The organism is Amycolatopsis sp. NPDC005003, from assembly GCF_053600695.1.
Genome location: NZ_JBSGAI010000012.1, coordinates 112221 through 225299 on the forward strand (window position 1 = coordinate 112221; position 113079 = coordinate 225299).

Below are 113079 nucleotides of genomic sequence, written 5' to 3' on the forward strand. Positions count from 1 at the left end.
GTGTTTCTGCTCGGGTACGGGGTGTTTGCCGCCCGGCGGGCTTTGAAGCCTTCCGGGATGGTTGTCGGGGAGGAACGGATCTCGCTGCGGAATGCCGTTCTGGCCTGTGTTGCCTTCACCTGGCTCAATCCGCACGTCTACCTCGACACCGTTCTGCTGCTCGGCTCCGTTGCCGTTGCCCATGGGGATGGGCGGTGGGTGTTCGGGGTCGGTGCCGGGGTGGCCAGTGCCGTCTGGTTCAGTGCGCTCGGGTTCGGGGCGCGACGGCTCGCCGGGGTGTTCGCGAAACCCGTGGCGTGGCGAGTGCTGGACGTTGTGATCGCCGTGACCATGACGGGGCTGGGGATCGGCCTGCTGCTCGGCGGGTGATCACCACAGGGTCGAAGCCGGTGGGCGCTCCAAGTCCAGGAGGAATTGCTTGCGCTTGATCCCGCCTGCGTAGCCGGTCAGCTTTCCGCCTTTGCCGACCACGCGGTGGCAGGCCACCAGGATGCTCAGCGGGTTGCGGCCCACTGCCGCGCCGACCTCGTGTGGCAACGCCTTCAAAGAGCGCGCGAGGTCGCCGTACGTTGCCGTTGTGCCGTAGGGGATCGACGCGATCTCGCCCCACACCGCGCGGTCGAAGTCGGGGCCTGCCGCGCGCATCGGGACGTCGAACGCGGTGCGTTGGCCGGCGAAGTACTCCTTCAGTTGCCGGGCCGCTTCGGGGAACGCCGTGTCGTCGCGCTCGCCGAACGTGGTGCGGTCCGGGCGGGGCCAGTGGTTCGGGAAGTACAGGCCGGTCACGACGTCGTCGGTGCCGGCCAGCGTCAGTTCGCCGATCGGGGAATCGAGTACCGCGTGCTTCATCAGGTCTCCCAAGTCGTGCCGTCCGGGTGGACGCCGCGCAGGCCGGGGATCGGGTCGCCGGCCGGCGCCGAGGTGGCGAATGTTCGTCGGGGACTCCAGGACGTCGAGAGCAGCAGACGCCGCGCCATGCCCGCCCAGCCCGCCGGCGTGGCGCTGACCACCCACGCGTCCGGCTCCGGTGCCGCGAAGCGGCGGGCTTGGCGCAGCCACGACGCCGCCGTCTCGGGCCAGGTCACCGTCGCCAGCACCAAGCCGCCCCAGGCCTCCGCGATCCGCTGGGCGTCCGCCCGGGAGGACGCGTCCGTGCCGATCACGATGTGCCGGGCCCGGCCGATCAGGGCCAGCAGCGCTTCGAGTTCGAGCGAAGTCATGCCGCGTCGTGGAACACGAGGCCGAGCGTGTGGCGGCGGCCCGAACGGACCACCGACACGCCGTGGCGGACCGGGGCCGCCGACCAGCCGCGGGCCGAACGGACCGGCCTGTCGCGGGTGGTGAACACCAGGCCGTGGCCCTGCGGGATGAGTGTGGCCGTGGCGCGGGACTGCGCGCGTGGCCGCTGCTCCACCAGCAGGAACTCGCCGCCCGTGTGGTCGGTGCCCGGGGCGTTGAGGTTGATCACCACCTGCAGCGGGAACACCTTGTCGCCGTAGAGATCGCGGTGCAGCGCGTTCCAGCCGCCCGTCTCGTAGCGCAGCAGGATCGGGGTCGGACGCTGCTGGCCGGCGGCGTGGCAGACCGCCAGCCATTCGTCCAGGGTGGACGGCCACTCGGCCTCGCGGCCGAGGCGCGCGGACCAGTCCTGCGCGATCGGCAGCAGCCTCGGGTAGAGCGCCTGCCGGAGCCGCTGCACCGGGGCCGGGAACGGCGAGGCGAAGTAGTGGTAGTCGCCGTTGTCGCCGAAGCGGTGGCGGCGCAGGTTCACCGTCGCCCGGAAGTGGGATGGCTGGTCCCACAGCGCGACGAGACGTGCGCACTCGGCCGGGGTGAGCAGCTGCGGCAGGAGCGCGCAGCCGTAGTCGTCGACTTCCGCGGCCACCGCGGCCCAGTCGGCCGTGGCGACGCGTTCTTCGAACGTCGTCATGGTGCCTCCACGGTCGGCCGGACTCGGGTGGGGTGCTTGCTGCCGCCGTGCGAGCAGCCGGATCGGACGGCTCGGCGGCAGGGCGGGAGTGCGGAGCCGTTGTTGTGGACGGCCGTGGCGACGCGTTCTTCGTGCGTTTTCACGCCGCCTCCATCGTCAGGAGGAGGCGCTTGGCCTGCTCGCCGCCGGCGTACTGGCCGTACGAGCCGTCGGAGCGGACCACCCGGTGGCACGGGAGCACCACCGGCAGCGGGTTGAGCGCGCAGGCCGTGCCGACCGCGCGGACCGCCTTCGGGCTCCCGGCCGCCGCCGCGACCTGGGCGTAGCTTTCCGTGTTGCCGTAGGCGATCTCGGCCAGGTGTGCCAGCACGGCCCGGCGGAATCCCCGGGCCAGCCGGAGGTCCAGCGGGACGTCGAAGGTGTGCCGCTCGCCGGTGAAGTACTCGTCGAGCTGGCGGGTGACCTCCTCGAACCGGGACGGGGCCCGCAGGATCCGCGGGCTGATCGCCGTCGCCAGGCCGGCCAGCACGGCTTCGTGGTCTTGGCGGTCGAAGGCCACCTTGACCAGGCCCTGCTCCGTCGCCGCCAGCAGCAGCGGGCCGACCGGGGAGTCGACCGTGTGGTACGCGACGTCCAGCAGGCCCTCGCGAGCAGCGTCGGCGACGAGCCGCTCGTGCAGCACCCTCGAATCGAGCAGGGCCTCGTTGCCGGAGAACTGGAACATGTCGATCATGAGCGCACTCCTTCCAGGGGGTAGCAGGCCCGCAGCGTCTTGACGCCGTCGGCGGCCGCGCGGCGGGCGGCCTCGGCGGTGCCGCCGGTGATCTCGGCGATTTCGCGGTACGGGAGCCCGCCCAGGTAGTGGTAGGCGACCGCGAGGCGTTGCTTCTCCGGCAACCTCGCCAGCGCGTCCCACAGCTCGCCGTTCCACGCCTCCGCCCGGCCGGGCCGGTCCGGCAGGTCCTCGACCGGGATCGGGCCGCGGGCCTGCGCTCGGGTGACGTCGACGGCCTTCCGGTGCGCGATCGTGACCAGCCACGCTTGGACGTTCGCCCCGGCGGGCAGCTCCGGGTACGCCTTCAACGCCGCCAGGAAGGTTTCCGACCAGGCGTCTTCGGCGTCGGCAGGCCCGAGCACGGCCCGGCAGACCCGGAGGACCATCGGCCCGTGCTCGGTGACGACTTGCTCGAACGGTTTCGCGATCACATCAGGTAGACGTCCGGGAGGGCCGGAACGTGAGGTCACGATTTCGCGGTACCGGTCACGACCGTCGCCCCCAGGTCGTCGCAGGAGCGCACACGCGGCGACAACCCCGCGGCAACAAGGATTTCCGCGAGCACCGGCGCCTGCCGCTCGCTCGATTCGATCAGCAGCGTCCCACCCGGAGCGAGCCACTCCGGCGCACCGGCGGCGACCCGCCGGGCGAGGTCGAGGCCGTCCGCGCCGCCGTCGAGCGCCACCAGCGGCTCGTGCAGACGCGCTTCCGGCGGCATCGTCGCGACCGCGTCCGAAGGCACGTACGGCACGTTCGCCAGGAGCACGGAGACCCGGCCGCGCAGGGACGACGGCAGCGCGTCGTAGAGATCGCCCCGGTGCACGCGGGCGTCGGGGAGGTTCAGCCGTGCGCACTCGACCGCGGCGGGCTCGACGTCGGAGGCGTGCAGCTCACGCGGCCGGAGCGCCGCGGCGAACGCGGCACCCAGCGCCCCGGAGCCGCAGCACAGGTCGACCACCACCGGGTCCGGCGGAGCGAGCGAGACGGCCACGTCGACCAGGTACCCGGTGCGGTGCCGCGGCACGAACACCCCGGGCCGCACGGTGACGCGCAGGCCGTGGAACTCCGCCCAGCCCAGCAGGTGTTCCAGCGGCAGCCCGGCGACCCGGCGCTCCACGAGCGCGCCGAGTTCCGCGGGGGTCGTGGCCGCGGCGACGAGGAGGTCGGCCTCGTCCTCGGCGAACACGCAGCCCGCGGCGCGCAGCCGGGAGACGACGGTGGAAGTGTCCAACGAGGAGGAAGCCTACAAGACCTGCACCGCGTCACCGACGTTCAGCCCGTCGAAGAACGCCGCCGAATCGGCGTCGGTCAGGTGGACGCAGCCGTGCGAAGGCGCGTCGAGCGGACCGGCGTGGAAGGCGATGCCGCCGGCGGCGAAGAACACCGAGTTGGGCATGTCGGTGCCGTACTCGCTGCTGCGGTGTTCGCGGTCCTTCCACACGACGTGGAACGACCCGGCGGGCGTCGCCTGGTCGGGCGGCCCGAACCCGGCTGGGACCGGGCCGAGCACCACCCGGCCGTCCCGCAGCAGCCAGGCCAGCCGCTGCGCCAGGCTCACGCAGGCGCCGGTCGTGACCGCGCACGGCGGCGCCGGCGGAGGGGGTGGCGGAGCGGTGGTGACCGGCGTGGCCCGAGGGGTGGTGGTCAGCGGCGCCGGCTCGGCGATCGGGCTCGGCGTGGTGGTGCGCGGCGCCGAGCAGGCCGCCGCGACCAGCACCGTGCCGAGCAGGAGCACCATGCGCATCCGAAGTCCCCTCGCCGAAGAACCTGCCGGGGATCAATACGGGTGACCGGCCCCGAAGGTTGAGCGCGGGAGGATTACCCCGATCGAGTGGTGGCTATTCCTGCGGCACCGTGACCACCCAGTGCCCGGGACGCCGGCGCAGGTACCCCCACCAGTACAGCGCCGACACGACCAGCACCCCGGCGGTGATGCCGAGGTCGAGCGCCTTCTGCTCGACCAGGACGTAGGCCAGCGCCGCGACGGCGAGCGCGGGGACGAGCGGCCAGGCCGGCATCCGCCAGACGTGCGGCTTCCGGTGCGCCGCCCGGCGGGCGCCGAGCGCGGCGGCCGCGACGCTCAGGTAGAGCGCGACGACGGCGACCCCGGTGACGCCGCTCAGCGTGTCCACCGGCACGAAGCAGAGGACGGCTTCGGACAGCCCGGTCACCAGCGTGGCCACCCACGGCGAGCCGAACCGCTCGCTCACCACGCTCATCGCGCGGTTGACCGGCGTCGGCCAGGCCCGGTCGCGCGCGGAGGCGTACAGCACGCGCGAGTTCTGGATGACCATGACGATCACCGCGTTGACGATCGCCGCCGCGATGCACAGGCTGATCGCCACCCCGACCGCGCTGCCGCTCCAGCCCGTGACCAGCGCGGTCAGGTCGACGCCCGCGAGCGCGGCGGTGTCCGGCACGGCCAGGGTGATCGCCACGACCGGCACCAGGATGACGACCGCGCTGATGCCGAGCGTCCAGAACACCGTCCGCGCGACGGTCCGCCGCGGCTCCCGCATCTCCTCGGCCAGGTAGACGGCGGTGCTGAAGCCCTGCGTCACGAACAACGCGACGGCGAGCCCGGTGACGACGGCGATCAGCCCGATCCCGCTCGTGCCGAGGGCCGGCTTCACCAGCACTTCGGGGCTCTGCGTGGTGTGGGTGAAGCCGAGCAGCGACACGACGAAGATCGCGGCGATCTCGATGACCAGGAAGATCCCGGTGATCCAGGCGTTGGAGCGCAGGTTCAGCAGCCCCATCACGGTGCCGGCGAGCATGACGAGCGCGCCGGCCACCGCCGGGCTGACGTCGACGACGGCGGCGAGGTAGTCGGCGACGCCGATCGCGATGATCGGCGGCACCACGAGGATGACGACGAACGACAGCATGAACGTCAGCCAGCCGGCGAACCGGTTCGCCACCGTCGTCACCATGGCGTACTCGCCGCCGGCGCTCGGCACCAGCGTCCCGAGCTCGGAGTAGCAGAAGGCGATCCCGACGCAGAGCAGCACCGCCAGGGCGATGGCGAGCGCGGTGCCGGTGCCGAGGTCGGCGAACAGCCCGGGCACGAGGACGAACAGGGACGACGCCGGCGTCACGCAGCTGAGGGTCAGCAGCGTGCCGCCGCCGACGCCGATGGACCGGCTGAGCGTGCGGGCCTTCGCGGGGGTGGCGACGTCAGGCAGGGCGGGCGTACGGGGCACGGGCGTTCCCTCCGGCCGGGAGCAGGGTGCGACGGATGGAACAGCACCGATTCGGTGTTGTCAACGCGCCTTTGACGACTGAAATCGTTGTCTGAAGCGGCTAGGTCATTCGGATCCGGTCACTCATCGTCACGGCGTGGCGGGTTTGCCTGGCGTCGCCCGCGTCGGGGATGATCCGGGGCGTGAGCAGCCAGGACACCGCCGGCCGGCCCGCCCCGCCGGTGCTCGACGACATTTCGCGGCAGATCATCGCGCAGCTGCAGGAGGACGGGCGGCGCGCGTACGCGACGATCGGCAAGGCCGTCGGCCTGTCCGAGGCGGCGGTCCGGCAGCGGGTGCAGCGGCTGTCCGACTCCGGCGTCATCCAGATCGTCGCCGTCTCGGATCCCTTGCAGGTCGGGCTGTTCCGGCAGGCGATGATCGCGATCACCGTCGACGGCCCGCTGGAACCGGTCGGTGACGCACTGGCCGAGCTCGACGAGATCGCCTACGTGATCCTCTGCGCCGGACGCTACGACCTGCTCTGCGAGGCCGTCTGCGCCGACGACGAGGCGCTGCTCCAGCTGATCTCGACGCGGATCCGCGCCCTCCCCGGCGTCCGGCACGCGGAGGTGATGGTCTACCTCAAGCTGCGGAAACAGACCTACCAGTGGGGCACTCGCTGACCGTGACGACTAAATCCGAAGGTTGTTGCCGGAAACAGATCATTAATTAGTCGTTCAAGTTGGTCTGGACGACTGAATCGCTTGCGCTGGACGGCTGGCGCATGCGATAACCGGGGTATGACCGCTACCGCCGCTGACCTCGCGCAGGCCGCTCGCCGCAACCTGTGGATGCACTTCACCCGCCACTCCGCCTACGACGAGACCGACGTCCCGGTGATCGTGCGCGGCGAAGGCCCCTACATCTGGGACGCCCGGGGCAAGCGCTACCTGGACGGGCTCGCCGGGCTGTTCGCCGTGCAGGTCGGCCACGGCCGCGAGGAACTCGCCGAGGCCGCGGCGCGGCAGACCAAGCAGCTCGCGTACTTCCCGCTGTGGGGGCACGCGCACCCGACGGCGATCGAGCTGGCTTCGCGGCTGGCCGACGCGTCGCCCGGCGACCTGAACCGCGTGTTCTTCACCGTGAGCGGGGGAGAGTCGGTCGAGACGGCGTGGAAGCTGGCCAAGCAGTACTTCAAGCTGGCCGGGAAACCGGGCAAGCACAAGGTGATCAGCCGCGCGCTGGCCTACCACGGGACGTCGCAGGGTGCGCTGTCGATCACCGGCATCCCGGGCGCGAAGGCGGACTTCGAGCCGCTGGTGCCGAGCTCCCTGCGGGTGCCGAACACGAACTTCTACCGCGCGCCCGAGCACGCCGACGACTACGAGGCGTACGGCCGCTGGGCCGCCGACCGGATCGAGCAGGCGATCGAGTTCGAGGGCGCGGACACCGTCGCCGCGGTGTTCCTGGAGCCGGTGCAGAACACGGGCGGGTGTTTCGTGCCGCCGCCGGGGTACTTCGCGCGGGTGCGCGAGATCTGCGACAAGCACGACGTGCTGCTGGTCTCCGACGAAGTGATCTGCGCCTTCGGCCGGGTGGGGTACGACTTCGCGGCCAAGCGGTACGGCTACCAGCCGGACATCATCACCACCGCGAAGGGGCTGACTTCCGGGTACGCGCCGCTGGGTGCGGTGCTGGCTTCGGAGCGGTTGATGGAGCCGTTCACCCGGGGCGAGACGACGTTCATGCACGGCTCCACCTACGGCGGGCACCCGGTTTCGTGCGCGGTCGCGCTGGCGAACCTCGACCTGATGGAGCGGGAGGACCTCTACGGCCACGTGCTGCGGCAGGAGGACGCTTTCCGGTCCACTTTGGACCGTTTGGCGGACCTGCCGATCGTCGGGGACGTCCGGGGCGCCGGCTTCTTCTACGGAATCGAGCTGGTGAAGGACAAGGCGACCAAGGAAACGTTCTCGGCCGACGAGTCGGAGCGGGTCCTGCGGGGGTTCCTGTCCGAGGCGCTGTTCGAGGGCGGGTTGTACTGCCGGGCCGACGACCGCGCCGAGCCGGTGGTGCAGCTGTCGCCGCCGCTGGTGTGCGACCAGGCGCAGTTCGACGAGATGGAGCAGATCCTGCGGGACGCGCTGACGCAGGCGTGGAAGCTGCTGTAGGGCTACGGACGCACCCCCTCGGCGAGGACGACGTCGGCGAGGTTGTCCATCGCCCGGGTCAGGTCGGAGCGCAGCCCCGCGGCGACGACGCGGTGGACCAGCGGCCCGAGCGGCCCGAGGCCGAGGCGGTACCGGACGGCGTAGGTCATCAACGTGCTTTCGCTGCCGTCGCCGCGGGTGATCGGCTCGAACTCGAACACGTTGGTCAGGTCCCGCAGCGGCGCGAAGCCGACGCCGGTGTCGACGCGGCGGGTGAGCGGCTCGATCTCGCGGACCGTCCAGGTCGACCGGGTGGTCAGCGGGCCGAGGGACTTGTTGCGCTCGCGGTAGGTCTTGCCGATCTCCGCGGTGCCGTGGTGGTCGGTCACCGCCAGGACGGTCGGGACCCACTCGGCGTAGCGGTGCGTCGCGGAGATCACCTCCCACACGCGCCGCACCGGGTGCGGGATGAGCGCCTGCTCGGAAACGGTGTATTCGCGCATCGTCGTCCCCTCTACTCGTGGGCGAGGACGGCGCGGGCGGCGGTTTCGCCGGAGCGGACCGCACCGTCCAGGTAGCCGTTCCAGTGGTCGGAATGCTCGGCGCCGGCCCAGTGCACCCGGCCGAACGGGCGGTCGCGCCAGTGACCGAGCTCGGTGAGGACGCCGGGGCCGACGACGGAGGTGGGGCCGCCGCGGGTCCACTCCTCGGTGGTCCAGTCCTGCTCGAAGTATTCGACGGGCCGCAGGGCGGCCTTCCCGACGACGGTGGCGAAGGCCCGGAGGACGGCGGCGCGCCGCTCGCGGGGCGGCCGGGGTGCCCAGGCGTGCCACTGGGGCCCGCCGAGGAAGCCCATGAGGACACCGGGGCCGCCGTCGGGCGGGGTGTTGTCGAACATCGAGCAGATCGTCGACCCGCGCCGGAACACGCCCTGGCCGCTGAGCCCGTCCGCCCGCCAGAACGGTTCGGGGTAAACGGCTTCGCACTTCATCAGCGCCCCGAAGGTCATCCGGGAGAACAGGGCGTCCTGCTGCGGCGGCAGCAACGGCCGCCAGTCGATCCGCGCGGCCAGCACCGGCGGCACGGCGACCACGACCCGCCGGGCACGCCAGGTGTCCACATCGGACCGCACGGTGACCGCGGACCCGTCCTGCTCGATCGCGCGCACCGGCGCCCCGAGCACTACGCGGCCGTCCAGCTCGTCGGCGAGCCGCTGGGAGATCAGCTGGGAGCCGCCGGCGAACCGGCTCTCCTGCGCCCCGCCGGCCACCGCGAAGCCGCGCTCGAGCGTGCCGGGGGTGACTTCGTTGCCGAACGTGGCGATGTACCAAAGGCTGTAGAGCAGCGAGGCGTCGGCCGCCGAGCCGCCGTAGGCCGAGCCGAGGAGCACGTTGACCAGGTCGAGGGCGCCGGAGCCCGCCGTGGTGCGGCGGATCCAGCTCTCGAAGGTCATGCCGTCCCACTGGCGGGCCTTCGGGGCCCGCCAGGGCGCGTCGACGGGGATTTCCTTGACGAGCTGGTCGATCCGGCGCATCGCCACGCCGAGATCGGGCAGCGCGAGCAGGTCCGGCGGGATGTCGCCGTGGTACCGGCGGGTCCGCGTGCCGCTGACGTAGACCGAGGCGCCCTGGTCGTAGGCGGGGAAGGTGCCGACGCCGACCTGCTTCGCCAGCGCGAGGACGTGGCCCTGGGTGGGGCCGGCGAACTGCCCGCCCGCCTCCACCACCTTGCCGCCGCCGAGGTCGTGGTTGAGGGTGCGGCCGCCGACCCGGTCGCGGGCTTCCAGGACGACGACGTCCCGGCCGGCCGCGGTCAGCTCGCGGGCGGTGGTGAGGCCGGCCAGGCCCGCGCCGACGACGACGACGTCAGTGCGGCGCATCGGCGCTCTCCAGCGTGGGCGCGGTGGCGGCGAAGGCGTCCGCGGCGGCCAGGTCGAACTCGCCGTGGTCGCTGCCGAGCCCCTGGGCGACCAGTGCCGCGGCGGCGGAGCCGAGCACGGCCGCGTCCCGCGGGGTGCGGCCGAGGCCGATGCCGCGGAGGAAGCCGGCGGAGAACGCGTCGCCGCAGCCGGTGGTGTCGACGACGTCGACCGCGAACGCGGGCACGGCGACCACGTCGTCGGCCGTGATCACCAGCGCTCCGCGGGCGTCCCGGGTGACGGCGACGCAGCCGACGCCCTGGCCGATCAGCGTGCGGGCGCCGTCCTCGAGGGTCTCGGCGCCGGTCAGCCCGAGGACCTGCTGCTCGTTGGGCAGCAGATAGTCCAGGTGGGGCAGCGCGGACGCGATCCAGGCCAGGATGCCGGGGTCGCCGGGGGCGAGCAGGTCGGCCGAGGTGACCACGCCGGCCGCCCGGGCGGGGGCGAGGATCTTCGCGGCGTTCTCCCCGCCCATCAGCTCGGGTGCGCCGAGGTGGAGGTGGGTGGCCCGGGCGACCTCGGCGCCGGCGATGTCGTCCGGCCCGTAGGTGAGGTTGGCGCCGGGGACGTGGAAGGCCGGCCGGCTGCCGTCCGGGCGGATCGGCAGTACCGACGCCGAGGTCTGCACCTCCGCGCGGCGGACCACCAGCGAGGTGTCGATGCCGAACTTGGCCAGCATGGCCAGCAGCAGGTCGCCGATCGGGTCGGTGCCGATCGCGCCGGCGGTGCGCACGGACGCACCGAGCTTGGCCAGGGTCAGCGCGGTGCCGGCCGCGGTCCCGGCCGGACCGAACCGGATCTGCTCCACCAGGGCCGCGCCCTGCCCGTCCGGGATGGCTTCGACCGGCCGGACCTGCACGTCGAACACGTGCGCGCCGAGCGTGATCACCGTTTGCGTCACAGATCCTCCTCGATCCGTCAGGTGCGGCCGTAGCCGTGCCGCAGGGCGGCTTCGATCACCGCGGTCTGCTGGGCGGTGTCCAGCACGCGGGGGGTGCCGATGGCCGCGGCGTTCCGGTAGAGCTCGCAGGCCCACTCGAGCAGCAGGGCGTTGTCCACCGCCGCCTTCAACGTGGGGCCGTGCACGACGGCGCCGTGGTTGGCCATCAGCGCCGCCGTCTTGCCTTCCAGCGCGGTCCACACGTGCTCGGCCAGCTCGTCGCTGCCGAAGACGGCGAACGGCGCGACCCGCACGGCCCCGCCCAGCAGGAGCTGCTGGTAGTGCACGCACGGGAGTTCGTCGAGCACGAGGGACACCGCGGTCGCCTGCGGCGAGTGCGTGTGCACCACCGCACCGGTGCTCCAGCGGCGGTAGATCCCCAGGTGCAGCTCCAGTTCCGACGTCGGCGCGAGCTCGCCGGCGACGACGGTCCCGTCGAGGTCGACGACGGTGACGTCCTCCGGCGTGGCCCGCCCGAGCACGACGCCGGTCGCGGTCACCGCGACGTGCTCGCCGGCCCGCACGCTCACGTTGCCGGAGGCGCCGATCAGCAGCCCGGCCGCGGCCAGGTCGTGGCAAGCCGCGACCACGGCCTGCCGCTCGGCCTGCAGGAGCCCTGTCCCTGGTGTCATCGGCTCAGCGTAGGCTAAACATGAAACAAAGTCACGTTCAGGTTTTTCGGAACCGGGGCTGATCATCGGATCCGGCACGAGGGAGCGGGATGGCGAAACTGGTGAACCGGACGATCCTGGTCGTCGGGGCGTCCTCGGGCATCGGCGCCCAGGTGGCCCGCGACCTCGCCGGCCACGGCAACCGGGTGGCCGTGGTGGCCCGGCGGGCGGCGGAGCTCGCGGCCGTGGCCGCCGACGTCCGCGCGGCGGGGAGCCCCTGCCTCGACCTCGTGGCCGACGCCCTCGACCCCGCGGCCGCGGCCGCGGTGGTGCGGCGGGTGGTGGCGGAGTTCGGCGCGGTGGACATCGCGCTGCTCAACGTGGGCCAGGGGCCGGACATGGCCATGGCCGAGGTCGGGGTCGAGGACGTCGCCCGGGTGATGGCGCTGAACTACGACGTCACGGTGAACTACCTCGTCCCGCTCATCGCGCAGCTGCGCCGGCAGGGCGGCGGCCTGATCGCCCAGACGAATTCGCTGGCCGGGCTGATGGGCATTCCGCGGCAAGGCCCGTATTCGGCCGCGAAGGCCGCGGTGCGCACGCTGATCGACGCGGCCCGGGTCGAGCTGGCGCCGGAGGGAATCCGCTTCACCTCGCTGTACCCCGGCTTCGTGGCCACCGCGCGCGTCCGGGCCGACGGGCTGCCGAAGCCCTTCCAGATCAGCGAGCGGCAGGCGGCCCGGCACGTGGTCCGGGCGCTGCGGCGGGAACCCGCCCACGCGGCCTTCCCGTGGACGACGTCCGCGCTGGTCCGCGTGCTGCGGGCGCTGCCGGCCCCGGTCTCCGGCGCGGTGCTGAGAAAACTGGCCGGCTGACACCCGCTCGGCGCCGGGAGGGCCACCCGCGGGCGGCCTTCCCGGCGCCTTGTTCAGCTCACCGTCAGCGCGGTGTCGTCGAGGCAGAACGACGTCTGCAGCGACGAGTCCTCGGTGCCGGTGAAGGTCAGCGTCACCGTCTGCCCGGCGAACGCCGAGACGTCGACCGTGCGCTGCTGGTAGCCGGTGCCCTTGTCGAGGTTGGAATACGTCGCCAGCGTCGTCGGACCCGCCTTGACCGTCAGCTTGTCGTACTGCGTCGACGTCGTGGTCTCGGCCGTGTCCACGTGCAGGGAGTAGCTGAGCGACGCGTGGCAGCCCGCCGGGATCGTGACCGACTGCGAAAGCGTGTCCGTGTGCGCGCTGCCGTAGCCGTCGAGGTAGGCGAAGTACGTCCCGGAACGCGGGGTCTCACCGCCGGTGGCCGTGGTGATCACGCCGCTGGTCGCGGTCCAGGCCGTGGCGCCGCTTTCGAAGCCCGGGTTGGCCAGCTTCTGGCCCGCGCAGCTGCCGCCGCCCGAGGAGGTGACGGTCCACGAGAACGCCGTGCTGCCGGTGGCGCCCGAAGAGTCCTTCGCCGTCGCGGTCACCGAGTACGTTCCCGCCGTTGCCGGCGTCCCGGAGATCAGGCCGGACGCGCTGATCGACAGCCCGGCGGGCAACCCGGTGGCGGTCCAGGTGTAGCCGCCGCTGCCGCCGGACGCCGACAGCTGCAGGCTCGCCGCCGTTCCGACGGCTCCGGTCTGGCTGCCCGGGTTCGCCGCCGTGACGCCGCCGGATGTCGGGCCGGCCGTGAACGCCGCGGTGCCGTTCGGGGTGCCGAGCCCGGTCGGGCCGTCCCAGCCCGCACCCGCCTTGCACTGCACCGCCGTCGAGCAGCTGCCGTTGCTGCCCGAGGTGACGTCGTTGAGGCTGCCGGCGTGGGCGTACGGGTAGGCGGCGGGCGTGTCGGACGCGCCGGGCGTGCCGGCGAGCGCGTAGACCGAGGCGATGATCGGCGAGGACGCGCTGGTCCCGCCGTAGACGGCCCAGCCGCTGCCGCCGTAGGTCTGGTAGACCGCCACACCGGTCTGCGGGTCGGCGACCGCGGAGACGTCGGCGTTGGCGCGCTTGCCGCAGCCCGTCGTGACGTTCTGGAACGCCGGCTTGGCCACGCTGGTCGAGCAGCCGCTGCCCGCGCCGCTCCAGGCCGTTTCGGTCCAGCCGCGGGTGCCGCCGCCCTGGGTGAGCGACGTGCCGCCGACCGCGGTGACGTACTGCGACGACGCCGGGTAGCTGATGCCGTAGCCGTTGTCGCCGGTGCTCGCGGTGATCGCGACGCCGGGGTGGTGGAAGTAGCTGGTGTCGTAACCCGGTTCGCTGCCGTCCTCACCGCCGCCGTAGCTGTTGGAGACGTACTTGGCGCCCAGCGAGACGGCGGTGTTCACCGCGGTGCCGAGGTCGGCCATGCTCGCCTGGTCCGCTTCGACGAGCAGGATGTGGCAGCCGGGGCAGATCGCCGAGACCATGTCGACGTCGAGGGAGATCTCGCCGGCCCAGCCGCTGTCGGCGGCCGGCAGCGGACTGGCCTGCCCGTTCTCGTTGACCTTCTTGAAACAGCCGTTCGCCGTCGTGCAGGCGGGCAGGCCGTAGGTCGACCGGTAGGTGGCGAGGTCGGCTTCGGCGTCGGGATCGTCGTTGGAGTCCACAATGGCCACTGTCGCCGACGCGCTGCCGCTCGCGGTGAGGTTGTACGCGGAGCGCAGCGAGGACGGGCCGAACCCGCTCGGCAGGGCGTCCGGCGCGAGGGCGGCGTGCATGGTGTCGGTCTGGCGTTCGGCGAAACACGTTGCCATACCGGGCTTCACGGCCTGGGCGCAGACGCGTGCGGTCGGGTGGACCGCCGCCGCGGAGGCGGGGAGCGCGGTGGCGGGCAGGGCGGGGACGGTCAAGGCCAAGGCCGCGAAACCGGCTACGGCGAGGACTCTTCGGCGCATGGATCACTCCTGGGAGAAGCTGCTGCGAAGTGGTGGGGCCCCATGGGTGTCCTGTTTATACAGTCCGCCGGCCGGTTCCGAAGGGGGGCGAAATGATCGGTGCCGGGCGCGCGGGCGGTGGTTGCGCCGAATGGCCCGCGGACCAACCGGCCAGGTCGTGCCGTTCACCGCCGATCGGGACGAATCGGCGGCGGCGTCCGTCCGACTTTCGTCGTGAACCGCCCGCGACTTTCGTCGGGGTGGCCGCGGTGACCCCCACCGAAGTGAACCGTACGGCCGTGCGGCCCGTATAGACGAACGGGTGTGGAGCGGAAGTACGGGAGACCAGCTGGTGACTGCCATCGAGGAACGCCGCCGGGAACCGGGCGAACAGCCGGGCTGGAACGTCGATCCCGTCCTCCTCCTGACGTTGGTCCTGTTGGTCGGCTTCGTGGCACAGGGCCCGGTTCGGCGGCTGCTGTCCACTCCGGTCATGCAGAGCTGGATGACGGTGTTCGTGGCGGTGGTCGTGCAGGCGCTGCCCTTCCTCGTCTTGGGTGTGCTGCTTTCGGCCGGGCTCGCGGTCTTCGTGCCGCCGTCGTTCTTCACGCGCGTGCTGCCGAAACGGCCGTCGCTGGCGGTGCCGGCCGCCGGGCTGGCCGGCGCGGTGCTGCCCGGCTGCGAATGCGCGTCGGTGCCGGTGGCCGGCGCGCTGGTGCGCGGCGGCGTGAGCCCGTCGGCCGCGGTGGCGTTCCTGCTGTCGGCGCCGGCGATCAACCCGGTGGTGCTGACGGCGACGGCGGTGGCGTTCCCCGGGCAGCCGCGGATGGTCGTCGCCCGGTTCGCCGCGAGTCTCGCGGCGTCGTGCGTGATGGGCTGGCTGTGGCAGCGGCTCGGCCGTCCGGACTGGCTGCGGCCCCGCGCGCACGACCACGGTGACGGCGGGACCAAGGGCGCGGCGTTCTGGGGATCGGTGCGCCACGACGTGCTGCACGCGGGCGGGTTCCTCGTCGGCGGTGCGATGGCCGCGGCGACGCTCAAGGCCGTGGTGCCCGCGGCCTGGCTGCACGCCGCGGCCGGCGATCCGGTCGTGGCCGTGCTCGCCCTGTCGGCCCTCGCGGTGCTGCTGTCCATCTGTTCGGAGGCCGACGCGTTCGTCGCCTCGTCGCTGACGCAGTTCTCGCCCACGGCGCGGCTGGCGTTCCTGGTGGTCGGCCCGATGATCGACCTCAAGCTGTTCGGCATGCAGGCCGCCACGTTCGGCCGCGGGTTCGCGCTGCGGTTCGCGCCGGCGACCTTCGTCGTGGCCGTGGTGGCCGCGGCCCTGACCGGGGCGGCGCTGCTGTGAACCGGACCGTGCAGGCGATCCTGCTGTTCCTCGTCGGCGGCGTCCTGCTCCACGCCGGCGTCACCGGGCTGTACCTGCGGTACGTCAAGGCCGGCCTGCAGCCGCTGGTGCTGGCCGCGGGCGCGGTGCTGGTGGTCGCGGCCGCCGCGACCGTCTGGTACGCGCGGCGGCGCCCGGGCGGGCACCCGGCGCCCCGCGTTTCGTGGCTGCTGGTGCTGCCGGTGTTCGCGCTGATCCTCGCCGCGCCCCCGGCGTTGGGTTCCTACAGCGCGATGCGCGCCGGCACGGCGGTGACGGCGCCGCGGATCCTCACCCCGCTCCCGGACGGCAATCCCGTCCGCCTCACGGTGATCGACTACGCGGACCGCGCGGTCTACGACCACGGCCGGTCCCTGGCCGGCCGGACCGTCACGATCACCGGGTTCGTGGCCTTCGACCACGGCGGCACACCGTACCTGGTCCGGATGCTCCTCAACTGCTGCGCGGCCGACGCCCAGCCGGTGAAGGTCGGCCTGAGCGGCCGGGTTCCGCCGGTGCTCCAACCGGATTCGTGGCTGGAGGTCACCGGCGGGTACACCGCCGAGCGGGCCACGGACCCGGTCAACGGCGGCGCCATCCCGTTCTTCGACGTCGGCCGGGCCCGGCCGGTGGCACCACCGGCCGACCCCTACGAAAGCCTCGGCTGACGGCCGTCACCCGGTCATCTGCCCGCCTGCGGGCCGATCATCGAGTTGACGTCGATCGGCGACGGGATGGCGCCGAGCTGCAGCAGCAGGTCCGGGACCCGTTGCAGGCGCCGGGAATCCAGGACCGAGCCGTAGCCGGGCAGGGTGAGCAGCTTGGCGGTGTCCTCGTCGATCTTGGCGAACCGCACCAGCAGCGGCTCGACCTTGGCGCGGTCGAACAGGGCGTCGTGGGTCGCCTTCTGCATCGCCCGCTGGAACGCGGCCAGCGTCTTCGGGTTCTCCTTCACCCACTTCCGCGTCGCGCCGTAGCCGGTGAGCGGGAAGTCCTGGGTCGCCCCGGAGTTGATGTCGATCACCGGGATCGCGCCGGCCGTCTTGGCGGCCTGCGTGATGTACGGCTCCGGCAGGTACGCGGCATCGGCCTCGCCCTGCTGCAACGCCGCGGCGATGTTGGGCAGCGCGATCAGCACCCATTTCACCTTGCTGAAATCGACGTTGTGGTCCTGCATGATCGAACGGGTGAGAAGGTCCGACGCGGTGTTCTTGGCCGTGATGGCGATCTTCGCGGTGGCCAGGTCGGTGATTGTTTTGACCGGCGAATTCGGGACCGTGACGATCGCGTTGGACTTCGCGTTGACCGAAGTCGCGTCGGCGACCAGCTGCATGTCGGCGGCGCCGGAGCTGCGGGCAGTGAAGAACGGCGGGTAGGTCGAGAACGCGATGTCGACGTCGCCCGAGATCGACTTCGTCAACGAGGCCTGGCCGCTGGCGGCGATGACGGACTCGACGGTGAGGCCCTCGGCCCGGAAGTAGCCTTCGTCCTGGGCGAGCCAGAACGGGGCGAGGTCGGTGGTGGGCAGGATCGAAACCTTCAGCGTCGGCTTCTCCGGCCCGCCGCCGCCCGACGAGGCGCTGGAGCCGGTGGCGCCGAGTGCGCCGCAACCGGTTACGACCGTGACGACCGCGAGCGCGAGCGCAGCACGAACACGGGCACTGTTCCTGACTATTCCGAACAAGGTCTTGCTCCTCGAGGGAGATGACAGTTGAGGTACCGGCTCCAAGGAAGGTCCGTGATTCACTCCCCGGCGTCAGGCGGGCCACTGTAGGGACCCCGCCGGCCCTTGACAATGCGTGATGGCGCCGGATCCGGTATTTCACCAGAATGGCCGCATGAATACTAGATCGACGATCTTGCCGCGCTGTCGATCGCCACGTCACTCGGCGCGAGGCTCGACGAAGGTGTCCGCCGAGTGCGAAAAACGTGGCCCGAGGGCACCCGGCAAGGCGGAAAACAACGGATCGGCCGCCATATCCAGGACGGCGAACCGGGTGTAGTTGCTTCCCGGAAATGACACGGGTCCGCGGGTATTCGCCGAGTTGTCTGCGAAGGCAGGTATTGGTGCGCGGGCCGTCGAACTCGTCGACACCCCAGCCCTGCTGACGGAGAGTAGCCGGAGGCGGAAGGCGTTTCCTTCCGTGGATGCGGCGTCGATCCGGCTGCGCCGCAACGCATTCGTCCCGTCCTGGACCGCCGGACCCGGTGCTTGTCCGGGTGCGCGGAGCCGGCCGCGGGGCGCGGGCGACTGGCGGGAGATCGCCCGGAGCCGGGTGCGTGAATCACGGCCGGATCACGAATCGGTGCGGTTGCCGAATGGGAGGTTTCCCCGCCGGGAACGGGCGATCACCGGCCGTCGTTCCGCGGTGGCCAACCGCGCCTCTTGTTGGATAACCGGTTTTACTTCTAAAATCCCCGGTGTGCGCCCGCTTACGGAGGGTACCGAGCTGCTGGTCGGCCGGGACAGCGAGCTGTCCCGGCTGGTGGCTTGGATCCGGGACGTCGCCGCGGGTCGCGGCCGCGCCGTCCTGGTCGACGGCGAGCCCGGGATAGGCAAGTCGGCGCTGGTCCGGTCCGCCTGCGCGGCCGCCACCGATGCGGGCTGCCAGGTGTTCTGGGGCGCCGGCGACGAACTCGGGCAGGCCCTGCCGCTGCTGCCGCTCCTGGACGCGCTGGAGATCACGCCGGTCACGCGGGATCCCCGTCGTGACGCCGTTTCCGAGCTGCTGGGCGGCGGAGCCGTGGCGGGCAAGGGGGCCGACCTCGCCGCCGCGGCCGCCGAACAGCTGATCGCGCTGGTGGACCAGCTCTGCCAGGACGGCCCGGCGGTGCTGGTCGTCGACGAGCTGCAGTGGGCCGACAGCACGACGGTGGCGGTGTGGAGCCGGCTCGCCCGCTCGGTCCGGCAGCTCCCGCTGCTGCTGATCGGCGTGCTGCGCCCGGTTCCGCGCCGCGACGACCTGCGCTCGCTCTTCCGGATCGTCCGGCCCGCCGAGCGGCTGCGGCTGGGCAGGCTCGCCGAACCGGCGGTGCTCGAACTGGTGGCCGCGCTGGCCGGCGGCAAGCCGGGCGCCCGGCTGGAGGAGCTGGCCGCCGGGGCGGCCGGGAATCCGTTGTACCTCACCGAACTCCTCGACGCGCTGACCAGGAGCTCGTGCCTGGAGGTCGACCCCGCGGGCATCGCGGAGCTGACCGGCGCGGCCACGCCGGACTCCCTGCCGGAGGCGATCGCGGACCGGCTCGGCTTCCTCACGGAGCCGGCGCGGGAAGTGCTGCGGACGGCGGCGCTGCTCGGGGTCGGCTTCTCGGTCGCGGACCTGATGACCGTCACGAACTCCTCGCTCGCCGAGCTGCTGCCCGCCCTCGACGAGGCCCGCGCCGCCGGCGTGCTGGTGGCGGCGGGCGACGACCTGGAGTTCCGGCACCCGTTGATCCGCACGGCGCTGTACGACGAAATGCCGACGGCGGTCCGGGTCGCCTGGCACCAGTCCGCCGCCTTGGCGCTGGCCGAGGCGAGCGCCCCGGTCGAGCGGGTGGCGCGGCAGCTGCTGCCCATGGTGTCCACAACGGACACTCGCATGCCGGTCCCGGACTGGGCCGTGCGATGGCTGCTGAAGGTGGCCATGCCGTTGATCGGCCAGGCACCCGTGGCCGCCGTCGCGCTGCTGCGCCGGGCGGTGCGGGACGCGCCGCTCGACGACGCGGTGACCGGCGCGCTGGCCTGCCGGCTGGCCGACGCCTACTACCGGGTGGGCAACGTGGCCCAGGCCGAGCGGATCGCCCTGCGCGCCTTGGACCGCGTCCGCGACCCCGACGTGCGCGTCGACCTGCACACGACACTCGTGCAGAGCCGCGGGACGGCCGGCCGCGCCGCAGAGTCGCTGCCCGCGCTCAACGAGGCGCTGAACCAGCCGGGGCTCGAGGCCCGGCACCGGGCCCGGCTGCTGGTGCTCATCGCGCGGATCCGGCGCGTCCTCGGCGAAGTCGACTCCGCGGGCCGGGCCGCTTCCGCGGCGCTGGCCGAGCTCGGCTCGGACGAGGACCGCTGGGCGACGGGCTGGGCGCTGCACGTGCTGAGCCAGGGCTCGATGGCGCGCGGCGAGTGGGCTGCCGCGCTGCCGCTGTTCGAGCGCGCGATCGCCGTCGTGCGCGGCGATCCGACGTTGATCGAGCTCACCCTGCTGCTGCGGATCAACCAGTCGGTCACCTACGGCGCGCTCGACCGGTACGCCGACGCGCTCACCGCCGCCGGGCAGGCGCGCGAGCTGGCCGAGCGCACCGGCAGCGAGGCCCGGCTGACCCAGGTCCAGAGCGCGATCGGGCAGCTGATGCTGGGTGCCGGCCGGTGGGACGACGCGCTGGCCGAGGTGGACGTCGTGCCGGACGACCAGAAGGACCCGGGCGTGGTGTGCTGCGACCACGGCGTCGCCGCGATCATCCACCTCCACCGCGACGAGACGGCCGCGGCCCAGCACCACCTCGACGTCGCCGCGCGGCATTCGGAACAGGCCGGCGACGAGGTGGTGGAATCCCTGGTCCGGGCCCGCAGCCTCGCCTTCGAGCACGCCGGCGCGCCGGAGCGGGCGCTCGCCGTGCTGACCGCCGTGCCGGCCGGCGAAGACGCGGGGGAGGAGCGGCTGGGCGACGCGACCCGGCTGGCGATGGCCATCGGCGATGTGCGGACGGCGGCCGAGATCGAGGCGCGGGCGCGCGGGATCGCCGCCGAATCCGCCGTGCCGCACCGCCGCGCGCTGGCCCTGTACTGCCGGGGCCTGCTCGAGCGCGACGGGACGATGCTGCTGCGAGCCGCCGACGGCTACGCCGACGCGGGCCGCCCGCTGTCCCGGGCCAAGGCCCTGGAAGCGGCCGCGATCGCCTTCGCCGAAGCCCGCGTCGAAGACCGTGGTTCGGCACGGGCCGCTTTCATCCACGCCATCGACCTCTACGCGGAACTGGACGCGCAATGGGACGTGGCGCGGCTGCGCGCCCTGTTCCGGGCACTCGGCATCCGCCGCGGGCCGAAGGTGAAGCACCGCCAGGCCACGCACGGCTGGGACAGCCTCACCCCGACCGAGGGCCGGATCGCCGCGCTGGTGGTCGAAGGCATGTCGAACCCGCAGATCGCGGCCCGCCTGTACCTGTCCCCGCGGACGGTCGGCACCCACGTCTCGCACATCCTGACCAAGCTGGGGGTGCATTCGCGCATCGACATCGCGCGGGAAGCGGCCCGGCACCAGTCCGCCTCCGGCTGAGCCGCGCCCCCGTACGAGCCAACCGGCTCTTCGGGTTCCGGGTACGCGAGCCGGCCCTTCGGGTACGCACGCGACCCGCCGGCCCACTGCCCGGATCGCCGGGACAGCGGGCCCGCGCGCCGGATCAGGCAGCGACCTCCGGGGCGTCGTCCTGGGGGTGCACGACGACCGGTGGGGTGGTCGCCGGCTCCGGTGCCGGCGCTGGTGACGGTGCCGATGACGGTGCCGGCGCCGGGGTCGGGACCCGGCGGAACACCGCGATGTGCCCGCTGACCATCTGGCCGATCAGCACCGCCAGCACCAGCATCAGCGGCGTCCGCCAGGCGCCCGTGCCCGTGTGCAGCCAGCCGCAGACCAGCACCCCGAAGCCGGCGATGACGTACCCCACGCCCTGGACCACCGCGGACAACGCCACCGAGCTGTCCTTGCTGCGCAACGAAATGGTGGTCAGGGCGAACGCGAGCGCGCCCATGCCCGCGCCGGTCGCCGCGGCCCACAGCCAGGGCGCGGCCGCGGGTGCCAGGAGCAGGCCCGTCACCCCGATCACGTTGGGCGTGGCCAGGACGACGACCAGCAGGGTCTGGTTGCGCCAGCGGCGGGTCCAGCCCGGCACCAGCCACATCATCGGCAACCCCATGGCCATCGACAGCGCGAGGCACGCCCCCGCCGTCGTCGAGGGGACGCCCGCGCTGCGCAGGATCCCCGGCAGCCACCCCATCACCAGGAACGTCACCGTCGAGATGAGTCCGAAGTGGATGGTCAACGCCGAGGCCCGCACCGCGCCCGGGGCGGTCCGCGGCGACACGAACTCGCCCGGGGTGCGCTGCCACACCTGCTGGGCCAGCAGCGCCGTGCCCGCCCACACACCGAGGGCGACCCGCCACGACGACGACATGACCGCCGTGGGCGTGACCAGTGCGCCCGCCGTGCTGCCGACCCCGAGCCCGAACGTGAAGGCGGCGGAACCCTGGGCCAGCAACGGCAACATGGTGCCGAGCACGGCGATGGACAGGCACGCCAGCGCCGTCCCGATCAGGAGCTCCACCGAGCCCCCGAGCACCCGCCCGGCCAGCGACAGCACCAGCCCGATGAGAGCCACGGTGACGGTCCGGTGCGTCCCCACCCGGCCGCACAGCCACGGCGTCGCCCAGCCGCCGAGGCCGATGGCCCACAGCGGCAGGGCGACGAGCACCGCGGCGACGAGACCGCCGGCGACGGAGATGTCCGGCAGCGCCGCGCCGAGGCTGGTGACGGCCGGCCGGAGGTTCAGTGCGAGAACGAAGATGACCAGAGTGGAGACGGTGGTGGTAGCACGCGACATCGCTCCTCCTCGGACTCGAGGCCGGAGCGTTCTACTCCGTAGAACAATGTTTCGCGGTACGCGCGCCGCAGACATCCGTCACCTGACGGATGAACGAGCTTTTGTTGCCCTTCAACGGATATGTCCGTTCCGATGGGCCTGCGAACGGGCGTGCATCAGCACGGACGGCCACGTCCGCCGGGCGAGACGCGGCCGATCCGATCACGGTCCGTGCCGCGGAATCCCGGTGGCGGGGCGAAAACTCCTCGGTCGGCGCAGTGGTCGAGCCGGGGACGGAAGTGTCGTCACTGTCGATCACCACGGCGGCCCGGTCAGGAGTGGGTGACGGCGATCTTGCCGAGCGCGCCCGCGCCGAACGCGGCGAACGCCTCGCCGACGCGGTCGAGGGGATAGGTGGCGGTGACCGGGATCCGCAACGCGCCCGAGGCGGCCTCGGCGGCGAGGCGTGCCAGGGTTCGCGGGTTCGGGTCGGCCAGCACCGAGACGGCGGTGACGCCTTCCGGCGTGACGCCGAGGGTGGAAGCGAACCGGCCGTTCGGACGCAGCAGGCTCGCCAGCCGGTCGCCGTCGCCGGCCAGGTGCAGCACCGCGTCCACGCCCTCCGGTGCGAGCGCCCGCACCTGGGCCGGGAGGTCGCCGGCGAAGTCGACGACCTCGACCGCGGCCAGACCGGTGACGAACCCGGCTTCCGCGCCGGGACGGGCGGTGGCGATGACCCGCGCGCCCCGCGCCGCCGCGAGCTGCACCGCCAACGCGCCGACACCGCCGGTGGCCCCGGAGATCAGCACCGTGTCGTCCTTCGCGACGCCCACCGCGTTCAGTGCGTCGAGCGCGGCCGTGCCCGCCAGGCCCAGCGCCCCGGCTTCGCGCACGTCCAGCTCCGCCGGGCGGAGCGCCACGCCGTAGGCCGCCGACACGGTGACGTACTCGGCCAGCGAGCCGGTGCCCAGGAAGGGCTTCATCACCACGCCGAAGACCGCGTCGCCGACGGCGAACCCCTCGGCGCCTTCGCCGAGCGCTTCGACCGTTCCCGCGAAGTCCTTGCCCGGCACCAGCGGGAACCGGTGTTCCAGCATCCCCCGCAGGTAGCCGGCGGCGGTGGCGGCGTCGAAGCCGTTGACCGAGGACGCGGCCACCCGCACCAGCAGTTCACCCGCTTCCGGGCGCGGTCGCCCGACCTCGGTCACGGCGGGGGTGGCGGGGACGGATTCCAGTGTCGCAGCACGCATGGGGGTCACCTTCGGAATAAGTGGAACGGCCTACCCAGTTCCTGGATTCACCGTAGCAGACAAGTGGGTAGCTCGTTCCACTTGATAGGGTGGGGGCATGACGCAGTGCGAAACCGCGTTGCGCGCGGACGCCGAACGCAACCGCGAACGCATCATGGCCGCGGCCCGCCGGCTCTACGCGACCGAAGGACTCGGGGTTTCCATGGCGTCGGTCGCCCGCGAGGCCGGGGTCGGCAAGGCGACGCTTTCCCGGCGCTTCGCCACCCGCGAGGAGCTGATCAGCGCCGTGTTCGCCGACCGCATGGACGGCTACGCCGCCGCCATCGCCGAGGCGCTGGCCGACCCGGACCCCTGGCACGGCTTCACCGGCTACCTCGAGTCCATCTGCGCGATGCAGGCCGCGGACCGCGGCTTCGCCGCCGTGCTCGCCATGAGCTTCCCGGCCGCCGAAGAGCTCGAAGCCCGCCGCGCCGAGGCCTACCGGGGATTCCGCAAACTCATCCGCCGCGCCAAGGGCACCGGGCACCTCCGGGCGGACTTCACGGCCGAGGACCTCGTCGTCCTGCTGATGGCCAACGCCGGCGTCATCGCCGCCACGGCGGACGACGCGCCCGGGACGTGGCGCCGGCTCACCGGGCACCTGCTGCGCGCGTTCGCCGTTCCCGGGGCCCCGCTCCCCGCGCTGCCCGACGCCCCGGACCCCGCCGACCTCTTCCGCGCGATGACCCGCTTCGGGCGGCCCGCCGAACCGTGACCGACCGGAGGTCCCCGCATGGCCCGCATCTTCATCACCGGCTCCGCCGACGGCCTCGGCCTGGCGGCGGCCCGCACCCTGCTCGGCGACGGGCACGAGGTCGTCGTCCACGTCCGGAACGAGGAGCGTCTCGACGCCGTGCGTGATCTCCGGGGCGCGGAGGCCGTCGTCGCGGATCTCGCCGACGCGGCTCAGGTGCGGGACCTCGCCGAGCGGGTGAACCGGCTCGGGCGGATGGACGCCGTGATCCACAACGCCGGCGTCTACACCGGGCCCGCGGTCCTGCCGGTGAACGTGGTCGCGCCCTACCTGCTCACCGCGCTCGTCGACCGCCCGCAACGGCTGGTCTACCTCAGCAGCGGCGAGCACTTCCGCGGCTGGCCGAAGCTGACCGGCCTCGACTGGGCCGGCCACCGGCCCGGTTCCTACCCGGAGAGCAAGTTGTTCGTCACCACCTTGGCCGCGGCCGTCGCGCGGCTCTGGCCCGATGTGGCCGCCAACGCGGTCGACCCGGGCTGGGTGCCGACGAAGATGGGCGGCCCCGACGCGCCCGACGACCTCCGGCTCGGGCACCTCACCCAGGAGTGGCTCGCCACCGGCGACGAGCCGGACGCGCGCAGCTCCGGTGGTTACTGGCACCACCAGCGCCGCGTGCGGCCGCACCCCGCGGTACCGAACCACCGGTTCCAGGACCGGCTGCTCGAAACCCTGGCCGGTGTCACCGGAATACGGCTGGCCGGAGAGTCCACAGTAGAGGGTTCGTGACGGCACCGGCCCCGCGCCGCCGTCCAGCAGCTGGGGTACGGCGACGTCTCGGGCGAAGCCCGGCCGCGGTCAGCCGACCAGGCGGGGGAACAGCTCCCGCACCCCGCGCCGGAGGTCGTCGAGTGCCGTTTCCTCGCCGGCGAGGTGGCGCAGCAGCGCCTGCTGGAACAGCCCGTCGAACAAGGCGTACGCGTCGGCCGCGGAGCAGGTCGGCCGGCTCTGCGCGAGCTCGGCGTACGCGCTCACGTTGCGCCAGATCATGTCCCGGAGGCTGTCGTCGATCTCGGCGACGTCTTCGCGGAACGCCGGCTCGAACAGGGACTGCGTGCGCAGGTCGTACCACATGCGGTGCAGGAGGGGCGCCTCGCCGAGGGCGGTTGCGAGACCGTCCGCGCAGGCAGCCGCCAGCTCGGCCGGGGAGGCCGCCTCGCCGACGCCGCCTTCGTAGCGCTGTACGCAGGCGGCCTTGTAGCGCCGCACGCAGTAGGTGATCAGCTCGACCTTGTCGGCGAAGTAGTAGTGCAGCAGCCCGTGGGAGAACTTCGTGTGCTCGGCGATCGTGCGCAGGCTGGTGCGGGCGTAGCCGAGGTCGGCCAGCGCCAGGAGCGCCGCGTCGGCCAGTTCCCGGCGGCGGTCCTCGAACTTGTCGGCTGGGGTCCGGCGCCTCACGGCGGCTGCGCTGGTCACGGGTCCGAAGATACCATCCGGCGGTTTTCTGACCAATCGTCCAAGAAAATCTTGACATTCGTCCAAATGGCGGTCATGGTCTTCACCAGCCGCCGGCGAAGTCGGGAGGGACGACGATGTCTCTGTTCTTCTACCTGGAGAAAGGCGCCTCGCTGGACCCCGGGGCGCCCTGCCTGACCCTCGACGGGGTCACCCGGTGCTACGGCGAGGTCGTCGAGCTCGCCGAGGCCGTCGCCCGCGCGTTGCGGCGCTCCGGCGTCGCCCCGGGGGACAAGGTCGGCATCCTCTCCGCCAACGACCCCACCGCGTTCACCTGCGTCTTCGGCATCTCCCGGGCGGGTGCGGTGTGGTGCCCGATCAACCCGCGCAACGCCGCCGTCGAGAACGCCGAGCTCCTGGACCTCTTCGACTGCGCCACCCTGGTCTTCCAGCCCGCCTTCGAGGACCTGGTCCGCCGGATCGCCCCGCGGCTGCCGAAGCTGACCACGCTCGTCCGCCTCGGCGACGGCGACGGCTTCGCGCCCGGTTTCGCCGCCTGGGTCGACGCCGCGCGCGACGACCTGCCGGCCGTGGCCGACCCACCGGACGACGTCGTCGCCCTGGTCGGGACCGGCGGCACGACCGGGCGGCCCAAAGGCGTCATGCTCACCGGCCGCAACCTCGAAGTCATGTCGGCGATCACGCTGATGAGTTACCCGTTCGAGGGTCGCCCGGTCTACCTGGCCCTGGCCCCGCTGACGCACGCGGCCGGCGTCCTCTGCTTCCCGGTCCTCGCCCGCGGTGGCGAGGTCGTGATCATGCCGAAGCCCGACGTCGGCCGGTTCCTGGAGCTGATCGAACGCCACCGCGTCACCCACACGTTCCTGCCGCCGACGCTGATCTACCTGGTGCTCGGCCACGAAGCCCTGGACCGCACGGATCTCTCGTCGCTGCAGTGCTTCTGGTACGGCGCGGCGCCGATGTCGACGGCCCGGCTGACCGAAGCCCTCGACCGGATCGGGCCGATGGCCCAGCTGTTCGGCCAGTCCGAGGCCCCGATGATGATCTCGACGATGTCGCCCGCCGAGCACCGGCGGCCCGACGGGACCGTCCACACCGGACGGCTGGCCTCGGCCGGGCGGCCGTCGCCGCTGGTCACCGTCGCGATCCTGGACGGCGACGGAAACACCGTGCCACCAGGGGAACGCGGCGAGATCTGCGTGCGCGGATCGCTGGTGATGGCCGGCTACTACCGCAATCCCGAAGCCACCGCGGAAGCCTCCGCGCACGGCTGGCACCACACCGGCGACATCGGGTTCCTCGACGGCGAAGGCTTCCTCCACATCGTCGACCGCGCCAAGGACATGGTCATCACCGGCGGGTTCAACGTCTACTCCGCCGAGGTCGAACAGGCGGTGCTGGCCCACGACGCGGTCCGCGACTGCGCCGTGGTCGGCCTGCCCGACGAGAAGTGGGGCGAGCGCGTCACCGCCGTCGTCCAGCTCCGGCCCGGCGCCGACCTGGACACCGGCGAGCTGATCGCCTTCGTCAAGGACCGCATCGGCAGCGTCAAGGCACCCAAGCAGATCGAAGTCTGGCCGGACCTGCCCCGCTCGACCGTCGGCAAGGTCCTCAAGGCCGAGATCCGCACGACCCTCACCACCCGCTGAAGGGAAACACCATGAAACTCGCGCTCTACCTCCCGAACTTCCGCGACAAGGTGACCGTGCGGGAGCTCGAGGACCTCACCGCGCTGGCCGAGGACCTCGACTTCGACTCGGTCTGGACGCTCGACCGGATCATCGTCCCGGAGACGTCCGACACCCAGGAGATGCAGTACGCCTTCGGCATGATCGAGGGCTTCCCCAAGGGCCTGCCGGTCAGCTCGCGCGGCGAGTTCCTGCAGGGCATGCCGCTCATCCCGTGGCTGGCGGCCAAGACGTCGAAGGTGCGGATCGGGATGAGCATCATCGACACGCCCTACCGCGCGCCCGGCGTCCTCGCCGCCGAGCTCGCGACCATCGACCACCTTTCGGGTGGCCGGCTGAACGTGGCCGTCGGGTCCGGCTGGATGCCGGAGGAGTTCGCCGCCGCGAGCGCGACGCACATCTTCCCCAAGCGACACCGGCACGTCCGGGAAACCCTGGAGATCATGCAGGGCATCTGGACCAACGACGTGTTCGAGTACCACGGCGAGTTCGCCGACTTCCAGCGCAGCGGGTTCGGCGCCAAGCCGGTGCAGCAGCCGCACCCGCCGATCTTCTTCAGCGGCCTCAAGGACGCGAAACGCTCGGCCGCCCGCATCGCGAAGTACGGCCTGTCCGGCTGGATCGGCATCCAGGACTCGCCCGAGGACATCCGGCGCTGGCGCACCGAAATCCACCGCGAACTGGCGGCCCTCGACACCCCGCGCTCGGTCGACGACCTCGAGATCGCCAGCATGATCTGGTTCGTCATCACCGACCAGGACATGGACCAGAGCCCGCTCGGCAAGGGCACCAACCTGCTCGTGGGCTCCCAGGCGCAGATCACCGACCAGCTCAAGCGCTACCGGGAAGCGGGGCTCACGATGCCGTTCCTGTGGCCGCCCTTCCAGGACGTCCCGGTGGCCAAGACGCTCGACGACATGAAGCGGCTGAAGGAAGAGATCCTCCCCAAGATCGAAGCGATGTGAAAGGGACCAGCATGTCCGAACTCGAAGGAAAGCGCGTCTTCGTCACCGGCTCCGGCGCCGGCATCGGCAAGGCGATCGCGGCGCTGTTCACCGAACGCGGCGCCCGGGTCGTCGTGAGCGACCTCGACTCCCTCTCGGCCAAGCAGACGGCCGGCGAGATCGGCGCGGCCGGCGTCGCCAACTGTGACGTCACCGACGAAACCCAGGTCCAGACGGCGATCCAGCAGGCGGTCGACCTCCTCGGCGGCCTCGACGTCCTGGTCAACAACGCCGGGATCGAGGTGTCGTCGCCGCTGCTGCAGCAGTCGACGGAGAGCTTCGACAAGATCTTCGCGGTCAACGTGCGCGGCACGTTCGTGACGATGAAGGCGGCGACCCCGCACCTGGTGGAGTCCAAGGGCAACATCGTCAACATCGCCTCGATCGCGGGCATCGGCGGCAGCCCGCTGCTCGGCTCGTACTGCGCGACGAAGGCCGCGGTCATCCAGCTGACCCGGGTGGCGGCGGTCGAGATGCGCCCGACGGGCGTCCGGGTCAACGCGGTCTGCCCGGGCTTCGCCGACACGGCCATGGTCGAGCGCCTGGTCCCGGACTTCGAGGCGGCGACCCAGGTCCCGTTCGGCGACCTGGTCGCGGCCAAGCAGGGCCGGCTCGGCACCCCGCAGGACATCGCGGAGGTCGCGGCGTTCCTGGCGTCCGACCGGGCGAGCTGGATCACCGGCAGCCACTACGTCCTCGACGGCGGGTTGACCGCGTCCCTGGTGTGAGGCGCCCCTCCGGTGGGGCCGCTTCCGGGCGGCCCCACCGGGGCGGGCACCCCTTGACGGCGGAACGACGGCGCTGCATACTCCCGTAACCTCCCGTTAATCGATTAACGGAGCAGGCGGGAAGGAGAGCGCCGCGATGGCCCGAGTCCGGATGTCCGACGTGGCCGCCCGTGCCGGGGTGTCCACGGCAACCGTGTCGCTGGTGCTCAGCGGGCGGGACGCGGCGCGCGTGTCGCCGCAGACCCAGCAGCGGGTGCGCGAGGCGGCCGCGGCGGTCGGTTACGAGCCGAATTCGGTCGCGCGGAGCCTGCGGACGCAGCGGACCCGGATGGTCGGCCTGATCTCGGACACGATCGCCAGCACGCCGTTCGCCGGGCGGATGCTGGCCGGGGCCAACGACGTGGCGCGGGCGCACGGGCACCTGGTGATCCTCGTGGACACCGAGCAGGACCCCGGCGCCGAGCGACAGGCGCTGAACGCGTTGAGCGGCCAGCAGGTCGACGCCGTGATCTACGCGAGCATGTGGCACCGCGTGGTCGAGGTGCCGGACGGCCTGCCCGCGGACGCCGTCCTGCTCGACTGCGCCCCGGCCGCGGGCGGGCGGCCCGCGGTCGTCCCGGACGAGCGGGCGGGCGGGATGGCCGCGGTGCGGGAACTGGTCGCCGCCGGGCACCGCCGGATCGCCTTCCTGGACGCGGCGGAGCGGTTCGAACTCGTCGCGTCGCCACTGCGGTACGAGGGGTACCTGAGGGTGCTGGCGGAGGCCGGGATCGAGCCGGATCCCGCCTGGCACGTCCGCGCCGAACCGGTGGCCTCCGGCGGGCGGGAAGCCGCCGGGCGGTTGCTGGACCTGACGGCGGACAACCGGCCCACCGCGATGTTCTGCTTCAACGACCGCATGGCGATGGGCGCCTACGCGGCCGCACACCACCGGGGCCTTTCGGTGCCCGGTGACCTGTCCGTCGTCGGCTACGACGACCAGCAGCTGGTCGCGGCCGAACTCGATCCGCCGTTGACGACGATCGCGCTGCCGCACTACGAAATGGGCCGGTGGGCGATGGAGGTCGCGCTCGGGCTTCGTCCGGCGGACCCGGCGGCCCCGCACCTCATGGCGTGCCCGGTCATCCGCCGGGCTTCGGTGGGCCCGCCGCCTGCCGCGTTCGGCGGCTGACGGCGGACCGCCCTTCTCACTGCATTCCCACATGGCAGTTGGCGCTGCCATCCGGCACGGAGGCGACGGCCAGGTCGCGCTCCGCAACAGAGAAAGAGATTCCACGGTGAAACGCAAATCCCTCTCCGTCATGGTAGCGGTAGTGCTCGCGCTGGGCGGTTGCGCCCGCGCAAGCCAAGAATCCTCCGGCGCTCCCGGTGAGATCACGATGTGGACGCACTCGGCGGGCAATCCCGGTGAGCTGGCGGTCTACCAGCGGATCATCGCCGACTTCAACAGTTCCCAGAACCAGTACAAGATCGTCGAGCAGAACTTCCCGCAGGGTTCGTACAACGACGCCGTCACCGCGGCCGCCGCGTCGCGCAAGCTGCCCTGCCTGCTGGACATGGACGGCCCGGTGATGCCGAACTGGGCGTGGGCCGGCTACCTGCAGCCGCTGGGACTGCCCGACGACCTGATCGGGACGCTGCTGCCCACGACCGTCGGCCGCTACAAGGACACCGTCTATTCGGCGGGCTACTGGGACGCCGCGTTGTCGATCTTCGCGCGGAAGTCGGTGCTGGACAGGAACGCCATCCGGATCCCGACGATCGAGCGGCCGTGGACGCTCGAGGAATTCGACGCGGCCGTCGCGAAGCTGAAGGCCAACGGCTACGCCACGCCGCTGGACCTGGGCGCCGCGGACAAGGGGGAGTGGTGGTCGTACGCGTATTCGCCGATGCTGCAGAGCGCCGGCGGTGACCTGATCGACCGGGTCACCATGAAGTCCGCCGACGGCGTGCTGAACGGCCCGGATGCCGTGAAGTTCTTCACCTGGTTCCAGCAGGCGTTCAAGAACGGCTGGGCGGACAACGCCGGCCCGGTCGGCAACCAGCGCTTCATCGACGACAAGGTCGCCCTCAGCTACACGGGCGTGTGGAACGCCAAGGACGCTCTCGAAAGCGTCGGCACCGACCTGCTGATCCTGCCTCCGGTGGACTTCGGGAAGGGCCCGAAGATCGGCGGCGGTTCCTGGCAGTGGGGCATTTCCGCGGGCTGCCAGCAAACCGAAGGCGCCCGGGCCTACCTGAAGTTCAGCTTCCAGGACAAGTACCTGACCGCTTTCGCCGACAGCCAGGTGGTCATCCCGAGCACCACGGCGGCCGCAGCGGCGTCGAAGTACTTCGGCGACACCGCTCCGCTGCACCCGTTCGCCGTGCTGTCGCAGAAGTTCGCCCTGGCCCGACCGGCCACGCCCGGCTACCCGGTGATCTCCTCGACGTTCGAGAAGGCCGCCAAGGACATCATGAGCGGCGCCGAGGTCAAGCCGGCGCTCGACACCGCCGTGCAGGCGATCGACACCGACATCAAGTCCCAGAACGGCTACGGCTTCTAGCTCCCCGGCAGCGCACCCACCGAGAGGGAAGGCTTCTCCATGACGGCGACCATCTCGCCGGACACCCGCGCCGCGAGCGCGGTCCCGAAACCCGTTTCCCGCCCGAAGGTCCACCACGAACGACGCTCCGCGCGCCGGGCCGGCTGGGCCATGGCCGCGCCCGCGGTCCTGTTGCTGCTGGCGTTCCTCATCGTCCCGGTGCTCCTCGGGTTCGTCCTGTCGTTCACCAACGCCCGGCTCGTCTCGCCCGAACCGACCACCTTCACCGGCCTCGACAACTTCGTCCGGGCCTTCACCGCCGATCCGGCGTTCCTGCGCTCGCTGGTGAACACGTTCTGCTTCGCCGCGGTCGTCGTGCCGGTGCAGGCCGGGTTCGGGCTGCTGCTGGCCATCCTGGTGAACCGGAAGATCCGGGGTGCGGTGGCGTTCCGGGTCATCTTCTTCATCCCGGTCGTGACCTCGATCGTCGTGGTCTCGATCCTGTGGAAGTTCATGTACCAGCCCGACGGGCTGATCAACTCGTTCATCGATTCGATCACCTTCGGCGCCTGGCAGGGCACGGCTTGGCTGAACGACCCGAGCACCGCGCTGTTCGCGATCATCGTGCTGTCGATCTGGCAGGCGGTGGGCTTCCACATGCTGATCTGGCTCTCCGGCCTGCAGACCATCCCGCCGGAGCTGTACGAGGCGGCGCGGATCGACGGCGCGGGCACCTGGCAGCAGTTCCGCCACGTGACCTGGCCGTGCCTGCGGCCGACCCGGGTGTTCGTGCTGATCACGATCACCATCGCCGCGCTCGGGCTGTTCGTCCAGATCGACGTGATGACCCAGGGCGGCCCGGTGGACTCCACCTCGACGCTGGTCTACCACGCCGTCCGGATGGGCTACCACCAGCAGCAGATCGGCTACGGCTCGGCCCTGTCCCTGGTGTTCTTCGTGCTGGTGCTGATCGTCGCGCTGGTCCAGCGCTTCCTGACCCGGGACAGGGACTGAGCGCATGATCATCCACAAGGGACAAATCGACGAGCGCGTGCTGCGGCGGCGCCGCCGGGTCTGGACCTACCTGGTCCTCGTCGGGCTCGCCGTCTTCTTCCTGTTCCCGCTGGTGTTCATGTTCGTCTCGAGCCTGAAGCCCGATGGCCAGATCCTGTCCGACGTCGGCGGCTGGCGGGCGTTCCTGCCGGTGGGGGACATCGGCTTCGACAACTACGCCGAGGTGTTCGACCGGGTGCCGGTCGGCCGGTTCCTGTTCAATTCGGTCCTGGTCACGGTGGTGATCGTGGCCGCGGGGCTGGTGGTGAACTCGATGGCCGGGTTCGCGATCTCGCGGCTGCGCTGGACCGGCCGCGGGGTCGTGCTCAGCGTCGTCATCGCCACGCTGATCGTGCCGTTCGAGACCATCGCGGTGCCGATGGTCTACTGGGTCTCGCAGCTGCCGACCCTGCTGGTCCAGAACGGACAGCTCGTGTACGACTTCGGCTGGCTCGACACCTACCAGGTGCAGATCGTCCCGTTCATCGCCAACGGTTTCTCGATCTTCCTGTTCACGCAGTACTTCTCGACCATTCCCACCGCGCTCGACGAGGCGGCCCGGATCGACGGCGCGGGCTGGTTCACCGTCTACCGCCGGATCGCCGTGCCGCTGTCCGGCCCGGCGTTCGCCACCGTCGCGATCCTGACGTTCCTGCCGGCCTGGAACCAGTACCTGTGGCCGAGCATGGTCGTGCAGGACGAGAAGCTGCGGCCGGTGATGGTCGGCATGCAGTACTTCTTCCAGGACAACACCGCCTGGGGCGAGGTCATGGCCTACACGTCGATGATCACCCTCCCGGTGCTCGTGGTGTTCCTCGCCTTCCAGCGCGCGTTCGTCAGCAGTGTCGCGGCCAGCGGCGTCAAGGAATGACGGCTCTTCGAAAGGATCGCATGTTTTCGCTGCCCGACTCCTGGGTCTGGGACTTCTGGTTCGCCGACGACGGCGACCGCTACCACCTGTTCTTCCTCTACGCTTCCCGTGCGCTGCACGACCCGGAAGCCCGCCACTACCGCGCCTCGATCGGCCACGCCGTCTCGGCCGACCTGGTGCATTGGAACCGGATCGAGGACGCGCTGGTCCGCGCGGACGCCCCCGCGTTCGACGACCTGGCGACCTGGACCGGTTCGGTCGTGCGGCACCCGGACGGGACCTGGTTCCTGTTCTACACCGGCGCCACCCGCGCGCCCGGCGGCAAGAACGTCCAGCGGATCGGCTACGCCACCTCGCCGGATCTCGTCACGTGGCACCGCGCTGCGGAAAATCCGGTGCTGGCCGCCGACCCGCGCTGGTACGAGACGTTGGACGACGGCTGGCATGATGAGGCGTTCCGCGACCCCTGGGTGTTCGCCGATCCGGCCGGGGACGGCTGGCACATGCTCGTCACGGCTCGCGCCGCCACCGGTGAGCCGTTCGAGCGCGGCGTCGTCGGCCATGCCGTCTCCGCGGACCTGCGGCACTGGGAGCTGCGCCCGCCGCTGACCGCGCCCGGGCCGCGCGGGTTCGGGCAGCTGGAAGTCCTGCAGGCCGAGGTGGTGGACGGCCGCCCGGTGCTGCTGTTCTCCTGCCTGGCCGAACACGCCTCGGCCGACCGCCGGGCCACCGGCACGACCGGCGGGATCTGGGCCGCGCCCGCCGGGAGCCCGCTCGGGCCGTTCGACATCGCGGCCGCCGAACCCGTCACCGACGACCGCTGCTACAGCGGCCGCCTGGTCCGCCGCCGGTCCGACGGCCGCTGGGTGCTGCTCGCGTTCCACCACCGCGGCGAGTCCGGCTTCGTCGGCGCCATCGGCGATCCCGTGCCGGTGGCGTGGGACGGCAAACGTCTCGCCCTTCTCGAACCCTGATCTCCCGGAGGTCCCCATGCGCTCAACGACGAGCCGCCTTCGCCTGCTGCCGGTCGCCGCCCTCCTGGCGGCGACGGCGGCGGTGGGCCCGACCGACGCACCTCCCGCCGCGGCGGCGGTCACCTACCGCGCGCAGTACCACTTCACGGTGCCCGACCACTGGAAGAACGACCCCCAGCGGCCGGTGTACGTCGACGGCAAGTTCAACTACTACTACCTCTACAACGCCGACTACCCGACCGAGGTCGGGACCGCCTGGCGGCTGGCGACGACCACCGACGGCGTCGCCTTCGCCGACCAGGGCATCGCGGCACCGAAGAAGACCAACGCCAACCACGACCTGTGGTCGGGTTCCGCGGTGGTGGACACGGCGAACACGGCCGGTTTCGGTGCCGGCGCGGTGGTCCAGCTGGTCACGCAGATGGACCACCCGGTCAACGCCTCCGGGCCGCAGGCGCAGTTCCTGTGGTACTCGATCGACGGCGGCCGGACGTTCCGGCCGTACGGCGACACGCCGGTGATCCCGAACGGCGGCCGCCGCGACTTCCGCGACCCCAAGGTGAGCTGGGACGCCGCGCGCGGCCGGTGGGTCGCGGCGATCGCCGAAGGCGACCGGATCGGGTTCTTCACCTCGCCCGACCTCAAGAACTGGACGTGGCAGTCGGACTTCGTCGGCGGAATGGGCATCCTCGAGTGCCCGGACCTCTTCCCGATCCGCGCCGACGACGGCACCACGCACTGGGTGCTCGGCGTGAGCGCCGGCGGGACACCGGGCACCTACGCGTACTGGACCGGAGCCTTCGACGGCGCCGCGTTCACCGCCGACGCCGCGCCACAGTGGCTCGACCACGGCTTCGACTGGTACGCCGGAGTCACCTGGGAGGACCCGGCCGCGCCGGTGGACCGGCGGTTCGGCCTGGCCTGGATGAACAACTGGGCGTACGCCGACACCACCCCGACGTGGGCCGCGGACGGCTTCAACGGCACCGATTCGATCGTCCGGCAGATCACGCTCAAGCACTATCCGGACGGCTACGCCCTGGCCTCGCAACCGACTCCCGCGCTGGCCGCCCACGCGAGCTCGGTGACCGACCTCGGCACGATCGAGGTGAACGGTGGCTTGGTTCCGCTGGCCTACCACGGCTCGGCCTACCAGCTCGACACCGACGTCAGCTGGACCCAGCTCGACAACGTCGGCCTGCAGCTGCGGGTCTCGCCCGACGGGACCCGGCACGCGGACACCGGGATCCACCACGACTACAGCTACCTCAACCGGCGTCAGACCGGGCAACCCGACACCACCGGTACGCGCGGGGAGAGCCACGCGCCGTGGAACCCGGCGAAGACCAGCGCGCACCTGCGGATCCTGGTCGACCGGACCACGATCGAGGTGTTCGTCGACGACGGCCGGTACGTGCACTCCAGCGAGGTGTTCGCCGACCCCGCCGACACCGGCATCAACCTCTACACCACCGGCGGCAGCGCGACTTTCGCGAACACGACGATCACCGGGTTCCCGGACCTGTCCCAGCGCCCGGCACACGTGATCTCCGGATTCGAAGGAAGTTCTTACGACCCCGGCTGGACCGCCACCGGCAGCTTCACCGGCACCGGCCCGTCGTTCGAACACCTGCCCGGCATGGTCGGCAACGCGGTCCTGGACACCTTCGCCGGCGGCGGCGACCCGGCCACCGGCACGATCACCTCGCCCCCGTTCACCCTCGACCGCAACCACCTGCACTTCCTCCTGGCCGGCGGCGACCACCCGGCCGGGACCTCGATCAACCTCGTCGTCGACGGCCAGGTGGTGCGAACGGCGACCGGAGACGACACCGGCGTGCTCAAACCGATCGACTGGGACGTCGGCGCTCTGCAGGGGCGCAGCGCCCGGGTGCAGGTCGTCGACCAGGCGACCGGCGCGTGGGGACACCTCATGGTCGACCAGCTGCTGCTGAGCGACTGAGCGAGTACCGGCAACCCAGGCCCGGACGCCTGACGTTGCCGCAGTAGCGGTCAGGGAACGTCCGCTTCTCGTGGCACCATCGACCCATGCCGACTGCTTCCTCGACGGCCACCTCGGGTCGCCTGCTCTCGCTGCTGTCCCTGCTGCAGGCCCGCCGGGACTGGCCGGGCTCGCTGCTCGCCGGCCGGCTGGGCGTCAGCGAACGGACCGTGCGGCGGGACGTCGACCGGCTGCGGGAGCTCGGCTACCCGGTCCAGGCGGTCAAGGGGCCGGAGGGCGGCTACCGGCTCGAAGCCGGGAGCCGGCTGCCGCCGTTGCTGTTCGACGACGAGCAGGCTGTCGCGCTCGCGGTGGCGCTGCGGATCGCCGTCGGGACCGGCGCCGGGATCGAAGAGGCGGCCGCGCGGGCGCTGGCCACGGTGCGGCAGGTGCTGCCGGCCCGGCTGCGGCAGCGCGTCGACGCGCTGGAGATCACCGCGGCCGGCGGCACCACCCAGCTCGACCCGGACATCCTGCTCGCGCTGAGCTCGGCGATCCGGGCCACCGAGGAGGTCCGGTTCGACTACGAGCGGCCGGCCGGCGCCGAGCTCCGGGCGCCGCGGCGGGTGCAGCCGCACCACCTGGTGGTCCGGAGTGGACGGTGGTACCTGGTCGGGTGGGACGCCGCCCGGGAGGACTGGCGGACCTACCGCGCCGACCGGATGACCCTGCGCGTGCCCAACGGCCCCCGGTTCACCCCGCGGGCGGTGCCGGGCGGTGACGTCGCGGCGTTCCTCGCCGCCCGGTTCAAGGGCGCCACCACCGCCGACGGCTGGCCGTGCCGGGGCGAAGTGCTCCTCGACCGCCCGGTCGCCGAGGTGGCGCCGTTCGCCGGGGACGGCATCGTCGAAGAAGCCGCCCCCGGGAAGACCCGGCTGCTGGCCGGGTCCTGGTCCTGGGGGGCGCTGGCCGCCGGGCTGCTGCGGTTCGAGTGCGACGTCGAGGTGGCCGGCCCGCAGGCCCTGCGTGACGCGTTCGCCGACCTGGCCCGTCGCGCCGGCCGGGCGGCGGCGCCCGGGGTCAGTTGAGCTTGCGGGTGTCGGCGGGGAGCCCGCCACCGGCGTAGACGTCTTCGGCCAGCTTGGCCAGCGCGGTCAGCGCGACGTTCTGGCTCCACGGGCCGTAGGAAACGCGCGACACGCCGAGTTCCTGGGCGCGCGCCAGCGGGATCGAGCCGGGGATGCCGATGAGGTTGACCTTGCGTTCGCCGAGTTCGCCGACGAGCCGCGCGACCTGGTTCTCGTCCAGCTTGCCCGGCACGAAGAAGTTGGACGCCCCGGCGTCGAGGTAGGCGCGGCCGCGGGTGATGGCCTCGGTCAGCGCCGTCTCGGGATCGGTCTTGAGGAAGGCGTCGGTGCGGGCGTTGAGGACGAAGTCGACCCCGGCCGACTGCGCGGCCGCGACGGCGGCTTCGACGGCCTTCACCGCTTCGCCCAGCGGCTTCATCTGGTCCTCGAGGTTGGCGCCGACGGCGCCGGCCTCGATCGCCCTGGCCACCGTGCCGCCCGGATCCCCGTAGCCGGCCTCGAGGTCCGCGGTGACCGGCAGGTCACCGGCGTTCCGCACGATCAAGGCGACTTCGGCGATCATCTCGTCGCGCGGGATCTTCTCGCCGTCGGGGTAGCCGCGCGAGGCCGCGATGCCGTGACTGGGCGTGGCGAGGGCCCGGGTCCCGGGAGTCCCGGCGACGACCTTGGCGGTGATGGCGTCCCAGACGTTGACGACGAGCAGCAGTTCGGGAGCGGCGTGCAGCTGCTGCAGGAGGGTGGCCTTCTCGGCGGTCGAAGTCATGCCGTCCAATGTAGGCGGGTACCCGGCTTCACCGCCCGGCGGACAGCGCCGGGTGGGCGCGGATCCGTTCGGCGAGTTCCCGGGCCTCCCGGGAACTCCGGTAGGGCGCGGTGTCCAGCGTCGCGCAGATGTCGGACAGGCGCGCGGCCAGGTGGGCGACGCCGGCGGTGGCGGACGTGCTGATCACCGGGTCGAGTGCCGCGTCGGCGGCGTCCAGCTCCCGGGTCGCGAGGTAGCCGTCGGTCATCTCCAGCCGGGTGGAGGCCTCGCCGCCGTAGCGGCGGTGGCGTTCGGCATCCGTCGAGTACAGGCCCAGTGCGCGTTCGGCGGCTTCGATCGCCAGCACCGGCTTGCCCACCTGCACCCAGGCGCCCGCGTTGCAGAACGACTGCCGGGCCTCGTCGAAGCCGAATTCGCCGCCGACGAGGTCGTGCAGCTCGTCGGGCTCGGTGACGTGCTCGCGAGCGTGGTGACCCAGGCCGATCACCTTCTGCGTCTCGCGGACGTCGCCGAGGTGGGCCCAAGCGCGGCTCTCGATGTTGCACAGCCGCACGAAGCCGGTGCCGTTGCGCAGGTATTCGCGGCCGGCCTGCGCCAGGTCCGCCGCCTCCCGCGGGTTCCCCGACCAGAACGCGATGAGCGCCTGGGTGCCCCGCAGCCACGCCTTGAGTCCACTGTGGCCGATGATCTCGGCGTAGACCCAGGCGGCGCGCGACTGTTCGGCCGCGGCGCCGTAGCAGCCCAGCTCCATGCTCGCGTTGGCCAGCAGCCCGCACGTCTGACCGGCGAGCAGGTAGAGGTGCGACTGCTGGGCCGGGTGGGCCTGCCGCTGCAGCAGCCGGAAGACGCGGTCGCGGACGCGGACGAGCTCGCCGAAGATCTCGGCGGGCTGGGTGCGGATGGAGGTGCGCGCGAGCTGGACCACGTCGTGGTCCAGCTGCTCGAGCGTGATCGCGCCGACTTCGGTGATCTCGGCGCGCTCGGCGTGCGCCCCGGACGCGTGGGCGGCGGCGTTGACCGCGGCGGCGTTGAGGCGCCCGGGCCCGGGCGGCGGGGGTGCGGCGTCCGGCTCGGCCGGCGGCAGCTGCTCGAGCACGAGCCGCTCCGGCTCGGGCAGCAGCGGCAGTTCGTCCTCGCCGAGCAGGGCGCGGGGCACGGTGCCGTAGACCCGGGCGAGCAGGGCGAGGACGTGCACGGTGGGGCGGAGGCCCCGCTGCGGCCACGCCTCGTATTCGCTGATCCGCTTGCCGGTCATCGGGGCCCGGCCGTCGCCGAGCAGGTCGTTGCAGCGCGCGGCGACCGCCGTCTGGGACAGGCCGTGGGTGTATCGCCACGCCTGGCGGGGGTTGAACTGCCAGCGGCCGGTCATCTCGGCCGCGATCTTGGCCGGGCTGCTGCCGCCGGCGAGCAGCTGGTGCCGGAGCCGTTCCCGCTCCGGCTTGCTCCCGGGCTTCGACCCGCTGGTTCCCATGACGCCGCTCCGAGACCGAATGGGTGATCCGCACACCGCGGACGGTCGACCACCGTAGCGCATCGCCGCTTTCCGCGGCAGCACCGGAAATCGCGCGGAAACTCCGGCCGAAACTCCCATCCGGCGGGAACCCGCCCGGCCGGGCGGACGGGGAACGCTGGTCCGCTGCACCGGATAGAGTGGAGGACCCGTGTCCCGTCTTCGCGACACCGCTGGTACCGGCCCGCGGAGGCGGTCATGACCGTGCGCTGGGTCGAAAGCGCCCGCGGCGGCGGGACACCGGATGACCGCGGCCGCCCGGCGCGGGTCACGCCCGTCCGCGCGGCCGCCCCGGCCGGCCCGCCCGCCGGGAACTCCCGGCGCGCCCCGGACGAGCGGGACCGCCGGTGACCACCGTCGAACAGGGGCTGCACGCGCTCGTCGCCCGCGGATTCCGGTTCCAGTACATCGGCGACCGGCGGGGCGAGCTGGCGATCCTCGTGGGCACCTACGGGTGGCCGGAGTTCAGCGACCGCATCGAGATCCACGGCGAACACCAGGCGTCGGCGGCCCGCACGAGGGCCGGTTCGGCCGAGGAGGCCGTGTGGCGCCACCGCGGTGACACCTTGTCGGTGATCGCCGCCCTGCTCGCCCTCCCGCCGCCGCGCGAGCCGCGGGCACCGGAATGGTTCTTCGCGGACGATCGCCGCCACGGCGGCGCCTGACGTCACATTCCGGGTCGGGCACGGGGCGCGGAAGGGCCCGCCGTCCTGTGGACAAGCTGAGGCCTACCTATGTAGAGTACGACATATGGGAGAACCTCGGATGACGCTGCAGACCCAGCTGGTGCTTCGCGCACTGTTGCAGCGGCCCGCCCGGGAGCAGTACGGCCTGGAGCTCTGCGCGGAGACAGGCCTGCCCAGCGGCACCATCTATCCCATCGTCGCCCGGCTCGAGAACCTCGGGTGGGTCGAAAGCCGCTGGGAGAACCCGAACGAGCACATCGTCGAGAAGCGGCCGCGGCGCCGGTACTACCGGCTGACCGGCGACGGGGCCGAGCGGGCCCGGGCCGCGCTGGCCCGGGTGCACCGGCCGGCCCGGATGCTCGGGTTCGGCCTGGCGGGGGAGACGACATGAGCACCGCCGACGTATTTTTTCCCGCGGAGGCGGCATGAGCACCGCCGACGTACTTTTTCCCGCGGAGGCGGCATGAACACCGTTCCGCGGCTGGTCACCGAAATCGCCGGCCAGTACCCGGAGGCCGACGCCGAGCTGGTCGAACGCGCGTACGTGTTCGCGGCGTTCTGGCACCGCGGCCAGCACCGGCGCAGCGGTGACCCCTACATCTCCCACCCGCTCGAGGTCGCCGCCACGCTGGCCCGGCTGGGCCTCGACGCCCGGATGGTGTGCGCGGGCCTGCTGCACGACGTCGTCGAAGACACCCGGTGCCCGCTCGGCCTGGTGCGCACCGAGTTCGGCGAGGAGATCGCGGCGCTGGTCCAGGGGCTGCTCGTGCTGGAGCGGGACGGCGGTCCGCTGGAATCCGCCGGACGCCGGGTGCTGATCCTCAAACTCGCCGATCGGCTGCACAACATGCGGACCATCCGGTTCCTGCCGCAGGCCCGGCAGGAGCGGAAATCCCGGGAAACCCTGGAGGTCCTGGTGCCGCTGGCCGGCCGGCTGGGTCTCGACACGGTGCAGGCGCAGCTGGAAGCGCTGTCGCTGGCGACGCTCTACCCGGACCGGTTCATCGTCCACAGTGGATCCTTCGGTGGCCTCGGGCTCTCCCGGAAGGTCCTGGCCTTCGCCACCGCCCTGCTCCCCGCGGACGCCCGCGCCCGCTGGCTCGAGGAGTGGACCGCCGAACTGCACGCGCTGCCCGGCCGCCGTGCCCGGGCCCGGTTCACCGGGCAGGTCGTGGCCGGTGTCGCGCGGCTCGCGATCGCGCTGCGGCGACCCGGGCCATGAGGCGGCCGCCGCGGCACGTGCCGTGCCACCGGGCGATCGTGGCCGTGGACGTCGAGGCGTCCACGGCCCGGCGCAACCCGGACAAGATCACCCTTCGCGCGGCGCTCTACGAGATGTTCGAAGCGGCCCTGCACACCGGCGGTATCACCCGGCGGCGCCGCGACCCGCTCGTCGACTGCGGCGACGGAATCCTCACCCTGATCCACCCCAGCGACCGCACGCCGAAAACGGTGCTGCTCAACCGGGTGATCCCCGAGCTCGGCCGGCTGCTGGCCGAGCACAACGCCCGCCACCCGGCGCACTGCCTGCGGCTGCGCGCGGCGGTGCACGCCGGTGAAGTCCACTACGACCGCCACGGCTGTTTCGGTGAGGCGGTGGATCTCACGTTCCGGCTGCTCGACTCGCCCGAACTGAAGCGGGCACTCAGCCGCTCGGCCACCCCGTTGACGCTGGTCGTCTCCGACACCATCTACCAGTCGATCATCCGCCACGGCTACGACCGGATCGACCGGGAGCACTTCCGGCCGCTGGTGCACGTGACGGTCGCCGACCGGCGGCACGACGGCTGGGTTCGTTCCGCGCAGCCGGACTTCCCGTCACCGAGGCCATCCGCTGACGCGTCGGCCGTCGTTTCCCGGCCTCGATTCTCCCTGCCCTGAGATCGTTTTTCTTTTCCGACAGGGATTTTGTCACTTTCCGGCCGTGGCCGAGGATGCGTTGAGGTCGATTGACATCAGACGTCATACGACTTACGTTATTCGAATCCCAGAGTCGACGGAGCCTCTGGACAGTCCCCGCAGGGGAGTGTGATCAGCCATGATTCAGCGACGTCTGTGGCTCGTCTTCGTGGCGGCAATGGCCGTGGCGGGTTGCTCGACCGCCACGAATACCGCGTCGAGCCCGACGAACTCTCCGGGGAAGGTCGGGGGTGACCTGACCATCTGGGTGGACGCCGCGCGCCTGCCGGTGGCGCAGGCCTACGCCAAGGAACACCCCGGCGTCCACGCCGACATCGTCACCTTCGACGGCGACGGCAACGGGGCGACCACGTTGCAGACGAAGATCCAGCTGTGGAACCGGACCGGCAAGGGCTGGCCGGACGTCATCTTCAGCGAGCAGGTCAACGACCCGGTGTGGATGGCGCAGAAGCCGTTCGAGTTCGCCGCGCCGGTCAAGGACCTCATCCCGCAGGACGTGCTCGCCAAGTGGCCGGCGAGTTCGACCGCCCAGTGCACGATCAACGGCACGCAGTACTGCGTGCAGGACAACCTCGCCCAGGTCGTGCTCTGGGTCAACAAGAAACTGATGGACCAATTCCACTACACGGTGCCGAAAACCTGGCAGGAATGGGCGACTCTCGGCGAAACCGTCGCCAAGGAACACCCCGGCTACATCGTCGGGAACATCGGGGATTCGTTCAGCCACTGGATCTACCTGTGGGGCAACCAGTGCCCGCTCTCGCAGGTGAAGGGCACCAGCGTGACCATCGCCGCGACGGACTCGCACTGCACCCGGGTGGCCGGCCTGCTCGACCCGCTGATCAAGAACGGGACGGTGCCCCCGCTGAGCGTGTTCACCCCGGACTTCGCCCAGAAGTACGGCGGCGCCGACGACAAGGTGCTGCTGATGCCGGGGCCGTCGTGGTACGCCCAGGCGGTCTTCGACCAGGCGCTGCACGTGCCGGCCAAGCAGATCACGGCCGCGCCGCCGCTGCAGTGGGGCAGCGAAACGCCGGTGACGACCGGTCAGGTCGGCGGCGGGCCGTGGATCATTTCCCGGCACTCCACCAACCTCGCGACCGCGGCGGACTTCGTCACCTGGGCCACCACCGTGTTCAACCCGAGCGGCGCCGACAGCCGGCCCGGTTACCCGGCCTACGCACCGCTGGCCACCAAGTGGCTGGAGCAGCAGGCGGCCAACGCCTACTACGCCGCCGACCCGACACCGGCGCTCAAGGCCGCCGCGGACCAGATCTGGTCCGGCTGGAACCTGGTTTCGTACCCGGACCAGCCTGTGTGGTCCACCAGCGTGGTCACGGAGCTGGTGGCGGGCAAGCCGTTGAGCTCGTTGCTGGAGCCGTTCGGGAAGGCGCTCGGGCAAGCGGCGCAGGCGGCCGGCTATGCGGTCGGCTAGCACCGCCGAAGCGGGCGCTCCTGCCGTGGGGGCAGGAGCGCCCGCTCCCCGCAAGCGTGGCCGGCACACCTGGTCCGGTCTCGGGTTCGTCGGGCCCTACCTGCCGTTCCTCGTCGCGTTCGGCGTCCTTCCGGTGGTGTACGCGGTGTGGCTCGCGTTCACCGACGACACGGGTGGCTGGGCCGGCTTCCGCAACTTCACCCGGACCGCCGGCGACTACCGCTTCCTGCCCGCCTTCGGCCACGTCCTGCTCTACACGGGCGTCTGGCTCGGCGCCCTGGTCGTGCTCGTCGTCGGGTTGACGCTGCTGCTGCACGGCCGCGCGAACCGGGTCTCCTCGGCCTTCCGCTTCCTGTTCTACATCCCCGGCGCCCTCGCCGGGGCGTCGTCCGTGCTGGTCTGGCTGTTCATGCTCGACCCCACCGTCAGCCCCGGCTCCTTCCTGGTGCGCAACGTGTTCGGGTCCCACCTGTTCGTCGAGTCGATCGCGCCGGGCAAGCTGCCCTTCATCTTCGCGATGATCGCCTTCTGGACCGGGGCGGGCGGCTGGATCGTCATCATGTACGGCGCGCTGAACACGATCCCGCAGGAGCTGGAGGACGCCGCGCGCATCGACGGCGCCGGCCCGGTGACGATCGCGCTCCGCATCAAGCTCCCGTTGATCCGCAAGTGGATCGCGTACATGGTGATCCTCTCCTTCGCGACCGGGACCCAGCTCTTCGTCGAGCCGCAGCTGGTGAACCAGGCGAGCCTCGGGCTGGTCCCCGACACCTGGTCGGCCAACCAGCTCGCCTTCCAGCTGGCGTTCCGCTACGCGGACTTCAACGCCGCCGCCGCCATTTCCGTCGACCTGCTCGCGATCGGACTGCTCGCCGCGGCGCTCATCGTGACCCGCACCGGGCTGTTCAGGACGGACGACTGATGCGATTCGCCGCGCGTGGCCTCCGGTTCGTGCTCCTCGCCGCCTTCGCGGCGTTCTTCGTGGTCCCGCTGGTCTGGTTGATCCTCGCGCCGACGAAGACCGACGAGGCCCTCGTCACCGGGGATCCGCTGGCGTTCGGCGGCTTCGACCGCCTCGCGCTGGCGTGGCAGCACCTGGACGCCTTCAGCGACCACCTCTACCGGCTGTGGATCGGCAACTCGCTGCTGTACGCGGTGAGCGCGACCGCGATCGTCCTGGTGACCGGGATCCCGGCCGGCTACGGCCTCGCCTTCGGGCGCTTTCCGGGCCGGAAGCTGGTGCTGACGCTGACCCTGGTCGTGATGATCATGCCGGCGGCGGCGCTGGTGCTCCCGATCTTCCTCGAGCTCAACTCCGTGCACCTGATCGGCAACGCCCTCTCGGTGATCCTCCCGTTCGCGTTCTACCCGTTCGGGGTCTACCTCGCCTACATCTACTACGCGACCGCGGTTCCCCGCGAACTGCTCGACGCGGCGCGCATCGACGGCTGCGACGAATGGTCCACGTTCCGCCATGTCGCGCTGCCGCTGGCGAAACCGGTGGTCGCCCTGGTGCTGTTCTTCAGCTTCGTGGCCGACTGGAACAACTTCTTCCTGCCCTACACGGTGCTCGCGGATTCGAAGCAGTACCCGATCCAGGTGGGCCTGTCGGACCTGCTGTCGTCGACGCCCTCGTTCAACCCCGCCGTCGGTGGCGGCGGCCAGCAGGTGAACATCTTCCGGCCGGAACTGGCGCTTGCCACGCTGCTCGCGGTCGTCCCGGTGGCGGTCGTGTTCCTGCTGTCGCAGCGCGCGCTCGTGCGCGGGCTGGTCGGCGGTGGGGTGAAGGAATGAGCCGGGGCTCAGCCGGCCGGACGGCGCCGCTGCCAGGACGTCGCGATGTGCTCGGCCATCAGCGAACCCGCCGCGTCCGGGTCGCCGGCCTCGATCGCCTCGAGGACGGCGAGGTGCTGGCGGTTCGACTGGCGGCGGTGCCGGAGCGCGGAGTGCCCGACGTAGCGCGGGCTGCGCCGGGCCTCGGCGTGTACCGTGTGGACGATCGCCCGGCCGAGCCGGTTGCCGGACACGAGCATGATCCGCTCGTGGAACGCCACGTCGATGTCGTCGAGGAGGTCCGGTTCCCGGACCGCCGCGTCGAGCCGGGCCATGAGTTCCCGCAGTTCGGCCAGGTCCGCCGGAGTGGCCCGCAGCGCTGCCTCCCGGGCCATGCTCGATTCGAGGGAGGTGCGCACGTCGATGAGCTGATCGAGGATGTCGTAGCGCTGGTCGTGCCGCACGATGGCCGCCAGGAGGGCGGGATCGAGCAGGTTCCACGACTCCTGGGCCGACACCTGCGTGCCGACACCTTGCCGGGCCTTGACGAGTCCCTTGGCTTCCAGGGACTTGATCGCTTCGCGGACGACGGTCCGGCTGACCCCGAACGTTTCGCAGAGCACCGGCTCGACGGGCAGCAGCCGGCCGGGCTGGAGCACCCCGCTCGCGATCAGCTCGACGAGGTGGCCGACGACGGCGTCGGCCCGGCGGCCGCGCTGGTGCGGCGCGTCGGGCGGCGGAAACGCGACCGTGCTCAACGATCACCTCCGAATCGGGCGGGGGCAGCGAATTTTTTCATCATACGTAATACGATTTATGTTGTCGATTTACGCGCGGGCCGGGGACCCGGCGACCGGCTCCGTGGAGGGTTGACATGCGGATCACCGGCTTCAGGAGCCTGACCACCGTCCAGGAATGGGGCCGGCCGGTCGGCGACGCGAACGGCCTTTACGCGAACGGCGTGGTGCCGGTGCCCCTCGTGCTCCTCGACACCGACGAGGGCGTTTCGGGGATCGGCATGGGACCGCACCCGCAGCTCGAGGCGATCTTCCCGGCGATCGAAGGGGAAGATCCGCGGGGCGTGGCCGCGCTGTACGACCGGATGCTCCGCTGGACCTTCAAGGCCGGCCACGCCGGTGCCGTCTTCGGCACGATCGGCGCCCTCGACACGGCGCTGTGGGACATCAAGGCCAAGGTGGCCGGGCAGCCGTTGTGGCGCCTGCTGGGCGGGCGTGACCGGTGCGTGCCGGCGTATGCGTCGGGCCTCGACATCGCCTTGCCGGAGGAGGAGCTCGCGCGCACCTACCGGGCCTACGCCGAGCGTGGGCTGCGCATCGCGAAGATCAAGGGCGGCCTCGACGTGGACCAGGACCGGCGGCGGCTGAGCCTGGTCCGGGACGTGCTGGCGGACTTCTCGGGGGGAGTGCGCCCGGGGCTGATGCTCGACGCCAACGAGTCGTGGACGCGCAAGCAGGCCCTCCGCCACGTCGGCGAGCTCGAGCGCACGCTCGACCTGACCTGGGTGGAAGAGCCGGTGCGCCGGTGGGACGCCGAGGGGCTCGCGGCGGTGGGCCGGGGCATCCGCGCGTCGGTGGCGACCGGGGAGAACCTCACCGGGCTGGAGCAGTTCCGCCCGCTGCTGGCGGCGGGCGCGGTGGACGTCGTGCAGACGGCGTCGGTCTGGGGGATCACGCACTTCCTGCGCGTCGCGGCACTGGCCCACGCCCACGACCTTCCGGTCAGCCCGGTGGGCACCACGCCCGCCGGACTGGTGCACGCGGCGACCGCGGTGCCCAACCACCTGGTCAGCGAGCTGCAGGACCTGCGGCCCCCGGTCGGCCTGACCGTGGACCACGAGATCTCCGGCGGCGCGTTCGTGCTCGGTGACAGCGCCGGCCTCGGCGTCCAGGTGGACGAGGAGGCCATCCGCGCGCTCGGCGGCCTCCCGCCGGCAGACGGGCGGACGACTCCCGGCATCCGGCCCGAACGGGCCGGCAAGCGGATCCTGGCCGAGCCCGCCCCGGGCACCGTGCTCGCGGCGCCCGCCGCGCCTGCCTGAGCCCGGGAGCCGCGCGCCGGAGCGCGGTGGGATGCACCCGGGCATCCCACCGCCGCGGCGGCGGATCAGCCCTGGTACTCGGCGGCGACGTCGATGATCCAGGTGACGCCGAAGCGGTCGACGAGCATGCCGAACGCGGGCGCCCACGGGGCGGGACCGAACTCCTCGATGACCGTCGCGCCCTCGGCGAGACCCTTCCAGACCGGGGAGACCTCGTCGACGGTCGCCCCGCGGACGGAGAGGAAGAACGGCTCCTTCGTGATCGTGGTGCCGTTTTCGCGGTGGGTGGTGGGCGTGGCCGGGGTGGCGGGGCCGTCGGCGCCGGGGACGTCGTAGGCCATGACGCCGAAGCCGTTGTCCGCGGTGACCCGGCCGAAGACGACCTTGCCCGCGTCGGGCAGTTCGGCGGGCATGCCGAAGTCGCCGTAGGTGACGATGGTGGCCTGGCCGCCGAACACCGACTGGTAGAACTCGAGGGCCGCGCGGGCCTGGCCGGTGAAGTTGAGGTGGGCGACAGCGGTGAGCGACATGGTTTTCCGGTCTTTCTCGAATCGTGGCCGCCGGTGGGTTCCGGCGGCGAAAACCACGATCGCAGGAGTAGCGGTCAGGGAACGTCCGCTACCGAACGGGGGTCAGATCAGGGTCACCGGCGCCGATCCCTCGAAGCGGTAGCCGACGCCGCGGACGGTGGTGATCGGATCCAGGTGCGGCTCGAGCTTGGCCCGGAGCTTGCGGACGTGGACGTCGACCGTCCGGTCGCCGCCGGGCCGCCGCGGCCAGAGCGCGGACTTCAGCGCCGCGCGGGTGAAGACCCGGTCCGGGTGCGCGCCGAGGAACCGCAGCAGGTCGAACTCCAGCCGGGTCAGGGTGAGCGGGCGGCCCAGCAGGACCGCACGCCGGGCCCCGGTTTCGATGCGCAGGACCGGGTCGGAGACCAGCCTGAGGTGGGGCGCCGCCCTCGGCGTGACGGCCGTGCGCCGAGGACGGCCGGTCGTGACGTCGATGCTCGCCAGGCCGTCCAACGCGGTGGCCAGCCGGGCGGCGACGAGGGCCGCGTCGCCGGCCCGGCCGGTGAGGTCGATCCGGATGTCCAGGTGGAACACCTCGGCGTTCGCGCGCTGTTCGGGCGGGGGCGTCATGACCGGGATTGTCGTTCGTGACCGCCGCGGCGTGAAGGGTGCCCGGCGGGTGGAACGACTTGACGGCGCGTGGTCCCCGGGCGGCACGATGATCGTGTTCCACGAAGCGGACGGAGCCGCGCGATGAGATTCCAGGTCCTGGACATCCTGCCCCACTTGACGAATCCGGTGACCGGCCGCCGGATCCGGCCCGACGAGCGCTTCGCCCAGGCGCTCACGTCGGCGCGCTACGCGGAGGAATTCGGGTTCGACGCCGTCGCGCTCGGCGAACGGCACGCGGGGCACTTCCTGAGCAGCGGCGTCACCGTCCTGCTCGGCGCGATCGCGGCGACGACGAGCCGGGTGCGGATCCAGACCGGCGTCTCGGTCCTGTCGATCCACGACCCGCTGCGGGTGGCGGAGGACTACGCCACGGTCGACCAGCTCTCCCGCGGACGGCTGGAACTGGTGATCGGCAAGGGCAACGAACTGCGTCAGCTGCCGATGTTCGGCATCGAGAACGGCGACCAGTGGGACGCGCTCGCGGAGAAGTACGAGCTGCTGCGCCGGCTCTGGCGCGAGGAAGACGTCACCTGGTCGGGCCGGTTCCGCGGCCCGCTGCACGGGGTGACCAGCCTGCCGCGCCCGTTCGCGGGCGCCCCGCGGATCTGGCACGGCTCGGCCACCACGCTGACCTCGGCCGAGCTGGCGGCGAAGTGGGGCGATCCGCTGTTCTCGGCCAACGCCCTCCAGCCGCGGGACCGGTACACCACGCTGATCGAGCACTACCGCAAGCACTACGCCGACCACGGCCACGACCCGCGGTTCGCGTTCGTCGGCGCGGGAGCCGGGTTCCTGTACCTCGCCGACACGACGCAGGAAGCCCGCGAGGCCTTCGGGCCCACCTACGAAAAGATCGTCGAGTTCTTCAACCAGCCCGGAAACCACACGCCGGGCAACCCGATGGAATTCCCGACGGTCGACGACGCCATCGCACGCGGCCCGGTCCTGGTCGGCAGCCCGCAGCAGATCGCCGAGAAGATCCTGTGGTGGCACGAGGCTTTCGGGCACGACCTGCAGTCGTTCAGCCTGCCCACGATGATCCCGCACGAGCAGCAGCTGGACATGCTGGAGCGGTTCGCCGCCGAAGTCGTGCCCGTGGTGCGCGCGGCCGCGCCGACGGCGCTGTGGACCGACCAGGACCCCTACGGCGGCCGCCCCGCCGTCCACGGCCGCACCACCCCCGACGCGGCGGCCGTGGTGTCCGAACCGGACAGTCGCGCTTAGGCCGGTTCGATCCCGAGGTGGTCGCGCAGGGTGGCGCCCTCGTACTCGGTCCGGAACGAGCCACGCTCCTGCAGCAGCGGTACCACCGTGTCGGCGAACTCGTCGAGGCCGCCGGGGGTGACGTGGGGGACGAGGATGAAGCCGTCGCTCGCGTCGGCCTGGACCAGGTCGTCGATGGCCGCCGCCACCGTCGCTGGGGAGCCGATGAACGTCTGGCGTCCGGTGACCTCGATGATCAGGTCGCGGGTGGACAGGTTCTTCGCCTCCGCGAGCTGCCGCCATTCCCGGGCCGTGGCCAGGGGATCGCGGTACATGCGGACGCTGGCGCGGCCGGGCGCGATCGTGGACCCGTCGACCACCGGGTCGGTCGCGGGCAGCGGGCCGTCGGGATCGTGGTCGGACAGGTCGGTGTTCCAGACCTGTTCGAGGAACTTGATCGCGGTCTGCGCGCTGACCTGCTGCCGCCGGACGACGTGGGCGCGCTCGTGGGCGTCGGCGTCGGTGTCGCCGAGCACGAACGTCGCCGCGGGCAGGATCACCAGCTGCTCCGGCCGGCGGCCGTACTTCGCCAGCCGGCCCTTGACGTCGGAGTAGAACGCCTGCCCGGCTTCGAGGGTGCCGTAGCGGCTGAAGATCGCGTCGGCGGTGGCCGCGGCGAACTCGCGGCCCTCGTCGGAGTCGCCGGCCTGGATGATCACCGGGCGCCCCTGCGGGCTGCGCGGCACCGGGAAGCGGCCTTCGATGTCGAAGTGCGCGTCGTGGTGGGCGAAGGCGCCCGCCGAAGGATCACGCAGGAACACACCCGAGTCCGCGTCGGCGGCGATCTCGTCGCCGCGCCACGAGTCGAACAGCTCCCAGGCGGTGCGCAGGAACGTCTCGGCGCGCTCGTAGCGCTGGTCCTGGGGGAGGAACCCGCCGCGGCGGAAGTTCTCGCCGGTGAAGGCGTCCCACGACGTCACGACGTTCCACGCGGCCCGTCCGGCGGACAGGTGGTCGAGCGAAGCGAACTGCCGGGCCACCTCGAAGGGCTCGTTGAACGTCGAGTTGATCGTCCCGGCCAGCCCGAGCCGCTCGGTGACCGCGGCCAGCGCGGACAGCACGGTGAAGGTGTCCGGGCGGCCGACGACGTCGAGGTCGTAGATCTGCCCGTTCTGCTCGCGCAGCCGGAGACCTTCGGCGAGGAAGAAGAAGTCGAACTTCGCGCGCTCGGCGGTCTGCGCGAGCTTGACGAACGAGCTGAACTCGATGTGGCTGCCGGCTTCGGGGTCGCTCCACACGGTCGTGTTGTTGACGCCGGGGAAGTGCGCCGCGAGGTGGATCTGCTTCCGGGACATCTCGGGCCTCCTCAGACGCCGGCGTAGCGGTTGGCGGGCCGGGGAAGGCCGAGCAGCCCGCGCAGGGTGCTCGCCTCGTACCCGGTGCGGAAGGCCCCGCGGGACCTCAGCACGGGGACCAGGCCACGGGTGATCGCGGTCAGGTCGTGCGGCAGCGCGCCCGGCCGCAGCCGGAAGCCCAAGAGCCCGGCGCGCTGCCAGTCGAGCAGCAGGTCGGCCAGCCCGGCCGGGGTGCCGGTGAAGACGTGCGCGTCGGACGTGTACTCGGCGCCGAACCGGTCGTCGAGCCGCGCCTTGCGGTCGGCGGCGGCCCGCTCGGTCTCGCCGAGGAACACGACGACGTCGCCGAAGACGTGCAGCGTCTCGCCGGCGCGGCCGGCCCGGTCCTGCTCCTCGCGCACGGCGGCGACGATGGTCGTGGCCTGCTCGCGGTCGAACGGCGTCACGTAGACGACGTCGGCGGAGCGGGCGGCGAGCCGGTACGGAACGGCGGCGTGGGCCAGCGACGTGACCGGAGGCTGCCCCTGCGGCGGCCGCGGCGTGATCGACGGGCCCTTGACCGAGAACCAGCGCCCGCTGAAGTCGATGTAGTGCAGCTTCTCGCGGTCGACGAACCGGCCGGTGGCGACGTCGCGGATCTCGGCGTCGTCCTCCCAGCTGTCCCACAGGCGGCGCAGCACCTCGACGTAGTCCGCGGCCTCGTCGAACAGGTCGGCGAGGGGGCTGGGCCGGTCCGGTTCGGCGGCGTCTTCGAGCCGGAACTCCCCGAATTCGCGGCGGCCGAAGTGCCGGTTGTCCTCGGCCCGGCCGGCGACCTGCACGCGCACCCCCGCCCGGCCGGTGCTGACGTAGTCGAGCGTGGCGATCGCCTTCGACAGGTGGAACGGCTCGGTGTGGGTGACCACCGCGGTCGGCACCAGCCCGATGTGCGAGGTCAGCGGCGCGACGCGGGCGGCGATCAGCACGGCGTCGAGGCGGCCCTGGACGAGGTCGGTCCGCTCGCCCGGCCGGTCGAGGTAGCTCACCGTCTGCAGGGCCAGCGAGTCTTCGAGGGTGACGAAGTCCAGCAGGCCGGCCTCGGCTTCGCGGACCAGGTCCGCCCAGTAGCCGGCGGTGAGCAGCTCGCGCGGCCGCGCGCCGGGTTCGCGCCACGCGGCGGGGTGCCACCCGGCCCCGTCCAGCGCGACGGCGATGCGTGGTCCAGTCATCCCGGCGGTCCCTTCTCCTCGGCCTGTGGCCGCAGTGTGCGCCCTTTCCCCCTGGGCGGGCCGAGGTGGCCCAACGGGTGGGACGCTCCGGGGCGCCGGGAATAAACCGGGGGCGGGGTGTCGCAGAGGCGGGAGGAGCACTGGCTTCCAGGATCTGGAACTCGCGACCGGCTCGTTGACTGGGCTCCGCACGGTTCCTAAAGTTCTTCGGTGTCAGCGGAAAGCGTCCGCGCTTTTCTTCCCCTTTCCATTCCGGAGCAGGTATTCCCATGCCCGAATCCGTCTGGGTCGCCCAGTCTGATCCGCGGGTCCGGCCGTTGCTCGCCGACCTCGCCCGCGAATACGCGACGCGGTACCACCGCGCGCTCGTCGACGAGCACCACAAGCTCCGGGAATACCCGGCCGAACATTTTTCCCCGCCCGACGGCGGTCTGCTGCTGCTCCTCGTGGGCGACGTCGCCGTCGCGGGTGGGGCGTTCCAGCGCTACGACGAAGAAACCGCCGAGCTCAAGCGGATCTGGACCGGACGCGCGCACCGCGGCCGGGGCCTCGCCCGTCGGGTCGTCGCCGAACTGGAGGCCGAAGCCGCGGCTCGCGGCTACACCCGGATCTTCCTGACCACGGGCCCCAGCCAGCCCGAGGCGCGCGGGCTCTACCTGGCGACCGGCTACACACCGCACTTCGACGTGACCGCCGTCCCGCAGACGCGGTTGCCGTTCTCGAAAGCGCTTCCGGCTGCGGTGGGGGCGAGATGACCAGCGATCTCGGGACGCGGCCCGCGTCCGCCGCGACGCCGGAAGAAGCGCTGAAGATCGTGCCCGCCCGGCACCCGCTGACCTGGGTGGCCGCCGCCGTGGTGGCGGTCCTCGTCGCCATGGCCGGCCACGCGCTGGTGACCAACAAGGCGTTCGACTGGCCGACGTTCGCCCGGTTCGTGTTCCAGAAATCGATCTTGGAAGCGGTCGCGCTGACGCTCGAACTGACGTTGTTCGGCGTCGTGGCCGGGTTCCTGCTCGGCACGGTGCTGGCGTTGATGCGGGTTTCCCGCAATCCGCTGCTGCGCGCGGTGAGCTGGACCTACACCTGGATCTTCCGCTCGGTCCCGCTCATTCTGCAGCTGCTGTTCTGGTACAACCTGGCGATCCTGTACAACGAGATCTCCTTCGGCGTCCCGTTCGGTCCGTCGTTCGTTTCGGTCGGCACGATGAGCCTGATCCCGCCGTTCCTCGCCGCCGGGCTGGGGCTCGCGCTGCACCAGGGCGCGTACGCCGCGGAGATCGTGCGCGCGGGCTTCCTTTCGGTGGACGCCGGGCAGCGCGAAGCCGCCGCGGCGCTGGGGATTCCGTCGGGCCGGCAGTTCCGCCGGATCGTGCTGCCGCAGGCGCTGCGCACGATCGTGCCGACCGCGGCCAACGAGATCATCGGCCTGCTGAAGGCGACTTCGCAGGTGTACGTGATGGCGCTGCCGGAGCTCTTCTACCAGGTCCAGGTGATCTACACGCGCAGTGGCCGGGTGATCCCGCTGCTGCTGGTCGCCACGGCCTGGTACCTCGCGCTGACCACCGTGCTGTCGATCGCGCAGTACTACCTCGAGCGCCGGCTGGGGCGGGGCGCATGACCGCGGAGTACACGGTGGACGTCCGGGGAGTCCACAAGAGCTTCGGCGCGCTGACCGTCCTCGACGGCGTCGACCTCCGGGTGCGCCACGGGGAAGTGACCGTCCTGCTGGGACCGTCGGGTTCCGGGAAGTCGACGCTGCTGCGGCTGATCAACCACCTCGAGCGCGCCGACCGCGGGTTCATCAGCGTCGACGGCGAGCTGATGGGCTACCGCCGCTCCGGCGACCGCCTGCACGAGCTCAAGGAACGGGAGATCCTCAAGCAGCGCACCAAGATCGGGTTCGTCTTCCAGAACTTCAACCTGTTCGGCCATCTGACCGTGCTGGAGAACGTCGTCGAGGCGCCGATTTCCGCGCAACGCCGTCCGCGTGCCGAGGTCGAGGCCAAGGCCCGTGAGCTGCTGGACCGGGTCGGGCTCGCGGACAAGGCGGACCAGTACCCGCGGCGGCTGTCCGGCGGCCAGCAGCAGCGGGTGGCGATCGCCCGGGCGCTGGCACTGGAACCCGGCGTCCTGCTGTTCGACGAACCGACGTCGGCGCTCGACCCCGAGCTGGTCGGCGAGGTCCTGGAAGTCATCCGCGACCTGGCGAAGGCGGGCACGACGATGGTCGTGGTCACCCACGAGCTGGGTTTCGCGCGCGAGGTCGCCGACACCGTCGTCTTCCTCGACGAAGGCCGCGTGGTCGAACAGGGCCCGCCCGCCCGAGTGCTGGACCACCCGCAGCACCCCCGCACCCGTGCCTTTGTGGAGAAAGTCCTTTGAGGAGAGTCATGAAACTGAGAACCCTGCTGCTCGCTTCGGTGTTCGCGCTCGCCGCGTGCGGCAGCCCCGAAGCGGCGACGTCGGGTGCGCCCGCCGACCAGCCCGGCGGCGTCAACATCACCGCGAACCAGAACCGGATCCGGGCGCAGAAGGCCGACGCGATCGCCGCGCTCGTCCCCGCCGGCATCCGGGCCCGCGGCACCCTCGTCGTCGGGACCACCGGCAACGGCACCCCGCCGCTGTCCTTCCGCGCGGACGATGACAAGACGGTCATCGGCGTCGAGCCCGACCTCGCCCAGCTGGTCGCCGACGTCCTCGGCCTCCGGCTCGACCTGCAGCCGTCGTCATGGGAGAACCTCTTCCTGTCGGTGGAGAACCGGCAGTTCGACGCCGGGTTCTCGAACATCACGGTGACCGAGGAGCGCAAGGACAAGTACGACTTCGCGACCTACCGCAAGGACACGATCGCGTTCGAGGTGAAGAACGAGAAGAACATCGCCGTCAAGGAGCCGAAGGACATCGCCGGGCTCACCATCGGCGTCGGCGCCGGGACGAACCAGGAGCAGATCCTGCTGCGCTGGGACCAGCAGAACAAGGCCGCCGGGCTGGCCCCGGCGAAGTTCCAGTACTACCAGGTGACCTCCGACTACTACCTGGCCCTGCAGTCCGGCCGGATCGACGTCTTCGCCGGCCCGAACCCGACGTCGGCCTACCACGTCGCCGTGGAGGGCAAGACGAAGATCGTCGGCACGGTCTCTGGCGGCGGCACGATCCCGGCGGACATCGCGGCGATGACCAAGAAGGACGACGGCCTGGTGAAGGCGCTGCAGCAGGCCCTGGACACGATCATCCGGAACGGCCAGTACGCGGAGGTCCTCAAGCGCTGGAACCTGACGTCGGAGGCGCTGCCGGCCTCGGAGGTCAACCCCCAGGGCCTGCCCCGGAAGTGAGCCGGCCCGGGTCAGGAGCGGCGGTTCCGCGCCATCCACTGCCAGAGGTGGGTGCCGTCGGTGCTCGGGTCGTTGCGGGCCACGTAGATCCACGACCAGTGGCCGGGGAACCGGTAACCGTTCCGGACGACCTGGTCGTAGAGGGTCAGCGCCGAGCCGGGGATCAGCTCGTGCGCGTGGACGGTGTTGGCCAGCGGGTCCACCGTGTCGTCGTCGCGCGAGGCGACCAGCCAGGTGGGGGTGCCGATCGCGGCCAGTTCGGCGTCGGGCACCAGCGGGGGATCCCCGGCCTTCCGCGCGGTGACGACGCCGCAGATCGGGACCGACGCGGCGAACGTCGTGGGGTAGGTCGTCGTCATCTTCAGCGTCATGTAGCCGCCGTTGCTGCAGCCGGCGACGTAGACGCGGTCCGGGTCGACGGGCCGCGTGCGCTGCACCTCCCGGACGATTTCGTGGATGAGCGGGGCGAAGCGGGGACCGTCGTCCATCCAGGCGGACGTGCTCTGCGGGGCCACCACGTGCGCGCCGCCGAAGATCGCCTGCGCTTCCCGGGTGGCGAAACCGAGTGCGCCGCGGTTGGCGCGCAGCGTGGTTTCGTTGTCGTAGTAGCCGTCGGGCAGGGAAGCGCCTTCGCCGCCGCCGTGGAGCCAGACGATCAACGGCCGCCGTCCGCGGGGTGCCGTGGGGGAGTAGAGCCGGTACTTCATCCCGGAGCGGGAGGTGTGGTGGCCGAAGGCGTCGACTTCGGGGTTGGCCAGCCGGCCTTGGGTGAACCGGGTGAAGGTGACCGGCCGGCCGTGCCGCAGCCGGACGGGGGCGGTCTGCGTCACGGTGTAGCCGAGGTCGAGCCGGACGTTGCGGCTCCTGCTGCCGAGGTAGCCGAGGGTGGCCCCGCCGGGCCGGCCCTCGCCGTGGCTCAGCTCGAGCACGATGTTCCCGCGGGGATCGAGCCGTGCGGCCGTCACCGGCCGGTCGAGGTCGTAGCCGACGTCCTGGCCGACGGTGTCGATCGGGCTGGTGGCCTTCGCGTGCACGCGGAACGTGCCGGTGGTCAGGCTCGCGGGGTCGATCGGCCCGATCCGGCCGGTGTGCAGGGTGATCGAGGTGATCTGTTCCCCGCCGTCGAGCGTCTCCGCGTCGAGGGTGAAGCCCACCCCGTCCTCGCCGGTGGCGAGGGCGACCCCCGGCAGCGCGAGACCTGCGGCGAGGCCCGCGCCGGTGACCAGCACGGCCCGGCGGCTGAAGAGCTTGTCCATCCGAACTCCTTCGTTCGTGGATCCTCCGGTCGGAGCAGGTGCGGCGGTGAGCCGTGGCCGGCTCACCGCGAGCGGAACGGTCCCAGGTTCCCGGGCGGTTCACGGCCCGGCAAACGCAGTGCCTGTAACTTTCCCACAATCCCGCCGCGCGCGGTCAGCCCTTCAGCGAACCCTGCAGCAACGCGGTCACGAACCGGCGCTGGAAGACGAGGAAGACGACCAGCGTCGGCGTCAGGATCAGCAGGGAGCCGGCGCACAACAGCGGGATGTCGGTACCCCACTGTCCTTGGAACGCGCCCAGCGCGCCGGCCATCGTGCGGTCGGCGGGGTCGTCGACCAGGACGATCGCGAGCAGGAACTGGTTCCAGGTCCACAGGAACAGCAGGATCGCCAGTGACGAGAGCGCGGGCTTGGCGAGCGGGACGTGGATGCGCCAGAACAGCTGCCAGGTGCCGACCCCGTCGACGCGGGCGCTTTCCGAAAGCTCCGGCGGCATGGTGACGAAGTGGGCGCGCATCCAGTACACCGAAAACGGCATGTACAGGCCGATCAGCGGCAGGATGATGGCCCAGCGGGTGTTGAGCAGGCCCAGGTCGCGCATCTGGAAGTACAGCGGGGTGATGATCCCTTCGAACGGCAGCGTGAGGCCGACGACGAAGAGCAGGAACACCGCCCGCCCGCCGGGCATCCGCAGGTGCCCGGTCGCGAACCCGGCCATCGTGGCGATCAGCAGGGACACGGGGACGACGCCGAGCACGATGAGCACGCTGGACTTCAGGAACTCGCCCAGCCGGGCCACTTCGAACGCGCGCCGGAAATTGCCCCACTGCGGGTCGGCCGGCCAGTCCAAACCGGACGGATAACTGCCGGAGGGGTGCAACGCGGTGACGAAGAGGCTGAGGAACGGCAGCAGGGTCGCGGCCATCAGCAGGACGAGCAGGATCCGCCCGGTCAAGCCGGTGTCCTTCACGGCTTGTCCTCCTTCGTGACGCGTTGGACCGGCAGGACGAGGAGGAGGACGAGGAGCATGAGCACGACGGCGAGCGCGGAGGCCAGTCCCACCTCCCGTTGCGAGAACGCGAGGTAGTAGATCTCCAGGCCCGGCACGATGGTGGCGTTGCCGGGCCCGCCCTGGGTCGAGACGTACACGATGTCGAAGCTCGCCAGTGCCGCGATCACCGTCACGGTGACGCAAACCCCGATCTCCTGGCGCAGGCTCGGGACCGTGATGGCGAAGAACTCGCGGACCACGCCGGCGCCGTCGATCCGGGCCGCCTCGTAGAGCGCCGGGTCGATCTTGCTCATGCCGGAAAGGAACAGCAGGATGCACAGGCCGAGCAGGACCCAGGCGCCGATCACGCCGACCGCCGGGAGGGCGGTCGAGGAGTCGCCGAGCCAGGCCTTCGACACCGTGCCGAGGCCCACCGCCGAGAGCAGCTGGTTGACGACGCCGGTCGCCGACAGCAGCCACGTCCACGCGATGCCGGCCGCGACGAGGGGGATGACCTGCGGCAGGAACAACACGGTCCGGGCGACGAGCGCGAGGCGGCTCGTCGCGATCCGGCGGATCGTCGCGGCGATCGCCAGGCCGAGCAGCACCGGGATCCCGCTGAAGAACAGGATCAGCGTGAACGCGTGCAGGATCGACTCGTACAGCGCCGGATCGGTGAAGACCTTCGCGTAGTTGCCGAACCCGGCCCACCGGGACGCCCCGATGCCGTTCCAGTCGTAGAACGAGTACTGGACGGTCAGGACGACCGGCCGCAGCACGAACACGGCGTAGAAGACCAGCGCGGGCGCCACGAAGAGCCAGCCCACCCAGCCCGCGCGCCGTCGCCGGCGCGCCTTCGGCACGCGCCCCGAGGCGGCCTTCGGTGCGCCACCCATGCCCTCGCCGCCACCCTTGGCTAAGGCGCTTCGCGCCGCAGCGCCGATCGACGCACCGAAGGCCGCGTCGGGGCGCTCGTCGCGGACGGCAAGCGGCTTGCGACGCGCCACGCTAGCTCCCGACCTGGTCGGCGTAGTCGCGTTGCACCGACTTGAGCAGCCCGTCCGGCGTCTGCTCGCCGGAGACCAGCTTCTGCAGCTGAGGAGTCCAGCTCTTGGCGTAGATGGCGCCGGTCGCGTTGGCGATGAAGTCCATGGCGGTCCCGTCCTTGTCCACCTGCGCAGCGGCTTCGAGCGTCCCGGCGGTCACCGAGCCCGCCGCCACCTGGGGCAGTGGCGCGTCCGCCGGTCCCATGGGGTGCGATCCGCCGGTCGTGACCGCGACTTCCCGCGCCTTCCCGTTGGTCGCCACCCAGTTGAGGTAGAACGCCGCGCAGTCGGCGTGCGGTGCCTTGGCGCTGATCCCGACGGTGAGGGGCGCCGACATGGCCGCGGGCTTGGCGCCCGCCTGCGCCGGCGGCATCGGGAAGAAGCCGACGTTGCCGGCCAGCTGCTTGTCGAGGTTCGCCGATTCCCAGTCGCCGTTGAAGCTGAAAAGTCCCTGTCCCGCGGTGAACCGGCTGACCATCTGCGCGTAGTCGACGGCGTTGACGTCGGGGGCGAAGTACCCGGCCTTGATCCACTGCTCGAGGTGCCGCACGGCCTGGAGGTTCGCGGGGGTGTCGATGGTGGCGCCGGGCTTCTGGTAGATCCAGTCGTTGATCGGCCCCGGCTGCCCGAGGGACGCCATGAGGTCTTGCAGCGGGAAGGCCAGGCCGCCGGTGGCGCCGCCGTTGAACTGCTGGATCGGCTGGATGCCGGCGTTCTTCGCCTTCGCCATGGCCTCGTCGAGCTGCGCGAGGGTGGCCGGCGGCGTCGTCATCCCGATCCGGGCCGCGAGCTGCTTGTTGTAGAAGACGCCGGTAACGCTGAAGTTCAGGCCCATCGCGTAGAGCGAGCCGGCACCCCGCGGCCGCCCGCCGGGGCCCATCCGCAGCTGGGCGAGCTGCCCGGACGGCCACTTGTCCCAGCCGAACCACTTGGCGTAGCCGTCGAGGTTCTTCAGCAGCCCGTCCTTGACCAGTTCCGACACCTGCGGCAGCCGCATCAGGTCCGGCGGGTCGTCGGCGAGGACCCGGGGCGCGTTCTGGGTGATCACCGCGAACTGGTCTTCCCGGACGTCCCACTTGACGTTCGGGAACTGCTTCGTGAACTCGTCGGTGAGCGCCTTGGCCATCGGGAAGCCGGTTTCGAAGTACCCGCGCATGGTCACCGGGGCGGTCCCGCACGTCGGCTCCGCGGTGACGGCCGTCGCGGTGGTTTCCCCCGGGCCCGCGCTGCTGCCGGGCCCCGAACAGGCCGTGGCCAGCGTGCCGGCCAACGTGAGGACCAGGAGGGTGCCGAAGGGGCGGGTGGTGGGTGTTCGACGGGACAACATCGTCTCCTCCGTCGCAAGTGGATTCACCGGTGGAGCAGGGAGTTCGATTGCCAAACCGCGATTGCTAAACCGAGTTAGCATCGGTAGTCTCGGCGATCGGACGAGCCGGTGTCAAGGCGGGGAAGGCAGGGTGCGACGGTGAGCCCACGACGGGTCACGCTGGCCGACGTCGCCGAGGCGGCGGGGGTGTCGCGCAGTACCGCGTCCCTGGCGCTGTCGGGGCGTGGTGCGGAGCTGCGGATTTCCGAAACGGTCCAGAACCGCATCAAGGCGGCCGCCCAGGAGCTCGGCTACCGCCCGAACATCGTCTCGTCCGGCCTGCGGACCGGGCGCACGCTGACCATCGGGTTCGTCTCCGACACGGTCGCCACCTCCCGGCTGGCGGGCGACATGATCAAAGGGGCGATCGAGGCGGCCCGCGACCGGGGCGTCCTGCTGTTCATCGGTGAGTCCGAGGGGGACACAAAGCTCGAACACGCGCTGCTGCAGGGCATGCACGACCGCCAGGTCGACGGGATCGTCTTCGCCTCGATGTACACCCGGCGCGTTTCCGTTCCCGAGAGCCTGCGGGGCACGTCGGCGGTTCTCCTCAACGCCGTGCCCAAGACGCCGTCGCCGCTGCCCGTGGTGGTGCCGGACGAGATCGAGGCCGGCCGCGCGGCCGCACGGGTGCTGATCGAGGCCGGGCACCGGGACGGCATCCACCTGATCGGCGCCGGGCCGGGGCTCCGGAACGTACCGCGGGACAGCGTCGCCGCGGTGGAGCGGCTCGCCGGCATCCGCGAGGTCTTCGCCGGAGCCGGCGTCGAAATCGCGAGCGGGACCAGGACCGCCGACTGGCAGCCCGAGCACGGCTTCGACGCGACGCGGGCCCTGCTCGGCCGCGCGCGTCCGCGGGCCCTGATCTGCCTCAACGACCGGCTCGCCTTCGGGGCCTACCAGGCGCTGGACGACGCCTCGCTGCGCGTTCCGGACGACGTCTCTGTCGTCTCGTTCGACGACCACCCGCTCGCCTCGTGGATGCGGCCCAAGCTCACCACCGTCGCGCTGCCGCACTACGAACTCGGGCGCCGGGCGGTGGACGCGCTCTTCGCCGGGATCGACGGCGAAAGCGCCGGGGCGAACCCGGTCCACCGCATCCCGATGCCGCTGCGCACCCGGGCTTCGGTCGCCGGTCCGCGACACCCGGAGATCTCCTGATGTTGCGCCTGCCCGACCACTGGGTGTGGGACAGCTGGTACGCGACGGACGACGACGGTCTGCACCACGGCTTCTTCCTGCGGGCCTCGCGGGCACTGCTCGACCCCGAGCGGCGCCACCGGCGGGCGTCGATCGGGCACGCCGTTTCCCGTGACCTGCGGCACTGGGAGCTCGTCGCGGACGCGCTCGTGCCCGCGGACGGGCCGGCGTGGGACGACCTCGCGACCTGGACCGGGTCCGTCGTCCGCGGGCCGGACGGGCGCTGGTACCTGTTCTACACCGGCGTCCGCGACGACGGCGACCACGTGGTGCAGCGGATCGGCCTCGCCGTTTCCGACGACCTGTACACCTGGCACCGCTTCGGGGCCAAGCCCCTGGTCGAACCCGACCCCACCTGGTACGGGCTCGGCGATCGCACGGACTGGGCCGGCGAAGCCTGGCGCGACCCGTGGGTCTTCCGCGCGCCCGACGGGTCCGGCTGGCACATGCTCGTCACCGCCCACGCGAAGGACGGCGACCCGCTCCGCCGGGGCGTGCTCGGCCACGCCTGGTCGGCCGACCTGCTGAACTGGGAAGTCCGGCCGCCCCTCACCCGGCCCGGCGGCTTCGGGCACCTCGAAGTCCCCCAGGTCGCGGTGGTCGACGCGCAGCCGTTGCTGCTGTTCTGCAGCAACCTCGGCGTCCGGGCCCCCTCGGCTTCGGTGTGGGCGGTGCCCGGTCGGTCGCTGACCGGCCCATGGGACCTGTCGCTGGCCCGGCCCGTGTCGTGCCCCGGCTTGTACGCACCCCGCCTGGTCCGCGACGCCGAAGACCGCTGGAACCTGATCGGCTTCCGGGCCGGAAGGGACGGTGCGTTCGCCGGCGAGCTGTCCGATCCGGTCGGCGTCCGCTACACCGCCGGGAACGGATTGCAGCCGCTCTGAAAGAGCGCCGCCTCAGGCGATTCGCGGCGCGGGCAGCAGTGCCTTCACGTGCTGCCACGCCTGCTCGGCGGTGAGCGTGGGGTCGCCCGTCAGCAGGCCCACGCTCAGCCCGTCGATGAGGGCGAGCACCCGCTGGGTGAGTGGTTCGACGTCGTCGGTCAGCTCGCCGAGGATCCGGGCGATCCCCGCGCGCCAGGCGGCGTCGTACTCGCGCTGGGCCTCGCGCAGGGCGGGCTCGTGCAGCACCCGCGGCCAGAGTTCGACCCAGAGCAGCCAGCGGGGATCGCCGGCGTAGCGGGGGAAGTTGAGCGTGCACAGGCGGTGCAGCCGCTCCTCGGCCGAACCCCCGGACTCCGGCAGGAGGGCCAGCTGCCCGATCAGCTCGTCCTCGCTCCAGCGGAGCAGTTCGAGGAGCAGGCCGTTCTTGCTGCCGAAGTAGTAGGAGAGGTGGCCGGCGCTCGTGTCGAGGCGGCGCCCGAGCTCGGAGAGGCTCAGATCGGCCAGCCCGCGTTCGGCGAGCAGCGTCCACGCCTCCTGCATGACCCGCTCGCGCGGGTGCTCGAGCCGGCGGTGCCGCCTGGACTTGTCGTTGGCCACCTCTTGACTCTAGCCACGCCCCTGACGGATAGTGGCGCGAGGCACGGCTTTGAAAGTCTTTCAAACAAGGAGCCGAGGGAGGACCCGGTGAACGGCATCGATCCCGAACTGCGGGCACCGTTGGAAGCGCTCTACGAGAGATTCCCCGGTGGCTTGTACGCCATCGAGGACCTGGCCGAGCGCAGGCGCACCGATGCCCTGCTGGCGGCCGAGCTGATCGAGGCCCCCCGGACGTGCTCCACAGAGGACGTACGGGTGCTCGGCGCGGGCGTACCGGTGCGCATCTACCGGCCCCGGCGGCTTCGGCCGGGCTCGCCCGCGGTGTTCTTCATCCACGGCGGCGGGATGTACCTCGGTGACCTCGACTACGAGCACGCGACGGCCGCGAAGATCTGCGAGGAACTCGGGGTTCTCGTCGTCTCCACCGGCTACCGCAAAGCACCCGAACATCCGCACCCCGCCCAGAGCGACGACTGCTACGCCGCTCTCCGCTGGATGACGGAGAACGCGATGTCCCTGGACTTCGACCCGGGCCGGCTGGCGATCTTCGGCGGAAGCGCGGGAGGCAATCTCGCGCTGGCCACCGCGCTCAAGGCGAGAGACCTCGGGGGACCCGCGCTTTCCTTTGTCGTGGCCCTCTACCCCATGGTCGACCACCGGAACACCACGACACAGGCGGTCGGCCCGTGGGACCGGAGGGCCAACGCCGAGGCGTGGAAGTGGTTCCTCGCCGGGCAGGAGCCGGACGGGTACGCCGCCCCGCTGCACGCGGAGGACCTGGCCGGCCTGCCGCCGACGTTCATCGACGTGGGAACCGCCGATCTTTTCCTGGAGGAAAACCTCGCGTTGGCGCGGCGGCTCCTCGCCGCCGGCGTCTCCACGGAACTGCACGTCTATCCCGGTGTCTACCACGCAGCCGAGTACTACGCGCCCGACGCGGAAGTGGCCCGGCACATGTGGACGGTCCGGTTCCGGGCGCTTCGCCGGGCTCTCGGCACCGACAGGAGCAACCATGACCACTGAGCACCCGATGTCTTGGCGGATGCCTGCCGAAACCGAACCGCAGGCGCGGGTGTGGATGGCTTTCCCCACCCTCGATTCCTACCTCGCCGACAGCCGCGAAGCCGCCGACCGCGCCCGGACCGCCTGGAGCCGCGTCGCGCACACGATCGCCGAGTTCGAGCCCGTCACCATGGTCGTCGACCCGGCCTGCACCGAGGCGGCCCGGAGCCACCTCGACGAGGACAAGGTCGAGATCGTCGAGGCGCCGCTGGACGACGCGTGGATGCGGGACATCGGCCCGACCTTCGTGGTGGACTCCTCCGGGCAGCTCGGCGCGGTCGACTGGGTCTTCAACGGCTGGGGTCAGCAGTCCTGGGCGACGTGGGACAAGGACGAACGCATCGGATCCTTCGTGGCGGAACGCGCCGGTGCCAAGCGGGAGGTGTCGCGGATGGTCAACGAGGGCGGCGGGATCCACGTCGACGGCCTCGGCACCGTGCTCGTGACCGAGACGGTGCAGCTCGACCCGTGGCGCAACCCGGGCTGGACGAAGGCGGACGTCGAAGCGGAACTGGCGCGCACGATCGGCGCCACCCACACCATCTGGCTGCCGCGCGGCCTGTACCGCGACTCCTTGCGGCTGGGCACCCGGGGACATGTCGACATGACCGTCACGATTCCTTCGCCCGGCGTCCTCCTCGTGCACGTCCAGCCGGAACCGATGCATCCCGACCACGCCATCACCCGCGAGATCCTGGACGTCGTCCGCGACGCACGGGACGCCGACGGCCGGCCCTGGGACATCGTCGAAGTCCCCGCGCCCCGGATCGTCCGCGACAGCTTCGACTGGGTGGACTACAGCTACCTCAACCACCTCGTCGTCAACGGTGGCGTGATCGGGTGCGCGTTCGACGACCCGAACGACCACCAGGCCGAGGAGATCCTCGAGGCGGCGTACCCCGGGCGGGAGGTCGTCATGGTCCCGGTGAAGGACGTGTTCGCCGGCGGCGGCGGCATCCACTGCATCACCCAGCAGGAACCGGCCACCGGAGGGCGGGCATGACGACCGGAACGGATTTCTTCGACGCTGGCACGCTTCCCGCGCCCCGCGTCGACGAGGCGTGGGCCCGCCGGGTGGCCCGTGAATCGTTCGGCGTGGACGCTGTCGCGCACCAGCTGGGCAGCAACCAGGACGCCAACTTCCTCCTGCGGACGCCGGCCGGGCACCCGGTGGCGGTGCTCAAGGTGTCGAACCCGGCGTTCCGCGCCGCCGAGGTCCCGGTCCAGGACGCCGCGGCCGACCGGATCGCTGCCGCCTACCCGGAGCTGAGGGTCGCGCAGGTGCTTCGCGCGGACGACGGGGCCGCCCGGCGCGCGACGGTCGCGACTCCGGACGGCCCGGTGGTGGCCCGGCTGATCCGGTTCCTGGAGGGCGGCACCCTCTTCGGCAAGGGGTATCTCGATCCGCGGAGCGTGGCCCGGTTGGGCGAGGTGGCCGGCAAGGTCGACCTGGCGCTCGCCGGCCTCACCGGCGGCGACCGGGTCCTGCAGTGGGACCTGCGGTACGCCGACCGGACGGTGGCGGCGCTGGGTTCGTCGCTGCCCGCGGCTCGGCGTGCCGAAATCGAAAGCGCCGCGGCGCGGGCCTGGGACCTCGTCGCACCGCTCGTCCCCGCTCTCCCGGTCCAGGTCGTGCACCTCGATCTCACCGACGACAACACCGTGCTCGGCGCGGACGGCCTCGTCGACGGGGTGATCGACTTCAGCGACCTGACCCGGACGTGGACCGTCAGCGAGCTCGCGATCGCGAGCTCGTCGGTCCTGCACCACCCGGGCGCCGAGCCGGCCGACGTGCTGCCCGCGGTGCGCGCCTACCACGCCCTGCGCCCGCTGTCCGACGCCGAAATCGAGGCGATCTGGCCCCTCGTGGTGCTGCGTGCCGCCGTCCTGGTCGTCAGCGGCTGCCACCAGGTGGCCGTCGACGGTGACAACGCCTATGCGGAGACGCGCCTGGTCCGGGAGTGGCGGATCGCGGAGCAGGCCCTTTCCGTCCCGCCCGAGGTGATGACCGCGCTGATCCGCGACGCGCTGGGCCTGAGCACCGGCGGGATGTCCCTCCCGGACGGCGTCCTGCTGGATCTCTCGGACGCGGCGGTACTGGACCTGTCCCCGCAATCGTCCTTGATGGACGATGGTGCGTGGGAGAACGCCGGGATCGACGTGTTCGCCGCGGATCGGCTGGCGGCGGGGCATCGAGCAGTGGTGACGAAGTTCGGTGAGGCCCGTCTCGCCGGAAGCCCGGCGCTTGCCCAGGAGCCGCCTGCCTCGGTCGCGACCGGGATCGACCTCTGGACAGCCGGTGCCGAGGAACTCAGGGCACCGTGGGACTGCGAGGTGTCCTTCACTGGCCCCGGCATAGTGTTGCGTGCGGACGACTTCGAGCTGGCGGTGCACGTAGCCGACGCTCACGCCACGGGAGCCGTGGTGGCCGGTACGGTCGTCGCGACGACCGTACCGGGCCGCCGGACCCGGATCACGGCGGGCCACCGGGCGGAACGGGTTCCGGAAGGCGTGGCGCCGAAGTACGCACCGGGCTGGCTGGCCACGCTCGCCGATCCCGCTCCTCTGCTCGGGCTGCCCGCGACGGGCGGTGTCCCCGATTCCGTGCTGGCGCAACGCGAACGCGCCCTGGCCGAAGTGCAGGAGCACTACTACCGCGAGCCGCCCCGGATCGAACGCGGCTGGCGCCACTTCCTCGTCACCGAGGACGGGCGTCCGCTGCTGGACATGATCAACAACGTCGCGGTGGCCGGTCACTCCCACCCGCGGATCGCCGAGACCGCGGAACGGCAGCTGCGGCTGCTGAACACGAACTCCCGGTTCCACTACGAGGCGATCGCGGCGTTCGGCGCCCGGCTCGCGGACCTCGCGCCCGCTCCGCTGGACACCGTCTTCCTGGTGAACTCCGGCTCGGAGGCGGCCGATCTGGCGATCCGGCTCGCGCTCGTGGCCACCGGCCGGTCCGACGTGGTGGCGATGAGCGAGGCCTACCACGGGTGGACCTACGCCTCGGACGCGGTCTCGACCTCCGTCGCCGACAACCCGAACGCGCTGCACAGCCGGCCGGATTGGGTGCACACCGTCCCCGCGCCCAATCCGTACCGGGGCCGGCACCGGGGCGCCGACGCCCACCGGTACGGACCCGAAGCGGCCGCGATGATCGACGGGCTGGCCGCGTCCGGACGCCCGCCGGCCGGCTTCATCGGCGAGGCCTACTACGGCAACGCGGGCGGAATGCCACTGCCGGACGGATATCTCGCCGCCGTGTACTCGGCGGTGCGCCGCCACGGCGGCCTGGCGATCGCCGACGAGATCCAGGTCGGCTACGGCCGGCTCGGGCACTGGTTCTGGGGATTCGAGCAGCAGGACGTCGTCCCCGACATCATCGCGGTCGCGAAGGCGGTGGGGAACGGCGTTCCCGTGGCCGCCGTCATCACCAGCCGCGCGGTCGCCGGGAAGTACCGCAACGGCGGCTACTTCTTTTCCTCCACCGGAGGCAGCCCGCTGTCCTCGCGCGTCGGTCTGTGCGTGCTCGACATCATCCGGGACGAGGACCTGCAGGGAAACGCCCGAACCGTCGGCGCTCATCTCAAAGCACGTCTCGAAGAACTGGGAAAGCGCCACGAAATCATCGGCGCCGTTCACGGTTCCGGTCTGTACCTGGGCGTGGAGCTGGTGCGCGACCGGACCAGCCTGGAACCCGCGGCGAGTGAGACGGCCGCCGTCTGCGACCGGATGCTCGGCCTGGGTGTCGTGATCCAGCCGACGAGCGACCGGATGAACGTCCTCAAGGTGAAGCCGCCGCTGTGCCTCGACGAGCCCGCGGCCGACTTCTTCGCCGACACCCTCGACCGGGTGCTGTCGGAAGGGTGGTGACCGGCCGTGCGACTGACGCCGAGTGAACGGGACCGGCTGCTGATCTTCACCACGGCCGAGCTCGCGCGGCGCCGGCTGGCCCGGGGGCTGCGGCTCAACGTGCCCGAGGCCACGGCGCTGATCGCCGACACGGTGTGCGAAGCCGCCCGCGACGGATGCCGGCTCCACGAGGCGATCGCGGCGGGCCGGGCCGCGCTCGGCCCGGAGAACGTGCTTCCCGGCGTGCCGGAGGTGATGGGCGACGTGAAGGTCGAAGCCGGGTTCGACGACGGCACCAGGCTGGTGGTCGTGACCGACCCGATCGGTGCGACGACCGGGACCGCACCCGGCGCGGTCGACCTCGGGCCCGAGCCGCCGGCGGACTGGCCGGAGGCGGTGCCGGTGTCCGTCACCAACACCTCGACGGTGCCGATCAGCGTCACCTCGCACTTCCACTTCTTCGAGGCCAACCCGAGGCTGCGGTTCGACCGGGCCGCGGCGTACGGCAGACGGCTGGCGATCCCGGCCGGTTCCTCGGTCCGGTTCGGCCCCGGCGAGCGGAAAGCCGTGGACCTCACGCCGATGGGAGGGGACCGCGTCGCCATCGGCTTCGCCGGTCTCGTCGACGGCCCGCTGGACGCCCCCGGCGCGAAGGAAGAGGCGCTGCACCGCGCCATCGCCTGCGGTTACCAACACGAGGAAACGCGATGAGCTTCACGCCGAGCGATTACGTCGCCGCCTACGGCCCCCGGAAGGGCGACCGGGTGCGGCTGGGCGACACCGGCCTCGTCGTCGAAGTCGAGTCCGACGCCGGCAAACCGGGCGACGAGTTCGTCGTCGGCTTCGGCAAAACCGCCCGCGACGGACTGCACATCCTGGCCGCGACCGCACGGCAGACCTGCGACCTGGTGATCAGCAACGTCCTGCTGATCGACGCCGTCCAAGGCGTGCGCAAGGCGTCGATCGGCATCCGCGACGGGCGCATCGCCGGCATCGGCCGGGCCGGCAACCCGAACACCCTGGACGGCGTCGACGTCGTCGTCGGCAGCGGAACGACGATCATCGCGGGCGAGGGCCTGATCGCCACCGCCGGCGCGATCGACACCCACGTCCACCTGCTCTCGCCCCGGGTCATCGAAGCCGAGCTGGCCTCGGGCGTCACCACGGTGATCAGCCAGGAGTTCGGGCCGGTGTGGGGGCCGGGGATCAGCACGCCGTGGGCGTTGCGCCACGCGTTCGCCGCGTTCGACGCGTGGCCGATCAACATCGGCTTCCTTGGCCGGGGCTCGGTTTCGGCCCGCGAGCCGCTGGTGGAGGCCCTCGTCGAGGGCGGCGTGTGCGGGTTCAAGGTCCACGAGGACATCGGCGCGCACACCCGCGCGCTCGACTCCGCGCTCACCGCCGCCGAGGAGTACGACGTCCAGGTGGCGCTGCACACCGACGGGCTCAACGAGTGCCTGTCGGTCGAAGACACCCTGGCCGTGCTCGAAGGCCGGACCATCCACGCCTTCCACGTCGAGGGGTGCGGCGGCGGGCACGTGCCCAACGTGATGCGGCTGGCGGGGGAGCGCAACATCATCGCGTCTTCGACGAACCCGACGCTGCCGTTCGGCCGCGACGCGGTCGACGAGCACTTCCACATGATCATGGACGCCCACGACCTGAAGGCGGACCTGCCGGGCGACGCGTTGATGGCCAGGGAACGCATCCGGGCGAGCACGATGGGTGCCGAGGACGTGCTGCACGACCTGGGCATCATTGCCATCACCTCGTCCGACGCGCAGGGGATGGGCCGGGCGGGCGAGACGTTCCGCCGCACCTTCGCCATGGCCGCCAAGATGAAGGCCGAGCGAGGCGCGGTGGATCTGCGCCACGACAACGACCGGGCGAGGCGCTACATCGCCAAGCTCACCATCAACCCGGCGATCGCGCACGGCATGGCCCACGAGATCGGGTCGCTGGAGGCCGGGAAGCTGGCCGACATCGTGCTGTGGCGCCCGGACCACTTCGGCGCGAAACCGGATCTGGTCCTCAAAGCCGGTTTCCCGGCGTGGGGCGTCACAGGCGACCCGAACGCGAGCATCGACAGCGCGCAACCGCTGGTGATCGGCCCGCAGCTGGGCGGGCACGGACCCACGCCCGCCGAGCTGTCGGTCGCGTTCGTCAGCCAGGCGGCCGCCGAGTCCGGGGAAGACCACCTGACCACTCGGCGCCGCCGCGTCGGCGTGCGCGGCACCCGTGGGATCGGACCGGCGGACATGATCCACAACGACCGGACCGCCGAGGTCCGCGTTGCGGAGCGGACCGGACTCGTCACCGTCGACGGCGAGCCCGTCTCCTCCGCGCCGGCGGACTCGGTCGCCCTCTCCCGGCTGTACTTCCTCTAGCCGGATTCGGTGATTCGCCGGAGGAAGGCCCGGGTGCGCTCGTGCTCGGGGTCCGACACGAGCTTGTCCGGCGGCCCTTCCTCGACGATGACGCCGTGGTCGAACACGACGAGCCGGTCGGCGGCCGAGCGGGCGAACCCCATCTCGTGGGTGACGACGATCATGGTCATGCCGTCGGCGACCAGGTCCTTCATCACCGTGATCACTTCGCCGACCATTTCCGGGTCCAGCGCGCTGGTCGGTTCGTCGAACAGCATCAGCTCCGGCTTCATGGCGAGCGCGCGGGCGATGGCGACGCGCTGCTGCTGGCCGCCGGACAACGCCGACGGCCGCGAGTTCGCCTTGTCGGCCAGACCGACCCTGGCCAGCAGGTCGCGGGCCTGGTCCCGGGCCGCTTCCTTCGGGGCCCCGAGGACCTTCACCGGGCCGACGGCCACGTTCTCCAGCGCGCTGAGGTGGGGGAAGAGGTTGAAGCGCTGGAAAACGAACCCGATGTTGCGGCGGCGTTTCGCGACCACCGTCGGCCGTTCCTCCACCGGGCGGCCCGGGCCGGGCCGGTAACCGACCGGGGAACCGTGGACGAGGATCGTCCCTTCGTCGATGCGCTCCAAGTGGTTGAGGCACCTGAGGAACGTCGTCTTGCCCGAGCCCGACGGCCCGATCATCACGACGACTTCGCGCGGCCGGACGTCCATCGAGACGCCGTTGAGGACCGTCACGTCGCCGAAGCGCTTGACCACTCCTCGCGCGGACATCACCGGTGCCACGGCAGTGTTCATCTCAGTTCGCTCCCTTGCCGGCGAGAGTGGACCCCATCAGGCGCGTCCGCAGTGACGGCGTCGCGACGACGTGGCCGGGATCGGCGAGCTTCCGCTCGATGAACCGCTGGACGAACGACCAGATCGTGGTCAAGGCGAGGTAGTAGCAGGCGGCCACGAGGAAGATCTCGAAGGTCTTGAACGTCGCCGAGTTGATCGACTGGGCGGTCAGGAACATCTCCTGCAGGCCGATGACCGACAGCAGCGACGTGGACTTCATCATCAGGTTGAACTCGTTGCCCAGCGGCGGAACGATGATGCGCAGCGCCTGGGGCAGCAGGATCACCCGCATCGTCGTCGCCGGGGTCATGCCCAGCGCCTGGGCCGCCTCCGCCTGCCCGCGGTCGATGGCGTCGAGCGCCGCGCGGAAGATCTCGGCCATGTAGGCGCCTTCGTTCGCGGCCAGCGTCAGGATGGCCGCCTGCACGACGCCGAGGAGGACGAACCCGCCGAGCTGGACGTCGGCGAACCGGTAGACACCCGCCGCCGCGAGTCCGTTGTAGACGACCACCAGCTGCACGAGCAGCGGGGTGCCGCGGATCAGCCAGACGTACCCGCGGCCGGCCCAGCGCAGCGGCGCGAACCGGCTGCGCTGGGCGAGCGCGAGCAGGAGGCCCAGCAGCACGCCGAGCAGCTGCGCGACGACGGAGATGTAGACCGTGCGCCACAGCCCGTCGAGGAACGTGCTCGACGGGGAGAACAGGTAGTGCCAGAAGAACGCCCAGTCGAAATCGGTGGCGCTACCGGGTGATGTCATCGCCGGTCAGCTTCCACTTCGTGAGGACGGTGGTGTAGGTCCCGTTCTGCTGGATCGCGGCCAGCGCCTTGCCCAGCGCGTCGTGCAGGGCCGTGCCGTCCTTGCGGGTCGCGATCCCCACCTTGACGTGGTTGAACGGCTCGCCGACGATCTTGAAGGTGCCCGGCTGCTGTGTCTGGACGTACGCGGCGGTCTCCAGGGTCGTGCCGTAGGCGTCCACCAGCCCGAGCCGGAGCTGCTGCAGCGCGTCGCTGTCCTTGGTGAACTGCCGGATGTCGAGGTTCGGCTTCCCGGCCGCCGCGCACTTCGCGGACTGGTCGGTGAAGTACTGGACGACCGTCGTCCCCGTTTGGACGGCCGCCTTCTTGCCGCACAGGTCGTCGGCGCTCGCGATGCCGGTGTTGCCGCTGCCCACCATCAGGGTGTTGGACGCGTACATGTACGGGACGAAGTCCACGACCTTCTCGCGTTCGGGCTTGATGTAGAGCTGGCTGATGATCGCGTCGCACTGATTGGCCTGCAGCGCCGGGATGATGCCGTTGAAGCTCGTGTTGGCCCAGCGCGACCTGGCGCCGAGCTGCGCGGCGATCGCGTCGCCGAGTTCGATCTCCACGCCCACCGGCTTCTGCGCGGCGTCGTAGAAGGTCAGCGGGGGCGCGCTGATGTCCGCGCAGTAGGTGATCCGGCCGTTCTGCGCGAGTGCGCCCGCCGGGACCTGGACCGCGCCCGGCGGGGGAGCGTCGGCGGCGGGGGCGCTGCCGCATCCGGCGAGGGTCACGGCGGCGGCGACCAGGCAGCCGGCCAGGAGCGGTGCCTGTCGGCGGGACGGGGAGTGCGACCTGGCCATACCGGACTCCTTCACGAGTTCACGCCGTTGCGGGGAGAGTTAGTCCATGTCATAGTCGACGTCGTTGACTATGAGCAGGGACGCTAGATCCGCGGTCCCCGGGAGTCAAGGAATCCACGGTAACGGGGCTGTTAACGGGGTCGGCGGCAGTCCGAAAGCCTGCCGAGGTGCCCGGGAAACGAGGGGAAAGATGTCGGAGCGCAGCGATCGCCGGCTGACCGCGGCGGGCCCCGGGTGGGCCGTCGCCACGCCGCACACGGCGGCGAGCGACGCCGCGGCCGAAGTGCTGCGGACCGGTGGCAACGCCGTCGACGCCGCGCTCGCCGCGGCGGCCCTGCTGACCGTGGTGTACCCCAACCAGTGCTCGATCGGCGGCGATCTGCTCGCGTTGGTGGGCACCGCCGGCGGGCCCGTCCGGTTCGTCAACTCCAGCGGCCGGGCGCCCCGGGCGGTCGACGTCCGGTCGGTGGCGGGGGCGGACGGCGTCATGCCGGTCGACGGCGCACTGCCGGTGACGGTCCCCGGTGTGGTCGCCGGCTGGGCCGCGCTCGCCGACAACTGGGGCACCCGCCCGCTTTCCGCGGCGCTCGCCCCGGCCGAAGCCGCCGCACGAGACGGAGTCGCCGTCGCGCCCGGCCTCGCCCGGGACCTGTGGCGCGAACGGCACCGCCTGACCCGGGACCCGGGGCTGCGCGCGGTGTTCGCCCCCGGCGGGACGGTTCTGTCCGCCGGCCGGACCCTGCGGCAGCCGCGGCTCGCCCGGACCCTCGCCCTGCTCGCCGGCCAGGGCCCCGCCGCGATGTACGGTGGCGAGGTGGGGACGAGCCTGGTGAACCTGCTGGCCGGTCGGGGTTCCGCGATGACGGACGAGGATTTCGCCGGGCACACGGTGGAATTCTCGCGAGCCCACAGCGCGGTGTACGACGGAACCGAGTACCTCTCCAGCGGCGGGAACTCCCAGGGCCTGTACTTCCTCCAGGGACTCAAGGCACTCGAGCTGGTGCGCGCGGCCCGCGGGCCGGTGGACCCGGCGGGCCGGGACGCCGGCGTGGTCGCGTCCGTGCTCAACCGGGCCGCCGCCGAGCGCGACCGTCACTGCGCCGATCCGGAGTGGTCCGCCGCCCCGGTGGAGCTGCTGTTGTCGGAGGCCCACGTCGGCCGCATCGCCGAGCAGGCGATGGCGGAGGTGCCGGGCTCGCCGGTGGGGCAGGTGCGGGCGTCCGGCGACACTGTCGCGGTCGTCGCCGCGGACGCCGACGGAACGTGGATCTCCTTGATCCAGAGCGTCTTCCACTGCTTCGGTGCCGCGCTGCTCGATCCCGCGACCGGGGTCGTCCTGCACAACCGGGGCGCGTCCTTCAGCCTCGACCCGGCCTCGCCGAACCGGCTCGCCGGAGGCAAGCGGCCGCTGCACACCCTGATGCCGGTGCTGGTCCGCGAGGCCGGCGAGCTCGTCGGCGCGCACGGCGCGATGGGCGGGCGCGCCCAGCCGCAGGTGCACACGCACCTGGCCCTGCAGCTGGCCGCCGGCGCGTCGCCCGGTGCGGCCGCGTCGGCGCCGCGCTGGGTCCTGGGGGCGATGGAAGCGGGGGTGACCTCGGGTGCCGGGGTGGTCAAAGCGGAGCGCGACGTCCCCGCATCCGGCGTCCGGGCGATCGAGCGGGCAGGATTCACCGTCGAGGAGATCGACGCGAACGACGACGGCGTGGGACACGGCCAGCTGGTCCGCCGGCTGCCGGGCGAGCTGGGCGCCGCCACGGATCCGCGCGCGGACGGCTCGGCCGTCGCCGGCTGAGGAGTGCCACGGCGTCCTGCCACGGCTTACCGGAGAAGGGTGAATGAGCAAAAGCAGCACCGGGAAGACCACGAACGCCGGGCGAGGCCGGTTGCCGCGGGGGACGCTCAGCCAGGAGCTGATCGTCGAAGCGGCGTTCCGGGTCGCGGACTCCGCCGGGATGGACAAGCTGACGTTCCAGGCACTCGGCCGCGAACTCTCCGCGCACCCGACCGCCATCTACCGGCACTTCCGGAACAAGGACGAGCTGCTGCTCGCCCTCCTCGACGCCCTGCACGAAGAGGCGCTGGCGAACACCCCGCCCCCGACCGACGACTGGGCGCACGACCTCATGCAGATCGCGATCCACACGCACGACGCGTTCCTCCGCCACCCCCGCGTCGGCGCGCTCTCGGCGGCCCGCACCGCTCGCCGGGAGAACGAATTCCGCACCGTCGAACGCAAACTCGACTGCCTGCGCCGGGCCGGGCTGAACGACACCGACGCGGTCCGGTACCACCGGGTCTTCGCCGACGTGGTGCTGTCCTACAGCGCCATGGACGCCAGCATGGCCTCGCTGGCCCCGGCGGTCCGGGAGGCGGACCTGCGCGGCTGGAAGACCGACTACCTGACGCTGCCCGCGGACCGCTACCCCAACATCGCCCGGCTCGCCCCGCGGTTCGTCGAGCTCGACGACCCGCAGAACTTCGTGACCGCCGTCGAGGCGATCATCGACCGGATCCGGGCGAGAGCCGATGCGGCCCGCTGATCCGGTCACCCGGTGAGTGCCGGGTCGCGGTGGACGACCGCGCCGGCCACCACGGTGAGGGCGATGGGGGCGCCGGCCAGTTCGTCGGGGTCGGCGCGCAGCGGGTCGAGGGTGAAGGCCGTGAGGTCGGCCGGCGCCCCGGGAGTGATCGTGCCGGTGCCGCCGGCGGCCGCGGCCGCGAGGCGGGTGTAGCCCTCGAGCGCCATCAACGGGGTGAGTCCCTGGTGCGGTTGCACGGGCGGGACGTCCGGCTCGCCCGCGGGGCGGCGCAGCTGGGCGGCGGCGAGGATCCGGCGGGGGTCGAAGGGCGCGATCGGCCAGTCGGAGCCGAGGACGACCGGGACCCCGGCGTCGCGCAGGTCGCGGCAGCGCCAGGCCCGGCCGGCGCGCTCTTCGCCGAGGCGGGACGACCAGTTGTCGGTGTGGTCGGCCCTGGTGAAGTGGGTGTGCGACGGTTGCATGCTCGCCACCACACCCTGCCGCCGGAACCGGCCGATCAGCTCGGTCGGCAGGGTTTCGATGTGCTCGACGCGGTGCGGCGCCGCCGCGGGGCGGCCGAGTCCGTCGAGGGCGTCCAGGACGTGGCGGACGGCGGCGTCGCCGATCGCGTGGCTCACGGTGGGGACGCCGGCCGCGGCCAGGGTGCGCACGGCTTTCGTGTAGGCGGCGGGTTCGGTCCAGAAGCTGTCGGTCGATTCGCCGTGGGAGTCGGGCTCGGCGAGCCACGCGGTCCCGTTGTCGATCGTGCCGTCGACGAAGAACTTCACGCCGCCGATCCGCCACCGGCGCCCGCCGCGGCCCTGGACGCCGATCAGCCCGGCCAGGCCGTCGGCGTCGATACCGGGGTCGCACCAGGGCGCGAACCGCAGGCGCAGCGGGAGCTCGCCGAGGTCTTCGGCGGCGGCGACGACCGCGGCGCTGTCGCCGAGCAGGTCCATCACGTGGCCACCGGTGAGCCCGGTGGCCGCCATCTCGCCGAGGACCGCGCGCAGCCGGGCGGCCCGGGCCGCGACCGGTTCCCGCGGGACGTGTGTGGCGACCAGGTCCATCGCGGCGGCCTCCAGCAACAGGCCGGTCGGCCGTCCGGCGTCGTCGCAGACGACGCTCGAGCGCTGGGCGAACCGCCGTGGCCCGTCGACGCGGGCGATCCGCAGCGCGGCCGGGGTGACGAGCGCGGAGTGCGCGTCGAACAGCCGCACGAACGCCGGGCGGCCGCCGACCGCGGCGTCGATCGGGGCGCCGGTGACCGGCCGGCCGCCGAAGAGGTTGGGGTCCAGGCCCCACGCCTGGACCCACGCGCCCGGCGCCCGGTCCGCGGCCGCGGTGGCGAGCAGGCGCTGCACCTCTTCGAGGGACCGGGCGGCGGACAGGTCGACGTCGGCGGTGAGCTGCACGCCCATCACCGGGTGCGTGTGCCCGTCGATCAGGCCCGGGGTCACGGTGGCGTCGCCCAGGTCGACGACTTCGGTGCGGGGACCGCGCCAGTCCCGGACGTCGTGGCGGGTGCCGGTCGCGGTGACCACGCCGCCGGTGATCGCGATCGCCTCGACCGGGCGGTCGTCGCCGGTGAGGGGGTGGACGGTACCGGCGCAGACGACGAGGTCCGGGTTCACGCGGGGATCCCTTCGGGAGCGGGCCGGGTGTCGCCGTCGCCTTCGCCGACCCGGTCGTACACGGCGGGCCGCCGGTGGCGCAGCCAGAGGGCGAGCAGGCCGCCGGCGAGCAGCGTGGCGGGGACGATGCTGACGAGCACCACGTTGACGGTGGCCGAAGCGTTGGTGAGCAGGCCGACGCTGTCGACCAGGATGTAGGTGGCGACGGAAAGCAGCAGCGAGGACACGACTCCCGCGGCCACGGCCGTCGGGGTGCGCACGGATCGGTTGCGGCGCAGGAAGTACACGACGGTGGCGATCGCGGTCAGGGTCTGCAGCACCAGGATGCCCACCACACCCGGGGTGTTCACCCACAGCAGCAGCTTCGTGACCGGGTCGGCGCCGGTGAGCGCGAACACGGCGATCACGACGACGGCCAGCCCGGTCTGCACCAGGCTCGCGCGGTACGGCGAGCCGAAGCGGGGGTGGACCTCGCCGAGCCAGGAGGGCAGGACGCCGTCGCGGGCGAGGGCGTGGGTGTAGCGGGTGATCGCGTTGTGGAAGGCGAGTTGCGAGGCGTAGACGCTGCTGATCACCAGCAGGTGCATCAGCGTGGCGGCCCAGGGGCCGACGTAGGTGCCGATCGCGGTGAAGAACAGGCCGGCGACGTCGCCGCCGGCCGCCGCGACCGCCTGGTCGCTGCCGAACGCCTGGATGACCGCCCACACGATGAAGCAGTAGAAGACCGCCATGAAGCCGACCGCGAGGTAGGTGGCGCGGGGGATCGTGCGCTCGGGGTCGCGTGCTTCCCGGCGGTACAACACGGTGGATTCGAAGCCCATGAACGCGGCGAAGCTGAAGGCCAGGACGCCACCCATGCCGGGGCCGAACAGCGCGCCGGGGGTGAACGACCGCGCGTCGAGACTGCCCGTGCCGCCGTGCGCCAGCACGCCGATCGCCATCAGCAGCAGGATTCCCGACTCGAGGACGAGCAGCACCCCGAGCACCTTCGCGCCGACGTCGATGCCCAGCCAGGCCACCACCAGGACCAGCGCGACGGCGGCGAGCGCGAGCACCGGCCACGGGACGTCCAGCCCGAACACGTCGGCCAGCGTGGCTTTCGCCTGCGCGGCGAACAACCCGTAGACCCCGATCTGGAGCGTGTTGTACGAGACCAGCGCCAGCAGGGCCGCGGCCAGTCCCCACGCCCGGCCCAGGCCTTTCGCGATGTAGGCGTAGAACGCGCCGGCGCTGCCGACGTGCCGGGTCATCCGGGTGAAGGCGACCGCGAAGACGGTCAGGACGAGGCCCGCGGCGAGGTACCCGGCCGGGGCCCCGATCCCGCCGATCATGATCGCCAGCGGCGCGACGCCGGCCATGACGGTCAGCGGCGCCGCCGCGGCCACCACCATGAAGACGAGGCTGCCGGTGCCGAGGACACCACGTCTGAGCGAGCCATGCGGGTCGGGAGCGGAAGATCCGGCCATGGTGAGGTCCTCTCGGGCCTGGGATGCTTAACCGAACGTCATTCGCTTAAGCATGCGACGGCCTGTCGAGGTCGTCAAGGATTTAGTCGATGCTTACGCTCGGTGGCGACCGAATCAGTGGAGGACTTGTGGTTCAGCGACGGAAACGGTTGCTCTCTACCGAGACGATCCTCGATGCCGCGCTCGCGTCCATCGACGCCACCGGTCAGCTCACGATGGCGGAGCTGGCCGGGCGGCTCGGCGTGAGCGCGTCCTCGATCTACCACCACCTGAGCGGCCGGGCGGCGATCATCGAGGCGCTGCGCGAACGGCTGGTCGCGGTGATCGAGCCGCCCCCGCTGGACGGAAGCGACTGGGGCGAGCAGATTTCCCGGTGGATGCGGGACTACCGGCGGGCGCTGGCCGAGCACCCCAACCTGATGCCGCTGCTGAACGCGCAGACGATGACCGGCGGCTCGGTGCTCCTGGGCTACGAGCGGGTCGCGACCCTGTTGCGGCTCGCCGGGGTGCCGGTCGGCGAGGTGGTGCTCTGGCTCGGTGTGCTCGACGCCTACGCACTGGGATCGGCGCTCGACCTCACGGCCCCGGACGACGTCTGGCGCTTCGAACGCGACGACCTGCCCGTGCTCGCCGAGGCGATCGAGGCGGCACCGGTCGGGCGGAAGCGGGCGGACGGGGCGTTCGAGCTGGGCCTGGCGGCGCTGGTGGCGGCGCTGCGGCGCCGGCTCTCCGCGGAGTGAGCCGCGATCCCCGGCCGGCTCAGGCGCTTCCGGCGAAGCTCGGTTCCGCCGCTTCCAGCCGGGGGACCGGGATGCCCAGCCGTCGCGCTTCGGCCAGGGTGTCCCGGCAGATCTCCCGCGGCTCCTCGGCGCTCGCGTCGACGTGGGTCTCGAAACTCCTGCGCACCAACGGGACGTGCGCGGTCAGCCACGCGAACGCGGGGGCCGTCAGGCAGGTCGGCGCCCGGTAAGCCAGCGCGCTGCTCCGGTGCCTTCGCAGGTCGACACCGCGCGCTTCGAGCACCGGCAGGAGCTCACGGGCGACCAGCAGCGCCTCGCGCAGGTCGCCGGTCGCCCCCACCAGGTCGGCCAGCGTTCCCCGCCGCAGGCCCTGCGCGTGCAGGCCGGCGTTCATCGCGAAGTGGAGCCACAGCCAGCCGCGGAAATCGCGTTTTTCCCGCACCCGGAACCCGGCCTCGCGAAACACCCGCCGGACGGCCTTCTCGCGCTCGCTCGGCGGCCGGTCCAGGGTGCCGAAGGCCACCGCGGGCAGCAGTGTCCCGCGGAGCACGCCGTCTTCGCCGAAGCCGCCGCCGGCCAGCGGGAAGCCCCACGCGACCCGGTCGGCGGGAAGAGCGCCGATCGCGGCCGGCGGCTCGGCCCAGACGTTGCCGAACACCAGCACCGTCGCGTGGCCGGCGCGCGGTGCCAGGAAAGCGCTTGCTTCGGCGAGGCGGTGGTGCGGCACGCTCAGCACGATCAGGTCGAAATCGTGGTCGGGTGCCAGCTGTTCGCGGTAGCGCACCGGCCACGCCTGGACGACGCGCTGCCCCCACACGCGTCTGCGCGCGTCGAGCAGATCGAGCTCGATCGTCTCCCCGTAAGCCGACGCGCGGCCCGGCCGGACGTAGAACTCGACGTCGTGGCCGGCCCGTTCCAGGGCCCAGGCGTGCACCGTGGCGATCGCGCCCCGGCCGAACATGAGGATCTTCACGCACACCTCGTCGGCTATGATGAAATTGGAGGTCATCTCCACTTATCAACGTAGGGAGGTGGACCCGGGTTGTCAACGGAAGGCAAGCCGCTGCGCGCCGACGCCCGGCGCAACCGGGCCGCGGTGCTGGCCAAGGCGCGGGAGCTCTTCGACGACGGAAGCTTCTTCGACCTGCGCTTCGACGACATCGCCCGCTTGGCGGGCGTGGGCACGGGCACGCTGTACCGCCACTTCCCGACGCGGGAAGCGCTGGCCGAAGCCGTCTACCGCGAGGAGGTCGCGACGTTGTGCGGCCGCGCCCGCGAACTTCGGGCCACGCTGCCGGCGGGGGAGGCCTTGGCGAGCTTCCTGCGGGGCATGGTCGGCTACATCGACACCTACCGCGGCCTCGCCCGGACGCTGGCCACGCTGATGGCGACCGGAACGGACGCACTGGCCGAGGGCAGCCGGGAACTGGAGCAGGCGGTCACCGACCTGGTGGCCGCGGCGGCGCGGGACGGCGCGATCCGCGGCGACGTGCGCGCCGGCGCGGTCCTGGTGGCCCTGCACGGCATCGGCGCGGCGCACGACCGCCCCGACTGGCGAGCCGAGGCCGACGGCGTCATCACCCTCGTACTGGACGGCCTGCGCCGGGCACCGTGAGGCGAGCAGGAGCCGCCGCGGGAGTCACCACGTGATCAGGAGCCGCCGCAGTCCCCGGGTCAGGCTCTCGGGCTGCCAGGCCAGCTCGTCGTCCCGCTCGGCCACCCGGAGGCCGGGCATCCTGGTGACCAGCGCGTGCAACGCGATCTGCAGTTCCATCCTGGCCAGCGGCGCGCCGAGGCAGAAGTGCGGACCCCGGCCGAACGACAGGTGGTGGGCGGCCTCGCCGCGGTCCACGTCGAACCGGTCCGGATCGGGGAAGACGGCGGGGTCCCGGTTGGCCGCGGTCACGACCGGGAACACCGTGGTGCCGGCTTCGACGGTCCGGCCGGAGAAGTCCACGTCCGCACGGGTCATCCGGGGCTGCCCGGCGTGGCCCAGCGCAACGACCCGGAGCAGTTCTTCGACCGCGTTCGGCACCAGACCGGGTGCCGCCACCAGGCGTTCCCACTGGTCCGGGTGGCGGGACAACAGCAGCACGGACTTGGCCAGCTGGGCCATGGTGGTCTCCTGGCCGGCGCCGATCAGCAGCATCACGGTGATCAGCAGTTCGGCTTCGCTGAGCCGGTCGCCGTCCTCGTCGTGCACCTGGGTCAGCCCGGAGAGCAGGTCGTCGCCGGGGTGCCGCCGCTTGCGTTCGATCAACCCGAGCAGGTGCGACGCGGCGACGGCACCGGTGGCCGCGAACGCCTCCTGGTCGAACGTGGTGGTGATGGACATGGCTTCGATGAAGGCGAGCAGGGGTTCGCGCTCGCCGTGGGCGATGCCGAGCAGTTCGCAGATCACGGTGCCGGGCAGCGGTTCGGCCAGCGCGCCGACCAGGTCCGCCGGCGGTCCGGCGGCCAGCATCCGGTCCACCAGCTCGGTCGTGATCGTCTCCACGCGCGGCCGCAGGAGTTCGACGCTGCCGACGGTGAACGCCTTGGACACCAGGCGGCGCAGTCTCGTGTGGTCGGGTGGGTCCATGTTCGGCATCATGTCCGGTGACTGCAGGCCGGGGACGATGGTGGGGGCGTCCGGCGTCGCCAGCGCGGCGCGGCTCATCCGGGGGTCGGCCATCGCTCGCTGGACGTCGTCGTAGCGGGTGACCAGCCGGACCTCGTGCCCGCTCGCCAGCCGCACCAAGGGCACCGGGTCGGCGTGCAGCATGCGGATCGCCTCGGCGGCCGGGTCGGTCGAGGGCGGTGCCTCGAACGGGAACAGTGGTGGTCGGCCGTGCGCTGTCATCGCGCTCTCCCCGGTTGCCGTGCCGAAGCGACGATGGCCTGGTGTGGCCGCCGCCAGTGTGATCCCGTTCTGTTCGGGCTGTAAAGGGATCACGCGCCGAGGCGTGCGGACGGATCGGGCGCACGTCGCCTGACCAGCGATGTTCGTCGTGGGGTGACGTAGCTTGAACGCTTTGGGCGCGCGTCGGCAAAGACGGGGTGTCAGGGCGAAGCGAAACCCGAGGAGCTTCATGTCGTCAGACGCGGAACTGATCGGTAGGTCGCTGCGCGGAGACACCGGCGCCTTCGCGGAAGTGATCAGCCGGCACGAGACCGCGCTCGGGAACTATCTGGCGCGCAGAGTGGGGCGGCAGGCAGCCGAGGACGTGCTCGGCGATGTATGGGTGGCGGCTTACGAGTCCCGTGCGAACTACGACCTTTCGTATCCCGAAGCGAGGCCTTGGTTGTACGGCGTCGCGCTGAACAGGCTGCGCCGGCACTGGCGGTCGGCACCGGCCGAGGAGCCGGCGTCGGACCTGGCCCGCGTGGCGGGTGACTGGGACCCCTGGCCGGCGGTGGATGTCCGCGTGGACACGCAGGCACTGCTGAGCAGGGCACTGGCTCGGCTCAAACCGGAAGAGCGGGAAGTGCTGGGCCTGGTCGCCTGGGAAGACCTGACCGTCGCCGAGGCCGGGCGGGTGCTCGACATCCCGGCCGGCACGGCCCGCCGCCTGTTGCACCAGGCACGCAAGGCATTGCGTGAAGCCCCCGAAGTGGTCGCGCTGCTGCAAGTCCCGACAACGTGAAAGACAGCCCATGGATGAAATGGATCTCATGAAGAATCTGCGTGACGTGCCGTCCCCCAGTCCCGAGGCCTATGCCCGTGCCCGCACGGCACTGCAGACGGCGATGGCGGAACCCGTGGCCACGGTCGTGCGACCGAAGCGCTGGTTCTCCTGGCCCAAGGCCGGCGTCGCCGCGGCGGGGGCGGCAGCCGTCGCGGCGGCTGTGGTGCTGGGCACCTCGGGCGGCAGCGTCCCGGCCGGCCCGTCCGGCGCGGCCCCGCAGGCGGTCGAGGCACCGCTGGTGAAGCTGGCCTCGGCGGTCCAGGCGGCCGGCACGCAGCCAGGAGACGCGTCGCTGATCGTCAACACGAAGTTCGGGCTGGACGGCAAACCGGACCTCAACTACACCCTCTACACCGACAAGGGCGACCAGTTCACGGGCGACTCGGCGCAGACCCTGGTGGACGCGGTCGCCAAGGGCCAGGCCCAGCCCGCGACGCCCTACGACGGGAAGGTGATGGCGGCGGCCCGTCTTGCCGCGAAGGGCGACGTGGACAAGGCCAGGATCGCGATGATCACCGCGGCCAACAACGCTCTGGGCATCGGCCTGAGCCCCGCCGAGGCCGACAAGGCCTGGGCGGCCGCCCAAGCGGAGACCGCGGAGATGTTCCGCAAGGTCGGCAAGCCGGTGCCCGCCCCCAAACCGCGTCCGACGGGCAAGGACCTGGAAAACCTGATCAACAACCACCTGTGGAGCAACGCCCAACACGCGCTGTTCGCCAACGCCGCCGACGCGGAGGTCCGCGCGGGCGTGCTGAAGCTGTACGCGACCATCCCGGACATGATCGTCGGCAAGACCGACGTCGACGGCCAGGCCGCGCTGACCCTCACCGCGCCCCCCGCCATCCTGGGCGGCGGCGCGGACGTGCTGATCATCAACGCCGGCAACGGCCTGCCGATCCGTGAGGAGATCACCTCGGCGGAGTCGGCCAAGCGCTACGTGGTGAACTACAAGGCCTTCCGCGTGACCGTCGCGGACGTCGCCGCGGGCAAGATCTGATCCTCGTACCGAACTGTCCTGGGAGGGCCGGGATCATCCCGGCCCTCCCAGGGCGCACGGCTGTCGGCAGTCTGTGCCCTCCGCGACTACCGGTGGCTCGGGCGGAAGCCCGGACCCTGCCGGATCTCGATCTCTTCGGGCGGGACGAGGTGGCCGTCGTCGCACAGCAGCCGCGTGTGCACGGTCGCTTCGCATCCTCGGTGCAGTGCGCGCAGCGGCGGTCCGTCGGCGTCGGCCGCCCAGGTGTCACCCCAGTCCCGCAGGGCCGTGATCACCGGCAGCAGGTCGCGGCCCTTGCGGGTCAGCCGGTATTCGTCCCTCGTGCGCCGGCCGGGTTCCCGATAGGGCACGCGCTCCAGCAGACCTTCCGCGGTCAGTTCCCGCAGGCGCGCGGCGACCGCGGGTTCGCCGAGGCCCGACCGGCGCACGAACTCGTCGAATCGCTGCGAACCCAGAAAAGCCTCGCGGAGCACGAGTATCGCCGAGCGGGTGCCGATGACCTCGAACGTGCGCGCGATCGAGCAGTTCTCCAACGACCAGGCATCCCGGTCCTCGAGCAGCTTTCCCATGTCCCGAGTATAGGCCTCTGACTTGCGTCTAGGTAAGCCTGCCGTCGGCAAAGTCCTCAGCTGTAGAGGGCGAGCGCGCCGCTCCAGAGGGCGCCGGGGTTGAGCAGGCCGGGAAAGCGTTCGACCATCGCGTCGAAGAAGCCGAGCGGGGTCTCGTGCCGGGGGAGCAACTCGCTGACCGCGTCCAGGTAGGCCCGGGTCTGCGTAATGGTGCGGGCGGCGTCGTCGTCGAGCTCCTTGTTCTTGTGCCCGGCCACGATCGAGCGAGGCCGAAGGTCCTCGACGGCCTTGATCGCCGCGCGCCAGGCTTCGAGGCCGCCGTCCTTGGCCTCGACGAGGTACTGGTGGACACCGTTGTAGATGACGTCGCCGGCGACCACGAGGGCCAGGTCGGGTACGTGCAATACGCTGGTCTCGTCCGTGTCGCTGTGGCCGACCTCGATGATGCGCAGCTCGTGAGCTTCGAGTGCGAAGCGGTTGCCCTCCGGCACCGTGGCCGTGACGGGCGTGTCCGGGATCTGGCCCGGGAAGAACCGGTCCCAGAAGCCCTCGCGGATGGCCACGTTGTGCCGCATCTGCTCGATGGTGCCGGCGGAGGCGACCACCTCGGCGCCGAAGCGGTCGGCGAGCAGGCCCGCGGTGAACCAGTGGTCGCCGTGGCCGTGCGTGGCGAAGATGTGGGTGACGTTCTTGCCGCTCGCCCGGACCCAGGAGGCGACGTCTTCGGCCTGGCCCCGGGTCAGCGGCGGATCGACGAGCACCGCGTCGCGTTCGCCGTGGACCAGCGTGACCGACAGGGGGGAGAACATCCGCCGGTCACCGTTGGGCACTGGTTCGCTGACGTCGAGCGGAATGGGATCCGCGATGAAGGTCCGGTAGCCGAGGTTCACGAAGTCACGCTCCTTGCGCCGCGCCGCGCGGCCTGACTTCACTCTATCGTAGTCAGCGGGGGCGTGCATTCGGCGAGTGTTCCTGATCACCGGGCCGGTACCACCGCAATTCCGCGCTCTTCCGGATCGCAAGAAATCGTGCGAAGCGACCTAATCGGGAGCTAGACTGCGCTGGTTCGGGGGAACACGTGCGGTTGGGGGATCTGGTGGACCTTGTCGTGGACATGCCGGAGTTGCGGAGGTTCGGCACGAGTGTGCTCGGTGGTGCCGGTCTCGGCGACGGCGGCGGGGTGATCGACCACCTGCAGGAAGGACATGGCCGGCTCCGCGACATCGCCATCGAAGCCGAACAGGGCGTGCTGCAGGGCGGCTGGGGGAAGACCGGGCAGTTCCAGGAGGGACTCCTCCGGTTCGCGCACGAATTCGCGCTCAAGTTGACGGACTTCGTCAACGAGGAAGGTGAGTTCATCCAATTCCTCAACGGCTTGCGGGATCGGATGCTCCAGTCCGCCGAGGCGTACGAGGGAGCCGAGGCGCAGAACGTGCAGACCCTCAACGCGATCGCCAAGAAACTGAACCCGGGCTAGCAGGCGCCATGGCACAGCGGTGGTACACAGCGGACGACGGTGGCCCGGTCGCCGATCTCGATCCGGTCTTTCGCCACGGTTACGCGCCGGCCCTGCACGGAATGCTCAAGGCATTGAGCGTGGTGAACACCGACGGGCCGCCGTGGGGGCCGAGGTGGGCCCAGTTCGAAGACCCGATCGTCAAGCCGACGGAGCTGCGCTCGGCGATGAACGACGTCGGGTGGTCGATCGCGTACTGCACTCTGCACCCGATCATGCAGGGCTCCGTCCACGGTGACGGCAGCCGGGACCTCAGCGTGGCCGAGTTCTTCAGCCACGCGGAAATTCTCAGCGGCCAGGACGTCGGCAAGGTCAAGGGCTATGCCGACCGGGACCACCCGGAAGCGCTCAGGCTCCAGGACGGCGGCTGGATCGGGGACGCCGGCACTGCGCTCCTGAACGCTCACGCCTCCGGCCAGGCGCTGGCCGCGTACGGCCGGCTGGAACCGCTGCAGCTGGGCAACGGGTGGTGGGCCCAGCACTGGAGCGGGCCGCCCGGCTCGGTGCCGCACGACGCCCAGGCGCGCTGTTCGACCATCAACGAGTGGTACGAGAACTTCCGCGCTTCGGCGTTGAACGTCCTGGCGGAGTCGCTCACCGGGTTCGGTGCGATCATCCACGGTGCGCGGTTCAACCTGAACAGCCTGATGGGCGCGTGCGTGGACCAGCTCGAGAAGTTCGACGCCGAAGGCGAAGTGGCGGCCGGCCTGGCCACCGGCTGGAAGACCTACCGGGGCATCGTGGACCTGGTGACCGCCGGCCCGATGATCCCCTTCGCGATCGCCGACAAGATGGTCGAGGCGCTCAGCGACAACGGCACCGAAAATCTCGACCCCGGCGGCTTCTACGGCACGCTCTACACCTTCCTCCGGAAGGCCGACGAGCTGATGCGCCGCACGACCGAGGAGGTCGACGCGCTCATCGACGAGATGCGGAAGAAGTTCGTCGTCGCGGACAAGGACCTCGGCGCACCGTCCTGGACCGGGACGGCGCCGGAGATCGCCTGAGCGCGCACGTCCTCGGTCGCCCCGGCGGACGGGACGTGGTCAGCGCGGCCGCAAGAAGAACCGGTTGCCGTCCGGATCCGCCAGCGCGACGGTGCCGTCGTTGCGGGTGTCGAGCCGGGCGGCACCGAGGGAGACCAGCGTTTCGACCGCCGCCCGCTGGTCGCCCTCCGGGAGCAGCTCGAAGCGCTGCCGGTTCGGTTCCACGCCAGGTGCCACGGGCGTGCTTTCCCAGGTGTCCCAGGCGATTTTCGTGCCGCCGCCCGGTGACTGGATCGCGGTTTGCTCGCCCTGGTCCCACACCAGAGGCCAATCCAGCGCCTTGCTCCAGAACAGGCCGGTCTGCCGGGTGCCGGCGCAGGTGAGCTCACCGAGCGGGCCGCACCCGGCGAGGTAGCCGTTGCCGGGTTCGATCACGCAGAACTCGTAGCCCGCCGGGTCGGCCAGGACGATGTGCGCTTCCTCGGGCCGCTGACCGACGTCGAGGTGGCGGCCGCCGAGCCGGATCGCCGTGGCCACGGTGTGCTGCTGGTCGTCGAGGTCGGTGCTGGTCACGTGCAGGTGCATCCGGTTCGCGCCGGGCCGGCCGGCGCGGCCCGGTTCGAACCGCAGGCCGAGCTGGGTGTCCTCGCCGGGGAGCAGCAGACCGCCGCGGTCCTCGACGACCTCCCGGCCGAGCAGGCCGGCCCAGAAGCGGGCCGGTGCGGCGGGGTCGTCCGCCTCGAAGGTCACCGCCGGCAGTCGCATCACCGGACCGTAGCCACCACTCCGGTGAGGCGGCAAGCCGATATGGACCCGGCTCCCTGATGGCAGGCGGGCTTGTCGGTGTGTTCGAGGGCGCCCGCGATGAGCAGGCGTAGCCGGGTCCCCCGCGACGGCGGTGTGGTTTCGGCGACCGATTCGCGGACCAGGTCGTGGGTGAAACGGAACGAAAATGGGTCGTCGGGAACGGGGGCGAACAGGCCGAGTGCGTCCAGGGGTTCGAGGCGGTCCAGACAGGTCGCGACGTCCAGGCCGGCGGCCCGGGCCAGCAGGTCGAGGCCGACCTCGCGGCCGATGAACGCCGCGAGCCGGAGGAGGTCGCGGGATTCGTGGCCGAGGCCGGCCAGGCGGTCGTGGACGATGTCGTGCACCGTGGGCGGCACGCCGGCTCGTGCGGTGGCCCCGGTGAGGCGGCCGGCGAGCCAGCGGGAAAGTTCCCGGACGAAGAACGGGTTGCCGGCGGTGCGGGCGTGGATGGTGCGGGCGGCGTCCGGATCGGGGTCCTCGCCGGTCTCGCGGCGGAGGAGTTCGGCCACTTCGTCCTCGGCGAGCGGGCCGAGCCGGATGCGGTGGTGGCCGGGCAGCCGGCCGGCCGCGGCGAGCGTGCGCGTCACCTCCCCGCGGTGGGCGGGCGCACGGTCGCGCAGCGCGCCGACGACCACGACACCCCGGGGCATCCGCGCCGCCAGGTGAGCGAACAGCCGCAGTGACGCGACGTCAGCCCACTGCAGGTCGTCGATCACGAGCACGACCGGTCGCCGGGCCGAGACCTGGCCGAGGACCGCGACGACCCGCTCGAACAAGCCGAACCGGTGCGCCGGCGTCCCCGAGCCGTTCTCGTGTGGACGGGCGAGGTGGCGGAGTTCTCCGCTTTTCTCGCGCGCGGCGACGGGCAGGTGGTCGAGGACCGTGCCGATCGCCTGTTCCCACGGCCACATCGACGGCGTGCTGTCGTCGTCGAGGCAGCGACCCCAGACGACGAGTGCGCCGCGCCGGTCCGCCTCGGCAGCGGCCTCCTCCAGCAGGCGGGTCTTCCCCACGCCGGGCTCGCCCTCGACGACGACGAGCCCGGTACCGTCCGCGAAGGCCGGCGCCACCGCCTGGTGAAGCACGGCGAGCTCCTCGACCCGGCCGACCAGACCGCTTGCCCGCGGTGTCCCGGATGCGGTGGCCGGGGCCCCGGCCCCGCTCAGCACCCGTTGGTACGCGGCCCGGAGCGCAGGGCCGGGATCGATGCCGAGCTCCTCGGCGAGGCGCGAACGTACGGTGTGGAACGCCGCGAGCGCTTCCGCCTGGTGCCCGGCTTCGGCCAACGCGGTGACGAGCCTCGCGTGCACCGACTCGTTCAAGGGCGCCATCGAGGTGGCCAGCCTCAGGGACGGCAGTACCCGGTGGGGGTGGCCCAACGAGATCGCCAGGTCGGCAGCGGCACCGCACGCGTCGAGGAACTCCTCGTCGAGGGCGGTGAAGACGGGCATCGCCGCGGAACCGTGGGTGAGTCCGTGTCCGGCGGGGCCCTGCCACAGTCCCAAGGCTTCGGCGTAGTGGTCGAGCGCGGTCCGGTCGCGGTGTCGCGCGAGGTCGGTTCTGGCGGCCTTCACGTGCTGGCGGAAGGTGATCAGGTCGAGCATGCCGTGCGTGGTGGTGAGCCGGTAACCGTTGCCGTGCCGATGCAGGTAAGAACCGCCATCGCGGGGCGGGAGCTCGGGTTCGAAGATCCGGCGCAGAGCGCCGACGTACTTCTGGACGACGTTGACGGCGCTGGCGGGGGAGGCGTCGTCCCAGATCAGCTCGATCAGTTCGCTCGCGCTGACCGGCCGGCCGCCGCGGGCCAGGAGCAGGGCGAGCAGGTAGGCCTGCTGGCGCGGGCCGGGGTCGAGTTCGACGCCGTCGCGCAAGAGCCGCAGCGGACCGAGAACCTGGAGACTCAGGGAGCTGCTCACGACCGGCTCAGCCTCGCCATCGTAGAGTGGGGACGGACGTCTCCCGGTATAGCAACGCGGGGATTGTCCAGCAGCTGTGCCGACCACTGGACAAGGAAGTCCGCTGTTCGCCGGGGTGTTGTCCGGTGCCTCGAGGGGAGCCGGACATCGCGTGACGAGCCGCGATCCGTGCCGGTAACGAGCACCCGGCTCCCGGCGATCTCCAGTTTTTCGGGAGGGCTCCCATGACCCAGTCAGGCAGACGTGAGCGTCCACTCGATGCGGAAGAGGGCCCTCTGCAGCGGTTCGCCTCGGAGTTGCGGCAGCTGCGATCCGCCGCCGGCGCGCTGAGCTACCGGGAGCTGTCCAAGCGCGCGCGGTTCTCCGTGACCGCGCTGTCCGAAGCGGCCGGCGGGCAGACGTTTCCCTCGCTTCGCGTGACGCTGGCCTATGTCAAGGCCTGCGGCGGCGATCCGGACGTCTGGCGGGAACGCTGGGAAAAGGCCTGCCTCGACCTGATGCCGGACAACCAGGAGAACGAACCGGCGAAAGCGCCGTACCTGGGGCTCGCGTCGTTCCAGCCCGAGGACGCGGACCGGTTCTTCGGCCGGCGGGACCTGCTCGAGGAGGTGTGCGGACGGCTCGCGGAGTCGCCGTTCCTCGCGGTCTTCGGCGCCTCGGGCAGCGGTAAGTCGTCGCTGCTGCGGGCCGGCCTGCTGCCCGCGGTCTGGCGAGGGGACATCGCGTCGGGCGAAGCCTGGTCCACGATGCTGCTGACACCGGGCACTCGTCCGGTCGAGCAACTCGCGATCCACCTCGCCGACCTCGGCGGGATCTCCGCGGCGTCGACGGCCACCGACCTGCGCGCCGACCCGGGCGCCGTCCGCGTGCTGCTGCGGCAGGTGCTCGACGGCCGGGCGGAAACGGTGCGGCTGGTGATCGTCGTCGACCAGTTCGAGGAGCTCTTCACGCTGTGCCGCGACGAGGACGAACGGCGCGCCTTCGTCGACTGCCTGCTGACGGCCGCCGGCGAGCACGGTCCGGCCCGCGTCGTGCTGGGTGTGCGGGCGGACTTCTACGCCCGGTGCGCCCAATATCCGGCGCTGGTGACGGCGTTGCGCGACCGGCAGGTGCTCGTCGGCCCGATGGACGCCGACGACCTGCGGGCCGTGGTGCGGGAACCGGCTGTCCGCGCCGGGCTGACCGTGGAGAACGCGCTCGTCGAGGCGGTCGTCGCCGACACCGCGGACGAGCCGGGTGCGCTGCCGCTGATGTCGCATGCGTTGGTGGAGACGTGGAAGCGCCGGTCCGGCGGCCGGATGACGCTCGCCGCGTACCGGCAAGCGGGCGGTCTGCGGGGCGCGATCGCCCGCACGGCCGACCGGGTTTTCGACGAGTTCGACCCCGGTGAACAACAGGTCGCCCGAGACGTCTTCCTGCGCCTGACCGCGCTCGGCGAGGGGACGGAGGACACGAAACGGCGCGTCGCGCGGAGCGAGCTGCTCGACCGCGCGGGCGCGGAGTCCGTGGCGAAGGTGCTGGCGAGGTTGACCGAGGAACGTCTCGTGACCGTCGGCGGTGACACCGTGGAGGTCGCGCACGAGGCACTGATCCGGTCCTGGCCGCGGCTGCGTGCCTGGCTCGCCCAGGACCGCGAGGCCCTGCTGGCGCACCGGCGGCTCACCGAGACCGTCGCCGAGTGGGAGCGCCACGACCGTGACGACGACCTGCTGTACCGGGGCGCGCGGCTGACCGCGTGGCGGGACGACCCCCGGCAGCGGCTCAACGACGCCGAACGCGAGTTCCTGTCCCTGAGCTTCCGGGTCGCCGACCGCGAACGCCGGACCCGCAGGCGGCGAACGCGCGCTGCCTTCGGCTTCTTCGTCACGGCCACGGCCGTGGTGACCGTGCTCGCGGTGCTCGCGTCGATGCTCGCCGGAAAGAACGCCGAGGAACGGGAACTCGCCTATAGCCGCCAGCTGGTCGCCGACGCGCGCACGCAGGCGCAGCTGGACCCGGAACTCGGGCTTCTGCTGGCCCGCGAGGCGTACCGGGTGCGCCCCGGCGCGGAGACCGAGGCGGCGCTGCGCCAGGCCGCCGTCGACTCGCACGTCCGGGCCGGCTTCACCGGGCATCAGGGCAAGATCACCGGTGTCGCGTTCACCTCGGACGGCACGCATCTGGTCACCAGCGGCGCGGACGGCGCGCTCCGGGTCCGGACTTGGGCCGGCGGGCAGGTGTCGGGGGAGCCGGTCGTGCTCCGGGGCCACCGTGGCGAGGTGTGGGCCCCGGTGTTCAGCCGGGACGGAACCCGGGTCGCGGGCGCCGGGGTCGACGGCGTGGTGTCCGTGTGGGACTGGCGAAGCGGCAAGGCGGTGTTGTTGCGCGGTCACCAGGACGCGGTGTGGGCGGTGTCGTTCAGCCCGGACGGACAGCGGGTCGCGAGTGCCGGTCAGGACGGCACGATCCGGGTGTGGCCGGTCGACGGCGTCGGTGAGCCGGAGGTGTTGCGTGGTCACGACGGGCGCGTTCTCGGGGTCGCGTTCAGCCCGGACGGCCGGACGCTGGCCAGCAGCGGCGGCGACGGCACCGTCCGGATCTGGCCGCTCGATCACCCCGGCGCGCCGATCGTGCTGACGGGCCACACGAGCTCGGTCGAGATGGTCCAGTTCAGCCCGGACGGTCGGTACCTGGCGACGGCGAGCACGGACGGCACGGCGAGGTTGTGGAACGCGACGGGCGCGGGCGACCCGGTCGTGCTCGGCAGTCACGACGGCACCGCCGAAGGCGTGGCGTTCAGCCCCGACGGCCGGATGGTCGCCAGCACCGGCGACGACGGCACGATCCGCGTGTGGAACACCGCGACCCGCGCGCTTCCCACCGTGTTGCGCGGGCACCGGGGCACGGTCTGGGCCGCGGCATTCAGCCAGGATGGGAAATCTCTGGTCAGCGTCAGTGACGACGGCACGGCTCGGGTGTGGGACCTCGAGCCGGCCGCTGACCTGGTGGTACTGCGCGGCCACACGGGCAAGCTCTGCTGCGCGGCGTTCAGCCCGGACGGCCGCCGGGTGGTCAGCGCGGGCAAAGACGGCACGCTCCGCTTCTGGGATCTGTCCGGGCGGACGGATCCGCGGGTGCTGCCCGGCGGCGGCCCGATGACGCACGTCGCGTGGAGTCCGGACGGCGCGAAGGTGCTCGGCGTCGCCGAGGACGGCATGGTGCGGGTGTGGCCGGCGGACGGGGGCGCGGACCCGGTCGTGCTGCGGGGGCTCGGCGACAAGGCGCCCCAGGCCACCTTCAGCCCTGACGGCCGGCGGGTCGCGGTCGCGAACGGTTCGGACGTCCTCCCCGTCTGGGACTCGACCGGCGCCGGCAAGCCGATGGAACTTCGGGCGCCGGTGACCGGGTACCTGTACGTGGACTGGAGTCAGGATGGGAAACGCCTGGCCGCGTCCACCAACACGGGGCAGATCGTGGTCTGGGACCTCGCCCGGCCCGGTGAACCCGTGGTGCTGCACGGGCATCGCGGTGCGGTGTGGCAGCTGGCATTCAGTCGGGACAGCACCCACCTCGCCAGCGCCGGCAACGACGGCTCGGTCCGGGTGTGGCGCACGGCGGACCCCGGTGACCCGCTGGTGCTGACCGGACACCAGGGACTGGTGTGGAGCGTGGCCTTCTCCCCGGACGGCCGGTCCGTGATCACCAGCGGCAACGACGGCACCGTGCGCCGGTGGAGCCTCGACCGCCCCGGCGAGGCCCTGGTGTTCCGCGGCTTCCGCACCTCGGTGAAGAGCGCGGGCATGTCGGCTGACGGCCGCTACCTGACCGCCCACGACGACGGGACCGTACGGACCTGGCGCTGCCCGGTCTGCGGCCCGATCGAGGACGTCCTCGCTTACGCCGACCAGCACGTGACCCGCGAGCTCACCCCCGAGGAGCGCAAGGCGTTCCTGAGCCGGCCGGAGTGAGTGTGGCACCGGAGACTTGACGGACACTGAACAGGCCCGGACGGCGGACACCTCCGCGATTCCCTCTTCGTCAAGTGCGCCTGCCTAACCTCGGGAGGGAGACCGACCCCTTCGCCTTCGAGGAGAACTGCCCATGCCCACTCCCACGGTGGTGCTCGTCCACGGCGCCTTCGCCGACGCGTCCAGTTTCGCCCGGGTGATCCCCGAACTCCTCGCCGACGGCATCCCGGTGGTCGCGCCGGCGGTACCGCTGCGGTCGCTCTCGGGCGACGCCGCCTACATCGCCTCGGTCGTCCGGCAGATCGACGGCCCGGTCGTCCTCGCCGGACACTCCTACGGCGGTGCGGTGAACACCGTTGCCGGTGTCGAAGACAATGTGCGAGCGCTGGTCTACCTCGCCGGCTACGCGCTCGAAGTGGGCGAAAGCCTCGGCGAACTGCAGGGCCGGTTCCCCGACTCCGACCTCGCCACGGCCTTGGTGACCACCTCGTTCCCGATCGAGGGCGCGGAGCCGGGCACCGACGTGTCGGTCGACGTGGCGAAGTTCCCCGCGATCTTCGCCCACGACATCGACCCGGACCTGGCGAAGGTGCTCGCGGTCTCGCAACGCCCCTTGGCGGCGGCAGCGTTCGCGGAACCCGCCGCGGCCGCGGCGTGGACCACGAAACCCGCCTGGGGCGTGGTGTCCACATCGGACCACACGATCAACCCCGAGGTGGAGCGGTTCGGCTACCAGCGCGCGGGCATGACGCAGATCGAGCTGGATTCCTCGCACCTGGTGATGCTGTCGCACCCGAAGGCCGTCGCGGACGTCATCCGTGAAGCGGTGCAGTCGGCCGGCTCCTGAGCCGAAGCGCATCGACCGACCCTGACGCGTGGTCCGCTCGTCGGCACGAGCGCGCGTCGCAGCCCCGAGGCCACCAGCCAGAACAGGCGAAAGACACGTCATGCAGGCGGAACTCGATTGCTTGCCGAAGCCCGCGAAGCGATCATGAGCCGGTGTCCGGCGCGGCCGAGCGCTACACCGGAGGCAGGAACGCCAGCGCCGCTTTCGCATTGTGCTCGGCGATCGCGTGCATGGAAGCTCGATCGGGGAAGGGCCCGTCGAGGAGACGCAGTGGGCCGGCCACCAGCGACAGACGCATAGCGAGCATGTAGAGGTCGAGCCGCCGCTGATCCAGGTCGGGCCGGGCCAGCCTGGTGTAGTGCGTGCCGAAGCGGAGCCGGAGGAAGACGTGCTCCCATTCGACGTCGAAGTGCATCAGGCCCTCGATGTCGATCAGCACAGGGTGCCCGTCGGCATCGATCAGGACGTGGTCGGGGCCGAGTTCTCCGTGGATCAGCCCGTACTCCGTGCGAGGACGGACCGGGCCGGCCAATTCCCGCAGACGGTCGCGCAACGCGGGGCCGGCTGCCGCGATGCGCGCGTCGCGCTCCGCCGCCTCATCGAGGTCCCGCAGCGCGCGGTCGAGAACCCGCCGCTCGCACGGGATCGCGGGCACCGATCCGCTCCGGTCCGGCAGGTCGACCCTGCCGTAGGTCCGGCTCCGATGCCGGTGCATCACGTTGAGCGTCTCGGCCAGTTCGGCCAAGGCCTTCGCGGCACGCGGGTGATCGGTTTCGAAAAGTGCTTCGAGCGTGCCACCGGAGACGTCCTCGACCACGGCGACGTCCGCTGGACAGCGGCGCCGGCTGTCGTCCACCAGGTGTATCCGCGGAGTTCGAACGCCGAGTGCGTCCAAGGTGCGCTGCGCGGCCAAGAACGGGACCAGGCCCGAGGCGGGCGCGAACGGGTCAGCCGGGTCGGCCTCCCGTTGGCCGGGCCAGAAGTTCTCTGTTTCGGCCCAGTTGTAAACGACCACGCTGGCTGTGCGGGTTCCACCGAGGCGGACCTTGTAGACCCCCTTCTTGCTCCCACCGCGCAACCGGTCGACCGCGACCACTCGGCATCCTGCCCCCAGCGCATCACGCATGAGCCCCGAGAGGTCGCCGACGTCAGCGGATTGAGGCATTCCCGGAACCTATCGAAGAAACGCCACGCGCGGGCGGAAAGCTCTCTCCGGCATCCCGCCACCGGCAGACAAGATGATCTTCCGCAGCCCCGCTCGTCGGCTGCTTAAGACTAGGCGGCAGGACTGGGTCCGGCCAGACTCTGGTCCAGGTGCTCGGTGAGTCGCTCCCTCACGTCGGCGGTGCCCTCCTTGCTGTCATCGTCGCGCAGAGGCAAGGGAGAACCGCATGCCGGTGATCATCGGGATGGACCCGCATAAACGCTCGGCGACAATCGAGGTGATCAACGAACTCGGTGACATACTCACGACGGGAAGTTCGGCACAGACCAATTCGGCTACGCCGAAATGCTGGCGGCCGGGCGCAGGTTCACCGACCGGGTATGGGCGATGGAAGGCTGCAACGGCGTCGGCCGGCATGTCGCCCACCGACTGGTCCACGAGGGCGAGACCGTGCTGGATGTGCCGGCGAAACTGTCTGCGCAGGTGCGGGTGTTCGCCACCGGCAACGGCCGCAAGACTGATCCCGTGGACGCGCACTCCCTCGCGCTGGCTGCGCTGCGAGCCCCGGACTTGACCCGCGTCCAGGCCGACCCGGAGCTGGTCGTGATGACAGCCCGGCGACCCCGATTGCGATCTTTCGGGGCGGAATCGGCGGCAGGGCGGGACGGGGAGCCGGTGGGTCGGTGGACGGATACAACGTCGTCATGGTCATGCCACCATTTCTTCGCTGGGACCGATGCTCTGTACCCAGTCTGAACGGTGTGGAGGTTGCCATGGTGCAGCTTGACCAAACAGGTCGGCCGCTCCGGCGAGGGTGACCGCGTCGAACAACGAGCGGAACGATGCATGCGCCTTCCAGTCTGCGGACTCGCGCTCATTCGGCATAGACAGATGTTCTGCGTGTCGGTGTTCGACGAAGGAACCCTCCATAGCGATCACCCGGGGCCGAGGAGGGGGCGCGGCGGGGGTCATGGGCGACCGGCGATGGTCACTGTCCCGATGCGGTGGTTGCTGCTCCTGCTGGACTACGGACTGGCGCGTAATTCCGCTGGACGGGTAATTTCTGACAAATCCACTGACCCTGTCGAAAACAGGAGACTGTCGTACTCCCTCACGCTGTTCTGTTCTCGAGAATTGTGCCGGACGCGGTAACATCGACCGATGCCGGGCGAGCGCTCGTCGGCCGGGGCTGGGCGGTCATCCGCGGCGGTAGCCCTCGAGCCGCGTTACCGCACATGGATCCGTAGCACCCGGCTCGTCGTGTTCGCGGTGTTGAGCGGCCTCTGTCTTGCCGGGAGCGCGTTGTCGTTCTTGTCGCTGTGGTTCCTGCTGTTCCTGGTGCCGTTCGCGCTCTTCGGTTACATCGCGATGATCCTTGCGCTCACCGTCTATCGGTTCGCGCCCCGCGGTGGTGATCTTCAACGCCGCATCCACGAGCTGATCGTCGCGAAGGTCGAACTGCCGGCGGCAAGCCGGGTACTGGACGTCGGGTGCGGCAGTGGAAGCCTGGTCGTCAAGCTCGCGAGAGCGTCGGCGGGCAGTACCGTGACCGGCGTCGATTCCTGGGGGCGGGACTGGGAGTACTCGAAGGAGCTGTGCGAGGACAACGCGCGGATCGAGGGGGTGGCCGCCCGCACGGCATTCCTCAAGCGAAGCGGTGCCGCCCTCGGCTTCGCCGACGGGAGCTTCGACGTGGTGGTCAGCTGCCTGACCTTCCACGAGATCGACGACGTGGAGCGCAAGTCCGACGGGGTGGCCGAGGCGCTGCGGGTCCTCCCGCCGGGCGGTCGGTATGTCTTCCTCGACCTGTTCGGCGACCCGGCCTTCTATCCCTCGCTCGACGATGTCCGGGACGCGGTCGGCAAGGCGGGCGCCTCGATCGCGGAGTTCCGCAGCCTGGCCGACTTCCTGCCGCTGCCGTTCCCGCTGCGGCACCCGAAGGTGCTCGGCCACGCGATGCTGATCGCGGGCACGAAGCCCGGCGATGCCGGCACGGCAACGTGACGATGCGGACGGCCCCCCGTCAGGGAAGCCGTCCGCACTAGGTGGTTCGCCAGGGCATCAGGCGTCACCACTCAGGTATAGGGGTTGTCGATGTACCCCGAACACTTGATCGGCCCGCCACCGCGAGCGCAGAGGCGGATGTTGATGATGTCGTACGGCTCGATGAAATAGCCGGTGCTGTAGCTCCTGGCGCCGCCGTGGCACCCTGAGCTGTTCTTGTATTCGACGTAGTCGAATTGACCATTCCGGCCGTAGAGCCCGACCTCCCCGACTGCCGGATTCGCGTTGCATTTGGTATCCGTCACGGTGATGGTCAGGCTTGTTCCCGAGGCGTGCTGGAAGGTGTAGTTCAGGGTCGCCGTGGACCCTTCGGCCACCACGGTGGTGCTCGCGGCCTCGGCCGGCAGCGCGAGCGCCACCATGGAGACGGCGGCAAGAGCGATGGGCATCAGTCGGAGAAGACGTCGACTCTTCATGGGGATCCTTTGCTCGAAGGGATTGTGTGCCACGTCGAGGTTCCGGCGCCTGCGGTTCGCGCCGCGGGACTACCGGACCGCTCGGCACGGGCTGCTAACGGACTTGGACGCCGTAGTTGAAGGCTCGGTCGTAGGCGGAGCAGATCGCTGTGCTCTCCGCCCCGGACCCGGCGCGGACCCAGGGCCCGTAGCGGTTGTAGTCGGGCCAGAGCGGCTCATCGCACCGCGTGTAGGCGCGGAACTCGCCCGAGCCGCCCGCGCAGTACGCGGTCACCCAATAGCCCCCGGCCGTGACGCCGCAGTTCGACGGTGCCGCGACCGCGGCCGGGCCGGTGGGAGTGGCCACCGCCGCGGTGGTGCCGCCCGCGAAGGCAGCCGCGGCGAACAGCGCGGTCACCCCGATCCCCCGGGCGGTCGACAATGGTCGTTTCCCGAGCATGGTTTCCTCTCGTGTGGTGGTTCGGATGGCCGGGTGGATGGCGGGCGGTCGCCTCAGCCGGTCTGCATTCCCTGGTTGAACGCGCGGTCGCTGTCGTTGCACCAGGCCGAGGACCAGTTGCCGGCGGTCACCCACGGCCCGTAGCGGTTGTAGTCGGGCCGGTTGTTCTTGTCGCACCGGGTGACAGCGCGGTACGTGCCGGTGCCATGGCTGCAGAAGACGTCGGCCCCGTTGCTCAGCGTCGAGATCACGCAGCCCGAGGGGGCCGGCGCCGCGGCGGGCGCGGCCTGGGCACCGCCGAGCACGGCGGCGCCGGCCAGCACGGTCGATGCCGCGATTCGACTGACGGCGAAGAATCGGGTCATGGATGACTTCCTTCCAGCGGGGATGCTCTGGAGGCCTGCGAGGATGCTCGACCGTTCGTGTGAAACTCTCGCCGGAATCCTGTATCTCCCTGGTCAGCGGACTATTCCTGTCCTGCGGCAGGCGCCACACCTGGGGAGACGGACATGTCGGTGAAGATCACTTTGCTGGGCGAGGTCACCGCTCGGGTCGACCGGCGGCCGGTGGACCTGGGAACACCGCGGCAGCGGTGTGTGCTGGCGGCGTTGGCGGTGGAGGCCAACCGGCTGGTGCCGGCGGATCGGTTGGTGGGCCGGGTGTGGGGTGCCGATACACCGCGACGAGGACGAGCAACGCTGCAAACCCATGTCTCCCGGTTGCGCGGCACGTTCGCGGGCGCGGTGACCATCGTGCACCGCTCCGACGGCTACGTCCTCGAACTGGACCAGCCGGATCAAGCGGTAGACCTGCTCCGGTTCCGGGCACTGCGTGACCAAGCCCGTGGCGCCGGAGACGACACGCGCAGAGTGGCGTTGATGACCGACGCGCTGGCGTTGTGGCACGGGCAACCGCTGTCCGGGCTGAGCGGGGACTGGGTGGCGGGGGAGCGTGACCGCTGGCTGCAGGAACGCTGGGCGGCCGAGCACGATCTGGTCGACGCCCAGCTCGCTGTCGGCCTCGGCGACGAGTTGGTGGCGCCACTGTCCGCCCGAGCCGGGCAGCATCCGCTGGACGAGCGCGTCGCCGGCCAGTACATGCTGGCGCTGCACCGCGCCGGACGTTCGGCCGACGCCCTGGACCACTACCGGCAACTCCGGAAACAACTGGCTGAGGAGCTCGGCACCGACCCCGGGGCCGCCTTGCAGAACCTGCACCAGCGGATCCTGACCGCCGACCCCGACCTGCTCCACGCACCTGCGGGCCCGGCGACCCGGCCGGTGGTGATCCCTCGGCAACTGCCCGCCGCGCCCGCATGGTTCGTCGGCCGCCACGATGAGCTCGACAGACTCGACGCCACGCTGCCCACCAGCGGACCGTCCGAGGACGGCGCTCCGCCCGCGGGCGAGGGAATGCCGGCCGGCACGATGACGCTCATCTCGGCCATCGGGGGCACCGGCGGGATCGGCAAGACCTGGCTGGCGTTGGCCTGGGCGCACCGCAACCTGGACCGGTTTCCCGACGGGCAACTGTTCGTCGACCTGCGTGGGTTCAGCCCCACCGGACGGACGGCGCAGCCGGCCGACGTGCTCGGCGGGTTCCTCGACGCCCTGGGCGTCGACCGCGACCGCCGGCCCACCGACCCGGACCGCCGCGCCGAGCTGTACCGGAGCCTCGTCGCGGACAAACGGATGCTCGTGGTGCTGGACAACGCAGCCACCACCGACCAGGTCATCCCCCTGCTGCCCGGCGGCCACCGGTGCACGGTCCTGGTGACCAGCCGCAACCAGCTCCGGGGGCTCATCGCCCGCCACGGCGCCCGGCCGATGCACCTGGACGTGCTCACCGACACCGAGACCCGTGCCCTGCTGGCGGCCACCCTCGGCCCCGACCGCGTCACAGCCGAACGACCCGCAGTCGCGGAGCTCATCGACCTGTGCGGCGGATTCCCCCTGGCACTGGGGCTGATCGCCGCCCATGCCGCCGCCGACCTCCGCCTGTCCCTGGCCGAGATCGCCGCCGAACTCCGCACCCTCGGGTTGGACGCGCTGGACTCGCAGGAACTCACCGCCAGCCTCCCCGCAGTGCTGTCCTGGTCCCTGCACCACCTCAGCGACGAGCAACGTGAGGTCTTCGCCCTGCTGGGCATCGCCCCCGGCCCCGATACCAGCCTGTCCGCCGCCGCCGCGCTCACCGGCTTACCCGAAAACAGGACGCACGCCATACTGCGGGCGCTGACCGACGCCTCCCTCGTCAACCGCACCGCCGGCGGCCGCTACGCCATGCACGACCTGGTCCGCGCCTACGCCATCACTGTCGTCGACTACCTACCCACCGAGGTGCAGGAGACGGCGCTGCGGCGGGTCGTCGACTTCTACACCTGCACAGCGCGCGCCGCCGCCGCGCTCCTGGACCTCCACCGCGACCCCCCAGCGCTCGACTCGCCCGAGCCCGGTGTCCACCTCCACCCGCTGCGCGACATCCCGACGGCGCTGGCCTGGTTGAGCACCGAGCACGCCTGCCTGCTCGCCGCCCAACACACCGCCGCCGCCCGGCACCGGCACGCCACCGTCTGGTGGCTGGCCTGGAGCCTGCACACCTTCCACTACCAGCGAGGACACCACCACGACCGGCTCACCGTGTGGCAAGCCGCCGTCGACGCGGCCGCCCACCTCCCAGACCCCACCACCCGCATCCACGCCCACCGCTACCTCGGCCTCGCCTACGCCGAACTGGGTCGCCACGAGAACGCCATCACACACCTGGACCAAGCCCGCACCCTCGCCGAACACCACCAGAACCCCACGCACCAAGCCCAAACCCATCAGGCGCTCGCTTGGACCTGGGAGCAGCGCGGCGACGGCCGGCGGGCCTTGGCGCACGCCCGCCGCGCCCTGGACCTTTTACGCGGCCGCGACCGGCCGGTATGGGAAGCCGACGCGCTCGGCGCGGTGGGCTGGTGCGCCGCCCGCCTGGGCGACTACGACACAGCCCGAGACCATTGCCAAGCCGCCCTCACCATGTACCGGCACCACGACAACCCCACCGGCGAGGCGACCACCTTGGAAAGTCTCGCCTACATAGACCACCACGACGGCCGCCACCAGCAAGCCATCGACCGCTATCACGACGCCCTGTCCCTTTACCGCTACCACGGCAACACCTACGACATCGCCGGCACCCTCGACGCGCTCGGCCACTCCCACCTCGCCCTCGAACAGACCGGACAAGCCCGCGCGGTGTGGAGAAAAGCCCTGACGCTGTACCGGGAACAAGGCCGCCACGACGACGCCACCCGCGTACGACACCAACTCGACGACCTCGAAAGCCAGCCACCCCGGGGCACCCGAACCGCCACGTAGCCCAGACGCCTTCTTGCCCGTTATCGCGCGGCTCACCCGGGTGCCCCCTGATCGGCAAGCAGCAGCAACTCCCAGGGCGGTCCGCTTCGCCTGGTGGGGAGGGCGAACACGCATCAGTTCAGGGTCCATTGTGGATCAGTGACGCCCACAGATCCGGGCGTCCGGGGTACTCGGCGCGCAGGTCGAGCGTGGCACGCCGGACCGCAAGAGCGGCGTCGCCGGCTGCCGGCGTCCCGTCCAGGTGCCGGTAGATCTCGCGCGCGGCGGTGGCCGCGAAGTCGTCGGCGATCGGCCACAAGGTGGCGATGACGTGGCGGAAGCCGGCCAGCTGGAAGGCCGACGCGAGGTGCAGTGATTCGTCGGCCTGGTTGATGCCCGGGTTCGCGGTCGAGCAGGCGGACAGGTACGCCAGTTCGGCGTCGGCCAGCCGCAGCCGGCTGATCGCGGACAGCGACAGGACTCCGTCGTGGAGCCGGATTCCGCTGCGGGAGGGCACGAGCAGGTCGGCGTCCGCGTGGCACGCGAAGTGCGCCCACGTCGATTCGCGCAGCGCGGCGAGGACGGCGTCGGTCGTGGCGTGCTCCCCGGCCAGCAGCGGCAGGCCGGGATGGGCGTCGTGGAGCTGTCCGGCTTCGCCGGCGGTGGCCGGCAGCGGCGCCGAGCCCGGGGCATCGGGGACGGCGATGACCAGCTGCTTGCGTCCGGCCGTCGAGGGGCGGGACCGGGCGTGGGTCAACGTGCGCAGGGTCGCCGTGTAGGAGGAGACCACCGCGTCCAGGGCGCCCGGTTCGCCCGGATGCCCGGCGGCGTGCCACGGGAACAGGCTGAGCAGATCGGTCGGCATCCACCACACGCGGGACGTGGCCGGCAGGGCCGCCAGGATCGGGGCGACCGCGACGTCCCACAGCCAGCCGGCGATCTCCGGGACGACACGCCGCCGTCGCAGTGCGGCGGCGAAGCCGCTTTGCCGGTTGACGTCGATGAGTTCCTGGATCCGCCGGTGCAGCTCGGCGCCGCCGAGCTCGGGCAGGCGGACGAGGAGCGGATCGCCGGGGGCGGTGACGATGATCGCCGCACCCTGTCGGAGGTCGGTGTTGACCAGGACCACCACGCCGTCGGCCGCCGCCGTTCGCAGCTCCGGAAACGCCGGCGGGTCAACGGTTTCCGCGTCGACGTCGAGTTCGGCGGCCAGCAGGATGCCCCGGCTGAGTTCGGCCACCTCGACGGCGCCTGCGGGATCGCCGATCGCGCAGTGCGCGGCGATGCTTTCTCGCACCAGCCCCGTGTATCGGCCGATCCGGTACTCGCGGTCCCGCCAGTTCGCGCCCGGCGGCGGGACCGACGGCAACAGCGCGGCGGCCGAGTCGAGCAGTGTCGTGGCACGGACGTGGTCACCGAGCACCGTCGCCAGCCGGCCGGCCACGTGGTACGAGCGCACCTGCTGGGTCGTCGACGCCGTGGCGGCCGAGCCGGCGATCACGTCGATGAGCGGGCCGAGGCGCTCCTCGTTCAGCGGGCGACCCGTGGTGGTGGCGAACTGGTGGTGCGCTTGGCCGAGGTTCGCGGCCACCAGTGCCCGGTCGGGATGGCCGGGTGACAGGCAGGCGAGCGCCTGTTCCTGGAATCCGATACCGCGTCGCATGTCGGCCGCGTCGCCGGAGTACCGGGCACGGCGCTGGTGGACGATGTTGAGCTCGGACAGGTAGCGGTACCGGTCGGGGCGGTCGGCGGGGAGCGTGTCCAGCGCCAGGTGGGCGAGTTCGATGGCCCGGTCCAGATCGGTGTGGTCTCCGTGGTGTTCGAAGCGCTCCCGGTACGCGGCACTCACCATCCGGATGGTGACGCCCCGGGTCGGATCCTCGGCCGGGATGGCGGCCAGCGCCCGCTCGCCCAGTTCGATGGCGTACGTCCGATCGGCAGCCGCCTCGGTGTGTTCCGCCCGGCTCCGGTAGGCGACGCAGAGGTTGGACAGCGACGTGACCCGCACCGGATGGCCGTCGGGCAGCAGCGCGAGCGCCTCCTCGTCCACGTCGATGGCCTGCTGGAGGTCCGACAGCAGGCCGGTGTGCTCGTAGAGCCGTTGCAGCGCGGGGCTGAGGTTGCCCAGCGCGCTCGCCCGGTCCAGCGAACCGGCCTGGTACGTCGCGACCGCCAACCGGCCGTAGCCGATCGCGCGCCGCAGGTGGGCCAGGTCTTCCGTGGCCTCGTACAGGTGGCGGCAGGCCAGGTTGAGCATGGACGCCGGCGCGGCACGGCGCACGTCGTGCTCGGGCAGCATCGCCAAGGCCTGCTCACCCGACTCGATGGCCCGGTGCAGGTCGGCGACATCGCCGAACCGCTGGTACCGCTCGCGGTACATCACGCACAGGTCGGCCGGCGGGCGGTGCAGGTCCGGGTCCGCCGCGCGCGCCCGTTCCTCGGACTCGATCGCCCGCCGCAGATCGGCGACGTCGCCGAGGCGCTCGTACCGGCGGAAGCAGGCCGCGCCGACTTTGGCCAGATAGCCGGCGTGGTCGGGGTGGCCGGCCGGGGTGCAGGCCAGCGCCTGCTCGGCGCAGTCGATCGCGGCGCCCAGATCGGCGAGGTCACCGGTTCTGCTCGACCGGTCGCGATAGCCGTCGGCGAGATTGGCCAAGCACACCGCGCGCCTCGGATCGTCGGCGGCATGCGCGGCCAGCGCCGTCGCGGTGAGTTCGATCGAGCGGGTCAGGTCGGGCATCGCCCCGGTTCGCGTGTACCGGGCTCGATGGGCCACCCCGAGGTTCGACAGGATTCCGGCGAACTCCGGGTGGTCCGCCCCGAGGACGCGCATCGCGCGTTCCCCCGTCTCGATGGTCCGCTCCAGATCGTCGGCGCGGTGGGTGCGCTGGTAACGCCACTGGTGGCCCACGACGAGCATCGCCATCCGGGCGCCGGCGCGGGGATCGTCGTCGGCGGTCGCGGCGACCGCGGCCGCCATCAGCGTGATTCCGGCGCCGAGCAGATACGGATCGGGGGTGCGGAAGGCGGCACGCAGCAAGTCGGTCCCGACCGCGTCCTGGGCGGTCGCGTCGGCCGTCGGGCCGAGGAGTGCGCGCAGCGGATCGGGCAGCACGGCCGGATTGCCGGACAGGGGTGCGAGAAAAGTCAGCGCTCTGGCCAGTTCCGCGTGCTTGGCCTCCTCGGCCAGAGCGGCAGCGCGGAAGAAGTGCAGCCGGCCGAGCACCACGCGCGCCGCGGTGCTCTGCTCGTCGTCCGTGCCGGACGACGCGATCGAGGTCACCTCGTCCGCGTCGGCGGTGATCGCCCTCGAAAACAACACATCGGGCCGGCCCGATCGCCGGAAGTCGGCCAGCCGCCCGGACAACCGAGCCAGCGCCTCGTCAGATGCCACCGGCCGATACCATACCCAACCGGGGTCGTCGGCCGCCATACGATCCAGGCGGCGGAAACCGAGCTGGGAGAAACCGGATGGATGACGCCGAACGGCAGGTGCTGGCGCAGTTCTGCCTCGATCTGCCGGATCTGCGTGCCGAGGTCGCGCGGCTCGACGAGACGAAGCACGGGCAGCTGGCCCGGATCGAGCGGGCGGCCGCCGAGGGCCGGCCGATTTCCGGTCTGCTCAAGCGTTACTTCGACATCGACCCGGCCACCGGGCACCGTTCGCTGCACCGCGGACTGCCCGGCGCCGGCGCCGGCCGGGCGCACGAGGAACTCTTCGGCTGTCCGCACGGCCACTGCGCGCGCGAGGAACGGCCGGTCCCCGCCGGGCCGGTGCCGCGTTGCCAAGTGACCGATTCGGTGATGAAGCGTATTCGATGAGCGGATTCTTCCAGGAACTGGCGAAAACACTCGCGCAGCGGTGGGTCGGCCTGCTGCTCGTCCCCGGCGCGCTGTTCGTCGCCGGCGCGATTGTCGGTGTCGGGTCGGGGCACCAGCACGCGCTGGACCTCTCGATGGCGACGCGCGCGCTCACCGCGGCGACGACGTCGGTTGCCGGCCGGCCGGCAACCGTGCAGGCGGTGGTGCTCGTCGCAGCGCTGCTCGCGTCGGCCGGCGTCGGTCTGGTGGTCCAGGCCATGACCGGCGTCACCCGGGCTCTGTGGCTGGGCCGGTGGCCGGGAGCGATCCTGACGGCCCGGCGGGTCCGACGGTGGGAACGGCACCTGAGCCGCCGCCACGAACTGGAAGCCGCACAGCCGTCGGCCACGCGAAGCGCCGCCACACAGCGCGAGATCGATCTCGCCGCGGCGCGGGCGAACGCGGTCGCGATGGCGCGACCGGGCCGGCCGACCTGGATGGGCGACCGCATCCACGCCGTGGAGAGGATCGCGGCCGACCGGTACGGCCTGGATCTCCCGTTCGCGTGGTCCCGCTTCTGGCTCACCATGCCGGAGACCGCACGGGCCGAGATCACCGCCGCGAACGGGGCGTTCGCGGCCGCGGTCACCGTCGCCAGCTGGGCCTGGCCGGCGCTCGTGCTCGGCGCGCTGTGGTGGCCGGCCGTCGTGGTGGCGGTGGTGGTCGGCGCCACGGGTTGGGTACGCGGCCGGGCCGCGATCACCGACCTCACCGCACTGGTCGAGTCCGCGCTCGATCTGTACGGCTGCGCGTTGGCAGCCGCGGTCGGCGTCGGGACGCAACGGCCGGCCGGGCCGTTGGAGGTCGGCGAAGGCGAGCAGGTGACCGCGATCGTGCGCAAGGGCCGCTGAACGGCGGTAACGCCTGCGGGACTTGGTGATCCGTCATCTAGGCCTCGGCTGAGCGGGCAGCCCACCCGTCGGAGGGCCGGCGAAGCATTTTCGTCCGTTCGACGGTGCACCTGGTGGTGGTGCGCGCACTAGGCTCCGCGTCCATGATCGAGGACGAAGCACCAGCCGATCCGGTCGCCGTGCGCCGTCCGGCCTATCTGGCGGATCTGGCCGGCGGGGTGGATCGGTTCTTCGAACCTCGCCGCGGCAGCTGTCCGTGGTGCGGCTCCGCGGCCCTTCGGGCCCGGGTGCGCACCACCGACCTGCTGCAGCACAAGCCGGGGCGGTTCGTGCTCGACCAATGCCGGGACTGCGGGCACGTCTTCCAGAACCCCCGGCTGAACCCGGCCGGGCTCGAGCTCTACTACCGGGACTGTTACGACGGGCTCGGCGAAAAGAACATGACCGGGATGTTCGAGAGCAACCGGGCGGGTTATCGCTCCCGGGCCGAGCTGGTCCGCGACGTCGGCGCGGCGGGGGAGTGGCTCGACGTCGGCATGGGACACGGGCACTTCTGCCACGAAGCCGCCGCGGTGCTGCCCGGTGTCGAGTTCGACGGTCTCGATCTCGGCGAGGGGGTCGAGCTCGCGCGTCGGCAGGGCTGGATCCGGACCGGCTACCGGGGCCTGTTCGTGGACCTGGCCGAGGAGCTCGCCGGGCGCTACGACGTGGTCAGCATGTACCACTACCTCGAACACACCACGGAACCCCGGCGAGAGCTGGCGGCGGCGATGACGGTGCTGCGGCCCGGCGGGCTGCTGGCGATCGAGCTGCCCGATCCGGAATGTCGCTGGGCGAAGGTGCTCGGCCGGTGGTGGATGCCCTGGCTGCAGCCCCAGCACCTGAACCTGTTGCCGATCGGCAACCTCCGCGCGGAGCTGGCGGCTCGCGGGTTCACCGTGGTCGCCGAGCAGCGGGCCGAGCCGCATTCGGCGATCGACGTCCTGGCCGCCTCGCTCATGGTGGTCAACGCCCTGACCATCGACGGGGAGGACCTTCCGTGGCGAGCCGCCCCGCCGGCCCGATGGCGGCGGATCCTGCGCAAGGCCACGTTCGTCGCGTGCGTGCCGTTGTTCGTGCTGGCCTCGATCGTCGACCGGCTCAGCGCGCCGTTCGGGCGGCCGCGCGGGTGGTCCAACGCGTATCGGGTGGTGGCCCGCCGGGGTACCGCCTAGCCCGCGGTGATGGGAGGTCTGTCATGTTGCTGGCCGGGAAGGTCGCCCTGGTCACCGGAGCGAGCACCGGGATCGGCGCGGCGTCCGCGCGGCTGTTCGCCCGGGAAGGCGCGGCGTACGTCGGATGACGTGAGCGGACGCCGGCTCTCGCCGCGCCGGATCGCCCGCGGAACGCGCCGGCCCTAATCGACCAGTGCCGATGGGTACCCGCATTTCGGCATGGGCGAATTCCGGAAGCGGGCCACCGCGAATGGTTGCGCTTCCCGCTCGACCCGCACAGCTTCCACCGCAAGCAGGCTTCGCGCCGCCCGGCTACGGCTCGCCTGGCCGCCCGGCTCGCTCCGAATTCTTTCGAGCCTCAAGCTCGCCGTACCCCCGGTGGGTGGTCGCCCGGCGGCCGTCCGGCAACCCCGCCTCAGCCGGCACGAACGCGCACGTCTCCCTTCGACATGGGCGAATGGGCGCCGCCGTTCGGCGCTTTACAGCCCTCCGGAAGGTGCTTACGGTGCGGCTCGCACCCATGCGGCCGGTCCGTGCCGACCACGGCTGAAGGAGGTCAGGTGTTCCGCAACCACAGACGCAGTACCCGCGCCACCGTCACGGTGTTCGCGGCGGCGGTTCTGCTCGCGGTTCCCACGTTCACCGCGAGCAGCAGTGCCGATCCCGCCGTCACCCCCTGGCTCGACACCCATCGCCCGGTGCCGGCGCGGGTGGAGGCGCTGCTGCACGCCATGACACTGCCCGAGAAGGTCGGGCAGATGGACCAGCAGCTGGTCACCACGCTGACCGACCCGAACGGCACGACCTGCGGCAACAACGGCTTCAACCTGCCCAACCCCGAGTGCATGAAGAAGATCCTGGTCGACGCCAACGTCGGCTCGATCCTCGCGGGCGGTACCGAGAACCCGGTCGACACCACGGGCAAGGGCGGCGTGGGCAACACCGGCCACGACTGGGCCACCGAGTACAACATCATCCAGCAGTTCGCGATCAAGAACTCCCGCCTGCACCTCCCGGTGGTGTTCGGCGTCGACGCGGTGCACGGCTTCGGCCACCCGTGGCAGGCGCCGCTGTTCCCGCAGTCCATCGGCATGGGCGCCACCTGGGATCCCGCGCTCGCCCACGCCGGGGGCAAGGCGACCGCGGACGCCCTGCGCGCCACCGGCTGGACCTGGAACTTCGCACCCGTGCAGGACATCGCGCGCGACAACCGGTGGGGCCGCACCTACGAGACGTGGGCCGAGCAACCGGTCCTGGCGGCCGCGATGGGCGCCGCGAACATCAAGGGCATGCAGACGCCCGGCAAGCGCGGTGAGCTGAACGTCAGCGCCACCGTCAAGCACTTCGCCGGCTACTCGCAGTCGGTCAACGGCCACGACCGGGCCGAGGCGCTGCTCCCGATGAACTACCTCCAGACGACGATCCTGCCGCCGTACGCGGCCGGGATCGACGCGGGCGCCGGGACGGTGATGGTCAACTCCGGTTCGATCAACGGCGTTCCCGCCACCGCGTCGCGCTACCTGCTGACCGACGTCCTCCGCAACCAGATGCACTTCCAGGGGGTCGTGATCAGCGACTACCAGGACGTCACCGCGTTGCAGACCGCCTACCACATCGCGCCGGACCTGCCGGGTGCCATCGCCGCCGCCGTGAACGCGGGTGTCGACATGAGCATGCAGGTCTCCGACGCGGCCGGGTGGCAGGCCGCGATCCTGCAGGCCGTCGACACGGGCAAGATTTCGCGCGCGCGGATCGACCAGGCCGTGCGCCGCATCCTCACGCTGAAGTTCCAGCTCGGCCTGTTCGACCAGCCGTGCGTGGCCGACCCGGCGAAACCGTGCGTCGACCCGAACGCCGCCGATGCCGCCGTCACCGCGGGCCGCGACCAGACGCTCAAGGCCGCGCGGGAGTCGATCACCCTGCTGCGCAACGAGAACAACGCGCTGCCGTTGCCGGCGAACGCGAAGGTCGTGGTGACCGGCCCGAGTGCGGACTCGATGACCAACCAGCTCGGCGGCTGGAGCGTGAGCTGGCAGGGCGTGGCCGGCGCCGGGCACGTGTGCTGCATGGGCCCCGAAAACCAGATCCCGCCGGGCACCACGGTGCTGGGCGGCATCCGGGCCGCGAACCCGGCGGCGGTCTACGCGCCGGACCAGGCCAGCGCCGTCGCGGCGGCGGCGGACACCAGCGCCTATGTGGCGGTGGTGGGGGAGAAGGCCTATGCGGAAGGGCTCGGCGACAACCCGGCTCCGGCACTGGCCCCCGACCAGCAGGCCCTCATCTCGGCACTGGAGGCGACCGGCAAACCGGTCATCGTCGTGGTCGTCGCGGGCCGTCCGGTCGGGCTGGGTCCGGCGAAGCAGGCGAACGCGGTGCTGATGGCCTACCAGGGCAGCACGGAAACCGGCACGGCCGTGGCGGACGTGCTGTTCGGCGGGACGAACCCCGCGGGCAAGCTGCCGATCAGCTGGCCGTCCGACGCGCCGTCCGTCGGCGGCGACTTCGCCGGCACGGCCCCGTCCCCGCTGGGTGACCAGCCGAAGTTCTTCGACCAGCTGCCCGGCACCGCGTCCGGTCAGGGCAACGCGTACAACCCGCAATTCCCGTTCGGCTACGGCCTGTCGTACACGACGTTCACCCACACGAACCTGGCGGTGACGCCGAAGGTCGCGCGCGACGGCACGGCCACCGCGACGTTCACCGTCACCAACACCGGCACCCGCGCCGGCACCGACATCGTGCCGGTGTACGTGGCCCAGCCGGTGAGCCCGGTGGTCGTCCCGCCGCAACGGCTGGTCGGCTTCGCGCGGGTGACGCTCGACCCGGGCCGGTCACAGGTCGTGCGGGTGTCGTTCCCGGCGGCCACGCTGGCCGAAAGCGCGGGGGACATCAACGCGTCCGGCCCGCCCGTGGTGGTGCCGGGCAGTTATGTGCTGCAGCTGGACAAGAACGGCACGACGCCGTACGCGGTGGACGTGTCGGCGCCGTTCACGATCCAGTAGGACGGGACCGGCCTGCGGGGCGACGTGCCGGCGTCGCCCCGCGGGCAGGCTGCCAAGCCGCCGTTCGGACCAGCCGGGGCACCGTCGACCGGCCCTCGCCGGGCCACCGGAATCACGGCACGATGGGAGCGTCGAGACTGCGGATTCCCGAGCGGATCGGGAGGCGAGACCGTGAAGAAGATCGTCCTGGCCCTGGTGCTCGCGTTGGCCGGCGCCGGGCTGAGCGCACCCGCGGCCGCCGAGCCGCGGTTGGACAGCGTGCGGGTGTGGAACGAGTTCGCCTTGGCCGCGGTGCGCGCCACCCGCGCCACCGACGCCGACGCCGCCCGCACGTACGCCATGCTCAACGTCGCCGTTTACGACGCGGTCAACGGACTCGCCGGTCCGACGCGCGCCCCCGCGCTGGTCCCGGGCCCCGGCCCGCGCGGCGCGGATCCCCGTGCCGCTGCTGTCGCCGCGGCCCACGGCGTCCTCGTCCGCCTGGACCCGGACCGAGCCGCCGGCTACGACAGCCGGCTCCAAGCCGACCTGGCGGGGCTGCGTCCCGGCCGGCAGCGCGACGCCGGGGTGCGCTGGGGCCGTGAGGTCGCCGAACGGGTGGTGGCCTCCCGTGCCGACGACGGCTCGAGCCCGGTGCAGAGCCAGCCGGCCGGCTCGGGCCCCGGGGTGTTCCGGGCCGAGTGGTCCGGCGCGCAGTACCGCAACGTCCGCCCGTTCGCCGTCGGCAACCCGGCCGGGTACGTCCCGGGTCCGCCACCCGCCCTGGACAGCCTCGACTATGCCGCTGCCTTCACCGAAGTCGCGTTGCTCGGCGACGCCGGGATACCCGCCCCCGACAAGCTCGCGACCTACCAGTTCTGGTCCCTGCCGGCGGGCACGGACCAGCCGCCCGGCGAGTGGGTGAAGATCGCGCTGACCGTGTCCCACGACCTGCCGTTGCCCACGTCGGCGCGCCTGCTGGCCTTGCTGACGATGACGCTGGCCGACACGACGGTTGCCACCGTGGGCACCAAGTTCACCTACCGCCACTGGCGTCCCGCCACGGCGATCCGCGAGGCGGACACCGACGGGAACCCCTGGACGCAGCCGAACCCGAACTGGGCGCCGCGGGCCGGCAGTGCGGGCGGAACACCGGAATACCCGTCCGGGCACAGCTCCTACAGCGGCGCGGCGGCGGCCGTGCTGGCCGGGTTCTTCTGCACGGACGACCTGCGGTTCACGCACACCACGGACACCGCACCCGGCGGCCAAGCCCGTACCTACCCCGGTTTCTCCGCGGCCGCCGCCGAGGCCGGCCGGTCGCGGGTGTTCGGCGGGCAGCACTTCGAATTCAGCGACCAGGCCGGTCTGGCCATCGGCCGCGGCGTCGCGAGCGAAGTGCTCGCCACCCGGCTGCTGAAGCGAACCGGACCCACTCACCACGGCAGCTGTCCACTGTAGCCAATCCGGTCCGACCTGTCCGAAGTCGGAAAGGTTGCCGTCCACGGCCCGGTGAAAGGACGTTTCGGGGAGGGCTGAAACGTTTTCGGGCCGGTTGACGCTGTTCGGGCGCCGCTGGCACGGTCGGCCTGGCAAGAGTGGATCATCCTGCTGGGGAAAGTGGACCTTCGTAGTGAATTCTTCGAGAACCAAATTTCTTGCTGTCATCACGGTTGCGCTGTCGGTGGTCCTGACCGGGGCCACGCAGGCCACGGCGGCCACCTCGGCTGTCGAGGCTCAGACCGTGGAGGTCGCCGCGCCGGCCGGGAGCGGGCTTGCGCCGTACGTCGCCGTTATCACGCCGGTCTCTGCTGAGCGGCTGGGGAACAGCTGGCACGAGGGGTGTCCGGTCGGGCCGGATCAGCTGCGGCTGGTCAGGTTGAGCCACCTGGGTTTCGACGGTGCTGTGCATCGGGGTGAGCTGGTCGTCAACGCCGACCGGGCCGTCGAGGTCGCCCGGGTCTTCGCCGAGCTGTACTTCGGGCGGTTCCCGATCGAGCGGATGGAGACCGTGGAGAAGTACGGTTCCGACGATGACGCGTCCATGGCCGC

Annotated in this window: 103 protein-coding genes and 1 pseudogene (1 of these 104 cut by a window edge); 59 read left to right on the forward strand and 45 right to left on the reverse strand. The window is 71.6% G+C overall.

Translation table 11 applies throughout. The features are described 5' to 3' along the window. On the forward strand, positions 1 to 369 hold the 3' portion of the coding sequence (locus ACWED2_RS16465) for a LysE/ArgO family amino acid transporter (protein ID WP_449691307.1). The gene continues 231 nt to the left of window position 1, outside the view; the window shows 369 of its 600 coding nt (coding positions 232-600); its start codon lies beyond the left edge, outside the window; the stop codon is at positions 367 to 369. On the opposite strand, the gene ACWED2_RS16470 is transcribed toward ACWED2_RS16465, so the two are convergent. The 8 genes from ACWED2_RS16470 to ACWED2_RS16505 all read right to left on the reverse strand — a co-directional run bounded on the left by ACWED2_RS16470 (position 370) and on the right by ACWED2_RS16505 (position 5908). Continuing rightward, positions 370 to 849: a methylated-DNA--[protein]-cysteine S-methyltransferase gene (locus ACWED2_RS16470; RefSeq protein WP_449691308.1), complete on the reverse strand. Its 480-nt coding sequence runs from the start codon at positions 847 to 849 to the stop codon at positions 370 to 372. Further along, on the reverse strand, positions 849 to 1220 hold the full coding sequence (locus ACWED2_RS16475; RefSeq protein ID WP_449691309.1) for a hypothetical protein: 372 nt from the start codon (positions 1218 to 1220) through the stop codon (positions 849 to 851). The genes ACWED2_RS16470 and ACWED2_RS16475 overlap by 1 nt, the downstream gene beginning before the upstream one ends. Beyond that, complete coding sequence (locus ACWED2_RS16480) at positions 1217 to 1930, reverse strand: 2OG-Fe(II) oxygenase (protein WP_449691310.1); 714 nt, start codon at positions 1928 to 1930, stop codon at positions 1217 to 1219. The genes ACWED2_RS16475 and ACWED2_RS16480 overlap by 4 nt, the downstream gene beginning before the upstream one ends. Before the next feature lie 139 nt (positions 1931 to 2069). Beyond that, positions 2070 to 2663, reverse strand: a complete 594-nt coding sequence (locus ACWED2_RS16485; protein ID WP_449691311.1) for a methylated-DNA--[protein]-cysteine S-methyltransferase — start codon at positions 2661 to 2663, stop codon at positions 2070 to 2072. Further along, a complete protein-coding gene (locus ACWED2_RS16490) occupies positions 2660 to 3136 on the reverse strand; it encodes an RNA polymerase sigma factor (protein ID WP_449691312.1) in 477 nt (158 codons plus the stop codon). Before ACWED2_RS16490 ends, ACWED2_RS16485 begins: the two co-directional genes overlap by 4 nt. 35 nt (positions 3137 to 3171) lie before the next feature. Further along, positions 3172 to 3936: a putative protein N(5)-glutamine methyltransferase gene (locus tag ACWED2_RS16495; RefSeq protein WP_449691313.1), complete on the reverse strand. Its 765-nt coding sequence runs from the start codon at positions 3934 to 3936 to the stop codon at positions 3172 to 3174. Between the two features lie 12 nt (positions 3937 to 3948). After that, positions 3949 to 4449: a L,D-transpeptidase gene (locus ACWED2_RS16500; RefSeq protein ID WP_449691314.1), complete on the reverse strand. Its 501-nt coding sequence runs from the start codon at positions 4447 to 4449 to the stop codon at positions 3949 to 3951. 94 nt (positions 4450 to 4543) lie between these two features. Further along, entirely contained in the window at positions 4544 to 5908 is a 1365-nt protein-coding gene (locus ACWED2_RS16505; RefSeq protein WP_449691315.1) for an APC family permease, read from the reverse strand. Between the two features lie 170 nt (positions 5909 to 6078). On the opposite strand from ACWED2_RS16505, the gene ACWED2_RS16510 reads away from it, so the two are divergent. Further along, entirely contained in the window at positions 6079 to 6573 is a 495-nt protein-coding gene (locus tag ACWED2_RS16510) for an Lrp/AsnC family transcriptional regulator (RefSeq protein ID WP_449691316.1), read from the forward strand. A 117-nt stretch (positions 6574 to 6690) separates the two neighbouring features. After that, a complete protein-coding gene (locus ACWED2_RS16515) occupies positions 6691 to 8061 on the forward strand; it encodes an aspartate aminotransferase family protein (protein WP_449691317.1) in 1371 nt (456 codons plus the stop codon). A 2-nt stretch (positions 8062 to 8063) separates the two neighbouring features. Here the strand turns inward: ACWED2_RS16515 and ACWED2_RS16520 are convergent, their stop codons facing one another. Genes ACWED2_RS16520 through ACWED2_RS16535 form a run of 4 tightly spaced genes read right to left on the reverse strand, consistent with a single transcriptional unit; the run spans position 8064 to position 11530 of the window. After that, positions 8064 to 8543, reverse strand: a complete 480-nt coding sequence (locus ACWED2_RS16520; protein ID WP_449691318.1) for an SRPBCC family protein — start codon at positions 8541 to 8543, stop codon at positions 8064 to 8066. A gap of 11 nt (positions 8544 to 8554) precedes the next feature. Further along, positions 8555 to 9919: a flavin monoamine oxidase family protein gene (locus ACWED2_RS16525; protein WP_449691319.1), complete on the reverse strand. Its 1365-nt coding sequence runs from the start codon at positions 9917 to 9919 to the stop codon at positions 8555 to 8557. After that, complete coding sequence (locus tag ACWED2_RS16530; protein ID WP_449691320.1) at positions 9906 to 10859, reverse strand: carbohydrate kinase family protein; 954 nt, start codon at positions 10857 to 10859, stop codon at positions 9906 to 9908. The genes ACWED2_RS16525 and ACWED2_RS16530 overlap by 14 nt, the downstream gene beginning before the upstream one ends. Positions 10860 to 10876: 17 nt before the next feature. Then, complete coding sequence (locus ACWED2_RS16535; RefSeq protein WP_449691321.1) at positions 10877 to 11530, reverse strand: class II aldolase/adducin family protein; 654 nt, start codon at positions 11528 to 11530, stop codon at positions 10877 to 10879. A gap of 89 nt (positions 11531 to 11619) precedes the next feature. Between ACWED2_RS16535 and ACWED2_RS16540 the strand changes: the two genes are divergently transcribed. Then, a complete protein-coding gene (locus ACWED2_RS16540; protein ID WP_449691322.1) occupies positions 11620 to 12384 on the forward strand; it encodes an SDR family NAD(P)-dependent oxidoreductase in 765 nt (254 codons plus the stop codon). Positions 12385 to 12437: 53 nt separating this feature from the next. On the opposite strand, the gene ACWED2_RS16545 is transcribed toward ACWED2_RS16540, so the two are convergent. Then, on the reverse strand, positions 12438 to 14360 hold the full coding sequence (locus tag ACWED2_RS16545) for a putative Ig domain-containing protein (protein WP_449691323.1): 1923 nt from the start codon (positions 14358 to 14360) through the stop codon (positions 12438 to 12440). A 331-nt stretch (positions 14361 to 14691) separates the two neighbouring features. Here ACWED2_RS16545 and ACWED2_RS16550 point away from each other — a divergent pair, with 331 nt between their 5' ends. Beyond that, positions 14692 to 15687: a permease gene (locus ACWED2_RS16550; protein ID WP_449691324.1), complete on the forward strand. Its 996-nt coding sequence runs from the start codon at positions 14692 to 14694 to the stop codon at positions 15685 to 15687. Continuing rightward, a complete protein-coding gene (locus ACWED2_RS16555) occupies positions 15684 to 16373 on the forward strand; it encodes a TIGR03943 family putative permease subunit (RefSeq protein ID WP_449691325.1) in 690 nt (229 codons plus the stop codon). Before ACWED2_RS16550 ends, ACWED2_RS16555 begins: the two co-directional genes overlap by 4 nt. 14 nt (positions 16374 to 16387) lie before the next feature. Here ACWED2_RS16555 and ACWED2_RS16560 read toward each other — a convergent pair whose 3' ends face one another. Further along, the gene (locus tag ACWED2_RS16560; RefSeq protein WP_449691326.1) at positions 16388 to 17389 is read right to left on the reverse strand and encodes an ABC transporter substrate-binding protein; all 1002 of its coding nucleotides are present in this window, start codon (positions 17387 to 17389) and stop codon (positions 16388 to 16390) included. Between the two features lie 739 nt (positions 17390 to 18128). On the opposite strand from ACWED2_RS16560, the gene ACWED2_RS16565 reads away from it, so the two are divergent. Continuing rightward, positions 18129 to 20960 carry a helix-turn-helix transcriptional regulator gene (locus ACWED2_RS16565; protein ID WP_449691327.1) on the forward strand — a complete coding sequence of 944 codons (2832 nt, stop codon included), beginning with the start codon at positions 18129 to 18131 and terminating at the stop codon, positions 20958 to 20960. A gap of 124 nt (positions 20961 to 21084) precedes the next feature. Here the strand turns inward: ACWED2_RS16565 and ACWED2_RS16570 are convergent, their stop codons facing one another. Together ACWED2_RS16570 and ACWED2_RS16575 are read right to left on the reverse strand one after the other, a co-directional pair. Further along, complete coding sequence (locus tag ACWED2_RS16570) at positions 21085 to 22281, reverse strand: MFS transporter (protein WP_449691328.1); 1197 nt, start codon at positions 22279 to 22281, stop codon at positions 21085 to 21087. A gap of 311 nt (positions 22282 to 22592) precedes the next feature. Continuing rightward, positions 22593 to 23510 (reverse strand): NADP-dependent oxidoreductase, encoded by a 918-nt coding sequence (locus tag ACWED2_RS16575; protein ID WP_449691329.1) that lies wholly within the window; start codon positions 23508 to 23510, stop codon positions 22593 to 22595. A 97-nt stretch (positions 23511 to 23607) separates the two neighbouring features. Between ACWED2_RS16575 and ACWED2_RS16580 the strand changes: the two genes are divergently transcribed. Together ACWED2_RS16580 and ACWED2_RS16585 are read left to right on the forward strand one after the other, a co-directional pair. Then, entirely contained in the window at positions 23608 to 24264 is a 657-nt protein-coding gene (locus ACWED2_RS16580) for a TetR/AcrR family transcriptional regulator (RefSeq protein WP_449691330.1), read from the forward strand. 18 nt (positions 24265 to 24282) lie between these two features. Then, positions 24283 to 25029 carry an SDR family NAD(P)-dependent oxidoreductase gene (locus ACWED2_RS16585; RefSeq protein WP_449691331.1) on the forward strand — a complete coding sequence of 249 codons (747 nt, stop codon included), beginning with the start codon at positions 24283 to 24285 and terminating at the stop codon, positions 25027 to 25029. Between the two features lie 69 nt (positions 25030 to 25098). On the opposite strand, the gene ACWED2_RS16590 is transcribed toward ACWED2_RS16585, so the two are convergent. Beyond that, positions 25099 to 25716, reverse strand: a complete 618-nt coding sequence (locus tag ACWED2_RS16590; protein ID WP_449691332.1) for a TetR family transcriptional regulator — start codon at positions 25714 to 25716, stop codon at positions 25099 to 25101. A gap of 116 nt (positions 25717 to 25832) precedes the next feature. On the opposite strand from ACWED2_RS16590, the gene ACWED2_RS16595 reads away from it, so the two are divergent. The 10 genes from ACWED2_RS16595 to ACWED2_RS16640 all read left to right on the forward strand — a co-directional run bounded on the left by ACWED2_RS16595 (position 25833) and on the right by ACWED2_RS16640 (position 37589). Next, positions 25833 to 27365, forward strand: coding sequence for an acyl-CoA synthetase (locus ACWED2_RS16595; RefSeq protein ID WP_449691333.1), 1533 nt, complete (start codon positions 25833 to 25835; stop codon positions 27363 to 27365). 11 nt (positions 27366 to 27376) lie between these two features. Further along, positions 27377 to 28369: an LLM class flavin-dependent oxidoreductase gene (locus ACWED2_RS16600; RefSeq protein WP_449691334.1), complete on the forward strand. Its 993-nt coding sequence runs from the start codon at positions 27377 to 27379 to the stop codon at positions 28367 to 28369. Between the two features lie 11 nt (positions 28370 to 28380). Next, positions 28381 to 29136, forward strand: a complete 756-nt coding sequence (locus ACWED2_RS16605; RefSeq protein ID WP_449691335.1) for an SDR family NAD(P)-dependent oxidoreductase — start codon at positions 28381 to 28383, stop codon at positions 29134 to 29136. A 136-nt stretch (positions 29137 to 29272) separates the two neighbouring features. Then, the gene (locus tag ACWED2_RS16610; RefSeq protein WP_449691336.1) at positions 29273 to 30307 is read left to right on the forward strand and encodes a LacI family DNA-binding transcriptional regulator; all 1035 of its coding nucleotides are present in this window, start codon (positions 29273 to 29275) and stop codon (positions 30305 to 30307) included. 208 nt (positions 30308 to 30515) lie between these two features. Further along, on the forward strand, positions 30516 to 31682 hold the full coding sequence (locus ACWED2_RS16615; protein ID WP_449691337.1) for an ABC transporter substrate-binding protein: 1167 nt from the start codon (positions 30516 to 30518) through the stop codon (positions 31680 to 31682). A gap of 39 nt (positions 31683 to 31721) precedes the next feature. Then, positions 31722 to 32675 carry a carbohydrate ABC transporter permease gene (locus ACWED2_RS16620; protein ID WP_449691338.1) on the forward strand — a complete coding sequence of 318 codons (954 nt, stop codon included), beginning with the start codon at positions 31722 to 31724 and terminating at the stop codon, positions 32673 to 32675. Positions 32676 to 32679: 4 nt separating this feature from the next. Then, complete coding sequence (locus ACWED2_RS16625) at positions 32680 to 33585, forward strand: carbohydrate ABC transporter permease (protein ID WP_449691339.1); 906 nt, start codon at positions 32680 to 32682, stop codon at positions 33583 to 33585. 20 nt (positions 33586 to 33605) lie between these two features. After that, positions 33606 to 34559, forward strand: a complete 954-nt coding sequence (locus ACWED2_RS16630) for a glycosyl hydrolase family 32 (RefSeq protein ID WP_449691340.1) — start codon at positions 33606 to 33608, stop codon at positions 34557 to 34559. A gap of 16 nt (positions 34560 to 34575) precedes the next feature. Next, positions 34576 to 36522 (forward strand): glycoside hydrolase family 32 protein, encoded by a 1947-nt coding sequence (locus ACWED2_RS16635; RefSeq protein WP_449691341.1) that lies wholly within the window; start codon positions 34576 to 34578, stop codon positions 36520 to 36522. 86 nt (positions 36523 to 36608) lie between these two features. After that, positions 36609 to 37589: a helix-turn-helix transcriptional regulator gene (locus ACWED2_RS16640; RefSeq protein WP_449691342.1), complete on the forward strand. Its 981-nt coding sequence runs from the start codon at positions 36609 to 36611 to the stop codon at positions 37587 to 37589. Here the strand turns inward: ACWED2_RS16640 and ACWED2_RS16645 are convergent. Both ACWED2_RS16645 and ACWED2_RS16650 read right to left on the reverse strand, forming a co-directional pair. Further along, the gene (locus ACWED2_RS16645; protein ID WP_449691343.1) at positions 37582 to 38352 is read right to left on the reverse strand and encodes an isocitrate lyase/PEP mutase family protein; all 771 of its coding nucleotides are present in this window, start codon (positions 38350 to 38352) and stop codon (positions 37582 to 37584) included. The genes ACWED2_RS16640 and ACWED2_RS16645 overlap by 8 nt on opposite strands. A 28-nt stretch (positions 38353 to 38380) precedes the next feature. After that, positions 38381 to 39823, reverse strand: a complete 1443-nt coding sequence (locus ACWED2_RS16650; RefSeq protein WP_449691344.1) for a hypothetical protein — start codon at positions 39821 to 39823, stop codon at positions 38381 to 38383. Positions 39824 to 40060: 237 nt separating this feature from the next. On the opposite strand from ACWED2_RS16650, the gene ACWED2_RS16655 reads away from it, so the two are divergent. The 8 genes from ACWED2_RS16655 to ACWED2_RS16690 all read left to right on the forward strand — a co-directional run bounded on the left by ACWED2_RS16655 (position 40061) and on the right by ACWED2_RS16690 (position 45697). Further along, on the forward strand, positions 40061 to 40213 hold the full coding sequence (locus ACWED2_RS16655) for a hypothetical protein (RefSeq protein ID WP_449691345.1): 153 nt from the start codon (positions 40061 to 40063) through the stop codon (positions 40211 to 40213). Further along, complete coding sequence (locus ACWED2_RS16660; RefSeq protein ID WP_449691346.1) at positions 40210 to 40527, forward strand: hypothetical protein; 318 nt, start codon at positions 40210 to 40212, stop codon at positions 40525 to 40527. The genes ACWED2_RS16655 and ACWED2_RS16660 overlap by 4 nt, the downstream gene beginning before the upstream one ends. Positions 40528 to 40612: 85 nt before the next feature. Continuing rightward, complete coding sequence (locus ACWED2_RS16665; RefSeq protein ID WP_449691347.1) at positions 40613 to 40939, forward strand: PadR family transcriptional regulator; 327 nt, start codon at positions 40613 to 40615, stop codon at positions 40937 to 40939. 72 nt (positions 40940 to 41011) lie between these two features. Then, on the forward strand, positions 41012 to 41770 hold the full coding sequence (locus ACWED2_RS16670) for an HD domain-containing protein (RefSeq protein ID WP_449691348.1): 759 nt from the start codon (positions 41012 to 41014) through the stop codon (positions 41768 to 41770). Continuing rightward, positions 41767 to 42429 carry a hypothetical protein gene (locus tag ACWED2_RS16675; RefSeq protein ID WP_449691349.1) on the forward strand — a complete coding sequence of 221 codons (663 nt, stop codon included), beginning with the start codon at positions 41767 to 41769 and terminating at the stop codon, positions 42427 to 42429. Before ACWED2_RS16670 ends, ACWED2_RS16675 begins: the two co-directional genes overlap by 4 nt. 157 nt (positions 42430 to 42586) lie before the next feature. Further along, positions 42587 to 43903 (forward strand): ABC transporter substrate-binding protein, encoded by a 1317-nt coding sequence (locus ACWED2_RS16680; RefSeq protein ID WP_449691350.1) that lies wholly within the window; start codon positions 42587 to 42589, stop codon positions 43901 to 43903. Positions 43904 to 43928: 25 nt separating this feature from the next. Further along, on the forward strand, positions 43929 to 44825 hold the full coding sequence (locus tag ACWED2_RS16685) for a carbohydrate ABC transporter permease (RefSeq protein WP_449691351.1): 897 nt from the start codon (positions 43929 to 43931) through the stop codon (positions 44823 to 44825). Next, positions 44825 to 45697, forward strand: a complete 873-nt coding sequence (locus tag ACWED2_RS16690; RefSeq protein WP_449691352.1) for a carbohydrate ABC transporter permease — start codon at positions 44825 to 44827, stop codon at positions 45695 to 45697. The genes ACWED2_RS16685 and ACWED2_RS16690 overlap by 1 nt, the downstream gene beginning before the upstream one ends. 8 nt (positions 45698 to 45705) lie before the next feature. Here the strand turns inward: ACWED2_RS16690 and ACWED2_RS16695 are convergent, their stop codons facing one another. Beyond that, positions 45706 to 46434, reverse strand: a complete 729-nt coding sequence (locus tag ACWED2_RS16695) for a FadR/GntR family transcriptional regulator (protein ID WP_449691353.1) — start codon at positions 46432 to 46434, stop codon at positions 45706 to 45708. Between the two features lie 116 nt (positions 46435 to 46550). Here ACWED2_RS16695 and ACWED2_RS16700 point away from each other — a divergent pair, with 116 nt between their 5' ends. Further along, positions 46551 to 47735, forward strand: coding sequence for a mandelate racemase/muconate lactonizing enzyme family protein (locus ACWED2_RS16700; protein WP_449691354.1), 1185 nt, complete (start codon positions 46551 to 46553; stop codon positions 47733 to 47735). A 65-nt stretch (positions 47736 to 47800) separates the two neighbouring features. Here the strand turns inward: ACWED2_RS16700 and ACWED2_RS16705 are convergent, their stop codons facing one another. Next, on the reverse strand, positions 47801 to 48265 hold the full coding sequence (locus tag ACWED2_RS16705) for a VOC family protein (RefSeq protein ID WP_449691355.1): 465 nt from the start codon (positions 48263 to 48265) through the stop codon (positions 47801 to 47803). A gap of 102 nt (positions 48266 to 48367) precedes the next feature. Next, positions 48368 to 48874 (reverse strand): winged helix-turn-helix domain-containing protein, encoded by a 507-nt coding sequence (locus tag ACWED2_RS16710; RefSeq protein WP_449691356.1) that lies wholly within the window; start codon positions 48872 to 48874, stop codon positions 48368 to 48370. A gap of 123 nt (positions 48875 to 48997) precedes the next feature. Between ACWED2_RS16710 and ACWED2_RS16715 the strand changes: the two genes are divergently transcribed. Further along, a complete protein-coding gene (locus ACWED2_RS16715; protein WP_449691357.1) occupies positions 48998 to 50140 on the forward strand; it encodes an LLM class flavin-dependent oxidoreductase in 1143 nt (380 codons plus the stop codon). Here the strand turns inward: ACWED2_RS16715 and ACWED2_RS16720 are convergent. Together ACWED2_RS16720 and ACWED2_RS16725 are read right to left on the reverse strand one after the other, a co-directional pair. After that, positions 50137 to 51474, reverse strand: a complete 1338-nt coding sequence (locus tag ACWED2_RS16720; RefSeq protein ID WP_449691358.1) for an NtaA/DmoA family FMN-dependent monooxygenase — start codon at positions 51472 to 51474, stop codon at positions 50137 to 50139. The genes ACWED2_RS16715 and ACWED2_RS16720 overlap by 4 nt on opposite strands. 11 nt (positions 51475 to 51485) lie before the next feature. Continuing rightward, positions 51486 to 52682: an LLM class flavin-dependent oxidoreductase gene (locus tag ACWED2_RS16725; protein WP_449691359.1), complete on the reverse strand. Its 1197-nt coding sequence runs from the start codon at positions 52680 to 52682 to the stop codon at positions 51486 to 51488. A gap of 269 nt (positions 52683 to 52951) precedes the next feature. Here ACWED2_RS16725 and ACWED2_RS16730 point away from each other — a divergent pair, with 269 nt between their 5' ends. The 4 genes from ACWED2_RS16730 to ACWED2_RS16745 are packed head-to-tail and all read left to right on the forward strand — an operon-like array spanning position 52952 to position 56014. Further along, positions 52952 to 53437: a GNAT family N-acetyltransferase gene (locus ACWED2_RS16730; protein WP_449691360.1), complete on the forward strand. Its 486-nt coding sequence runs from the start codon at positions 52952 to 52954 to the stop codon at positions 53435 to 53437. Then, positions 53434 to 54300, forward strand: a complete 867-nt coding sequence (locus ACWED2_RS16735) for an amino acid ABC transporter permease (protein ID WP_449691361.1) — start codon at positions 53434 to 53436, stop codon at positions 54298 to 54300. The genes ACWED2_RS16730 and ACWED2_RS16735 overlap by 4 nt, the downstream gene beginning before the upstream one ends. Beyond that, a complete protein-coding gene (locus ACWED2_RS16740; protein ID WP_449691362.1) occupies positions 54297 to 55064 on the forward strand; it encodes an amino acid ABC transporter ATP-binding protein in 768 nt (255 codons plus the stop codon). Before ACWED2_RS16735 ends, ACWED2_RS16740 begins: the two co-directional genes overlap by 4 nt. An 8-nt stretch (positions 55065 to 55072) precedes the next feature. Then, on the forward strand, positions 55073 to 56014 hold the full coding sequence (locus ACWED2_RS16745) for an ABC transporter substrate-binding protein (protein ID WP_449691363.1): 942 nt from the start codon (positions 55073 to 55075) through the stop codon (positions 56012 to 56014). 11 nt (positions 56015 to 56025) lie between these two features. On the opposite strand, the gene ACWED2_RS16750 is transcribed toward ACWED2_RS16745, so the two are convergent. The 4 genes from ACWED2_RS16750 to ACWED2_RS16765 form a co-directional block, all read right to left on the reverse strand. Then, the gene (locus ACWED2_RS16750; protein ID WP_449691364.1) at positions 56026 to 57270 is read right to left on the reverse strand and encodes a prolyl oligopeptidase family serine peptidase; all 1245 of its coding nucleotides are present in this window, start codon (positions 57268 to 57270) and stop codon (positions 56026 to 56028) included. Positions 57271 to 57424: 154 nt separating this feature from the next. Beyond that, positions 57425 to 58240, reverse strand: a complete 816-nt coding sequence (locus tag ACWED2_RS16755; RefSeq protein WP_449691365.1) for a carbohydrate ABC transporter permease — start codon at positions 58238 to 58240, stop codon at positions 57425 to 57427. Next, positions 58237 to 59268, reverse strand: a complete 1032-nt coding sequence (locus ACWED2_RS16760; RefSeq protein ID WP_449691366.1) for a carbohydrate ABC transporter permease — start codon at positions 59266 to 59268, stop codon at positions 58237 to 58239. The genes ACWED2_RS16755 and ACWED2_RS16760 overlap by 4 nt, the downstream gene beginning before the upstream one ends. A gap of 1 nt (position 59269) precedes the next feature. Then, on the reverse strand, positions 59270 to 60634 hold the full coding sequence (locus ACWED2_RS16765) for an ABC transporter substrate-binding protein (RefSeq protein ID WP_449691367.1): 1365 nt from the start codon (positions 60632 to 60634) through the stop codon (positions 59270 to 59272). 138 nt (positions 60635 to 60772) lie between these two features. On the opposite strand from ACWED2_RS16765, the gene ACWED2_RS16770 reads away from it, so the two are divergent. Together ACWED2_RS16770 and ACWED2_RS16775 are read left to right on the forward strand one after the other, a co-directional pair. Next, entirely contained in the window at positions 60773 to 61834 is a 1062-nt protein-coding gene (locus tag ACWED2_RS16770) for a LacI family DNA-binding transcriptional regulator (RefSeq protein WP_449691368.1), read from the forward strand. Then, positions 61834 to 62757, forward strand: a complete 924-nt coding sequence (locus ACWED2_RS16775; protein WP_449691369.1) for a glycosyl hydrolase family 32 — start codon at positions 61834 to 61836, stop codon at positions 62755 to 62757. Before ACWED2_RS16770 ends, ACWED2_RS16775 begins: the two co-directional genes overlap by 1 nt. A 12-nt stretch (positions 62758 to 62769) precedes the next feature. Here the strand turns inward: ACWED2_RS16775 and ACWED2_RS16780 are convergent, their stop codons facing one another. Then, on the reverse strand, positions 62770 to 63354 hold the full coding sequence (locus tag ACWED2_RS16780) for a TetR/AcrR family transcriptional regulator (RefSeq protein ID WP_449691370.1): 585 nt from the start codon (positions 63352 to 63354) through the stop codon (positions 62770 to 62772). A gap of 87 nt (positions 63355 to 63441) precedes the next feature. On the opposite strand from ACWED2_RS16780, the gene ACWED2_RS16785 reads away from it, so the two are divergent. The 5 genes from ACWED2_RS16785 to ACWED2_RS16805 are packed head-to-tail and all read left to right on the forward strand — an operon-like array spanning position 63442 to position 70658. Next, complete coding sequence (locus ACWED2_RS16785) at positions 63442 to 64377, forward strand: alpha/beta hydrolase (protein ID WP_449691371.1); 936 nt, start codon at positions 63442 to 63444, stop codon at positions 64375 to 64377. Continuing rightward, entirely contained in the window at positions 64367 to 65419 is a 1053-nt protein-coding gene (locus ACWED2_RS16790) for an agmatine deiminase family protein (RefSeq protein ID WP_449691373.1), read from the forward strand. Before ACWED2_RS16785 ends, ACWED2_RS16790 begins: the two co-directional genes overlap by 11 nt. Further along, on the forward strand, positions 65416 to 68292 hold the full coding sequence (locus ACWED2_RS16795) for an aminotransferase (RefSeq protein ID WP_449691374.1): 2877 nt from the start codon (positions 65416 to 65418) through the stop codon (positions 68290 to 68292). Before ACWED2_RS16790 ends, ACWED2_RS16795 begins: the two co-directional genes overlap by 4 nt. Before the next feature lie 6 nt (positions 68293 to 68298). After that, positions 68299 to 68982, forward strand: a complete 684-nt coding sequence (gene ureA, locus ACWED2_RS16800) for an urease subunit gamma (RefSeq protein WP_449691375.1) — start codon at positions 68299 to 68301, stop codon at positions 68980 to 68982. Continuing rightward, positions 68979 to 70658 (forward strand): urease subunit alpha, encoded by a 1680-nt coding sequence (locus ACWED2_RS16805; RefSeq protein ID WP_449691376.1) that lies wholly within the window; start codon positions 68979 to 68981, stop codon positions 70656 to 70658. Before ureA ends, ACWED2_RS16805 begins: the two co-directional genes overlap by 4 nt. On the opposite strand, the gene ACWED2_RS16810 is transcribed toward ACWED2_RS16805, so the two are convergent. Genes ACWED2_RS16810 through ACWED2_RS16820 form a run of 3 tightly spaced genes read right to left on the reverse strand, consistent with a single transcriptional unit; the run spans position 70655 to position 73080 of the window. Beyond that, entirely contained in the window at positions 70655 to 71437 is a 783-nt protein-coding gene (locus ACWED2_RS16810) for an amino acid ABC transporter ATP-binding protein (RefSeq protein WP_449691377.1), read from the reverse strand. The two genes, ACWED2_RS16805 and ACWED2_RS16810, sit on opposite strands and share 4 nt — an antisense overlap. Before the next feature lies 1 nt (position 71438). Continuing rightward, the gene (locus tag ACWED2_RS16815; protein ID WP_449691378.1) at positions 71439 to 72233 is read right to left on the reverse strand and encodes an amino acid ABC transporter permease; all 795 of its coding nucleotides are present in this window, start codon (positions 72231 to 72233) and stop codon (positions 71439 to 71441) included. Next, a complete protein-coding gene (locus ACWED2_RS16820) occupies positions 72217 to 73080 on the reverse strand; it encodes an ABC transporter substrate-binding protein (RefSeq protein WP_449691379.1) in 864 nt (287 codons plus the stop codon). Before ACWED2_RS16820 ends, ACWED2_RS16815 begins: the two co-directional genes overlap by 17 nt. A gap of 190 nt (positions 73081 to 73270) precedes the next feature. Here ACWED2_RS16820 and ACWED2_RS16825 point away from each other — a divergent pair, with 190 nt between their 5' ends. Together ACWED2_RS16825 and ACWED2_RS16830 are read left to right on the forward strand one after the other, a co-directional pair. Next, positions 73271 to 74875, forward strand: coding sequence for a gamma-glutamyltransferase family protein (locus ACWED2_RS16825; protein WP_449691380.1), 1605 nt, complete (start codon positions 73271 to 73273; stop codon positions 74873 to 74875). Between the two features lie 43 nt (positions 74876 to 74918). Next, on the forward strand, positions 74919 to 75623 hold the full coding sequence (locus tag ACWED2_RS16830) for a TetR/AcrR family transcriptional regulator C-terminal domain-containing protein (RefSeq protein ID WP_449691381.1): 705 nt from the start codon (positions 74919 to 74921) through the stop codon (positions 75621 to 75623). A gap of 5 nt (positions 75624 to 75628) precedes the next feature. Here the strand turns inward: ACWED2_RS16830 and ACWED2_RS16835 are convergent, their stop codons facing one another. After that, positions 75629 to 77236, reverse strand: a complete 1608-nt coding sequence (locus ACWED2_RS16835) for an amidohydrolase (RefSeq protein ID WP_449691382.1) — start codon at positions 77234 to 77236, stop codon at positions 75629 to 75631. After that, the gene (locus ACWED2_RS16840; protein WP_449691383.1) at positions 77233 to 78702 is read right to left on the reverse strand and encodes an APC family permease; all 1470 of its coding nucleotides are present in this window, start codon (positions 78700 to 78702) and stop codon (positions 77233 to 77235) included. Before ACWED2_RS16840 ends, ACWED2_RS16835 begins: the two co-directional genes overlap by 4 nt. A 149-nt stretch (positions 78703 to 78851) precedes the next feature. Between ACWED2_RS16840 and ACWED2_RS16845 the strand changes: the two genes are divergently transcribed. After that, positions 78852 to 79442, forward strand: coding sequence for a TetR/AcrR family transcriptional regulator (locus ACWED2_RS16845; protein ID WP_449691384.1), 591 nt, complete (start codon positions 78852 to 78854; stop codon positions 79440 to 79442). Between the two features lie 19 nt (positions 79443 to 79461). On the opposite strand, the gene ACWED2_RS16850 is transcribed toward ACWED2_RS16845, so the two are convergent. Next, entirely contained in the window at positions 79462 to 80415 is a 954-nt protein-coding gene (locus ACWED2_RS16850) for a ketopantoate reductase family protein (protein ID WP_449691385.1), read from the reverse strand. Positions 80416 to 80484: 69 nt separating this feature from the next. Between ACWED2_RS16850 and ACWED2_RS16855 the strand changes: the two genes are divergently transcribed. Further along, complete coding sequence (locus ACWED2_RS16855) at positions 80485 to 81057, forward strand: TetR/AcrR family transcriptional regulator (RefSeq protein WP_449691386.1); 573 nt, start codon at positions 80485 to 80487, stop codon at positions 81055 to 81057. Positions 81058 to 81081: 24 nt separating this feature from the next. Here ACWED2_RS16855 and ACWED2_RS16860 read toward each other — a convergent pair whose 3' ends face one another. Beyond that, the gene (locus ACWED2_RS16860) at positions 81082 to 82284 is read right to left on the reverse strand and encodes a cytochrome P450 (protein WP_449691387.1); all 1203 of its coding nucleotides are present in this window, start codon (positions 82282 to 82284) and stop codon (positions 81082 to 81084) included. A gap of 229 nt (positions 82285 to 82513) precedes the next feature. Between ACWED2_RS16860 and ACWED2_RS16865 the strand changes: the two genes are divergently transcribed. After that, a complete protein-coding gene (locus ACWED2_RS16865; protein WP_449691388.1) occupies positions 82514 to 83068 on the forward strand; it encodes an RNA polymerase sigma factor in 555 nt (184 codons plus the stop codon). 28 nt (positions 83069 to 83096) lie between these two features. Beyond that, positions 83097 to 84107: a hypothetical protein gene (locus ACWED2_RS16870; protein ID WP_449691389.1), complete on the forward strand. Its 1011-nt coding sequence runs from the start codon at positions 83097 to 83099 to the stop codon at positions 84105 to 84107. A gap of 86 nt (positions 84108 to 84193) precedes the next feature. On the opposite strand, the gene ACWED2_RS16875 is transcribed toward ACWED2_RS16870, so the two are convergent. Further along, positions 84194 to 84676 carry a winged helix-turn-helix transcriptional regulator gene (locus ACWED2_RS16875; protein ID WP_449691390.1) on the reverse strand — a complete coding sequence of 161 codons (483 nt, stop codon included), beginning with the start codon at positions 84674 to 84676 and terminating at the stop codon, positions 84194 to 84196. A gap of 56 nt (positions 84677 to 84732) precedes the next feature. Next, complete coding sequence (locus tag ACWED2_RS16880; RefSeq protein ID WP_449691391.1) at positions 84733 to 85608, reverse strand: MBL fold metallo-hydrolase; 876 nt, start codon at positions 85606 to 85608, stop codon at positions 84733 to 84735. A gap of 164 nt (positions 85609 to 85772) precedes the next feature. On the opposite strand from ACWED2_RS16880, the gene ACWED2_RS16885 reads away from it, so the two are divergent. Both ACWED2_RS16885 and ACWED2_RS16890 read left to right on the forward strand, forming a co-directional pair. Then, on the forward strand, positions 85773 to 86153 hold the full coding sequence (locus tag ACWED2_RS16885) for a hypothetical protein (protein WP_449691392.1): 381 nt from the start codon (positions 85773 to 85775) through the stop codon (positions 86151 to 86153). Positions 86154 to 86161: 8 nt separating this feature from the next. Next, a complete protein-coding gene (locus ACWED2_RS16890) occupies positions 86162 to 87199 on the forward strand; it encodes a hypothetical protein (RefSeq protein WP_449691393.1) in 1038 nt (345 codons plus the stop codon). Positions 87200 to 87238: 39 nt separating this feature from the next. Here the strand turns inward: ACWED2_RS16890 and ACWED2_RS16895 are convergent, their stop codons facing one another. Together ACWED2_RS16895 and ACWED2_RS16900 are read right to left on the reverse strand one after the other, a co-directional pair. Beyond that, positions 87239 to 87943: a VOC family protein gene (locus ACWED2_RS16895; RefSeq protein ID WP_449691394.1), complete on the reverse strand. Its 705-nt coding sequence runs from the start codon at positions 87941 to 87943 to the stop codon at positions 87239 to 87241. Then, a complete protein-coding gene (locus tag ACWED2_RS16900; protein ID WP_449691395.1) occupies positions 87943 to 89901 on the reverse strand; it encodes a BTAD domain-containing putative transcriptional regulator in 1959 nt (652 codons plus the stop codon). Before ACWED2_RS16900 ends, ACWED2_RS16895 begins: the two co-directional genes overlap by 1 nt. Before the next feature lie 224 nt (positions 89902 to 90125). Here ACWED2_RS16900 and ACWED2_RS16905 point away from each other — a divergent pair, with 224 nt between their 5' ends. Then, a complete protein-coding gene (locus ACWED2_RS16905; protein WP_449691396.1) occupies positions 90126 to 93848 on the forward strand; it encodes an nSTAND1 domain-containing NTPase in 3723 nt (1240 codons plus the stop codon). A 133-nt stretch (positions 93849 to 93981) separates the two neighbouring features. After that, positions 93982 to 94695 carry an alpha/beta fold hydrolase gene (locus ACWED2_RS16910; RefSeq protein WP_449691397.1) on the forward strand — a complete coding sequence of 238 codons (714 nt, stop codon included), beginning with the start codon at positions 93982 to 93984 and terminating at the stop codon, positions 94693 to 94695. A 172-nt stretch (positions 94696 to 94867) separates the two neighbouring features. On the opposite strand, the gene ACWED2_RS16915 is transcribed toward ACWED2_RS16910, so the two are convergent. Continuing rightward, positions 94868 to 95791 (reverse strand): phosphotransferase, encoded by a 924-nt coding sequence (locus tag ACWED2_RS16915; protein ID WP_449691398.1) that lies wholly within the window; start codon positions 95789 to 95791, stop codon positions 94868 to 94870. Between the two features lie 414 nt (positions 95792 to 96205). On the opposite strand from ACWED2_RS16915, the gene ACWED2_RS16920 reads away from it, so the two are divergent. Together ACWED2_RS16920 and ACWED2_RS16925 are read left to right on the forward strand one after the other, a co-directional pair. Continuing rightward, positions 96206 to 96616, forward strand: a complete 411-nt coding sequence (locus ACWED2_RS16920; protein ID WP_449691399.1) for an IS110 family transposase — start codon at positions 96206 to 96208, stop codon at positions 96614 to 96616. A gap of 546 nt (positions 96617 to 97162) precedes the next feature. Then, a complete protein-coding gene (locus ACWED2_RS16925; protein ID WP_449691400.1) occupies positions 97163 to 97864 on the forward strand; it encodes a class I SAM-dependent methyltransferase in 702 nt (233 codons plus the stop codon). A 71-nt stretch (positions 97865 to 97935) separates the two neighbouring features. On the opposite strand, the gene ACWED2_RS16930 is transcribed toward ACWED2_RS16925, so the two are convergent. From ACWED2_RS16930 to ACWED2_RS16940, 3 genes are all read right to left on the reverse strand, one after another. Further along, positions 97936 to 98313, reverse strand: coding sequence for a hypothetical protein (locus ACWED2_RS16930; RefSeq protein WP_449691401.1), 378 nt, complete (start codon positions 98311 to 98313; stop codon positions 97936 to 97938). Positions 98314 to 98434: 121 nt separating this feature from the next. Beyond that, positions 98435 to 98737, reverse strand: coding sequence for a hypothetical protein (locus ACWED2_RS16935; protein WP_449691402.1), 303 nt, complete (start codon positions 98735 to 98737; stop codon positions 98435 to 98437). 95 nt (positions 98738 to 98832) lie between these two features. Next, positions 98833 to 99144: a hypothetical protein gene (locus ACWED2_RS16940; RefSeq protein WP_449691403.1), complete on the reverse strand. Its 312-nt coding sequence runs from the start codon at positions 99142 to 99144 to the stop codon at positions 98833 to 98835. 144 nt (positions 99145 to 99288) lie between these two features. Between ACWED2_RS16940 and ACWED2_RS16945 the strand changes: the two genes are divergently transcribed. Beyond that, positions 99289 to 102141: a BTAD domain-containing putative transcriptional regulator gene (locus ACWED2_RS16945; protein ID WP_449691404.1), complete on the forward strand. Its 2853-nt coding sequence runs from the start codon at positions 99289 to 99291 to the stop codon at positions 102139 to 102141. Between the two features lie 118 nt (positions 102142 to 102259). On the opposite strand, the gene ACWED2_RS16950 is transcribed toward ACWED2_RS16945, so the two are convergent. Then, a complete protein-coding gene (locus ACWED2_RS16950; RefSeq protein ID WP_449691405.1) occupies positions 102260 to 105514 on the reverse strand; it encodes a CHAT domain-containing protein in 3255 nt (1084 codons plus the stop codon). A 77-nt stretch (positions 105515 to 105591) separates the two neighbouring features. Between ACWED2_RS16950 and ACWED2_RS16955 the strand changes: the two genes are divergently transcribed. From ACWED2_RS16955 to ACWED2_RS16980, 6 genes and pseudogenes are all read left to right on the forward strand, one after another. Continuing rightward, positions 105592 to 105942 (forward strand): hypothetical protein, encoded by a 351-nt coding sequence (locus tag ACWED2_RS16955; protein ID WP_354826765.1) that lies wholly within the window; start codon positions 105592 to 105594, stop codon positions 105940 to 105942. Next, positions 105939 to 106832, forward strand: a complete 894-nt coding sequence (locus ACWED2_RS16960; protein ID WP_449691406.1) for a hypothetical protein — start codon at positions 105939 to 105941, stop codon at positions 106830 to 106832. Before ACWED2_RS16955 ends, ACWED2_RS16960 begins: the two co-directional genes overlap by 4 nt. A gap of 143 nt (positions 106833 to 106975) precedes the next feature. Then, complete coding sequence (locus ACWED2_RS16965; protein ID WP_449691407.1) at positions 106976 to 108046, forward strand: class I SAM-dependent methyltransferase; 1071 nt, start codon at positions 106976 to 106978, stop codon at positions 108044 to 108046. A gap of 560 nt (positions 108047 to 108606) precedes the next feature. Beyond that, complete coding sequence (locus ACWED2_RS16970; RefSeq protein ID WP_449691408.1) at positions 108607 to 111048, forward strand: glycoside hydrolase family 3 N-terminal domain-containing protein; 2442 nt, start codon at positions 108607 to 108609, stop codon at positions 111046 to 111048. 171 nt (positions 111049 to 111219) lie between these two features. Next, positions 111220 to 112488 carry a vanadium-dependent haloperoxidase gene (locus ACWED2_RS16975; RefSeq protein ID WP_449691409.1) on the forward strand — a complete coding sequence of 423 codons (1269 nt, stop codon included), beginning with the start codon at positions 111220 to 111222 and terminating at the stop codon, positions 112486 to 112488. A gap of 283 nt (positions 112489 to 112771) precedes the next feature. Beyond that, positions 112772 to 113079: pseudogene (locus ACWED2_RS16980) on the forward strand (M15 family metallopeptidase); the annotation flags it as partial.

Excerpts from the sequence above, each read along its gene's own strand:
- ACWED2_RS16775 (WP_449691369.1), top strand. The coding sequence starts at position 61,834 with ATGTTGCGCCTGCCCGACCACTGGGTGTGGGACAGCTGGTACGCGACG.
- ACWED2_RS16840 (WP_449691383.1), bottom strand. The coding sequence starts at position 78,702 with ATGGCCGGATCTTCCGCTCCCGACCCGCATGGCTCGCTCAGACGTGGT.
- ACWED2_RS16740 (WP_449691362.1), top strand. The coding sequence starts at position 54,297 with ATGACCGCGGAGTACACGGTGGACGTCCGGGGAGTCCACAAGAGCTTC.
- ACWED2_RS16945 (WP_449691404.1), top strand. The coding sequence starts at position 99,289 with ATGTCGGTGAAGATCACTTTGCTGGGCGAGGTCACCGCTCGGGTCGAC.
- ACWED2_RS16600 (WP_449691334.1), top strand. The coding sequence starts at position 27,377 with ATGAAACTCGCGCTCTACCTCCCGAACTTCCGCGACAAGGTGACCGTG.
- ACWED2_RS16730 (WP_449691360.1), top strand. The coding sequence starts at position 52,952 with ATGCCCGAATCCGTCTGGGTCGCCCAGTCTGATCCGCGGGTCCGGCCG.
- ACWED2_RS16865 (WP_449691388.1), top strand. The coding sequence starts at position 82,514 with ATGTCGTCAGACGCGGAACTGATCGGTAGGTCGCTGCGCGGAGACACC.
- ACWED2_RS16520 (WP_449691318.1), bottom strand. The coding sequence starts at position 8,543 with ATGCGCGAATACACCGTTTCCGAGCAGGCGCTCATCCCGCACCCGGTG.
- ACWED2_RS16815 (WP_449691378.1), bottom strand. The coding sequence starts at position 72,233 with ATGACATCACCCGGTAGCGCCACCGATTTCGACTGGGCGTTCTTCTGG.
- ACWED2_RS16540 (WP_449691322.1), top strand. The coding sequence starts at position 11,620 with ATGGCGAAACTGGTGAACCGGACGATCCTGGTCGTCGGGGCGTCCTCG.
- ACWED2_RS16820 (WP_449691379.1), bottom strand. The coding sequence starts at position 73,080 with ATGGCCAGGTCGCACTCCCCGTCCCGCCGACAGGCACCGCTCCTGGCC.
- ACWED2_RS16545 (WP_449691323.1), bottom strand. The coding sequence starts at position 14,360 with ATGCGCCGAAGAGTCCTCGCCGTAGCCGGTTTCGCGGCCTTGGCCTTG.
- ACWED2_RS16715 (WP_449691357.1), top strand. The coding sequence starts at position 48,998 with ATGAGATTCCAGGTCCTGGACATCCTGCCCCACTTGACGAATCCGGTG.
- ACWED2_RS16930 (WP_449691401.1), bottom strand. The coding sequence starts at position 98,313 with ATGCCCATCGCTCTTGCCGCCGTCTCCATGGTGGCGCTCGCGCTGCCG.
- ACWED2_RS16735 (WP_449691361.1), top strand. The coding sequence starts at position 53,434 with ATGACCAGCGATCTCGGGACGCGGCCCGCGTCCGCCGCGACGCCGGAA.
- ACWED2_RS16750 (WP_449691364.1), bottom strand. The coding sequence starts at position 57,270 with ATGGACAAGCTCTTCAGCCGCCGGGCCGTGCTGGTCACCGGCGCGGGC.
- ACWED2_RS16510 (WP_449691316.1), top strand. The coding sequence starts at position 6,079 with ATGATCCGGGGCGTGAGCAGCCAGGACACCGCCGGCCGGCCCGCCCCG.
- ACWED2_RS16470 (WP_449691308.1), bottom strand. The coding sequence starts at position 849 with ATGAAGCACGCGGTACTCGATTCCCCGATCGGCGAACTGACGCTGGCC.
- ACWED2_RS16870 (WP_449691389.1), top strand. The coding sequence starts at position 83,097 with ATGAAGAATCTGCGTGACGTGCCGTCCCCCAGTCCCGAGGCCTATGCC.
- ACWED2_RS16675 (WP_449691349.1), top strand. The coding sequence starts at position 41,767 with ATGAGGCGGCCGCCGCGGCACGTGCCGTGCCACCGGGCGATCGTGGCC.
- ACWED2_RS16965 (WP_449691407.1), top strand. The coding sequence starts at position 106,976 with ATGATCGAGGACGAAGCACCAGCCGATCCGGTCGCCGTGCGCCGTCCG.
- ACWED2_RS16960 (WP_449691406.1), top strand. The coding sequence starts at position 105,939 with ATGAGCGGATTCTTCCAGGAACTGGCGAAAACACTCGCGCAGCGGTGG.
- ACWED2_RS16860 (WP_449691387.1), bottom strand. The coding sequence starts at position 82,284 with ATGACAGCGCACGGCCGACCACCACTGTTCCCGTTCGAGGCACCGCCC.
- ACWED2_RS16700 (WP_449691354.1), top strand. The coding sequence starts at position 46,551 with ATGCGGATCACCGGCTTCAGGAGCCTGACCACCGTCCAGGAATGGGGC.
- ACWED2_RS16535 (WP_449691321.1), bottom strand. The coding sequence starts at position 11,530 with ATGACACCAGGGACAGGGCTCCTGCAGGCCGAGCGGCAGGCCGTGGTC.
- ACWED2_RS16920 (WP_449691399.1), top strand. The coding sequence starts at position 96,206 with ATGCTGGCGGCCGGGCGCAGGTTCACCGACCGGGTATGGGCGATGGAA.
- ACWED2_RS16905 (WP_449691396.1), top strand. The coding sequence starts at position 90,126 with ATGACCCAGTCAGGCAGACGTGAGCGTCCACTCGATGCGGAAGAGGGC.
- ACWED2_RS16575 (WP_449691329.1), bottom strand. The coding sequence starts at position 23,510 with ATGCGTGCTGCGACACTGGAATCCGTCCCCGCCACCCCCGCCGTGACC.
- ACWED2_RS16765 (WP_449691367.1), bottom strand. The coding sequence starts at position 60,634 with ATGTTGTCCCGTCGAACACCCACCACCCGCCCCTTCGGCACCCTCCTG.
- ACWED2_RS16670 (WP_449691348.1), top strand. The coding sequence starts at position 41,012 with ATGAACACCGTTCCGCGGCTGGTCACCGAAATCGCCGGCCAGTACCCG.
- ACWED2_RS16515 (WP_449691317.1), top strand. The coding sequence starts at position 6,691 with ATGACCGCTACCGCCGCTGACCTCGCGCAGGCCGCTCGCCGCAACCTG.
- ACWED2_RS16890 (WP_449691393.1), top strand. The coding sequence starts at position 86,162 with ATGGCACAGCGGTGGTACACAGCGGACGACGGTGGCCCGGTCGCCGAT.
- ACWED2_RS16585 (WP_449691331.1), top strand. The coding sequence starts at position 24,283 with ATGGCCCGCATCTTCATCACCGGCTCCGCCGACGGCCTCGGCCTGGCG.
- ACWED2_RS16790 (WP_449691373.1), top strand. The coding sequence starts at position 64,367 with ATGACCACTGAGCACCCGATGTCTTGGCGGATGCCTGCCGAAACCGAA.
- ACWED2_RS16625 (WP_449691339.1), top strand. The coding sequence starts at position 32,680 with ATGATCATCCACAAGGGACAAATCGACGAGCGCGTGCTGCGGCGGCGC.
- ACWED2_RS16595 (WP_449691333.1), top strand. The coding sequence starts at position 25,833 with ATGTCTCTGTTCTTCTACCTGGAGAAAGGCGCCTCGCTGGACCCCGGG.
- ACWED2_RS16955 (WP_354826765.1), top strand. The coding sequence starts at position 105,592 with ATGGATGACGCCGAACGGCAGGTGCTGGCGCAGTTCTGCCTCGATCTG.
- ACWED2_RS16580 (WP_449691330.1), top strand. The coding sequence starts at position 23,608 with ATGACGCAGTGCGAAACCGCGTTGCGCGCGGACGCCGAACGCAACCGC.
- ACWED2_RS16910 (WP_449691397.1), top strand. The coding sequence starts at position 93,982 with ATGCCCACTCCCACGGTGGTGCTCGTCCACGGCGCCTTCGCCGACGCG.
- ACWED2_RS16825 (WP_449691380.1), top strand. The coding sequence starts at position 73,271 with ATGTCGGAGCGCAGCGATCGCCGGCTGACCGCGGCGGGCCCCGGGTGG.
- ACWED2_RS16680 (WP_449691350.1), top strand. The coding sequence starts at position 42,587 with ATGATTCAGCGACGTCTGTGGCTCGTCTTCGTGGCGGCAATGGCCGTG.
- ACWED2_RS16795 (WP_449691374.1), top strand. The coding sequence starts at position 65,416 with ATGACGACCGGAACGGATTTCTTCGACGCTGGCACGCTTCCCGCGCCC.
- ACWED2_RS16705 (WP_449691355.1), bottom strand. The coding sequence starts at position 48,265 with ATGTCGCTCACCGCTGTCGCCCACCTCAACTTCACCGGCCAGGCCCGC.
- ACWED2_RS16615 (WP_449691337.1), top strand. The coding sequence starts at position 30,516 with ATGTGGACGCACTCGGCGGGCAATCCCGGTGAGCTGGCGGTCTACCAG.
- ACWED2_RS16570 (WP_449691328.1), bottom strand. The coding sequence starts at position 22,281 with ATGTCGCGTGCTACCACCACCGTCTCCACTCTGGTCATCTTCGTTCTC.
- ACWED2_RS16830 (WP_449691381.1), top strand. The coding sequence starts at position 74,919 with ATGAGCAAAAGCAGCACCGGGAAGACCACGAACGCCGGGCGAGGCCGG.
- ACWED2_RS16805 (WP_449691376.1), top strand. The coding sequence starts at position 68,979 with ATGAGCTTCACGCCGAGCGATTACGTCGCCGCCTACGGCCCCCGGAAG.
- ACWED2_RS16940 (WP_449691403.1), bottom strand. The coding sequence starts at position 99,144 with ATGACCCGATTCTTCGCCGTCAGTCGAATCGCGGCATCGACCGTGCTG.
- ACWED2_RS16605 (WP_449691335.1), top strand. The coding sequence starts at position 28,381 with ATGTCCGAACTCGAAGGAAAGCGCGTCTTCGTCACCGGCTCCGGCGCC.
- ACWED2_RS16725 (WP_449691359.1), bottom strand. The coding sequence starts at position 52,682 with ATGACTGGACCACGCATCGCCGTCGCGCTGGACGGGGCCGGGTGGCAC.
- ACWED2_RS16655 (WP_449691345.1), top strand. The coding sequence starts at position 40,061 with ATGACCGTGCGCTGGGTCGAAAGCGCCCGCGGCGGCGGGACACCGGAT.
- ACWED2_RS16630 (WP_449691340.1), top strand. The coding sequence starts at position 33,606 with ATGTTTTCGCTGCCCGACTCCTGGGTCTGGGACTTCTGGTTCGCCGAC.
- ACWED2_RS16610 (WP_449691336.1), top strand. The coding sequence starts at position 29,273 with ATGGCCCGAGTCCGGATGTCCGACGTGGCCGCCCGTGCCGGGGTGTCC.
- ACWED2_RS16645 (WP_449691343.1), bottom strand. The coding sequence starts at position 38,352 with ATGACTTCGACCGCCGAGAAGGCCACCCTCCTGCAGCAGCTGCACGCC.
- ACWED2_RS16710 (WP_449691356.1), bottom strand. The coding sequence starts at position 48,874 with ATGACGCCCCCGCCCGAACAGCGCGCGAACGCCGAGGTGTTCCACCTG.
- ACWED2_RS16690 (WP_449691352.1), top strand. The coding sequence starts at position 44,825 with ATGCGATTCGCCGCGCGTGGCCTCCGGTTCGTGCTCCTCGCCGCCTTC.
- ACWED2_RS16875 (WP_449691390.1), bottom strand. The coding sequence starts at position 84,676 with ATGGGAAAGCTGCTCGAGGACCGGGATGCCTGGTCGTTGGAGAACTGC.
- ACWED2_RS16895 (WP_449691394.1), bottom strand. The coding sequence starts at position 87,943 with ATGCGACTGCCGGCGGTGACCTTCGAGGCGGACGACCCCGCCGCACCG.
- ACWED2_RS16720 (WP_449691358.1), bottom strand. The coding sequence starts at position 51,474 with ATGTCCCGGAAGCAGATCCACCTCGCGGCGCACTTCCCCGGCGTCAAC.
- ACWED2_RS16500 (WP_449691314.1), bottom strand. The coding sequence starts at position 4,449 with ATGCGCATGGTGCTCCTGCTCGGCACGGTGCTGGTCGCGGCGGCCTGC.
- ACWED2_RS16810 (WP_449691377.1), bottom strand. The coding sequence starts at position 71,437 with ATGAACACTGCCGTGGCACCGGTGATGTCCGCGCGAGGAGTGGTCAAG.
- ACWED2_RS16480 (WP_449691310.1), bottom strand. The coding sequence starts at position 1,930 with ATGACGACGTTCGAAGAACGCGTCGCCACGGCCGACTGGGCCGCGGTG.
- ACWED2_RS16745 (WP_449691363.1), top strand. The coding sequence starts at position 55,073 with ATGAAACTGAGAACCCTGCTGCTCGCTTCGGTGTTCGCGCTCGCCGCG.
- ACWED2_RS16665 (WP_449691347.1), top strand. The coding sequence starts at position 40,613 with ATGGGAGAACCTCGGATGACGCTGCAGACCCAGCTGGTGCTTCGCGCA.
- ACWED2_RS16525 (WP_449691319.1), bottom strand. The coding sequence starts at position 9,919 with ATGCGCCGCACTGACGTCGTCGTCGTCGGCGCGGGCCTGGCCGGCCTC.
- ACWED2_RS16475 (WP_449691309.1), bottom strand. The coding sequence starts at position 1,220 with ATGACTTCGCTCGAACTCGAAGCGCTGCTGGCCCTGATCGGCCGGGCC.
- ACWED2_RS16620 (WP_449691338.1), top strand. The coding sequence starts at position 31,722 with ATGACGGCGACCATCTCGCCGGACACCCGCGCCGCGAGCGCGGTCCCG.
- ACWED2_RS16650 (WP_449691344.1), bottom strand. The coding sequence starts at position 39,823 with ATGGGAACCAGCGGGTCGAAGCCCGGGAGCAAGCCGGAGCGGGAACGG.
- ACWED2_RS16640 (WP_449691342.1), top strand. The coding sequence starts at position 36,609 with ATGCCGACTGCTTCCTCGACGGCCACCTCGGGTCGCCTGCTCTCGCTG.
- ACWED2_RS16635 (WP_449691341.1), top strand. The coding sequence starts at position 34,576 with ATGCGCTCAACGACGAGCCGCCTTCGCCTGCTGCCGGTCGCCGCCCTC.
- ACWED2_RS16485 (WP_449691311.1), bottom strand. The coding sequence starts at position 2,663 with ATGATCGACATGTTCCAGTTCTCCGGCAACGAGGCCCTGCTCGATTCG.